Origin of the sequence: Dyadobacter sp. CY323 (assembly GCF_021390245.1) — a bacterium.
Lineage (GTDB): Bacteria > Bacteroidota > Bacteroidia > Cytophagales > Spirosomataceae > Dyadobacter.
The window spans coordinates 1-115,343 of sequence record NZ_JAJUXH010000024.1; the positions used below are offsets into that span (position 1 = coordinate 1).

The following is a 115,343-nucleotide window of genomic DNA, read 5'->3' on the forward strand; positions in this document are numbered from 1 at the left end:
GAAACAGGAAGTTCCGCCGGAGCTGTTTTCAGTTTCTTGCCGGAGCCAAATCTTCGTTTAGTCGCACTTTTTAGAAACAGGAAGCTCCGCCGAGCTGTTTTCAGTTTCCCAGAAGTGTCCCAAACCTCATTTGCTCCATGTCGTTTACCACGCAAAACATCTCCCATTCAGCCGCAGAGCGGCTCCCTGTTTCTAGCAAAAAATAACCTATTGGGGATTATGGCCCCAGGGGGGCCTCCTGTTTCTAGAAAATGATCAATATTGATTACAAAGTGGGCCCCAGCGGGGCCTCCTGATTATTTGTCGGGTTTCAGGAGGCTCCGCCGGAGCCCAATCTTCGTTTAGTCGCACTTTTTCTAGAAACAGGAAGCTCCGCCGGAGCTGCTTTAAGTTTCCCAATGGAGCCCAATATCTTCGTTTAGTCGCACTTTTTCTAGAAACACGAGGCACCGCCGGAGCTGTTTTCAGTTTCGAAGGAGCCAAATATCCTTGGTTAGTCACACTTTCCAGAAACAGGAAGCTCCGCCGGAGTTGTTTTCAGTTTCCCAGAAGTGTCCCAAACCTCATTTGCCCCATGTCGTTTACCATGCAAAACATCTTCATTCAGCCGCAGAGCGGCTCCCTGTTTCTAGAAAAAATAACCTAACTGGAAATTATGGCCCCAGCGGGGCCTCCTGATCACTTGTCGGGTTTCAGGAGGCTCCGCCGGAGCCTAATCTTCGGTTAGTCGCACTTTTTCTAGAAACAGGAAGCTCCGCCGGAGCTGTTTTCAGTTTCTCCGCCGGAGCCCAATCTTCGTTTAGTCGCACTTTTTCTGGTAACAGGAAGCTCCGCCGGAGCTGTTTTCAGTTTCTCCGCCGGAGCCCAATCTTCGTTTAGTCGCACTTTTTCTGGAAACAGGAAGCTCCGCCGGAGCTGCTTTAAGTTTCCCAATGGAGCCCAATATCTTTGGTTAGTCACACTTTCCAGAACAGGAAGCTCCGCCGGAGCTGTTTTCAGTTTCCCGAAGGAGCCAAATATCCTTGGTCAGTCGCACTTTCCAGAAACAGGAAGCTCTGAAGGAGCTATTTTTATCTGTTACCGAAATTTCGTTACCTCCAAAAAAACCAATTTGCATTACTCATTCGATCTCCCGATTATCGCATTCCTTTATAGTTGGAATATGAAAAAAATCGAAAGTACTGCCCTGTTATGGCGCGGGATCGGCGAAAGCCCCACGGAGTGCTCTAACTTGCATTAAGGACACCTTAGACAGGGCTTTCATCCATCCTTTAAAAAGTTAGTGCCAATGCAAACACAAATAAACTCCCCAGAGTCTGCGGACTCGACGTGCATGGCCTACGGTCAACAAGTGAAGGAATTGCTAAGCATGCCCGTGGAACTCAACGCGCGGGAATTGATTTTCAAAAGCTAACCCCCGCAGTAACCTGTATCGTGTTGGTTTTCAGTTTATCATAATAGAGGGCATCCTCGCGCTGTTCCTTCATTTCGTACGTGCCGAAACCCTGCTGCAATCGCACGGAGATGGGGATGGTTATCTTCCAGATGTCAATTTCTACTCCGGCTGCTGCGGTAAGTACAATGGGGTCATTGTTGGTGATGGGGTCGAGGTCGGTGGTAATGTCTCCGCCGCTGCACCCTGCCACACCGCAACCATAGCCGGCATTTCGGATCGTCAATGCTTTCCGTATCCTGAGCGTGGGGCCGACTTCGGCAAATGGCCGGCTCCAGCCAGAGCTAAATGTGTACCTGGCGAGCAATGGAAAATGAAATGCTTCCCATTTCCAGGTCCTTTCCCGATATAATTGCGTATTGGCACCTTCGGAAGTAAATAGCCGGAAGCTATTGTAGCTCGGCTGGAAATGCAGTGAGAAGCCCTGCGGCTGCTTTGATAATGCGTAACGAATATCGAGCCCGGCTGTAATGCCCGAGATATCGTCGAGCTTTGTGTTCGTAAAAATTTTTCCAAAAAGCTGCGGCCCGCCATAGATACCCGCCCCAAACTTTCTGAATGCGTGTGTTTGCTGCGCGTTGACGCTGCTGGTAATGAGGAGAGATGAGAGAAGTAAAATGTGAAATGGTTTCATAAGTTGTAGGAACGAGTTTTGGTTTTATCCGGACAAAATGCGTTGAGAAAAAGTTGGAAGGTTTGCCGAAAATCTTGTTGTTATTCTCAATTTATAATAAAAAATAGAGTATATAAGTAACTTATAATACATCTGAGTCTTTTATTTACTCACAACAAACATTTCTGTCATGCAAAGATTTTCTATTCTCTTCATGCTTGCCGTCTTGCCCGTTATGCTTCATGCTCAGGGTAAATCTTATGTTGTAAATGGCAAATTGGGGCCATCCCGTGCGAAAATGGTGTTCTTGTATCTTCCCAATCCTACGACCGGGGCTGTCAAATTGGATTCCGTTCCGCTTTCTTCGGATGGTACGTATACCTTCAAAGGTTCTGTAGAAGTCCCATTCAAGGCCGTTTCTTATACCACCCCCGATTACAACCGGATCGAACTTTACATTGAGCCAGGCTATATTGAAGTGATAAGTAAGGATTCGCTGATCAACGCAGTAGTAACCGGTGGGCCTGTAAATAAAGATTTCAATGAACTCAGGCCACTTATAAAACCGGTGGAAGCAAAAGGCATGGCCATTAACAAAGAGGCGCGTGCCGCGATGGCCGCTTCGCCGGAAAAGGAGAAGGATAAAGCGTTTCGGGAAGAATGGGGAAAAAAAATAAATGCGGTTGGAGCGGAGTTGAAAACGGTTTACAGAAAATTTATCAAAGAAAAGCCCGATAACCTGATCACAATCGATGCACTGCAATTTATTGTGGGTTCAAACCCTGAGTTGGCCGAGGTAAGTAACATGTTTAATGGATTAGGAGAAAAAGCCCGTAACAGTGAAATGGGCAAAGCATATGCGAAGGAACTGGCTGCTCTCAAAAGTGTCGGCATCGGTGCCATGGCTCCGGATTTCACCCAGCCCGATACGGACGGTAAACCGGTTTCACTGAAAGATTACCGGGGGAAATATGTGCTCGTGGATTTCTGGGCCAGCTGGTGCGGACCATGCAGGGCAGAAAATCCGAACTTGCTAAAAGCCTACAATCAGTACAAGGACCGCAATTTTACCGTTCTAGGCGTGTCCGTCGACAAGCTCTCCGCGAAGAATGCCTGGTTGAAAGCCATTGAAAAAGATGGGCTGACGTGGACGCAGGTTTCGGAGCTGAAAGGCTGGCAAACAAATGTTTGTAAACTATATAATGTAGATTCCGTCCCGAAAAATTTCCTGATCGGCCCGGACGGAAAAATCATCGCATTGAACCTGAGAGGCGAGGGGTTGAATAGTAAACTGGCTGAGATTTTTGGGGGGCGCGGTACCTTCTGAAATGCCCTTTTTTCCTGCTAAGATTTGGGTCATTTGAGTATAGTTTGATATGTCAACTCAGGTTAAAGATGTTGTAGTAATGATCGAATTGAGCAGGTTCAGGTCTTTGATTGCCGCGCCCATGGTGTTATTAAAATACGCATAAACGGTTTTACCTTCATCGATCCAATCCTGAATGTGTTCCGCGTACTCGTATAGAAAATCGTTCTCATACTGACCTTTGTAATCTCCATTCGGCCCGTGAAAACGCAAATATTTAAAATTCGGACCGGACTCCAGAAAGCCCGGGGCGGAACCAGGTTTGTCGTGGGTAACGATCTGATAACCAAAATGATCGATTAACTCAAAAATATCGTCCTCGTACCAGGAACTGTGCCGGAATTCCAAAGCCACTTTCCATTGGTTTTCAGGATTGGCATCTGAAATAGATACCAGCAATTTTTCCAGTTGCGGGCGCATAATGACCTTTAACGACGGCGGAAACTGAACGAGCAGACAGCCTTTTTTGTCTCCCGCATGATCGATCACCTGCATAAACCGGGCTACACTTTCCGGGTCGAAAAGCAGGCCTTTGTTGTGGGTAATATCCCTCCACAACTTGAATGTAAATTTGAAGTTTTCCGGAACCTGCGATGCCCAGTTCCTTACTGTCGACGCGAGCGGGACTTTATAAAATGAACTGTTAATCTCAATGCTGTTGAATAAAGAAGCATAGTACGTCAGCCGACTTTTATCCTGAAATTCCGGGGGATAAAATTGCTTGTTCGGTACCGGTAAAACCAGTCCGCTCGTACCGGCATAAAATCGGGTAGTGTGGTTTTCAGACATGGATATAGGTCAAATGTTGGTTTTTCCCATATCAGCTAAAAATCATTCCAAGCCTATTCGCTCCGCAAACTCTTCACCGGATCCAGCAATGCAGCCCGGATAGCCTGGTAACTTACCGTCAAAAGCGATACGGCAATTGCCATTACCCCGGCAAGCGCAAAAACCCACCATTGCATCCTGATCCGGTATGAGAAATCGTTCAGCCAGAGGTTCATGGCGTACCATGCAACAGGTATGGCGATAATAATGGCGATGCCGACGAGGATGATGAATTCGCGTGAAAGCAATGCGGTAATGCTCAGCACCGATGCCCCGAGCACTTTTCGCACCCCGATTTCTTTCACCCGGTTTTCGGCCATGTAGGCGGCCAGACCAAACAGTCCCAGACAGGAAATGAAGATCGTGAGTCCAGCAAACAAACCGGTGAGCGTCGCAATGCGCTGCGTATCTTCAAATTTCATCGCATAGTCCGCGTCCACGAAATGATATTCAAATGGGTAGTCGGGATTATATTGTTTGAAAATGGATTCTACGCTTTTCAGTTGCTCCGCTGCCGGTTTTGTGGCACTGAGTTTCATATGGATTACATTGAAATAGCTCTGCGCGCCCTCGATCACCATCGGCCGGGAATGATCATATGGTGAGCCGATTACAAAATCTTTAATCACACCGATCACATGATACTGCCTGCCATTGTCTGTCACAAGCTGTCCGACCGGATCTTTAAAACCCATTGCTTTGGCAGCCGATTCGTTGAGGATCATGGCCGCTGAATCGGACGGAAACTGGGTAAGGTCCATATCGCGACCCTGTAAAAGATGCAATCCGGCCGTTTTGATCAGGTGCTCATCCTCGCTGAAACGCTGGAAATCGATCTTGTCTTCCTGATTCTTTCCTTTCCATTCAATTCCCCACGTATCGCTGGAAACGGAGCTCAGCGGGGAGGCCGTTTTGGTGACGGAGGTTGCTATGCCCGCATTCAGTAGCTCACTTTTGATCTGCCGGTAGTTTTTCGAAAGATCCCCTGTGAGCCAGTTATATACGACTTGTCCGCGGTCATATCCCGCGTCGCGTTTTTGCGCATAGCGGATCTGCTGCACCACAATGAGCGTGGAAATGATGAGGATGATCGCGAAACTAAACTGCACGACAACCAGTACCTTCCTCGGACTTACCGCCGCATTGGTTCTCTTAAATGTCCCTTTCAAAATGGCGATCGGCTTGAAGGATGACAAGAAAAATGCGGGATAACTTCCGGCAATGATGCCTGTAAAAACGATGAAAATCAGAATCCCGATCCAAAAGAAACCATTGGAGTAGGGCAGTTCCAGGTTTTTGTTGATCAATGAATTAAAACCTGGAAGACTGGCCATGACCGCAATGAATGCGATGATACCCGCAATGAATGCGATCATCACCGACTCGCCGATAAACTGTGCGACAAGTAAGCCTTTGTTTGCACCGGCCGTTTTGCGGATGCCCACTTCCTTCGCACGTTTTTCGCTGCGTGCCGTACTCAGGTTCATGAAGTTAATGCAGGCAATGAACAGGATGAATGCCGCGATGATGCCAAAAAGCCGGACGATCGCAATCCTTCCGCCAACCACTTTTCCATTTTCGAAATTAGAATAGAGATGCCATTTGCTGATCGGGTGAAGAAAGATTTCCTGCTCCTCGGTTTTATTGGAATGCCTGATCGTGATATCTTCGATTTTTTTGGCAAACCGTTCCGGATTTGTGCCCGGTTTTAGCTGGATATACGTGTTCACCGAATTATTGCCCCACATGTCATCGTCCTGCCCGGTTTTTTTCATGTATTCCCAGGGCAAAAGATATTCGAATGTGAATGATGTATTCGTCGGCAAATCCTTCATGACACCGGTGATCGTAAAATTATCCTTGTCGATCGTGATTGCCTTATTCAACACATCTTCGGTGCCAAACATTTTTATAGCCATCTTCTGGGTTACCACCATCGAGTTAATGGAATTCAGCGCGGTCTTTGGGTCACCTTGCAGTAATGGGAAATCAAACATTTGCAGAAAATCCGCGTCCGTGGTCATCGCCTCGCTGGATATTTTTTTGTCACCGATACGGGTTACATACCAGCGTGAGTAGTTGCGGGAAGTAGCCGTTATTTCGGGGTATTCTTCTTTCAGAGTGGGGCCAAGTATCTTAGGCGTATTGTCCCAGCATTGTAGCTTACCATCAAACTCGCCCCGGTTCCACGCCATGTACAGCTGTGATTCATTTTTATGAAACCGGTCAAAACTTACTTCATTATACATCCAGAGCAAAATGAGCAGCGCACTCGCCATCCCGACAGAAAGCCCGAGAATGTTGATTGCCGAGAAACTCTTGTTCCGGAGAAGATTACGGAGTGCGATCTTAATGTAGTTCGTGAGCATAAGTCTGGGGCTATGAGATTAGGATTTTGAGTCAAATAACTTGCCACAAACGGTACTCATTCATAACCAGTAACTTATGACTTTATGAGAGTTGAAAGCCGTTCGTTTACGGACAGTCGGCGTTCAACGGGGGACAATGCATTCACATATTCTCCAATCCAGCAGTTCCGCCACAACTTATCCGGCCGCGGAAGTTGCCGTATATGCATTTATGTTAGCTGGATTGATGAAAAAAGGATTTGCAAGATAAAATTATTTGCTCTTTATTTGTCTATCGGTTTAGTAGAGTAATCTTATTTCCACCAATAAGATTTTTAAGACTAGTTATCTGCTTCATTCAAAAGTGTATAATTATAAAAGAAATTAGAGGTGGAAAACGTCAGACATTTACCGGATCAGGATCTTCTCACTGCTTTCCAAAAAGGCTCCCAGAGTGCTTTTGAAGAAATTCATGATCGCTATTTCAACCGGTTGTATTTGCATGCGCTTAAAATGCTGAGGGATGAAGAAGCATCGCAGGACACCACATCAACTCATTCGCTACTTTCTGGAAGAAGCTGCGATCGATAACATCTCTGAACGAAATGACGAGGAAACGCTTTTCGGATTATTTGAAGCAGAAGTAAACAACCTGCCGCCTCAAATGAAAGAAGTTGTTGAGCTCCGTCTCCACGAGGAATTGTCTTACTATGCGATTGCTACGAAACTTTCGATTTCCGACAAGACCGTCAAAAAGCAAATCAAAAATGCAATTAAGGTGCTGAAAATGAGGATTATGCATTGGAGGTCGAATCTGGCAGTCGTGTCTGTTTTATTTTTTACCTGAAAGTGTATAAACAAAAAGGGGATTTGAGTAAAGCCGGAGAATATGCCGAAAAGCTAAAAAACGCGACCGTAAATGGTGATAAAAGCTTGTATCCGTTGTAAACGGATCGACTATCAGGGCTCCCACAGCTCAATTTTGTTGCCTTCTGCGTCCATAATGTGTACAAACTTTCCGTAATCGTAAGTTTCAATGTCGTCCAGGATGGTTACTCCGTTTTCTTTGAGTTTGTTTACCAGTCCCTCCATGTTCTGAACCCGGTAATTGATCATAAATTCCTTTTTTGAAGGCGCGAAATATTCATCACCTTTTTTGAAGGGACTCCATTGAAGTGAGTCGATCTGGTCCGGTTTGTCAAGGTTTCTGGATTCGAAACTCACCGAGCCCCATTCGCTGATTTCGAGCCCCAGATTTTTGGCATACCAATCCTTTGTGTCTTTTGGATTGTCTGAAAAAAAGAAAATGCCGCCGATCCCAGTCACTTTTGGTGTTTCATTTGTTTCGTCTTTCATGTCGTTTTTTGTATAGATCATTTAAACTGATTCATTCCTGTAAATTCTGAAAGTTCACGCAAAAAAATGTCCGTCAGCACCAAATAAAAAATTTTAAAAATATTAGTCTATAACATTGGTAGATTAAATAAATTATCTAAATTTGTTCCTCAGCCACCACCATCGTACCGATTGCTTCTTACCTGCGGGTAATGGGCAGCGCATATCTCACTTAACCAAATCGTGTTATGAAAAAGGATTACAATCGCTTTATCTGGCTGGCTGGAATTTATCTGTTTTCAGCATTTACATTTAATGACAGCGCGTACGAAGAACAGATCCAGCAATGGCACCAGAAAAGGGTCGAAAGCCTGAAAGCCGAATCGGGCTGGCTTAATCTGGCGGGCTTGTTTTGGCTGGAAGAAGGTAGCAATACGTTCGGGGGAGATGAAAAAAACGACATTTTGTTTCCAAAAGAAGGGAGTAATCCTTTTCTGGGGGAAATCGTGCTGGACAAAGGCAGGATTACCCTGAAAGCCAATCCGGATGCGGAGATCTACAATGGCGAGACACGGGTAGATCAGCTGGATATTTTCCCGGATGAAAAACCAGTGACCTTGAAACACAAGCAATTACGTTGGTTTGTCATTAAAAGGGGTGAAAAGTATGCCGTTCGTTTGCGGGATTTGGAAAGTCAGTATCTGAAAGAATTTTCGGGCATTGAACGATATCCGGTACAAGAGAACTGGCGGGTAAAAGCCAGATTTGAACCTACGGAAGGCAAAAAAGTTTCCATTACGGACATCACAGGCCGCACTGCCGACCAGGATTCACCGGGTACGCTGGTATTCTCGGTGAAAGGAAAAGAATACCGCCTGGACGCGGTGGGATCTACCAAAAACCTGTTTATCATTTTCGCCGACCAGACCAACAAAAAAGAAACCTATGGAGCCGGCCGCTTTCTGTATTCGGCTGTGGAAGAGGATGGTACCGCCTGGCTGGATTTCAACAAATCCATCAATCCACCCTGCGCATTTTCTCCCTACGCAACTTGTCCGCTTCCGCCGAAGCAAAATAAGCTGGCACTGGTTGTTTCCGCCGGTGAAAAGCGTTACGGCGAGCATTAATTAGGTTCAGCTCTCCCGAACCCTTCACCTTCTTTCTTTTATTCCCTGATCCGGAGACGCTATCGTCTCCGGGGATGGGATTGCATGTCCCAAATCAGACTTATTACTACTCATTTAACTCCATAAAGAATGAAACAATACTACTTATGGCTTTCGCGTATATTAATATACGTTAATGAAGCGCCTATCTTGTCCATGCTGGTCACCGCGGCCTTCATTATTTTATCAAATGCATATTCTCCGGCTTTCGGCGGAATTTTGGAACCGCTGGATAAGGTCATTACGGGGACGGTCCGGGATAAGGAATCGGGGCAGGGTTTGCCGGGAGTTTCTATCATTGTGAAAGGAACTTCTAACGGTACCATTTCGGATCAGAATGGAAAATACCAGCTTTCCGTACCTGAAAAAGCAACTCTTGTTATTTCTTTCATCGGGTACGAATCGGTTGAAAAACCGGTTGAAAACCAATCTGAAATCTCGATCGGGTTGAATTCTGACACCAGGCAGCTCAACGAACTGGTAGTCGTCGGATATGGTACCCAAACGAAAGCCGAATTCACGGGTTCCGCCGTGAGGTTAAAAGGAGAAACCATAAAAGACCAGCCGGTACAAAGCTTTGACCAGGCTTTGTCGGGACGTGCGGCCGGGGTTAGCATTGCGCAGCCGAACGGTGTTTTAAATAATCCTCCGGTCATCCGTATCCGTGGCGTCAATTCCATCTCACTGAGCTCGTATCCGTTGGTGGTCGTGGATGGCATTCCCATTAACACAGGTAATGTGTCGACGAGTACGGCGGTTCCCAACAATCCGCTGGGCGACATAAACCCTGCTGATATTGAGTCGATTGATGTTTTGAAAGATGCTGCATCCACCTCCATTTATGGCTCGCGTGCAGCTGCCGGTGTGTTACTGATTACGACCAAACGCGGGAAAACCGGAAAGCCGAGGATCAGTTTCGAATCCTGGGCGGCGGCGTCGGAAGTGGTGCGGTTACCCAAGCTTTTAAATGCCGAACAATACATCGCCATCAAAAACGAAGCTGTTTTAAATGCGAAAATTTTGGGAGGCAATGAAAATAATGACAAGGTACCGGCTGCCTTATTTTTCCCCAATGAAAATGAGGATGGCTCCAACATCGACACCCGCTGGTACGATCACATTTACCGGACCGGCGTATCGCAAAACCATAATTTAAGCGTGTCCGGCGGCACGCAGGCCACGACTTACTATTTTTCCGCCAATTATTCCAAGCAAAAAGGTTTTTTGAAAGCCAATGAATTTAACCGTAAATCGGTACGTTTCAACATCGATCAGGAGGTCAGCCAATGGCTGAAAGTAAACGGCAGCGTTTCTTATAATACAAGCGAGAATTTATCTCCGTATGCCGGATCGCTCCCGGGCTCCAATTTCTTTCTCGTAGGAGTAGCCCGGCTTGCGACTGCATTGCCGCCCAATGTGCCCGCCTATAATCCCGACGGTACGTACAACATCAGCAAAACCAATCCCAATACGATCGGAATGGGGAACAACCAGGTGGTGAGCAACTGGGGAAACCCGGTAGCGCTACTGGATTTGAACAGCTATTCATCCGCCAATGACCGGATCATCGGAAGCTTTGGCGCTACCGCAAAAATCCTTAAAAACCTCGAATTCAGAACCACATATGCGATCGACCGGCTGCGGACTGAAACCAAAACGTTCGACAGCGCGATCCAGGGAAATGGATTTTCCAGCAGAGGAAATGCAGTGAACGTTTCGGCATTGCGCGACAATTGGAACTGGACAAACACGCTGACATTCAATCAGACTTTTGGGGCAAAACATTCCGTATCCGTACTCGCGGGCTATGATATCCAGAAATTCAACAATTCGGCCTGGGGTGCTTCCAGATCGCAAAGTTCCGACCCGTTTTTCCAAAATTACCAGGGAAACTGGGGCTCGATCGCGGCGTCCGGAAATGAGCTTGACGAGCGTGCGTATCTGTCGTATTTCTCACGTGTCAGTTATGATCTGGCCAAGAAATATTTTGTGACGATCAACTTCCGCCGGGATGGAAATTCCGCATTGGGGGCGGATAAAAAGTACGGGAATTTTGGCGGCGTTTCTGCCGGCTGGTCTGTTTCGGATGAGGAATTTTATAAAAACTCAAAACTGTCGGATGTACTCAGCGCGGTAAAACTGCGCGCCAGCTGGGGGAAAGTCGGGAATGGAAACCTGACAAATGCATTCAGCTCATTGGAATTGTATACCGGTTCACTGTATGGCAATGCACCAACCTGGGCACTTTCGCAGGCCGGAAATTCGGAATTGGGCTGGGAAACGAGCGAGCAGACGAACATTGGCGCGGACCTGGGTTTGTTCAACGATCGCATTCAGCTGGATTTTACGTGGTTTAATAACAATGTAAATGGGTTGATCCTCAGTGCGCCACAGGCAGTTTCCAAAGGAATTCCGGGTAATTCGATTTTAGGTAACGTCGGCTCGATGTACAATCGCGGGGTCGAGCTGGGTATCAATGCAACGCTGATCCGGTCGGATGATTTTTCCTGGAATGCTTCATTGAATTTCACAAAACTGCAAAACAAAGTCACTGCGCTGGCCGATGGGAATACGGACATTGTGGGTACCACGCACGTATCGTATGAAACCACCAATGTGACGCGTGTGGGACATTCGGTGGGTAGTTTATATGGGGCCAAAACGGCAGGTGTAAATCCGGAAAACGGACGCCGGATCTTCATTAATGGGAAAGGAGAACAAGTGCAGTTTAGCCAGGTAGTAGCGCCGGGACAAAGCAGCTGGACGTATCTCGACGGTTCCAGGGCAGCGGCCATTACCGGCGCAGATTACTATCTGATCGGCAATGCATTACCGAAATGGTACGGAGGTTTTTCCAACAATTTCAAATATGGAAACTTAGACCTGGGCATTAACTTTTCTTTTTCGGGTGGTAACCAGGTCATGAATGGAACGAGGGCTACGCTTTTGGATCAAAGAGCTTATAATAACTCCGACGAAATCCTGAAACGCTGGCAAAAACCAGGTGACATCACCGACATTCCCAGATTGGTTTACAATGATCAATTGTCCAGCGGCTCGTCGTTTCCGGTATCAACCAATGCAGAGAAAGCTGATTTTTTAAGACTTCAGAATCTGTCGCTGGGTTACCGCATTCCGGCTTCCGTTTTTGGGAATTCAGGCATTGGGCCGATCAGGATTTATGCGCAGGGTTCCAACCTGTGGCTGCTGACTTCCTACTCCGGTACCGATCCTGAATCTTCGGTAAACGGGAATTCAAACACCACGCCGGGCATCGAGAAAAACTCGGTAGGACAAGCCCGCACCTTTACATTGGGTGTTAACCTCAGTTTTTAATTTAATCCGACATCTGATATGAAGATCTTTAGAACAACGAACAACCCTACCCGCATTTCGCTCCTGTTCACACTTGCACTCACGTTCAACGCCTGCGACCAGAAGGAGCTTTTGAACCCCAATCCGGAAACCTCCATTACGGGCGAAAATGCATTTCAAACTCCCGAGCGAATCCTGGGGCTTGTGAATGGGATTTACAAATCGGCCAAAGGCGGCAATTTTTACGGGGGCAATTATTACACGTATTCGGAGGCCCGGGGCGAGGAATTCATCAACCGGACCAGCAATACATTTACCGCATTCGAGGCCTGGAACCAGACACTTAATGCAAGTTCAAACTTTATAGCAGGTTTATGGGCATCGGGTTATGAGACGATCAATAATGCCAATATTCTGATCAAAGGCGTGACAGATCATCCCGGCATTGTGACCGAAGCACTTGGAAAACAATACATTGCGGAAGCGAAATTCTTGCGGGCTTTGAGTTATTACAGTCTCGTTACATCTTATGCCAGACCGTTTAACGAAGATCAGGGTGCTTCCAAAGGTTTGCCGCTCCGGTTGCAGGCCGAAACCACGACCGCAAATAACGGGTTGGCCCGCAGTACTGTTGCCGAAGTGTATGCGCAGATCATCAAAGACCTCGACGAGGCCGAAGCCGGCCTGCCGTTGAATCACAGTTCCTCGTTGCTGAATACCACCCGGGCGCACCGAAATACCGCCATTGCATTGAAAACCAGGATTTATCTCAATAGTGGGAAATACGACAAGGTGATTGAAGAAGCAAAAAAGATCGTTTCTGCGCAGCCGCCATTCAGCGCGGAAACCGGCGTGAAACACAAGCTGGAAAACATCGTGGAAATTTTCACGACAAATTATACGAGCAGCGAATCCATTTTATCCGTGCCCATGACCGAGCTGGACAACGTCACCGGGCAGACTTCTTTCCCGTATGTTTTCAATGCCAATTCCGAGTACAACCTCAATCCGACGGGAATCTGGGGAGATACGGAATGGCGGGCGGCGGATTTGAGAAGAACTTTCTCGAGAACAGCCTCGGGAGTTCAGTTTTTGACCAAATACAATAAACCGTCCCCATTCCTGGATTACCTGCCCATTATCCGATACTCGGAAGTGCTGCTCAACTACGCAGAAGCCGCTGCCCGAAAAGGCGACCTGCCTACCGCGGTAAAGCTGGTGAGCGCAGTGAGATACCGCTCGGATGCGGGCTACGTTTTTCCGAATGCTGCTGTGGGGACCCAGGCTGCTTTGGTGAATACAATTTTGAACGAAAGACGCATTGAGCTGCTGGGAGAAGGATTTCGTTCCAATGACATCGTCCGGAATCTGCGGATTTTTCCGGCCAAATCAGGCAATGGGTTGATCGCACCGGCCGTTGAACCTGCGCAGGCCAACTACATTTTCCCGCTGCCGAATACGGAGATCATTACTAATAAATTGTTGCTGGACTAGATCACTGCCGTCAAGTAGATTCCCAATCAGTAAGTCTTAATGCTGAAAAATTGTAATTCCTTTGCATTTTGAAGCATCACTCGGATTTATACTTACTGGCTCTTTTGAAAGACGGTGACATTAAAGCGTTTGACAGGCTTTTCCTCAAGTACTACAAGCTTTTGTGCGCCAATGCTTACTCGCTGTTGCGCGACGAACAGGAGGCGAAAGACATTGTACAGCTATTCTTCGTGGAAATGTGGGAAAGAAAGCTGTTCATGGGTCTGGAAGGAGATATTAAAGGTTATCTGTATCGTTCTGTTCAAAACAGGTGTCTGAACCAGCAACGGAAACAGCTTATGGACCAGAAAAGACAGGAAATGTTTATCCAGACGCTGGAATCGTTTGAAATGGAAGATCAATGGATGGAACACGAGCCTGTGAACCTGCAGGATGCGTTGCTGGCAATGCCCGGGCAAAGGCGCGAAGCATTACAATTGGTTTATCTGCAGAATAAGAAATACCGTGACGCAGCGGATGTTATGGGGATCAGTATCAACTCTCTCAAAACGCATTTGAAGATCGGATTGAGGGTTTTACGCGAGAAATTGAATAAATGACATCGGCATATCAGCATATACGGCAATTGTACTACGAAAACCTGACGGAAACGATCAGTGAGGAAGATTACGCGCAGTTGCAGTTATGGCTTAAAACGGACGAACATGTCCGGGCGATCTGGTCGGCTCTGGAAGAAGAAAGCGGTCAATTGAATATGCAAGCTTTCGTGGATGACATTGAGCCCGAAAAGGATCTTTGGAAAATAAGGGTAAAAGCTCCGGTCTCGATTTCCTTTACATGGAAGCTGGCCGCCGCCATGCTTGCCCTCGCCGCAATCTGGTATTTTGTCCCCAAAAAGCAGGATCAGCTTGCCCGTGATGTGAAAGGAAAGGAATATCAAATACCTGTTAATAATGGTATTACCCTGACAACGCCGAACGGAAAAGCCATCACGCTGACCAAAGACGGAACGCAGACGATGGAACTGGGAGATGTGCGGCTTGATAACAAAAGCGGGACTTTGACCTATTCGGGAGGAGCCCAGGAAACCACATTGAATGAACTGTACGTTCCGGCGAAAGAGAACTATGAGATCGTGCTGGCCGACGGGACAAAAGTCGCACTCAATTCAGAGACAAAATTGCGGTTCCCTTTCCATTTCGGAGGAAAGAGTCGCGAAGTTTATGTAGAAGGGGAGGCGTTTTTTGAGGTAAAAAAGGATGCGGGCCATCCATTTATCGTGCACACGGCACTGGCTGACATGGTGGTTACAGGCACCAGTTTCAATGTGAATACGTATGATAAAAAGTTTGTCAAAACCGCACTTGTCGAAGGAAAGGTGCAGATCAGAGCGGGGGAGCAACGGCCGATAGATTTGTTGCCAGGCTTTCAAGCGACCGCAAATGCCGGCAGGGATCCGGACGTTGGGCGGTTTGACGCCGATGAGGTTTTATCGTGGAGAAATGGAATGTATTACTTTCATAACCAGCCTCTTGGACAGCTGAGCAGCTTTATTGCGAGATGGTATGGGATTGAAGTGATTTTTGACCGTGAACAACTCAGAGTTCATCCGGTGTCCGGTCTGTTGGAAAAAGGGCGGCTCGATGAATTTTTAATAGACCTTAAAACAACCTCTGGCATCAATCATCATATCGAGGGCACGAAACTGCATTTAAAATAAAAAAATCTTCCACGTCCATTCACCCGGTTTGTTAAAAACGGTGTAGTTGTTTTGAAAGTAATAACTGACAAACACTAAACCCGTATGAAACAAATTTTATTCAAAGACTGGTGGTTATCCTCCAGTCACATCGCCCGGTACCTGGGCCTCGCCTTCATGTGCATTCTGATGGCCAACTCACATGCGCAAGCATTGGATGAGCAACAGAAAGTAACGATTTCCGGCAAGAACATCAGTTACCAGAAGGTTTTTCAGGCCATTAAGAAGAAAACCGGCCTGACAGTGTTTTACAGTAATGAGTTACTGAACGATGCGGAAAAGATCAGCCTGGATTTTCAAGACGAAGACCTGGAAACCGTTCTCGATTTTATTCTGCGCGAAAAAAAGATCGGATACGAGATCCGGCGGAATAAAGTGATCGTGCTTTCCCGGAAGTCGGAAAAGCAGGAAAGTTTCAAACCGTTGCCTACGCCGGCGGCTGCAAAAGAAGTGCGTATAGCTGGCAGGGTTACCGACGATAAAGGTGAAACATTGCCTGGCGTGAGCGTTTTACTAAAAGGTAGTCAGCGTGGAACCACCACCAGTGAGTCGGGGGATTTTGAGCTGGAAGTACCTGATGCAAATGCGGTCCTCGTTTTTTCATTTGTGGGATATCTGAGCCAGGAAGTCACTGTGGGAAACCAGGGCCGGCTGGACGTTACCTTGCTGGTAGACAACAAAGCTCTGGAAGAGGTGGTGGTAGTCGGCTACGGCACACAGGCCAGAGCTACGCTTACCGGCGCCATTGCAACCACAAAAGGGGAAGATCTTAAACAAAATCCGTCGGTAAATCTTTCCAATTCACTGGCTGGCCGTTTGCCCGGAATCATCGCAAGTAATCGATCAGGGCAACCTGGAAGTGGTTCCTCGATCCTCATCCGCGGGCAGAGCACATTGGGTAACAATAGTCCGCTGATCGTGATCGACGGGGTGTGGGGACGCGGTGGATTTGAGCAGATCAACCCGAATGACGTGGAAAGTATCTCCGTTTTAAAGGATGCTTCTGCCGCCATTTACGGTGCGCAAGCTGCAAATGGCGTTATTCTCATTACCACTAAAAGAGGGGCATCCGGCAAACCGGTTATCAGTTATACCGTCAACCAGGGTATCTCTCAGCCAACCAGGCTGGCGAAAATGGCGAATTCTGCTACCTATGCGGAGTATATGAATGAGTTGCTCAATTATCAGGGCCAGGCCGACCGGTTTTCAGCCGATGACATCGAGAAGTTCAGAAATGGGAGTGACCCTGATAATTTTCCCAACACAAACTGGCAAAAAGCGGCATTGAAAAATTTCAGCACGCAAAGTCAGCAGAATATCTCGGTACGGGGCGGGAGCGAAGAGGTCAGGTACTATGTGTCCGGAAGCTTTGCGAACCAGAACGGGATCTTGAAAAACAGCAACATCGATTACAAAAATTTTATAATCAGGTCTAATATAGACGCCAATTTATCTAAACACATCCGGGTAAGTCTCGACTTTTCGGCCAATCACAAAACGTCGGTCCTCCCGTCTATGGGCGTGGGTTCCATATTTCAGACGGTATGGCGCAATTATCCATTTTTGCCGGTTTACCATCCGAATGGATTGCCTGCACCCGGGATTGAACGAGGGGAAAATCCGGTGATCATGGCTTCGGATGCGGCGGGTTATGAAAGTCAGAAAGACAATATCTATCAGACCATGGCTTCCTTTGAGGTGAAAATTCCCTGGGTGGAAGGTCTTGCAGCGGATGGATTTCTGGCGCACGACCGGAATTATAATCCCTATAAACTGTTCAGGAAGCCCTGGAAAGTATATGACCGGAATGCAGCAACGGATGTTTATACGGAAAGATTGGGCGGTACCGTAAACCAGCCGACACTGAGGGAAGCGTTCACTACCTCCAACCGCACGACGTTCAACCTGCGTGCCAAATATGATAAGACGTGGCAGGCACATACGTTGAGCACCTTTGTCGCTTTCGAACAAACGGAGACCGTCGGTAACGATTTCTGGGCTTTCAGAAGAAACTTTCTCAGCAGCGCGGTAGACCAGCTTTATGCAGGTGGCGTAGCCGACAAAGACAACTCGGGAACGGCATTCGAAACAGCCAGGCGGAATTTTTTCGGAAGGGTCAATTATAATTTTCAGGAAAAGTATCTCGTCGATTTCAACTTCCGCTACGATGGTTCGCAGAATTTTCCGGAAGGTCGCCGATACGGTTTCTTCCCGGGTGTTTCGGCGGGATGGAGGTTATCCGAGGAAAATTTCATCAAGAATAGCCTGACTTTTGTCGATAACCTGAAACTGCGGATGTCTTATGGGAAAATGGGCAATGATCAGGTGGATGCATTCCAATATTTGTCCACCTATGCGTTTGCTGACGGCTACTATTTTGCCGAACCGACCACACAGCTTAACCGCGGGCTGACTCCTAATCCGGGCATTACCTGGGAAGTAGCAAAGACGGCGAACGTCGGTCTGGAAGCGACTTTCTGGAAAGGTCTGCTGGGAATCGAATTTGACGTTTTCAAAACAAGAAGAAACAACATTCTTACTGCCCGAAATGCATCTGTGCCTGCCTATACGGGACTTATTCTCCCGACGGAAAATATCGGGATCGTTGAAAACAAAGGTTTTGAATTTCAGGTATCACACCAGAAGCGAAGCCAGAAGCTTAGTTACCGGCTGGCAGCGAATATGTCTTTGGCAAAAAACAAGATCATTGACATAGATGAGCCGGCAAACCAGCAGGCGTGGCAGATGCGGACCGGATACTCGATGGGTACCAACCTTTATTACGATGCGGTCGGCATTTATCGCACCCAGGGAGAAATCGATAACTCGGCGCATCCTGTGGGAACGAGGGTTGGCGATCTGCAATACCGGGATGTGAATGGCGACAAGCTCATCGACGCGAAAGACCGCATCCGGACGGAGTACACGAATATCCCGCAAATGTCATTTGGGTTTACCGCCGGGGCCAGCTACAAAAATTTCTCGGTGAATGCATTGTTCCAGGGACAGGCGCGGGTCAGCCAATACATTTTTCTGCAGTCGGGATTAGCAGGGAACACTTTGCAGGAAATGGCCGACAACCGTTACCTGCCGGGCAGCATGGATTCCAAGTATCCCATTTTGCCTACTTATGAAGCTGAGATCAGTGGGTACCGGTCTACATTCTGGTTGAAAGATGCCAGTTTTTTGAGGCTCAAAAACCTGGAACTGGGGTACGATATCCCTTCCTCTATTTTGTCGAAAGTTAAAGTCAGTAACCTGCGCATTTACCTGAATGGATCGAACCTGTTTACCTGGGATAAACTGAAATATTTTGATCCGGAAGGCAATAGTGAGACGGGTGGATTTTACCCGCAGCAAAAGATTTTCAACCTGGGCCTAAACCTTTCTTTTTGATCCGAAATCATGAAAAACACCAATACTATAAAAAAGAACCGGCTGCTGACCTTGTTTAAAAGCCTTGCCCTGGCTGCAGTTTTATTTCCATTGAACAGCTGCGACGAGTCGTTCCTGGAAAGACAGCCTTTGGATAAAATATCAGAGGCGGATGTATGGAGCGACGAAAAGCTGATCGAGGCATTTGTGAATTCCTGTTATAACGTGCGCCACGGGTTTCTGGTGGACTATTATATGATGCCACTTAGTGACGAAGCGTACCGCCGGGGACGTGAAACGTACCACCTGATCAACCGGGGGGAACTTACGCCTGTAAATAATACTGCGCTGGACCACTGGAGCAACTTTTACGGGATAATCACGAACTGTAACATCTTTTTCAGGAATATTGACAAAGCGCCAATCGGAGAACCGGTCAAAAGCCGCATGATCGGCGAGGTGACCTTTATGCGGGCTTATGCCTATTTCCGGCTGATCAGTTTGTATGGAGGCGTTCCCCTGATCACTGACGTATTTGAGCTGAACGATGATTTCTCTGTAATGCGGAATTCATATGCGGAATGTTCGGATTTCATTGTGCAGGAACTTACGAAAGCCAGCGAACTTTTGCCGCTCACTTATACCGGTGCGAACCAGGGACGGGCTACGAAAGGCGCGGCGCTGGCATTAAAAGCGCGCGCACTCTTGTACTCAGCCAGCCCGCTCCATAATCCTTCCAACGACAAAGTGAAGTGGCAGGCGGCAGCGGAGGCGGCGAAAGCGGTAGTGGACATGAATGCGTATAGTTTATATCCGAATTACAAATCGCTTTTTCTTACCCCATTTAACAGTGAAATTATCTGGTCACGGCAATTCAGGAATAATCAGAAAGTGGAGCATTCCATTGATCTTCATTTCTTTCCCAACGGTTCGGGCGGCTACGGACAGGTAAACCCGCTGCACAATCTGGTGGATGCATTTGAATTAAAAACCGGGAAGTTGCCCGCAGAAGATCCGGCCTACAATCCTCAGTCCCCATACGAAAACCGTGATCCGAGATTTTACGACTGCATTTTATACGACGGGGCCAAATGGCAGAACCGCGAAGTGGGCTCATATCTTCCCGGCGGGCCCGATTCCAGTGAAGGCGTGGAAGGCTGGAATGCGTCGTTCACCAGTTATAGTGTAAGAAAATTTGTGAATGAATCCATTGGCCGCCCGAGTGCGACCAACCTGGGCAATACGCCATGGGTGTTCATCCGGTATGCAGAAGTGCTGCTTAATTATGCGGAGGCAATGTATCAATTGGGTGATGAAAAAACCGCACGTGAATATGTGAACAAAGTCAGGAGCCGTGAAAGTGTGCAAATGCCTCCCGTCACTGAAACCGGCGCAAACCTGCTGAAAAGGATCCAGCACGAAAGACAAATTGAGCTGGTGTTTGAAGAACACCGTTTCTTCGATGTACGCCGGTGGAAAATTGCAATGGCGACCGACAATGAGGATGCAAAAAAGATGGTAATCACCCGTAATGCGGCCACAGGTGCGAAAACTTACAAAGTAGAAGTTTTTCAGCCCCGGTCTTTTAACGAGCGTAATCATCTGATTCCTATTCCTCAGTCTGAGATTGAGCGCAACGCGAAACTTGAACAAAACCCTGGCTACTAGTGTCCCGTTAAATTGAAAACAATGAAATACAACCTATTGATTATTTGTACCTGCTGTTTTTTGGGCTTGTCAACAGTGCTTTTTGCCCAGGAGGATCTTTCGGTTTACAGCTACTGGAAATACTACCAGAAAACAACCGATCAGCTTTTTTACAATGAGCTTAGCAACCGTGCTTTCGGGCAGCTGGAAAAGCGGGAAGCCGCCATTGCCAAACTGACTACAAAGGAACAATGGCAAAAACGGCAGGCGGAAGTCCGGGCGAAACTGGCGAAGTCAGTCGGCCCGTTTCCTAAAAAAACACCGTTGAACCCGGTAATTACCGGAACCTTGAAAAAGGAAGATTTTACGGTTGAAAAACTGTACTATGAATCCCGCCCGGGTTACCATGTGACCGCCGCGCTGTTTATTCCCGATAAACGGCAGGAAAAGGCTCCCGCGATCATTTTTTGCAGCGGGCACAGCGAGAATGGTTTCCGGAGCGAAGCCTATCAGCACCTGATCCTGAACTATGTGAAAAAGGGTTTCATTGTACTCGCATTCGATCCGATCGGGCAGGGGGAACGTATTCAGTACCAGCCGGATGAATTGAAAGAAGGTGCCACCGGTGAACATTCCTATGCCGGGGTACAGACTTTTGTTGCGGGACTGCCGGCAGCCAATTACTTTATCTGGGACGGCATACGCACCGTGGATTATTTGCTGACCCGAAAAGAAGTGGATCCTGCACGCATTGGCATCGCAGGCCGGTCGGGTGGGGGGACTCAGGGGGCATACATCGCTGCCATGGACGATCGGATCTTAGCCGCTGCTCCGGAATGTTACATCACTACTTTCGATAAGCTGATTAAATCGAATGGCCCGCAGGATGCTGAACAGAACCTTATGTATGGACTGGAAAACGGCATTGATATGGCGGATTTCCTGGAAGTACGTGCGCCGAAACCAGCATTGATCGTTGCTACCACGAGGGATATTTTTGCGATTCAGGGCGCGAGGGACAGTTATCATGAAACGAAAAAAGCCTATCAGGCTTTTGGGAAAGCGGAGCAGATTCAGATGACGGAAGATGATGCAGGGCACGCGTCCACGCTGAAAAACAGGGAAGCTACCTATGCCTTTTTTCAAAAATACCTGAACAATCCCGGAAGTCCGACCGATCTGAAAGTGGAAATGCTTACGGACAAAGAATTGCATGCTACGCCGGACGGACGGGTAATCCCATTTCTGAAAGGGGAGAGTATGTTTTCTTTAAATGAAAAATATGCAAAAGAACTTGCCGAGAAGAGAAAAAACGGTCGGAAACCGACCACTGATTTTCAAGCTGATCTAAGAAAGAAAGTGATCTCCATTTCCGGATTTGCAAAGTTTACCGGTAAAAACGACGTCGTGTTTTCCGGCCGGATGCACCGGGGGAAGTACGCGATTGAAAAATACCTGGTAAAAGGAAGCGGCGATTATTACATCCCCGTTCTGTGGCTAAAACCCGAAAAAGCTTCTGGAAAAACGGTTTTGCTGCTGAACGAACAAGGCAAAACAGAGGTTCTTCAAAAAGATAGACTGGCTGATCAGCTGGCAAATGCGGGCCATGAAGTAGTAGTTCCGGACCTGAGCGGCGTTGGTGAGCTTGGAAGCGGATTTATGAAAGGCGGCGATTCGGTGATCGACGAAGTCCCATTGAATCTTTGGTTTGCAGGTGTTTTGACACACAAAAGTCTGCTGGCGACCAGAGCTGAGGAGATCACGATCCTGGCGGATTTTATAAAGAGATCCGGGACGCCGAAAACGCTGATTACCGGCGCAGCGGTAGGAACCCTGACATCCGATCTGCTGCACGCCGCCACCATAGCCAATCCATTCCATAAACTGGTACTGATCCGGCCATTGGTATCTTACCAGTCCATTGCCGAGGAAAGACTTTACAAGCCCAAGTTTGCGCTATCGGCCGTGCCGGGCGCACTGGCTGAGTACGATCTTCCCGACTTGGTAGAGGTGCTGTCTTCAAAAGGACTGTTAGTGATTAATCCGGTCACCGCTACGGAGAAGGAGATTGATCACGACCGTGCGAACTCCATTTACCGTGAGGCATTGAAACAGGCACAACCCGGCGGTTTTGAAATTAAAAGCGGATTGAAATCAGATGATGTGACTAATTCTGTGATGTCGTGGATTAAGTAGCACGCTTCGCGGAATTTTCAGCCCACGTTCCCCTGGCGGAACGTGGGCTTTTCGCATTTAATGCCGTACGGCCTATGATTCATCCGGGAAGATAAGATCATAATATCGTTGTAATCATCGAGTTACATTTTTTATAGAAAAAATACGATCATTTGTTGGTATGGGAGATGTCTTTATGTCTATCGTATAGTGAACGAGCATGTTAACCCTAACCCTGAAATTATACGAGACAAGAAGATTAACTAAACCCCACAAAAAAAGCCGGCAATGTTCCAGCATTGCCGACTTCAAATTATCCCTGTATGATTGGCATCATTACCTCCGTGAGGAGGCGGGGACTGTTTTGCCAGTTTTCAATCTTTACAAAACAATCAAATCTATGAAGAAACATTTAAAGTACCGAGAGGTATTGCTTTGGACAATGCGAATAACAGCTACTCAACTCATGTTTGCCCTTTTGTTCTTGGGAAGTGGTTACGCGCGTGAGGGCAGCGCCCAATCCCTGCTTAGCCAGAAGATATCCATTTCGGCCCATGGGAGCGAAGTTAAAAAAGTGCTGAAAGAGCTTGAAAAAAAGGCGGATGTGCGCTTTGTTTTCAGTTCCAAGCTCATAAAATCCACAAGAAAAGTATCCGTTGCCGTTCAGGAAAAACCTTTATACGAGGTGCTGGATCAGGTCCTGACCCCGCTGGGATTGGAATACGAAGTGTCCGGGACCATTATTATCCTCAGAAGGTCGGAAAATTTGCCGGAAGCATCGCCCATTGACGCAGGTAATCCGAGAAAGAATGTTTCTGGTAAAGTGCTGGATGAAAAAGGCATCGGCCTACCGGGTGTAAGCGTTGTTTTGAAAGGAACCCAAACGGGAAGTCTGACAGATGCGGATGGCATGTTCACCATCCAGGTCTCCGATGAGCCGGCGGTGCTGGTGTTCTCTTTCGTGGGATATCTGAGTCAGGAAGTAGCGCTTGGGAGTAAAAGTGCCCTGGAAGTTGTCTTGAAAGTAGACGAGAAAGCGCTAAACGAAGTGGTCGTGGTAGGATACGGAAGTCAGAAGCGGTCTGACATCACGGGAGCCATTTCGTCCATTAATGTGAAAGATCTGGCGGGCGTTCCGTTGAGATCGATGGACCAGGCTCTGCAAGGCAGGGTGGCGGGTGTATTCCTGACACAAGGCGGTGGCCAGCCGGGAGCCGCCAACTCGATCCGGATCAGGGGCGGTAACTCGATAACCGGCAGTAATGAGCCATTATATGTAATAGACGGGGTGCCGATCTTCGTTGCTCCGACAGACGGGTCGTCCACAAGTTTGAACCCGCTGAACTCGATCAGTCCCTCCGATATCGCCTCCATCGAAGTTTTGAAAGATGCATCCGCGACGGCGATATATGGTGCACGTGGAGGAAATGGCGTTATTCTGATCACTACCCGCCGCGGGAAATCAGGGGAAAGCAAAATCGACGTAGACATTTCTTATGGTGTGCAGCGGGAGCTGAAACGGTACGATTTGCTGAATGCAAAGCAGTATCAGACGTTAGCGAACGAAGCAAGCCAGGCAGATGGCGGGCCATTGATTTACGATCCCGCATCGAATCCGGAAAACACGGATTGGCAAAGCTATATTTTCAGGGAGAATGCGCCCATTCAGGATTATAAAATATCTGCATCGGGCGGTGACAAGAACACGCAGTATTTGCTGACACTCGGATATTACAACCAGCAGGGGGTTATCAAACAAACAGACCTGGACCGTTATTCCCTGCGGTTGAACCTGGACCGGCAGATCAAGGAACGCATTAAGATTGGTACAAACCTCACATTCAGTAATGTATCATCCAAACGGAACAGGACATCCACCATTGTTACCACCGCCCCTAACTTGCCTGTTTATCAGCCCGACGGCAGTTACACCCGCTACGACCGGGAAGGAAATGGTTTCAACAATCCGGTGGGACTATTGAACGATGCAAGAAGTTTGAATAAAGTGTTCCGCGGACTTGGAAGTGCCTATGCCAATATCGAGCTGTTAAAAGGCCTCAACTTCCGCACTATGTGGGGGCTTGATGCGAGTTTTAATAAAAGCGATAGTTACACGCCGCAATCCGTTCACACCGGCGCGGAAGTGGGTGGTAATGCATCTGTGAGTACAAACCAGAACCTGGTTTGGTTAAATGAAAATACCCTTGATTTTACCAGGGTTTTCAATACCAGTCATAAGATCAATGTCCTTGCAGGATATACCCAGCAAAGTGCCAGGTATGAATCGCTGAATGCCTCTGCAACGGGATTTCTGAATGATAATACGGGTAGTAACAACTTAGGTCTCGGGAATCCGGGGCAGGCCACATTGCCTGGTTCTTCCACAGCGGCCTGGTCGATTTTGAGCTGGATCGGACGTGCAAACTACACATTCAACGATCGGTACCTGTTTACATTAACGGGCCGGTACGATGGATCTTCCCGTTTTGGAAATAACAACAGCTGGGGTTTCTTCCCGTCTGCCGCATTTGCGTGGAGGATCATCGAAGAACCTTTTATGAAGAACTTGAAAAACGTGAGCGACCTTAAACTTAGGTTAAGTCACGGAGTTACCGGAAATCAGGACGGGATCGGAAATTACCCTGCACTGGATCTCTGGGGAGCGGCCAACTATGTGTTGAACAATGTAATAGCCACGGGTATAACCCCGACGCAACTTGCAAACCGGCGGCTGAGATGGGAAAGTACGGCGTCTACGGATGTCGGTCTGGAATTAGGGATGTTCAACAACAGGCTTACTTTCGTGGTGGATGCTTATTATAAAAAGACATCCGACCTGCTTCTGAGTGTAAGTGTTCCAGCCACATCCGGTTTTATTAATGGGACCAAAAACATTGGCTCCGTTGAAAACAAAGGATTGGAATTCACGGTTAGCGGCGTTCCATTTGATGGGAAATTTACCTGGAACACCAGCTTTAATATTGCATTTAACCGAAATAAAATCCTGAACCTCGGTGTGAGCGACGAGCTGATCCCGGCGACCGATAAAAAATCGGCATTGTTGAAAGTGGGACAGCCTCTCGGGAATTTTTATGGATATGTCAGCAACGGACTTTTCCAATCCGCCCAGGAAGTATCCGAAGGCTCGCAGCCAATGGCGCAGGCCGGCGATGTGCGTTTTATAGATTTTAATAATGACAAGGTGATCAACGCCAACGACCGCAGGGTGTTGGGAAATGCACAGCCCAAATTCTACGGAGGGTTGAACAACACATTCTCGTACAAAGGTTTTGAGTTGTCCGTGTTCCTTCAATTCGTATATGGCAATTCCATTTACAATGAGAACATCCTGAATCTCGAGAACATGCTGGGCCAGGCCAATCAGAGTGTGGCGGTACTGAATCGCTGGACGCCGGAAAACAGAGATACCAACATTCCGAGAGCGACCACAACCAAACCTACGGGCGATCCATACGATCGGTATGTTGAAGACGGTTCCTACCTGCGTGTGAAAAATGTGCAGCTGGGCTACAACATCCCCCTGAAAAGTTCGAAGATCAGTTCTATTAAGGCATTTATCAATCTGCAGAACCTGTTTACGTTCACGAAATATTTGGGATTGGATCCTGAGGTGAACCGGTACGGAGGCAGCAATGTACTGCAAGGCTACGATCTGGGTGCTTATCCAAATGTAGGCACTACCACCGTGGGACTAAGTATAGGGTTTTAATTAAAGATCTAAATAAAAATAGTTATGCGTTCGATTCATATACTCGGATTGATACTGGCGATGGTAGCCACCTCTTGTGCGGAACTGGAACAGATTCCGGACGGAACGAATACCACAGTGAGCCTTTTTAGAAATCAAAAAGATGCGGAGGCGGCTGTGAACGGCATGTACTCCGCGCTTCAATCCCAAAACCTTTACAATCAATACAATGAAAACCTCCAGTCCCAGGGAACGGATGATGCCGAATGGGGATTTGGGCGTAACACCAACAATACCGACAAGCTGGCGGTGGACAAGTTCACCTACACAGCTTCCACGAACCTGGTGTATGCATACTGGAGAACCTTATATCAGAACATCAACCGCGCAAATCTGGCGATCAAGTACATTGACCCGATGAGCATTCCCGACGAAAAAAAGAAGCAGTATCTCGGTGAAGCGCATTTCATCCGTGGCCTGATGTTTTTTACATTGGTGAGGTTGTATGGAGAGGTGCCGCTCGTTCTGGAAGCGACCGAAGATCTCGACGATCTGGAAGTGGCGAAAGAATCCATTGACAAAGTGTATGATCAGATCCTTGCGGATTTTCAGCACGCAAAAACGAATCTTCCGCTGACTTATCCGGCTGTTGATAAAGGCAGAGCTACTAAAGGAGCTGCGATGGCGATGCTGGCAAAAGTCTATGTGACCCGTAAGGAATGGCAGAAAGCGGCGGACGAAACGCAGGAAATCATCGCGCTCGGAAGCTACTCGCTTTGGCCGACTTATGAAGAGGTTTTCAGGATTGCCAACAAAAACAACAAAGAATCGATTTTTGAAATTCAGTACCGCAGCCTGGGAAGCATTGGCAATAACAATGGTTCCACGTACAATGGTTTTTTCAGACCTCCGGCAAACGTTTTGCCACCTGCGGCGGGCAAATTTGCCGGCTACGGGGATAATCCGGTGACCGAAAACCATTACAAATCGTATGCTCCCGGTGACCAGCGAAGAGAGGTGAATGTGCGATATTTCCCGAATGCCCCGAAGTCAATTCTGTATCCTTATTATGTGAACAAATACCAGGATCCCAATGCATTCAACGTAAATGACGGGGGAAATAACTATTACATCGCCCGCTACGCCGACATACTGATGATGAGCGCGGAAGTACTGCATGAGCTTCAGCCGGGAAGTACCGTCGCTTACGACAGGTTCAACCAGGTAAGACGCCGTGCGTTTGGCGTGCCATCGAACACGCCGTCGGTTCACGATCTGCCCACCGGACTTACGCCGCAACAGTTCCGGGACAGCGTACTTGTAGAACGCAGACGGGAATTCGCATTTGAAGGCCACCGCCGGTTTGATCTTATCCGTATGGGTAAGCTGAAAGAGGCCATGACCAGGCAGGACCCTACCATTAAGGTGGAGGACCGGCATCTGCTGTTGCCAATCCCCCAGGACGAACTGATCGTCAATCCGTTGCTGAAACAGAATGAGGGCTATTGAAATGTTTCGGTTCACAAAAAATTGACTCTTAACTCATGAGTAAAATAGTGGCTTTTTGTTCCACACTGCTTCTGCTGGCAGTGATAGGAGGAAGTGTGTCGGGACAGTCCTGGCCGAAAGTGAAAGACGTCGACCTAAGCAAGCTAAGTCCGAATGATTTTAAGGATGACGAGCTGGATTTGCCTTATTATCTCAAACATTTTCACACCGTGGCGAACAGTGTGATCGAGAGCGGGCCCGACAAAGGGTATATATCCCTGGCAGTATGGAGAAGGCCGGTGGATAACAAGCCCTACAATGCCCGGATCATGGAAAACATCTTGTCCCTCGCCTATTTTTACGCAACAGACCGTCCGTGGAACCCCTATTTCAAATCGGAAGCGGTGAAAGTCCGCATGGAGGCGGCACTGGAGTTTTGGCTCAGAATGCAGCATAGCAGCGGGAAGTTCAGCGAATACGGGCCGGAAAAATGGAACCTGGCTGGCACCTCTTTTGCTACTTTATGCATGGGACGGACGTTGGAACTGCTTCAAAAATCGGGCGGCATTGATGCCCGGCTTTTCAACAGGGTGAAGGCTGCGCAACGGAAAGCGATCATGTTTGTGCTTGATGACGAAGAAGTTTACGAGCACGGGAAGAATTATACCAACCAGTACACAGCTTCCTTTCCCGGTGCGCTTGCCTATCTGAAGATGTATCCGGAAAAAGAAATGCAGGACAAATTCGAGCGCAGGCTTGAACAGACTGGAAAAGATTTTCAGAGTCCTGCTGGCTTTTTCTACGAAGCAGGAGGGACGGACCATGGCTACAACATGAACACGCATCACAGCAATTCGCGTATCATGTACGATTACACGCATGGTAAACCGATGGCCCGTGCGATTGAAAAGGAGGAGGAAAAATTCGTCGAGTGGTTAGCTTTCAATGCCGTGAAGGAGCCTGGGAGCAAGTACTTCACGCTGAACCGCGGCACCGAAACCCGGACGCCCGCACCCGTTGTGGCCAACTACATTGTGAAGAGCCCGCTGGGGGAACACGTGGAACTGCTGCGTGCTTTTACACCTGCCAAAGAAGAAATCACGGAAAATAACCGAAACAAACGAAAGGTTCTGACCGAAAAGTGGCCGGATGTGGGCAAGCTTGATACCTACTCGCCGACGAACTTGCTGCATCTGAACCGCTATCAGTGGAATCCGAGTAAAGCGCAGCAGGCAGCAGCGATGCGCAAATTGCCTTATTTAAGCAGGGAGCGGTTTACCCATCAGCGAGTGGATAGCAAAGTTCCGGTGGTTTTTACGTTTGTGAAACGCAAAAACTATTACGCAGCTTTTAATTCGGGCAAAGTTACGAGCAGCCGCCAGCGTTATGGGATCGGGTTATTGTGGGACCCCGTAGCGGGCACGTTTCTGCAGTCGCATGCTGCGACCAAGGATGCTGCCTGGGGGACCAAAGGTCCCGGCGATCTGGTGTATGAAGCGAAAGACCTGTTTGCAGAGATGCGGATCAATGGCGAAAGGGTAAATGAGGCCGTCGGAAATAGAGATTTGGAGCTGGGTGTGTTGACGGTGCATTATCCCCTCGGAGAAGCGGGGAAAAAGGAACTGACCTTCCAGGAAAATGAAATACGCGTGAACGTCACACATCAGGCGGCTTTTAAAGAGTTTCTGCCGCTTTTGGTCCATGCGAAAGACGAAATAGACATTTCCCGCCAGGGTGTCGTGACCATCAGCAAGAATGGAAAACAGATCGAGATCGTGTACGATTCGCCCGAAATGGCAACGCTGCAAAAAACGGATATCAAAAGCGGGGATCAGGATGCGGTAACGATCGTTATCAGCGCCAGGGATAAGCTGACCTACACGATAAAGATGTAGCAATTTTTGCGGGCAGGTCTCCCTATTGACCTGCCTACTGGTTTTTCGAGGTCATACCAAATTAAAGTTTGAAGTTCTTTCAATATTCAAATTAAAATATTGAGTTATTTACTTGATATGTAATAATTGCCTGCTACTTTCGCATATACTTAAATAGGTATGTCATTATACAGCCAGGCAACGGATAGTGAGCTTACTTTCTTGTTACAAGAAGGTCGGGAGGCTGCATTTGATGAAATTTATAAGCGTCACTGGAAGAAATTATACAACGAAGCATTCAGACGCTTGCACGATGCGGGGTTATGTGAAGAAGTGGTGCAGGATGTTTTTATTGATCTGTGGAATAAAAGAGCGCAACGGGAAATCGAGAATTTGCTGCCTTATCTGCTCACTACCGTTAAGTATCAGGTTTTTGCGCTCTATAAAAAAAACAAGGCCTTACCTTATTTCGAGGAGCCGCTGGAACATATGGCGGTATCATCCTTGCATTCAGACTCCCGCTGTTTCGAAGAGGAACTGATTGCGGCAGTCAATTCCTGGCTGAGTCTGCAGCCTGAGGGCCGCCGGAAGATCTTCCGCATGCGATATCTCGAAGGAATGCCTACGAAAGAGATCGCCAGCGAATTAAACATTTCACACAAAACCGTTCAAAACCAACTCCACTCGTCGAAAGGAAGCCTGAAATTATCCATTTCGAAGCTGTTCTTCACTTTTCTCTGCTACTGTCTCACAGTGTCAAACTGACCGCGGGCCCATTCTTCTTTATTTTATTTCAATTGTAATTTCCTGTTTTTCAGTTGGTTAATTTTTATTTAAAAATTAATTGAGAATTTCTGTAAGGATGATGGGAGATTTTTTCCAAAACATACACTGTATGATCAAAGCCCCATTGGAATGATATCAAATTACTATTTCAAGAATTTCCGAAAACTGGTTGCGAAATATCTGAATGGAAAATCGACTACTGACGAAGCAGCGGCAATCGAACAGTACTACGATCTTTTCAAAGACGAACCGGACGCAACCGGCCAGATGGGAGCGGATGAAATGAGCGCATTGGATGCCCGATTGAGATCCGGGATATCGCGGGGTATGAAAAAGGAGGCTGCACGGCAAATACCCTTGTACCAGTATCCCTGGTTCCGGATGGCGGCCATATTCCTTGCGATCATTGGCATCGTAGGCTTGTTTTACAAATGGCAGAACGATCACCGGAACTACAAACCGGTAGGAGTGGAAAACATAAAACCAACGGGTTCGGATCGCTTCGTGACCTTGCCCGACGGGAGCAAAGTTGTGTTACGTGCGGGCAGTAACCTGAGTTACGGGAAAGATTTTAACAAAACCACCCGGGAGGTAACGCTGACGGGAGAAGCCTACTTTGACGTGGCACATATAGAATATTCGGACGGGGAAAATCAGTCGGTTCCAAAGCCTTTTACCATTCTCACCGGAAAAGTGAAAACGACGGTTTTAGGTACAGCTTTTGGCATTAAAGCCTGGCCGGAAAGTAAAGACATTACGGTTACCGTATCACGCGGCAAGGTGCGGGTCGAGGACGAGAATCATGTGATTGCCATTCTCACCGAGGAAAAACAGGTGCGTTACAATACAGAAACTACGGTTTCTGATAAAAGGGAAGTGAAATCGGCGGAGCTGGTAGGCTGGGCCCAGATGGACATGACATTCGATGCCATGCCGTTTTCGACTCTTGCAGAGCATCTGGGCAAACGGTATCATGTAAATATTACATTCAATAACCCTGAACTTAAAAATTGTTCGTTCACCGGACGTTTTACCGGAACGGAGTCGCTGGAAGAAGTGATGAATACCCTGGCAGCTACCAGCAAAACCACCTTTGTAATAGATGACCGGAACGAGACCGTGGTGATAGACGGAGAGAAGTGCAATTAAGAATTTACTAATCCTAAACCATAAACGTAATGAACGACTGCAAATCAATAAGAGGGCCCAGCGCTCAACAAAAAAACTCCCCCGGCCTGGACAGCAATGAGGAGTTTTAGCTAAAAAATTTGACTCAAACTTTCTAAACCAAACAAAGGATGCAAAACTTTTTCGCTTTTGCAAGCATGTCTTATTATGTCCAATTCCCAAGCTGGATGAGGGCTAATTCCAAAATGCTTATGAGAATCGGTGTATGCTGTGGCACAATTTTGCTCATCACGGCGCAGGTCTTATTTGCTGATATCAGCAAGGCTCAGGACATCCGGGAAACCAGGATCGAGTTCGCGTGCAAGCACGTTTCATTAAAAACGGCTCTTCAGAAACTGCAGGCTAAAAGCGGGTATAACTTCTTTTATATGTCGTCCAAAGTGTCTGCGTATACTGATATCAGTTTGGAGGAGGAGACGCGTACGATTCAAACTACATTGGAGCTCATCCTGATGAACACCCCGTTTGGTTTCAAGCAGGAAGGGAAGAATATCATACTCTCGGAAAAGAGCCCCGAGCAAGTCCCGAAGCAGCAGCAGCCGAGCAGTCTCCCGCCGCCGGTTAAAGGGAAAGTTACGGACCAGAAAGGACAGGCACTGCCGGGAGTGAGCATCATCGTGAAGGAAACGCAGCTCGGAACGATCACCGACACCGAGGGAAATTTTTCATTGACATTGCCTGAGGGAAGTACGGTCCTTGTTTTTTCCTTCATAGGATATGTCAGTCAGGAAGTTCCGGTAAACGGCAGGTCGGAGATCGATATCATTTTAGCGGAAAGTGTGGACAACCTCAAAGAGATCGTAGTCGTGGGCTACGGTACCCAAAGCAAGCGAAACCTGACTTCCTCGATCAGCTCGGTTTCCCCGAAAGACATTGCTAACCAGCCCGTACAACAGGTTGGGCAGGCATTGCAGGGAAAAATAGCCGGGGTGCAGATCATCCAGAACTCGGGATCTCCCGGATCTTCCCTGATGGTCAGGATTCGCGGGGCGGGCACGGTCAACAACAGCGAGCCGCTTTATGTAATAGATGGCAACCTGGGAGCCTCCCCGTCCAGCCTGGACCCCAATCAGATCGAGTCCATTGAAATTTTGAAAAGTGCCTCTGCCTCGGCCATTTACGGGGCGCAGGGAGCGAATGGGGTCATTATCATCACCACCAAGAAAGGGGTTACCGGAAAATCGAACATTCAGCTGAATGTATATTCGGGTGTGCAGCAGGTTCACAGAACGATGCCTCTTGTCAATGGCCGGCAGTATGCGCAATTGTACAATCTGGCATTGACCAATGCAGGTAAAGATCCTTTGTTCAAGGATGTACAATCCTTGGGCGCAGGTACCGATTGGCAAGACGCCATTTTTCGTTCTGCATCTATATTGAATGCGGAAATATCGGCCAGCGGCGGCAGTGAAAAAGGTACGTATTACATTTCAGGGGGTTATTACAATCAAAAAGGTACCGTTATAAATACGGATTACAGCCGGATCAACTTCCGGGTAAACTCTGAGTACAAAGTAACCAAGGCCATTACAATCGGCGAGAATATCTCATTGAGCTACGGAACACGGAACAGTATTCCTGAATTCGGCGCGAGAAATCCGGTACCGAATGCCTGGCACATGGATCCCACCGTTCCTGTGAAAAATCCGGATGGCAGCTGGGGTTTTCCGAAGTTTTCAGATACCAAAAATCCTGTTGCCGAGGCGACACTTTATACCAATACCATTAAAAGTCCGATCCTGAACGGAAGCGCGTACCTGACGGCGGACCTGCTGAGTAGTTTGAAATTCCGGAGCCAGATCAACATGAACCTCGGTTTTTCAAACCTTTATAATTTCATTCCTACGTTCGACATCTTCCCTTTGCAGCGAAATCTGGTCACAAGTCTCACAAGGGAAATGAGCCAGACGACCAACTGGGACTGGCAAAATACATTGACCTATGAAAAATCTTTCGGGCAGCACGACCTGGAAGTGCTCGGCGGGATTACAGCACAATCCAACCGGACTGAAAATATGGTTGCAATCGGTCAAAACCTGCCAATCAATGCCAATACGGACGAAAGCTTACGGTATCTGAGCCTTGCCACGACTGGCCAGCAGGTTAGTGGCGGAGCAGGCGAGTACGGAATGTTGTCGTTTTTGGGCAGGGTTAATTATAGTTATAAAGGCACTTATCTGTTTACGGGAAATTTACGGGTCGATGGGTCTTCCAAGTTTGGGAAAAATAACCGGTTCGGGACTTTTCCTTCCTTTTCGCTGGGATGGCGGATCTCGGATGAGGAATTCATGAAGAATGTCTCATTCATAAACGACCTGAAAATCAGAGGCGGCTGGGGTATGCTGGGAAATCAGAATTCACTTCCCAATTACGCATTCGCCAGCACCGTCACCCCGAATATCATTTATGGATTTGGCAACAGCATTTCGCAGGGACAGGCCGCAACCAGCATCGGCAATCCCAGTTTGAAATGGGAATCGACCAAGGAAACGGAAATTGGTATTGACTTTACGGGATTTGGAAACAGGATCACGGTTTCGGCGGCCTATTATAACAAAAGCACATCCAACATGCTGCTTCGCGTACCGATCCCGGCTTATTCCGGAGTAACTACCCCGCCATTTGTAAATGGGGGAGATGTGAACAATCAAGGAGTTGAATTGCTGATCACGTACCGGAAAAAAGCGCCTGGCAAATTCACCTATGATGTTTCGGCAAATCTTTCGAACAACATCAACAAGGTTACGAAGCTGAGCAATTCACAAGCTGCCATATTCGAGGGAAGTTTTTCCCGGACAACCGTGGGAGAGCCGATCGGCAGCTTTTACGGGCATGTCATGGATGGGATCTTTCAAACGCAGGGGGAAGTTGACCAGCACGCATATCAGACTTCCGGCACATCGCCGGGTGATATCCGTTTTAAAGACTTGAACGGGGACAACATAATTGACCAGAATGACCGGACGACAATCGGCTCTCCATGGCCAAAATTATCTTATGGCATCAGTTCAAACCTGCGTTACGGACCATTGGATATGAACCTCGGATTCTACGGAGTGTATGGAAATGACATTATCGCAAACTGGAAATACTTCACGCAAGGCAGTAACTTTTACAATTTTGATACAGAGATGCTGAATGCATGGAGCGGCCCCGGTACTTCCAATACCATTCCGCGTTTGAATGTAAACGATCCTAATAACAACCTTCGTGCTTCCTCATATTACATTGAAAACGGATCGTATTTGCGCCTCAAATCCATCCAGCTCGGCTACACCTATCCGCACCCGCTGTTGAAGAGCATTCAGAAAGTACGGATATATGTTGCTTGCCAAAACCTCCTGACGTTCACGAAATACCGCGGTTATGATCCTGAGATCGGAAGTCCGGGTTCTACATTGATCGTCGGTACGGATGAAGGGTATTATCCGCAGCCAAGAATTGTAACGGCAGGTTTGAGTTTAAGTTTTTAATTCCTGAAATGGTTTATTCCAACTAATATAATCTTCAAGAACTATGAAAAGGATTTTATTCCTAATCACCGGACTATTCTGTATCACAGGATGTAGTGATTTGCTAAACAAGCAGCCGCTGGCGGAACTGTCTGTGGGCTCTGCCTATAAAACGGAAAGTGATGCACTTAAAGCAATTACGGCCGCATATAACCCGCTGCTGAACTTCCCAGGATACGATGGCTACTCGATATACGATATCGTTACGGATAATGCGGAAAAAGGGGGAGAGGGGCCGAGCGATGGCAGCTATTTTAATGAGATTGCGAATTTTACAATACCGACTTCCAATACCGTTGCCTTGCAGGTGTGGAGAAACTGTTACCTGGGTGTGTACCGTTCAAACCTGGTTCTGGAAAATGTGCCCGGCATCGAAATGAACCCTATTGTGAGTGCGCGGATATTGGGGGAAGCGAAATTTTTGAGAGCATACTACTATTTTATCCTGGTCACCTTGTTTGGAGACGTTCCGCTGATTACCAAATCAGATATCCAGACATTTGACGCGGAGCGTACTTCCAAGGATGTTGTTTATGCATTAATAGAAAAAGAGTTGGCTGAGGCAAGCGAGGTTTTGCCACTCCGAAGCAAGTTGACGGCCGATGAAAAAGGAAGGGCGACGAAAGGCGCGGCGCAGGCGTACCTGGGAAAAGTATATCTCTATAAAAAGGATTTCGCACAAGCTGAGACCTGGTTCAAGAAAGTGATGGATTCGAACGAATATGCCCTTGAAGCCGATTACTACCGTCTGTTTACCATTGCGGGCGAATTTGGAACAGAGAATATTTTTGAGATCAATCATTTGTACAGTCCCCAGTATCTTGCCGCCAGGAACCAGGGTTCAATCCGACAAGGCAGTGCGGGTATGTACGGCTGGGGGTTTGCCAATCCTACGCAAGACTTTGTCGACGCATTTGAACCGGGCGATCCCCGGCTTTGGCAAACCGTATACAAGCAGGGAGACGTCATGCCCGACAAAAAAATCGCCGATGTCGGAAATAGTGAAACCGGCTATATGAGCAAAAAAGCGTACTTATTGGCGGAAGATTTTCCCGCAACGGGAGATCCTGCTAATTCGGGCAAGAACGAGCTGAAATTGCGCTACGGAATGCTTTTGCTTTGGTATGCCGAAGCTGCAAACGAAAACGGGAACATTCAGCCGGCGCTCGCCGCATTGAACCAGGTCAGAAAACGTGCGCGGCAGGGAGTTGCCAACGTACTGCCGGATGTTACGGCAGCGGATAAAGCAACTTTACGGGCGAAGATCTGGCAGGAAGAACGCGTGGAATACGGAATGGAAAACCACCGCTATTTTGACCTGATCCGTCAGGGACGTGCAGGAACCGTGCTCAGGGCATATGCCGCCAAATACAATACGGCCAAAGGAAAAAATTTCATAGACGGGATAAACGAGCTTTTCCCGATCCCGCAAACCGAGATTGACCTGAGTCAGGGCAAGTTAACGCAAAATAAAGGGTACTAAGATTCTTCGTTGAGGGCTTGTCGGCGGAACGCATCCGCCGACAAGTATTTTTTTTATTAATAACAGGATATCCACTTTCATGAATAGATTTTCAGTCAAACTGGTCCGCTTTTATGCATTGCTATTAACTGTATTAGGCATTTCAATTGCTGCCTGGCAGTATGACAATCGCTCCTACAAATTCAAGACAGCACTGGAAGGCTTCCAGATAGAGCCGGGCATGCGCATTGACCTGATTGCGGCCGAACCCCTGGTTGCCAGCCCGGTTGCAATTGCATTTGATGAAAATAAAGCGATGTACGTAGTCGAAGACCGCGGCTATCCGGATCCCGCAGAAGGCGGCCTTCCTACAAAACTGGGCCGCATTGCCTTGCTGAAAGACACCAATGGCGACGGGACGTACGACAAGCGGTTCGACTTTGCCGAAGGGTTGACCTATCCAAATGGAATCCTGCCATGGAAAGGGGGCGTTTTTGTTACCTGTTCGCCGGATATATTCTATTTGAAGGATACAAACGGAGATGGAATCGCGGATGTTAAGAAGGTAGTGCTGACGGGTTTTTATGCTAACAAAACCGCCCAGATTCGCATGGCTTATCCAATTCTGGGTCTCGATGGCTGGGTATACGTGACGGCCGGGCTCAATGGCGGTAACGTTACCTCTCCGGAGCATCCCGAACGCGCCGCGGTTTCCTATAACCAGGCGGACGGACGCTTTAACCCGGAAACATTCGAGTTTCAGATCACCGGCGGTCACAGCCAGTTTGGACTTACTTTTGATGCTTACGGGCGTCGTTTCGGCTCTTCGAACCGCCATCCGGTGATGCATACCGTGATAGAGCCCTGGTACCTGAAACGGAACCCGAACTTGTTGTTTAATGAAACCATACAGAATGTTTCCAAAGTGGAGGCAGAGGCTGCGGTATTTCCGATCAGCAAATCCGTAACCAGTGCGGATTTTATCCCAAAACTCATCGGTCGGTCGCATGCCGGGACCTTTACTGCTGCCAGCGGATTACTGGCGTACAATGGGACCGGGCTTACCCCGGCTCATCAGGGCAATGTTTTTATATGTGAATCGGCGCAAAATTTGGTCCAAAGACAAGTCGTAACCCCGGATGGCGTTTCGTTCCGGTCGGAGATTCCTTACAAAGGCCGTGAATTCCTTTCTTCCACCGATGGCTGGTTCCGGCCGGTATCTCTGCAACATGGCCCGGAGGGAGGACTGTATGTGGTCGACATGCACCGGAAGGTGATCGATCACCCGTCTTATGTGCCCGAAGAAGCGAGGGGCGGCCTGGATTGGGAAGCAGGAAAAAACGATGGCAGGATCTACCGGGTTGTGCGCAAAGACTTTGCTGATAGGAAATCAAATACTGCAAGTTTGAGCGCCTCCTCCTCTGTGAATGAGCTGGTCAATGCGCTTTCTTCAACCGAGGAGTGGGAGCGGCAAACGGCACATCGCTTGTTGCTGGAAGGACAAAACGCAGATGCAACTGCTGCACTGAGAAAGACAGCGACCAATGCGACGAAGCCGGAAAGCCGCGCCCGCGCGATATGGCTGTTACACTCCCTGAACGCACTGGACCTGGCATCGGTAAAGAAAGCATTAACTGACAAAGAGCCGGGTGTACGCGAGCAAGCTGCCTTGCTTGCGGGAGAAATGACGAAGGAACATCCTGAATTGGTCCAGACTCTGGTGGCCGCAGCAAGCGATCCTGCCATTCGTGTCCGATATAATAGTGCGTTGGTTCTGGGCTCGCTGGAAGGCACTGGTGTTGTAGAGGCACTGGCCAAAGTTGCCGCCAAAGACGGCGCGGACCGATGGGTACGCGCAGCCGTGTTGAGTGGAATTGAAAAGCGAATGCCGTCTTTTTTGTCTGCATTGCGCAAACAGGGCAATGCAAACCCGGCTGCTTTTGCCGCTGTGATGAAGGATTTGGGAAGTTTGTATGGCAGCGGCGGAACGGTAGCAGATAGCCGGGTCCTGTTTAAAGAAGTATTATCATCCACAGGAAGTTACGAATGGAGAATAGCTACGCTGCTGGGATTAGCGGAAGGTGTATCGGCAAGAACAGCGGAATTCGGTACGTCCCCGCAGGGATTACTTTACGCCATTCCGGGGAAAAGCCAGGGTTCAGATCTGGCAGCGTTGAACAACTTTATCGGTGCGGTGGTGACGCGGGCAGGTAACCCGGCGGAAGCGACCCGCGTACGCATGCTGGCTACCTCCCTGCTCGGCTATACCAATTACGACCGTGCTGCAGGCGTACTACAGAAACTGCTCGCACCCACCACTCCGCCGGAGCTTCTCCGCCAGGCCGTTTCATCCCTGACACGCCTGAATGATGTCCGTGGCGCCGCATTGCTGACTGAAAAGAAAGCGTGGTCGAGCTATACGCCACTGATAAAAGCGGCGGTGATCGGGTCGCTGGTTTCCAAGCCTGCATTCACCGGTGAATTGTTTAATGCAATTGAAAAAGGTACGATAGCCGGTTCCGAAATTTCATCGGCAGACCGGGTGAGGCTGATGAAATCGACCGATCCGCTGGTGAGTGACCGTGCAAATATGCTGTTTAAAGAATTGGAAGGCGGCGATAGAATGGCTGTTTACCAGGAATACCAGAAAACACTGGACGCAAAAGCGGACCCGGTGATGGGTAAAGCCGTTTTTCAAAAATCCTGTTCTGCTTGTCATACCTATCAGGGAGAAGGTGGTAAAGTCGGGCCGGATCTGACGGGCGTAAAAAGCCAGCCTGCAGAGGCATTATTGCTGCACATTCTCGTGCCCAACTACGAAGTCCTGCCTGCTTATCAGTCGGTTTTGATCACCACAAAGGACGGCCGGTCCTTTTCCGGGAAACTTTTGTCCGAAACGGAAAATAGCCTGACCCTGCGCACGGCTTTCGGGACGGATGAATCCATTCTTCGAAAGAATATCGCGTCACTTACTAATTCAGGCCTCTCATTAATGCCGGATGGTCTGGAACAGAGCATGTCCAGGGAAGATATGGCGCGGTTGATCGCGTTTTTGAAAGCTGGATCTTAATACCTTAATTACGGAGTGAATACTACAACTAAACCTTTAACTTAAGAGTATCAAATGAAAAAATCGTTTCTCATTTTTTGTGCCTCTATCCCATTATTATTAATGGTAGAAGGATGTAAAACCACGAAAACGGGCGCAGGTACAAGTACCGTGGCGCAAGGCAAACCTACCAAATTGTTTAATGGAAAAAATCTCGACGGATGGTACAAGTTCGTGCAGAACCGGGGCAGGGAAATAGATCCCAAGAATGTGTTTTCAGTGGAGAAAGGTTTGATCCACATCTCCGGAGAAGAGTATGGGAGCATTGTTACCAATGAAGAGTTCGAAAATTACAAGCTCAAAGTGGAATTCAAATGGGGAGATAAAACCTATGCTCCGCGAGCTGATCGTGCCCGGGATAACGGCGTACTCTTGCATTCCACGGGGCCGGATGGCGGCTATCACGGGATATGGATGTATTCGATCGAATGTCAGATCATCGAAGGCGGAACCGGCGATTTCCTCGTTGTTGGGGACGGAAGTGACAAATATGCGCTTACCGCAACCGTTGCCCCGAAAAAAGAAAAAGGCGGCAATGTTTTTCAGCCGGGTGGAACGCCGCTGACCATCCACAGTGGCCGGATCGACTGGTTTAACCGCGATCCATCCTGGAAAGACGTAAAAGGCTTTCGGGGTGCAAATGAGGTTGAAAAGCCGGTTGGCGAATGGAACACGATGGAATGCATCGCTGACGGAGATAACATTTCCATTTACCTGAACGGCACGCTCGTCAATCAGGCGACACAGGTGAAACCTTCAAAAGGACGCATTCAGATCCAGTCGGAGGGAGCTCAGATGTTTGTGAGAAAAGTAGAGCTGACACCGCTCCGGAAGAACTAGTATTCCATCAATTTTTTTTGAAACAATAAAATCTGCAAGCTGGCTCCATACGGGCCGGCTTGCAGATTTATGATTTTCAGCGGACAGGTTTCAGATACTTTTTAATGGAGACCGGGTAATCGACGAAGGCCAGTTCCGGTTCGGCAATTTCCGGGTGCCACATTTTCTCCCATTCAAAACTATAATACCCTTTATATCCATTGGATTCGAGTACGTCAAACGCTTCTGTGAGAGGTGCGTCTCCCTGGCCAAGGAACGTGTACTGAATCTTGCCGTCCACCAGCTTCCCGTCTTTAATGTGCGTGTGGCGAATGTACTTTTTCAAGGTCGCATAAACCTCTTTCGGCGGCTCTTTGGTTACCGACCACATGTTGAAAATATCCCAGATCAATCCCACATTCGGGTGCTCTGCCTGCTTCATGATCCTGAGCAGCAGATCTTTACCTACCACTTCTCCGTGCGATTCGAGCAGCACGGTTACCTTTGCTTTTTCAGCATAACGTCCCAGTTCCAGAAGTCCCGCTGTGATCGCATCGATGGTCTTTTCCCGGTCCTGATCTTTTGGGAGATTGTTGGGAAAAACCCGCACGTAGGGACAGGAAAGTTGCTGGGCCAGATGGATAAACCGTTTTGCTTCATCGAGGTTTTTCTGCCGCTTTTCCGGATCCAGGTAATGCAGCGCCGTGGATGCGCCCAGGTTACAGATCTTAATGTTCCGGTCGGCAAACTGCTTGCGGGTTTTGGCGATCTGCTCGGGAGAACTGAATTCCGGACAATTAGGAAGATACATCTCTCCCCGAAGCCCGCGGATTTCAATAGCCTGATAACCTTGCGAAACGGCTGTTTCCAGGATCTGAGAAAGCTCCCATTTCGGGCAGCCCAGGGTAGAAAACGCGAGTTGATTTGTCCTTTTTTTCAATGGCAGATCCAGTGCGGTGACTGCGGCAAGTGCCATTGTGTTTTTTAAAAATATCCTGCGACTGTTCATTTTGGAATATATAAGCTTTGTTTTGCCTTTAAAAAATGCGTTTAAAAGTGTCAGCAAACGCTTGAATAGAAGAAATGGCGCATTCAAATCTACTTTGCTGCCGGCATCGCCGGTACTAACGACATAGCGTGATTTAAAATTCTATTTAGATTAAATTCAAATAGTGTTGCCACGGATTCATTCCATTTGTAAGTTTGCATTTTATTCGACTGCCTCTCCATACAACGGATGCGCTTACTGATAACCATTAATTTATTAACCAATCTTTTACAAAATCATGTATTCTCTATTTGAATCCCTGCTGAAAAGGCAATTCATGCCTTTTTATCTGGCGCTTTTTTGCCCTGTATTTCAGTCTTACGCGCAAAGCCAGGGAGCGAATCTTTTGACCGAAAAAATCAGCCTGGATGGCGGAGAAAAAGCCGAGGTCAATGGTAACCCCAATTTTACTCAGACACATTCAGATGGCAGGGGTGTACTCAAAGGCACTATTAAGTCACCGGACGGCAAACCGGCCTCTTACGTGAACGTGGCATTAAAAGAAACAAACAAGGGCACAGTAACAGACGAGAAGGGTTATTATGAGATCAAAGGCCTTAAAGAAGGAACATATCTGCTGAGGGTGTCTTCGGTGGGGCTGAAACTTCAGGAAAGGTCCGTTACTATCTCTGAGGATCAGGTTGTAAGGGAAGACTTCACACTTGCAGAGAATGCCTCAGAACTGAATGAAGTGATTGTGACAGGTTCTAATGTGATCAACAAGCCGGTTTCACTTGGCAAGGCGAATATCCGTCCTCTTGATCTTCCGCAGGCCACTGCGGTGGTGAGCAGCGTGGTCATCACGGATCAGCAAATTTCAAGATTGGGGGATGCACTGCAGAATGTGAGCGGAGTGTCGCTAACCCAGCAACGGGGCGGAGTGGCCGAAACGTTTTCTTCCCGTGGTTACAGCATTGGTATCGCAGGCTCGTCGGGCAGTATTTTTAAAAACGGGATGATTTCCAACACGCAGGGGTTTCCTGAAACCAGTACGTTGGAATCGGTTGAGGTTTTGAAAGGCAGCTCGGCATTGCTGTACGGAAATGTATCGGGCGGGCTGATCGTCAATATGGTTACCAAAAAACCCAAGTTTGATTTTGGCGGAGAAGTTTCCATGCGTGCCGGAAGCTATGGTTTATACAAGCCGACGCTGGACCTGTACGGGCCTATCGCTAAAAATCTGGCATTCCGTGTGATCGGAACGCACGAAACAGCAAAAAGCTACCGGGACGTTGTGAGCACAAAACGCACGTTTGTAAATCCTTCGTTACTATATAAACTTGGCAGCAAGACGGATATCCTCGTTCAGGGCGATTATTCCAAACAGGATCTGACGCCTGACAATGGAATAGGTTCATTGAATGCGAACCGTAATGCGGAGATCATTCCAAGCCGTTCAAGGTTCATTAATACAGTTTGGGCGTACAGTGATATCGACCAGCTCTCGGGTTCCGTAAATGTGAACCACCAGTTCAACAGCGCCTGGAAACTGAATGTGATCGGCGCCATCCAGACAACCGACGTTAATTCTTTTTCTTCCAATGTTCCCAATAGCATTGCGGCGAATGGGAATTTCGCGAGAGGCCTGTCGCGTGTAAAAACGTCGGAAGACAGTAAAACTGCGCAGGTAAACCTGAACGGGAATTTCAAAACCGGCCCCATCGGACATCAGCTTTTGGTAGGGGCTGACTACGTGAACCTGGAAAGTTTAAGCAATACGTTCAGGATCACCAGCGGCGGGAAAGTAGTGACCACGTATGATACGATCAATATCCTGGACATGAACAAATATGTGCAACGTACCGATATCCCGGACGCCGAAGCGACAGCCCGCACCAGCTCACCCTCGCACCGACTCGGTTTTTATGTTCAGGACATGATCAGCTTAACGGAAAAAATTAAACTATTGGGTGGTGTACGGTGGTCATACCAGAAAACAATCCAGACGACGATCATGAACCTTTCCGATAATACGGAAACCCGGGGAGCAGCCGAAACGGTATCGAATAAGGCGTTTTCTCCAAAAGCCTCATTGGTTTATCAACCTATTAAAACTACTTCGATCTATGGTAGTTACTCGAACAATTTTACCATTAATACCGGTTTGGATATTTACGGTGCCCAGATCAAGCCGTCCATTGTCGATCAGTTTGAGTTGGGAGCGAAGAATGAGTTTTTTAATGGGAAAATTGCCGCAAATGCAAGTGTTTACAAGATCATCAACCACAATATGGCTCAGATGGCGCCGACCAACCTGGACGGTACTGTAAATTCCAACACCAATATAAAAGAGCTCACCGGCGAAACGACCAGCGACGGTTTCGAAATTGATGTGAATGGAAATCTTTCCAAAAACTTTTACTTCATCGCAGGTTATGGCTACAATTACATGCGTTATACCAAAACAGCAGACCTCAAAGGGTCCTACATCGAGGGGGAACGTCTGATCAACAACCCTGCTCACAGCGCCAATGCGACGATGTTCTACACATTCGATCACGGGAAGATCAAAGGTCTTAAAGTTGGGGCGTCCGGCTTCTACACCGGGAAACGGTATGGTGGCGTGAACAATACATTTGGCCAAACACCTGAATTTAGCAGACTTGTTCCTTTAACAGGTTTCGTAACGTTTGATTTGTCAGCTGGTTATAGCTTTAAAAGCATCTCGTTACTGGCCAAAGTTTCCAATATTTTTAATGAGCTGAATTACATCGCGCACGACAGATATAGTATCAACCCGATACCTCCGCGCCAGGTTACAGCAACGCTTTCATACAGATTTTAAGAAGGACATTGCATTGCGATAGATTTGGACAAGTTCGTTCAGGTACATAAAGTTACTGAGGACTAATCCAGCCACCGCCGAGGGACCTATACAGATTAACGACCGATTGCAGGCGCTGCAATTGGTCGTTCACACTTCCTAGCTCGGCTTGTAACAAACTCTGCCGGGCGGTAATCACTTCCGTATAATTGGCAAAACCATTCCGGAGCAGCTCAGCGGAGTAACTTACCGATTTTTGTAATGCGTCCAGTTGATTGCCGCGGATCCTTATCTTTTCCAATGCGGTATTGTGCAGCGACATTGCATCGGAAACCTGCTGTCCGGCTGTTAACAGCGCATTCTGAAAGTTGAGCAGCGCCTCTTGCTGCTGAGCTTCGGCCACTGCCAGACGCGTCCGGTTTACTCGCTGGTTCAATATCGGCTGTACCAATCCTGCTCCGATACTGGCCGCGATAGATACCGGTTTCAGCAGGTTTTTCAGTTGTAATGCCGAAAAACCGGCCGAGCCGGTTATGGTAAGTGCAGGATAGAAATAAGTCCTGGCCACATTGGTCAGCTCAAAATAATAGCGCAGGTTGAGCTCCGCCTGCTGCACATCCGGACGATTCGCCAGCAGCAACGCCGGTACGCCCGTTTGCAATACACTTAACGTATCCTGATTTCTTAATGACCCGCGTCTGATGGCGGTGGGCGGCAATGCAAGCAGGATGCTCAGCGCATTCTCCGTTTCCCGGATATTCTGTATAAGGTCCGGGATCGTCACCTCTGCAACGTAACGCTGCGCCTCACTCTGAACCACGGCAGCTTCGGTGACCACAGCCGCTATTTTCAGTTCGCGCATGGTTTGTACCGTGGTATCCCAGTTGGAAACGGTTTGCTGCGTAATGGCCAGTTGCTGATCCAGGGCCAGTAAGGCATAATAGTAATTGGCAATATCTGCCACCAGGCTTGTCTGGACCGCTTTTGCGCCCGCTTCGGATTGCAGCAGGTTGGCCAGATTAGCCCGCCTGGTACTTCGCAGTTTGCCCCAGATATCGGCCTCCCATCCGGTTGTTAACCCCAGCTGGTATTGTGTCGCATTGTTCCTGATACCAAAACCCTGCGCCTCCGAGAGTTTGGATTCGGTCACACCTGCATTGGTATTCACGGTTGGGAAAAAGGCAGCCCTGCTTTGCTCGTAATAAGCTCTGGACTGCTGAATGCGGGTATATGCTACCTGCAGATTGAGGTTATTCTTAATCCCGTTGCCGATCAAAACCTGTAAAGTCGTATCGGTGAAAAGCTGGTTCCAGGGCAACAGACCGAGGCCCGTGGTGTCGGTTGTTACTACGTCGCGGTAGAGATTGTCCGGGGTTGTCTGTGGTTTTTGGTAGGGTTTGCTGATGTTACAGGAACACAGGATTAACCCTGGCAAGCACAACAAAACCAGGTGTTTCAAATGTCTTTTATACATAACCTTCTTGTTAAAGCCTTGTGTGCGATTTGTTTTTGCCGGGTTTTATTGGGTTAAATGACTTTGATCTGCCATTCCTTTTGGCGGGCCGCTGATCCTTTCCTGTAATGATTGAAATACGATGTACAGGACTGGAATCACAAAAACCCCGATCAGCGTTCCGATCAGCATGCCCCCGACAGCGCCGGTACCAATGGAGCGGTTTCCGATTGCGCCCGCGCCGGTGGAAAGCATTAATGGGACCAAACCCAGAATAAAAGCAAATGAGGTCATCAAAATCGGGCGCAACCGTGCCTGTGCACCTTCAATGGCGGCATCGATCAGGGACATACCGTGCCGCCTTCGTTCTACTGCAAACTCCACGATCAGAATGGCGTTTTTTGCCAAAAGACCGATCAGCATAATCAAGGTAATCTGCAGGTAAATGTTATTGGTTATGCCAAACAAGCTGGCAAAGATGAATGCGCCCGCCAGACCGATCGGCAGAGACAGTAACACTGCAAACGGAAGGATATAGCTCTCGTACTGGGCGCTCAGCAGCAGATATACGAAAAGAAGTACAAGCCCGAAAATCAGGACGGTTTGTCCGCCCGCCGATATTTCTTCCCTCGTCATCCCCGAAAATTCGTAGCCGTATCCTGCGGGAAGTACCTCGGCCGCTACTTGCTGCACGGCACTAATGGCGTCACCCGAACTGAAACCGGGATTCGGCGAGCCGGTAACCCCGATGGAAGTAAAAAGATTGAACCGGGAAATGGACTGTGGACCGTACACTCTTTTCAAGGTGATAAATCCGGTAATCGGTGCCATTTGTCCATTTGCATTCCGGATGTAAATGTTGCTCAGACCTTCGGGATTTGCCCTCGAAGCCGCCTCAGCCTGGTACATGACACGGAACTGTTTTCCAAACTGATTGAAGTTGGACGCATATACCCCGCCATAATATCCCTGCATGGTACTCATAATGTCATTCACCGTAATTCCCGCCACTTTGGCTTTGGCCACATTGACATCGATCTGATATTGCGGAAAATTGACATTGAATGCCGTAGACGCGTACTGGATTTCCGGACGCTGACTCAATGCTGCAAGAAAGTCGTTCCCGACTTTTGAAAATAGCGCAATCTCGCCTCCGCTCCTGTCTTGCAGTTGAAACTCAAATCCGCCCGATGTACCAAATCCCTGAATGGTAGGAGGGGCGAAAAAGATGATCTTCGCGTCCCTGATTCCGCTCGTTTTGGCAAATAATTTCCCGATCAGCGATTGCACATCCTGACCTTCTCCGCCGCGTTCGGCCCAGGGTTTCAGCCTCATCACAACCATTCCGTAATTACTTCCGACGCCGCTGATCATGCCCCGCCCGGTTATTTTCAGAATGTTCTGTATTTCCGGTATAGTCCGGGCTATCGCTTCTACCTGCTTGGTGAGGGCATCTGTTCTTTCGGTGGATGCGGATGGCGGTAATGCAATATCGGCCATAATGGAGCCGGTATCCTCACCGGGCACAAACGCCGAGGGAGTTGTTTGCATGAGATAGTAGAACAATCCCGCAAATACCAGGATAATCAATGCCGACAACCAGCTTTTTCCGATCAGGAATGAGACGGACTGCTTGTATCGCTGCGTCGTTTTGTCAAATGTGCGGTTGAACCATCCATAAAACCGTTGTAAAATATTCTTTTTATGATTGGCGTCTTCCTGGTGTGGTTTCAGAAAAATGGCGCATAATGCCGGGCTGAGTGTAAGTGCATTCACCGCGGATAAGATGATCGCGATGGCAAGCGTAAGACCAAATTGTTTGTAAAATACCCCGGCAGAACCTTCGATAAAGCTAACCGGAACAAAAACCGCAGCCATAACCAGCGTAATGGAAACAATGGCGCCCGAGATTTCACTCATTGCATCTTTTGTCGCTTTCAGCGCCGAAGTATAGCCTGCGTCCAGTTTCGCGTGGACCGCCTCCACCACCACAATGGCATCATCGACCACAATACCAATGGCGAGTACCAATGCAAAAAGTGTGAGCAGGTTAATCGTGAAACCAAAAAGCAGCAGAAAGAAAAAAGTACCAACGATAGCCACCGGAACTGCGATCGCGGGAATGAGCGTAGAACGGAAATCCTGCAGAAATATAAAAACGACTAGAAAGACCAGGATGAACGCCTCAATAAGCGTGTGGATCACCTTTTCTATAGAAGCATCCAGAAAGTCGTTTGCATTGATCAGGGTGACATATTTAATGCCGGAAGGAAAGGTTTTAGCCGCCTCGTCGAGTACCAGTAAGCTGCCTTCGATGACTTCTTTCGCATTGGAGCCGGCCGTCTGGCTGATGGCCACACCCACCGACGGGTTACCATTGGTAGTGGTGCTGCTGGCATAGCTCATGGCCCCCAGCTCGATCCGCGCGATGTCTTTCAACCTTAGTATCTGACCTCCCGGCGTTGCTTTAATGACCACGTCCTGAAACTCGCCCGCATCTTTCAGCCTGCCCGAATATTTGATTACATATTGAAATGATTGCAATCCCTGCTCACCAAACTGACCCGGCGCAGCTTCTATATTTTGTTCGGCAAGCGCCGCATTCACGTCCGACGGAACGAGCCCGTAGGTCGCCATTACATCCGGTTTCAGCCAGATCCGCATCGAATAATCCATTCGGCCAAACGCATTTGCCTCGCCAACTCCCGACACGCGCTTGATCAGCGGCACCAGGTTTAACTCCGCATAATTTTGTAAAAATGTCTGATCATAAGCGGGGTTTTCGCTGTAAAGTGAAAATATCACCAGGTTACTGCTCTGGCTTTTGGCCGTAGTCACACCGGAGCGCGTTACCTCCTGCGGCAGGAGAGCAGTAGCGCGGGCGACCCGGTTCTGCACGTTCACAGATGCAAGGTCCGGATCGGTACCAAGCTTAAAATTCACGGTAATGCGTGCCGTGCCATCATTTCCCGCAGCAGAAGTCATATAAGTCATATCCTCAACCCCGTTGATCTGTTCTTCGAGCGGTACGATCACACTGTTGAGCACCACGTCCGCATTGGCACCCTGATAGGATGTGGAAACGACTACCGTTGGCGGCGCGATTTCGGGGTATTGCGCAATGGGAAGAGATAGCAGCCCGAGAATTCCGAGAATGACAATGAGAATTGAAATGACCGTAGACAGTACCGGCTGATCAATGAAGCGATTAAACATATCCTACAATTTTTGAGCGTAAACACTGTCAGCTGCAACCGGTTTCGGAAGGATTTTAGCACCCTCACGCAGGGACGCGACGCCTTCCAGGACAATTTTGTCACCGGCGGCAAGGCCGCTTTGCGCGATAAAAAACTGGCCGTCACTATTCTCTCTCACACCCACTTCCGCGCTTTTCACCGAACCGTCTGCCGCTACCCGGTACACAAATTTTTTACCTTGTATTTCGTAAGTCGCTTTTTGAGGTATAACAATGGCGGAGTCGAGGCGGGACGGAATGCGGACAATCGCACTGCTTCCACTCCGGACGATGCTTCCCGGATTGGGAAAAGTCGCGCGGACCCGTACGGATCCCGTTTCGGTGTTAATGGAACCGCTCGTCGTTTCGATCCGGCCTTTTTGAGGAAATACGGTCCCATTGGCCAGTACCAGTGAAACGGGCGGCATGGTGGCCAGCCTGGCTTGCGTCGTAGCTCCCTTCGTGTTTTTGGAAAAATCCAGTACCTGCTTTTCATTGATCGAAAAGTAAGCGTAAATGTTCCCGATATTGGAAATTGTCGTTAACGGTTCCGGGGTGTTGCTATTGACGAGGCTGCCGATTTTGTAGGGTATCGAGCCGATGATCCCGTTCGCCGGGCTGGCTATGATGGTGTATCCCAAATTGGTGCGTGCGTTGGACAAAGCCGCATACGCCTGCGCGAGTGACGCCTGTTTTGCTTCTAATGTGAATTCGGCAGATTCCAGTTCGTATTTACTGATGATGTTCTTCTCGACGAGCGGCCGCACTTTGTTCACACCCATTTTTGCCGCATTTACGTCTGCCTGTGATATTTTAATATTCGCTTCCGCAGTCCTCACTTCCTGCTCGTACTGCGGGGCATTTATCCTGAAAATGGGCTGTCCTCTTTTAACAGTGGCGCCTTCATCCACAAATATCTTTTCAATAAACCCATCGATTTTGGGACGTATCTCAATGTCCTGCTGGCCTTCGATCGTCGCCGGATACTCGCTGTTTGTGGTAATGGATCTGGGTGCTAGTGTCAGAACGGGGTAGTCTTTGATCTGTTCCGCTGTTTTGCCTTTATCCTTCTGAGCATCCTGGCAGGAACTAAAAAAGGAACAAGCCAGCAAAAAAGCGATCCGTGGAAGCTGTGCCGAGGTATGCATATTGGTTCGTCGGATAAGGGTGAAGTCAATCGGATTTACAGACGCGGCTCTGTTCGGGGGCCGGACCATGCAAGGATTCTGGTGTAGGTCGGCAGCTCGTATTGTACGAGAATGTAGTACAATAATTATTCACGTTGTAAATATCCGTGCCAATGCCAACGCGTGATTCAGGTAGCAAATGTTACCAAACTCTGTACGGACACAGTTCCTATGGGATCCGGGTGCTGAGGTGCCGGACAAGCCCATCAATCCTCGAAAAAGTGGTGAATTATCTTAAAAATGTAACATAAATGATGGTTTTTGTAACATGGAATGCGAATGAATTGTACTTTGACAATATATATTTGTGCTCGGTTGTCCCGAAGATAATCCGCAATTAAACCACAACCCCGGGGATGAGATAATCCCCATTCAGAATTAGGCCTTTTTTCGGTGGAGATCATCTGCTAAAACGATCTCTTGAAGTGATCCACAATTAATTAAATTCTGCAACCTTTTATTCATGTTCATTATGAAAAGAAAATTACGGCTTGTTTTACAATTGTCATTTCTACAATTAACATACATTGTAGGATCTCCGGACAGTTCGGCGACGGGTTTCCCGACACACGCCAGCGGTGGTAAAAATCCTTCGGTGGTGGTGCTGGAGAAAAAGATCACCGGCAAGGTTACCGATGAGAATGGACAGGAACTTCCAGGTGTTAATGTAACGATCAAAGGCTCGACCCGCGGAACTACCACCGATGTGAGCGGCATTTACAACCTTGAATCCGTCAATGATCAGGACGTTTTGGTGTTTTCGTTTGTCGGCTATCTGGCTAAGGAAATGCAGGTAGGAAACCTTACGAAGCTGGACCTGGTACTCTCACCGGACACGAAAGCATTGGAAGAGATTGTGGTCGTCGGTTATGGAACGCAAAAAAAGGCGACGGTTACCGGCTCCATCAGCAGTATCAAAGGCGACGCCATTGCACAGGTACCAGCTCCCAACATTTCGCAGTCGCTCGCGGGTAGGGTAGTGGGTGTAAGTATGCGGCCAAATGGGGGGCAACCAGGAAAAGACGATCCGGATATCCACATCCGCGGGATCGTCACGACGGGGAACAACAAACCACTTGTGGTCGTGGACGGCGTCAGGAGGGATAATATCCGGCAGGTTGACCCGGCCAGCATTGAAACGGTTACGATTTTAAAAGATGCGGCAGCCGTGGCACCTTACGGGATAGGTGGGGCAAACGGGGTAATAATGATCACCACGAAGCGGGGCAAAACCGGAAAACCACAAGCCCGGATCAGTTCATCGTATGGTTTCCAGAATCCTACGTACCTGCCGAAAATGCTTGGCGCGAAGGATTATATGGCCCTGCAAAACGAGGCTTATCTCAATCAGACGCCCGGCGGGACGAGCCTTCCGAACGATCCGGGAATGGTCAGTAATTACGACCAGCTGCACGCAGACGATCCGTGGAAGTACCCAAATTCCAGTTTTGTGGATGTGTTTAATAAGAATTCACCTGTACAGAATCACAACGTGGAGTTAAGCGGCGGAACAGAAAGTATCACATATCACGCGGGTGTAAGCTATTTCGATCAGAAAGGGATTTTCGATCCGGTGAAATACAAACGTTATAATTACAATCTGAGCCTCGAAATGGCGGCTACGAAAACGACGAAGGTAGGGATGTCGCTGTTCGGAAGCGTTGAAAACACAAACGATGTCGATGCGGATGAAACCACCTCCGGGCACTTGTTCCGAAGCTTTTACAAGTTTTTGCCTACCCAAAGTCTCATTTATCCCGAGGGAGATAAATGGGGCGAATCTTCCGCCAGCACGCCGATCGGGGTTTTGCGGTCGCCGGGTTACAGACGGACCAATGGAAATACGTTGCTCGGGACGTTATTCGTGGAGCAGCAAATCGCGAAAGGCCTGAGTGCCAAAGCGGTGTTCAGCTATGATCCATGGCAGCAGGATGTGAAATTGTGGCATGTGCCTTTTGTTTATCACAAAATCGACCTTTCCCAAAAACCGTACACCTATACGGAAGCCATTTCTCTTCAGGAAGGAAACGGGCGGCCTTTCAGGTGGCTTGGTTTACAAAATCAAAAACGGGTAAACTTCACCTATCAGGGGTACCTCAATTACAACCGCACGTTCGGGGCGCATGCGATAACCGGGCTGGTGGTGATGGAAATGCGTAAAACGAGGGCCGATTCTATGGCGACGCGGCGTAATAATTTTGCAATCGGCATTGATGAGCTGAGTTTTGGCAGCTCAGACAAGCTGGATTACGACAATGCGGGTATTTCGTCCACAGGTACCGAATTGGGTTACGTATACAGAGTAGGGTACACCTATAAAGACAAATATATCGTTGAAGCCGCGGGACGTTATGACGGGCACTACTATTTCGCTCCGGGCAAAAGATGGGGATATTTTCCGGCGTTTTCTGCCGCGTGGAGGGTATCTGAAGAAGGTTTCATGAAAAACCACCGGTTTATTGATGAGTTAAAAATCAGAGGTTCCTGGGGTAAGGCGGGTATGCTGGCGGGAGGTCCGTTTCAGTACCAGTCGGGATATGACCTGAGAGGTGCGGCCTATGCATTTGGAAACGGAACGCTGGTCCAGGCATCCAGAGTGCCGCGTGAAGCGAATTCCAAGATCACCTGGGAAATTTCAACAAAAACAGACATTGGGTTCGACCTGAGCATGTGGAATTCATTGCTGACGGTAGAATTCGACTATTTCCACGAAACCCGCACAGGGATGCTGCTGGCGCCGCAAGTGACGTTGCCGGTTGAATACGGACTTTCACTTTCACAGGAAAATAAAGGTAGAATGAGCGCCAATGGGGTTGAGATTAATTTGGGAACCCGTAAAAGGATCGCCAAAGACCTGGACTTTTCACTGAATGCCAATGCGAGTTACTCGATCAACCGGATGCTTGAAGTTTTCCAGACCGACGCAGAAGCCAACAACCCGAACCGCACGAGAGTGGGAAGGCAATTTGGTACACCATACGGGTTTAAATCGCTCGGGTTGTTTCAATCTTCGGATGACAAAAACGGGGATGGCATTGTCGGAGGCGCTGACGGATACAACGTCGTGCAGTTCGGTGATCTGCACCCCGGGGACATTAAATATGCCGATTTGAGCGGACCGGACGGTAACCCGGATGGCATCATTGATAATTTTGACCTGACTGTGATCGGAAATCCGGTTTATCCTGCGCTGACGTTCGGCCTTACGCCCAGTGTGAACTGGAAAGGATTTGATCTGAGCCTGTTTTTCCAGGGATCCGGAAAATCCAGCATCAGCGTGAGACAGTTTATGACCGTACCGTTTGAAAATAACGGAAGCAACACGGCCTACGAATATTTCGACAACCGCTGGACACCTGAAAACCAGAATGCAAAATATCCGAGATCGACGCCTGCACCTTATGCAAACAATACGAAAGATTCGGACTTCTGGTGGGTCAATTCCAGCTACCTGCGCCTGAAAACAGCGAGTATCGGGTACACGATTCCAAAATCCGTTTTAAGTAAACTGAAAATCAGCAATGCGAGGGTTTATTTCCTGACGCAAAACCTTTTCACGGTCAGCAAAATCAAACACATCGACCCGGAAATGGGCTATACCGATCGTGAGACCGCATATCCTGTGATGAAGGCGAGCACATTTGGAATTGATCTGACTTTTTAAACCTCAAAATACGATACAAATGAAAGTTGCTATAAACTACTTTAAAATCATAGGTATGGGCATTTTGATGCTTGTACTGCCAGTATCCTGCGATACGGACGAATTTCTGGAAAACGCCAACAAGGCTAATCTTACCGACCAAACGCAGTGGGAGTCTGAAACAAATGCCGATGTGTTTCTCAACGATGTATACAGTGAAATCCCGAATAAGCTGAACCAGACGGAGACACTCGACTATTTTACGGATGACTACAACATCAGTCACTATTATACTGCCTCAAACTGGCGCCAGGGCGTTACACAAATTCCGTCCAGCAGCACAGATACTCCGTGGGGCGGAACGCAGGGGCCGACTTATGGCTATACGTGGCAAAACTTTTTCGTCCGCATCCGGAAATGTAACACGTTCATTCAGAAACTGACAGAAAATAAAGCCAATTTTTCCGAGGCGTATTATAACAAACGGATTGATGAGGCCCGGTTTTTGCGCGCATTCTTTTACAGCGAATTTTTTGTTCACGTCGGCGGTCTCCCGATCCTGACAGTTCCATTGGACAGAAATACAATGAGCCCGGAAGAGCTTTTGCAACCGAGGAAAACATTTCAGGAGACATTCGATTTCATTGTTACCGAACTGGATCAGGTTGTGAAGAATGGTTTTCTTGCAGTGAAATACAGTGTGTCTGACAAAGATGCAGGCCGGGCAACGCTGGGATCCGCATTGGCTGTAAAAGGCTGGATCGAGCTTTTTGGGGCGAGTCCGTTGTTCAACACGGCAACGCCATACCTGTCCGATCCCGGCAAGTTTGTCCATTTCGGGACCAACGATCCGGCACGCTGGGCGAAAGCTGCTGCGACGAATAAAGAATTTATCGACAAATATGGCAATGGCCAGAAATACAACTTGTTTGCTGACCTCAAAAACATTTTCCGTGTCAGTAACGAGTACAACTCCGAGGTGATCTGGGACCGTCAGGTGGTTGCGAATGTGGGAGGCATGGGTTCGAGCTATGAGCAGCGCGGCGGGCCTACGTATGTTTTGGGAGAATACCGGTCGTGGGGAAATTACAATCCCACACAGGAATTGGTGGACCAGTTTGCCATGGCCAATGGAAAGCCGATCACCGACCCGGCTTCGGGATATAATCCTCAAAAGCCTTATTTAAACCGTGAAAAAAGGTTTTATGACGCCATCGTGCACGACGGAGCAGTGTATAAACTGGACTGGATGCCACGCGCAGATACCATTTATACCCGCATCGATCTCACCTACCCAAACCCGGACCGGACCAACCAGATTGATCTTGCCGGAAAGACCGATGTGGGCGATTCGGGATATTATCAGAAAAAACGCCTGAACCCCGACGCGGCACCCGGCGGCGATGCGAGTGGCCAGAACTACATCTTTTTCCGGTATGCCGAAATCCTGCTGAATTTTGCGGAAGCCCAAAACGAGGCCAGCGGTCCGGATGCATCGGTATATGACGCCATTAACAAAGTACGTGCGCGTTCCGAGCTGCCTGCATTACCTGCCGGCCTTTCCAAAGATGCGATGAGAACCGCCATTGCGAGGGAAAGAAGGGTTGAATTGTGTTTTGAAGACAAACGTTTCCTGGACAACAAGCGCCTGGCGACTGCGGCTGCCGTGATGAGCAAGCCCCGGCATAACATGGTGATCCGCAACTCGGTACCAGCCAACAACTCAGGCGTTTGGGTCTACACAGTTGAGCAGGAGAAAAAATACAATGTAAAGTTTGAGCCGAAACAGTATATGAGCCCCATTCCTCAAAATGTACTGGATCAGAACCCGGGTATTAAACAAAACCCAGGCTATTAATCCATGCGGACCAACCGGAAGCTTGCCTTTTCTGGCAGGTTTCCGGCTTGTCCGATAACTGTACTGCGCCGGTTATTTCGGTTACAACAGTGAGTTAATTCAATGCGCTGCCTTTATCAGATGGTAGTAAAAATGCAGACTATTTTTCAGGCAGGTATGGGGCAAAACGGGTACACGTCATTTATAAAAAGCAAAAAAGTCTTTGTAAATCGGGGAGTACAGATGCTGATTGTGTGGCTGTGTTTCCTGTCTTCTGCAATGGGACAATCTGCGAAGCTTTTCAGCGTAGAAAATGGCTTGTCCAGTAGTATGGTCACCGATATTCATCAGGATCGGAGCGGTTTTATATGGGTTTCCACAGAAGATGGGCTGAACCGGTTTGACGGGATCAAATTTACAACATACCGGCAGGCCAATGGCGACAGTACGGGTGTATCGAGCAACCTGATCCATGTGTTGTTTGAGGATAAATCGGGAAGAATGTACACCGGTTCCATCAATGGCCTGCAATACTACGATCAGGCGACGGATTCTTTCCGGACCATCCCCATTATGATCCATGGAAGCAGCGTTGCGAATGTTCGGGTACTGACGATCTGCCAGCGAAAAAACGGCGATATCTTGATAGGCACGTCCGGGCACGGAATATTCAGGCTCGAAAAAAACGGTTCTCGGCTTTATGCTAAAAAATCAGCCATCAAGACGCCGAGTAATATGATCATCAAATTATTCGAAGACAACGACGGTAATCTTTGGGTATCGACAGAGGATCGGGGCCTGCACCGGTTTGACGATGCATCTTTAACATCACGCAAATCTTACTTTCATTCAAAAAAGATTCAGAACAACATCGTTACCAACCTTTGCCAGGACAAATACGGCCGCATCTTTGCCGGTAATATGGTGAGTGGATTATACCAGTATAGCCCCACAAATGACGGTTTTTTGCCCATTCCCAACAATGAACCCGGCAATCTCCGGATCGCCGATCTGGCAGTAAATGACAACGGACAGATACTGATCGGTACGAGTGGGGCAGGAATGAAATACTTCGATTCCGGTTCGGGAAAAATCGTCAATCTGAATCCCAACGTAAACAGTTTTGACTTTACAAAATCGAAGGTGTATTCCATTTTCCAGGATAAATCCGGGAATACCTGGCTGGGTATCTTTCAAAAGGGTTTGCTGCTCCTCGGAGTGAATACAAACCGGTTTGGCTACATGGGTTATAAATCTGCGAGTAACAATTCCATTGGTTCCAGTACGGTGAGGGCATTGTTTGAAGATAGTAACAGCACGATGTGGGTGGGGACGGACAACGATGGTTTGTACGCATTACCTTGCGGGGATAAGTTGAGTATCCATTATCCGCATACCAAAGACCAGGCTTCTGCGCCCGAAAATGTGATGACGGTTTTTGAGGATTCGGATAAAAATCTGTGGATCGGATCTTACCTGAGCGGATTGTCGAAACTGGACCGCAAAACCGGAAGGTTCGCCTATTCTGACAAGTTGGTAGACAAGAACGGCGACAATGTTCAGCGGGTTTTCGACATCAAGGAAGATTCAAAGAAAAGACTTTGGATCGCCACCATGGGATCCGGTATTTTTCGCATGGACCTTTCCTCAGGAACTGTCGAACACTTCGATGCATTGAATGAAAGGCTGAGCCAGCCGCGCGATAACGTGCTTCCTAACAGCTGGGTGAATTGCCTGTTGGTTTCAAAAGACAATAAGTTGTTCATAGGCACTTTTAATGGACTTGCGTGTCTGGACCCGGATACGAAAAGCTTTGTCTCGACATTCGGAGTGAACAGCCTGCTGAGAGGCGTGGCGATCTATTCATTGTTTGACGACAACAAAGGCAATTTGTGGGCGGGGACTTCGCAGGGGTTGAAAAAAATCGTTCGGTCGACGAAAGAGATCACTTCGTTTGACATTGAGCATGGCCTGCCGAGCAGCTATGTGGGCGCGGTGCGCGGCGACCGGGCCGGAAATTTATGGTTGAGTACAAACCGCGGTTTGTCGAAGATGGATTTGGAGACCAGCACCTTTATCAACTTTTATTCTGCGGACGGGTTACAGGGAAATGAATTCAGCCAGGGTGTTTCGATGGTCACCCGGAATGGAGAGTTTTACTTTGGCGGGATCAATGGGATTACCTTTTTCAAACCGGAAGAAATACGCGTTTCCAACAAGCGTCCGGCAGTTCGGATCGTAGATCTTTACATTCATGATAAAACTGTAAAAAAAGGCATGAAATCGGGCGGTTACATGATCGTGGACACCACGGTGAGCAATGCAAAGGAATTTCATCTGGCCCATCACGACAATTCGTTCAGTCTCGAATTTTCAACGATGGATTTCGTGGATGCGGAGCGGGTTACCTATATGTATGCCATCAATGATAACGAATGGGCGGCACTCCGGCCGGGCACAAACCGGTTGACTTTCGATAATCTGGCTACGGGCAAATACCAGTTCCGGCTGAAAGCAAAAGCCAACCAAACAGATTCTGAGGAAAACCGGGTGACCATTATCATACATCCGGTCTGGTACTTTTCCGCCTGGGCATGGTTGTCATATGCCTTCATAACGCTTTTCGCCGCCGCTTACTTTTTTAAAACCATGAAAAACAGGCGATTGGCCAAGCAGGAAATGCTGGTACACCTGCGGCGTGAAGAAGTGAATGAGGCCAAGCTGCAGTTTTTCATCAACATTGCGCACGAAATCCGCACCCCGCTGACACTGGTGGTAAGTCCGCTTCAAAAATTGATGAACCTGGACTACAATGCGGAGCGCATGCATTTGTACGAGATCATGGGTCGGAACACCAAACGTATATTAGACCTCGTTAACCAGCTGATGGACATCCGGAAGATTGAAAAAGGGCTGATGTCGCTGGAATTTTCGAATGTGGAAATGGTGGATTTTATTAAAGAAATCTGTTTGTTGTTTGAGGAACAGATCAATACAAAACAGATTGAATTTGTAATCGACGCTCCGGAGGAAAAGATCTATGCGAACATTGATCCTCTCAATTTCGATAAAGTGCTGATCAATGTGCTTTCCAATGCATTTAAGTTCACACCAAAAGGCGGAAAAATCCGGATAGCACTGGCGATTAAACATTCCGATGTGAAGGATGGCCGACCGGAATTGACCATCGCCGTTGAAGACTCGGGACCCTTTATTAACCAAAACGAAACGGAACGGATATTCGAATGTTTTTACCAATCGGAAGATCACCGCGACTATAACCGGCACGGAACGGGCATTGGCCTGCATCTGGTGAAACAACTGGTAGAGTTGCATGGCGGCAAGATCCGGGCAGAAAACAGGCCAGAAATGGGATGTTGCTTTGTTATAGTAATGCCCGTGGAAAGTGTAATTGCGGATCAGGAACATCCAGTTCACCCGCGCATTACGGCACCCGACATGTTATTGGAATCTGCATTGGGGGATGGTTTCAAAATCAAGCAGAAGAAAAAATTGAAACGATTGGTTATTGTGGATGACGATACCGAAATCTGCGATTATTTAACTGATGAAATGTCCGGTGAATTCGCGGTTTTCGCATATGCCAATGGCGAAGAAGCGTATAAAGCCATATTAAAGGAAGCTCCCGATCTGGTCGTGAGCGATGTGATGATGCCGGTCATGGATGGAATGACGCTTTGCAAAAAGTTGAAAGCGAACCCATTGGTTAACCATATCCCCATTATTTTGCTGACTGCGAAAACAGCAGAATCAACGAACGCAGAAGGGCTGGAAATAGGTGCGGATGCCTACATTACCAAACCTTTTAATGTAGAGATACTCGTTAAAACCATTAAAGGTTTGATTAAAAACAGACAGATCCTGAAAAACAATGAGAACGAGCAGCAGTACCAGGAGGAGTTTATTTCCAAGGTAAATATCAAAGCTTCGGAAGAAAAGCTGCTGGAAAAAGTACATTTATTGATCGATAAAAATCTGGCAAACCCGGAGCTGAGTGTGGAAATGATCTCGGATGAAATCGGCATCAGTCGGGTGCATTTACATCGAAAACTCAAAGAACTCACGAACCTGACGACCCGTGACCTGATCCGCAACATCAGGCTGAAACAGGCCGCGGAACTGATGACCGTAAAAGGATTGACCGTTTCAGAAGTCGCTTTTGCAGTTGGATTTGCCAATGTAAACAGCTTTTCAATTGCATTTAAAGCATTATACGGGGTATCGCCAACGATGTACGCGGAACAACACCTGGAAAAAGCTTAATCCTCAACTAAATCATTTATTAAATTTTTCAACTCAAAAAAATGGCAAGATTATTACTTTTTGCAATGAGCATGATTTTGGTCGTAGCGGCTGCCCACGCCCAGAATATATTAATGGAAATGCCAAAGGAGTTTGATTCCGCGCGGGAAGGAACCGTTGCCGGCAAGATAGACTCTATCCAGTACCAGTCCACGACGGTGGGCAATCCGAGGAAAGCATTGGTTTATACTCCGCCGGGATACTCGAAAAAGAAAAAATACCCGGTACTGTACCTGTTGCACGGCATCGGAGGGGATGAAAAGGAATGGCTGAAAGGAGGAAACCCGCAACGCATTCTCGACAACCTGTACGCTGAAAAGAAGATTGAGCCGATGATCGTGGTGATGCCAAATGGCCGGGCGATGAAGGATGACCGTGCTACCGGGAATATCATGGCGCCGGATAAAGTGGCCGCATTTGCAACCTTCGAAAAAGACCTGCTCACCGATCTCATTCCTTTCATTGAAAAGAAATATGCAGTACTCAGCGACCGGGAGCATCGTGCGATCGCCGGTCTTTCGATGGGTGGCGGCCAGTCACTCAACTTTGGGTTGGGTAATCTGGATAAATTTGCCTGGGTAGGAGGGTTTTCCTCTGCTCCTAATACTAAAAAGCCCGAGGAGCTGGTACCGAATCCGCAGGACGCAAAAAAGAAACTGAAACTGCTTTGGATCTCTTGCGGGGACAATGACAGGCTCATTTCATTCAGCCAGCGCACGCACGATTATTTGTTTGAGCATAGCGTGCCGCATGTGTATTACATTGAGCCGGGTGTTCATGATTTTAAGGTTTGGAAAAATGGTCTGTACATGTTTTCACAGTTCTTATTCAAACCGGTCGATGTGGCTGCTTTGCCTAAATATACGGTATTGGGGACACCGTCTGCAACTAATATCCGGTCCGCACAATACCCGCAGGTTTTGCCCGATAATCGTGTGGTGTTCCGGGTAAAAGCGCCGCAGGCGCAAAAGGTGCAGATTGATCTTGGTAAAAAGTATGATATGATAAAAGACACGACGGGCTTCTGGTCGGTGACGACGGATTCAATCGGGGAGGGCTTCCATTACTACTCCTTGCTGATCGATAACGTGGCGTTGGCGGACCCGGCCAGCGAAACTTTTTACGGCATGGGACGCATGGCCAGCGGGATCGAAATCCCTTTTCGCGGCGGCGGTTATTATGCGATGCGCGACGTGCCGCACGGAGATATCCGCATTAAACGCTACCTGTCCAAAGCCAGCAACACCTGGCGCGAAATGTATGTGTACACACCACCGGGGTACGACGCTTCTACCCAAAAATTTCCGGTACTTTACCTGTTGCATGGAGGCGGTGAAGATCAGCGCGGCTGGGCCACGCAGGGAAAAACCAATTTGATCCTGGATAACCTGATCGCCGAAGGTAAAGCGAAACCCATGCTGGTGGTGATGCTGGACGGAAATCAGGGAAGTCCGATGGGCCCGGGCAGCATGGCAACAGCCGGTGACGGATTCCTGAAATTATTCGAAAACGAACTGAAACTGGGCGCAATCCCATTCGTTGAAAGCAGTTTCCGCGTGCAGGCCGATGCGGCAAACCGGGCTCTCGCAGGTCTATCGATGGGTGGAATACAGACTTTGTATGCGGGTGTTAAAAACACAGACCTGTTTTCGTCGCTGGGCGTGTTCAGCTCGGGGTGGTTTGCCAACAATGCCACCTTATCAGGCCCGCATTATGAATTCGCCAAAGCCAATTCGGCTACTATTAATACCAATCTGAAAAATTTTTGGATCTCCATGGGCGGGGAGCAGGATATCGCTTACAAAAACTGCAAGATCATGCTTTCCAAATACGATGAGCTGGGTATCAAGTACCAGTACAGCGAATATCCCGGCGGGCACACCTGGCCGGTTTGGCGGCATGATTTGTTTGGGTTCTCGCAGCTTTTGTTCAAATAATGTTTAGTTAGCTTTTAAATGGATCATTGATCATGAAGAAATCATACGGATTGTGGGCCTCGTTTTCCAGCATTTACTTTTCTGCTTTTTTGCTGAGTTCGGGCGAGTTGCAGGCACAAAAGACATTAAAGGAAGCTTATAAAAGCTACTTCCCGATTGGCGTGGCCGTGGCGCCACGGAACCTGACCGGCCCTGAGGCCGATTTGATTATCCAACAGTTCAGCAGCGTAACGCCGGAGAATGCAATGAAAATGGGGCCGATCCATCCGGAACCGGACCGTTATGCCTGGCAGGACGGGGATGCCATCGTAGCCTTTGCCCAGAAGAATGGCATGAAGGTACGCGGGCACACATTATGCTGGCACAACCAGACGCCCAAATGGTTTTTTACCGATAATGAGGGAAAACAGGTAACCCGTGAAGTATTGCTCAGCCGTTTGAAACAACATATCAATGACGTGGTGGGTCGCTACAAAGGAAAGGTATATGCCTGGGACGTTGTGAATGAGGCTGTGCCGGACACCAGTACCAGCATTTATCGCCGGTCAAAATTCTATGAAATCATCGGCGAAGATTACATTGAAAAAGCATTTGAATACGCCCACGCCGCCGATCCGAATGCAAAATTGTTCTATAATGACTACAACACGGAAAGCGCGTCAAAACGGGAAAAGATTTTTCAGTTACTTAAAAAATTGAAAGAAAAGAATGTCCCGGTTCATGGCGTCGGTTTGCAGGGACATTGGTCCATTTATGAGCCTACGGCGGCGGAAATTGAAGAATCCATCAAGAAATTCGCCAGCCTTGGCCTGGAAGTGCAGATCACCGAACTGGATGTTTCCGTCCACCCCAAAGAACACGAGCGGCGCGAGCGGAAATCGTCGGATACCGGAGTGTTGACACCCGAAATGACCGCGAAACAAACCGCACAGTACAAGATGCTATTCGATGTTTTCAGAAAATACAAACAAACGCTCACGAGTGTTACTTTCTGGAATGTTTCGGACAAATCGAGCTGGCTGGATAACTTCCCGGTTCCCGGCCGCAAAGATTACCCGCTTCTATTTGACCAAAACTACGCGCCGAAGGAAGCTTTTAAGCAGGTTGTGAATTTTGATTGAAGTTTGACTTATGCCCCGCAGCAAATCTATGAAGACGGGTAATGAGTTAATGAGATATCGCGTTTGCGCGCCGGATTGCTTTGAAGCGCAACTATGAAAAACGGTGCCGCGCTTGCCGTTGCTCAACCCAAGTAAGGGTAATGGTGTTTAATCCATTACGGTAGCCACGACACCGTCAATCGGTATAGGCAAAGATAAGAATGTCAGGCATTCAACCAGGCTGTATATTTTGATTAGGGCCTGGCTGAGCAGTTCGTATACCCCGCAGCAAATCCATGAAGACGGTACTTTTATCCAAAACATCTTTTGTCCGCTCCGGGCTTAGTTCCCAGTTTTCGGTAGGATAGAGATAATGATGAACTAGGTCGATGAAGAAACTCTCCATTTCAGCAGGATCGTATCCTACGCTCGTGAAATGTTGAAGTAACTCGTCTGGGGAAAATTTGAGAGTGGGTAATGAGCCTGAATGTGACATAGTGTTTGTGTACCGGATTGCTTTGAGGCGCAACTATAAACGGTGCCGCGCTTGCCGTTGCTCAACCCGGTTTTAGAGGGCAATGGTGCTGTAACCATTACGGTAGCCACGACACCGTCAATTGGTATACGTAGGAAATATACAGCACCTCCAAACCTCCAAGAAAGAGAGTGGGAGTAATCTAAAACCGAAATTGAGCATCGCAAACGTAAGATGATTGTTTGAAGAATTCAAAAAGAATTTTCAGCCGGTAAAGGATTTTCCGTAAAGTAGGTATTACAAGTCTTTGACGCGGTTTTCCTGATATGCGCACATTTGTGGGCGATACGTTGCTATCTTGGGCGCTGTTAAATTTTAATTTTAATAATGCGCACTTTATAGTAAGTTTAGCGGCACGGTAAATTATTTCATAGCCATAATTGTTAATTGTATCAGAGCACCTAAATTGAAATCATCATGCGCAAACTAGCAAGTGCACCCGTGGCAGAAGCTGCTGATGGTGCAAAGGATAAAAAAATTGATACTGTGTCGGAAAAATCTCTTTTTGGGAAAATGATCGATACTAAAAAAGCTGTTAAGGCTTACCTTAACGGAGAGTTAAGTTTGTCTGAGATTCAGTCAATGGGTATAGAGATTGGCTAAAATATACGATTACTATTTAGACCCAGTAAGTAAAACATATCGATTTACTACGGATCACAAGGTCGAGTTCAAAATAATCTTTGCCAGAGATAGAAGCTGGTTTCCTTACAATACGGAATATAAAGATGTGTTTACCTTTGACGTTGCAGCAACACCTCCTTCCAAACATCAAGACTATCGAATCAGAGTGACAATTGTGGAAATATTATCTAAAAGAATATGCGATAATCCAAATACGATTGTAACCTATCACTGTGATAATGAAGATGGTAAAGGTAAACTACGAGATCGTAAGTTTGATAGTTGGTATCAACTTTTGGATCAAACCATTATCCACAAATTTGACAGACAGGTAATTTACAGGGGCGAATTATTCTATTCTTCCCTCATACTTCATCAAGATAATCCATTATATAAGAGAGCCGTAGAAATATACTATGCTGGTGACATGGATGTTACTGACAAATTTGATATATAATCTACTTCCTTTCATTCTGAATAAATCAACCGTGACGCCGCTTTCAACTCCCGCTTTACAACCCCAAAAAACCGTATATCCGATTCTTTTTGCAATCAGCTTCGCGCATTTGCTCAATGATACCATGCAGGCAGTTATTGCCTCCATTTATCCGATGCTCAAAGTCGATTTCCATTTGAGTTTTGCTCAGATCGGTCTGGTGACGTTGTGCTATCAGTTGACTGCGTCTATGTTGCAGCCCTTTATTGGTTTGTACACAGATAAAAATCCAAAACCGTTTTCCATTGCGGTCGGAATGGGTTTTTCGTTGATCGGGATCGTGTCGCTGGCGTGGGCAAATTCGTTCGGTCTGGTTTTGATCGCCGTCGGACTGATCGGGGTCGGATCGTCCATTTTTCATCCCGAATCGTCGCGCATTGCGCATTTGTCGTCCGGTGGCAAACGTGGCTTTGCGCAGTCGTTTTTTCAGCTGGGCGGTAATAGTGGCAGTGCATTGGGCCCGTTGTTAGCTGCGCTCATTGTCGCACCGCTTGGCCAGCACGGCATCATGTGGTTTGCGCTGGCTGCTGTCATTGGCGGAGTGCTTGCGATTAATATTGGAAAATGGTATAAAAGCAGCGTGTTGCCCAAAACATCAAAAACGGAATCTTCCATTCACCCATTCCTGACCCGCAAAAAGGTCATATCTTCCCTCGTGATCCTGCTCGTTCTGATCTTCTCCAAGTATGTGTACCTGGCCGGCATGACGAGTTATTACACCTTCTTTTTAATGGACAAATTCGGATTGACTATCCAGCAGGCTCAGATCCAGTTGTTTATTTTTTCGGCAGCGGTTGCTATCGGAACGGTGGCAGGAGGGCCGGTGGGCGACCGGTTTGGGCGTAAATATGTGATCTGGGTCTCGATCCTTGGCGCAGCTCCATTCACGATGTTGCTGCCTTACGCGAATTTCTTCTGGACGGTCATTCTGTCCGTCTGCATCGGACTGATCATTTCATCAGCATTTTCTGCAATCGTCGTGTACGCACAAGAACTGGTGCCGGGGAAGGTGGGACTGATTGGCGGCCTATTTTTTGGCTTATCCTTCGGAATGGGTGGCCTGGGCTCGGCCTTGCTTGGCAGCCTCGCCGACCATACGAGCATCACCTATGTATTTGGTCTTTGTGCTTTTCTGCCGCTGATCGGCATGATCACCGGTTTTTTACCCAAACTCAAAAACGTCTGATCTTGTTCGATGAGACGCTGGCTACTTTCATGTGTAGGCAGTATAGGACTGTCGGCATTCCGGAGGGACATAACAGTGCCTGAATGGCGAAACGCAACATATAATACTGTTTTTTAAATATATCGTAAGATAAAAATCCGTGAAAATGATAGTTTATCAAATATAAGAGTAAATTTACGTGCACGTGCCCGGTTCTGTTAACTCAAAACGATTTACAACGCTCTAATATGACAAAGATCTCTCTGACTCCGGACGAGCACACCAGTTTATGGAACGAATTCCGGATGGGGGATCGCGATGCATTCTCCCGGATCTACGAGATTTTCACCGCAGACTTGTATCGGTACGGGTTCAATCTGGTACGGAATAAACAGCTCGTCGAAGATTGCCTGCATGAACTTTTCCTGCACCTGCACATTCATAAAAGTACCCTCGGTCCCACCAATAACATCCACTTTTATCTGTACCGCGCATTGCGCCGCCGGCTGCTGGATGCTCTGAAAAAACTAAAAAAGTATGATTCGGACGAGCACGCGCTGAATCACGCAGAATTTGTTGTCGAGTCATTTGAGGCGCAATACATTGAAGATCAGGATCAGATCAGGCAACAGGAAATGGTGCTGACAGAGCTTAATAAGCTGCCAAAACGCCAGAAGGAAATACTGTATCTGGTTTATATGAAGGGACTTAGCTACCAGGAAACTGCCGACGTCATGGATATTTCGATGAAGAGTGTTTACAACACCGTCAATGTGGCGTTGACCTCATTAAGGAAATATATCAGGACTTCATTGCTTCGGGAAGGGGCGTTGTGGTTGAATATCGGTTTCATCATTCATATGTTTTTTCCAAATATTTAATACAAAACCGGGAAAAATCATAAAAAAAACCTTTCTACATAAAAGTACCACTTTCGATTAGATGCGATATTCGATTTTCACAGTAGAGGATTTTTGTAAAGATGCTGATTTTATAAAATGGGCAGTCTCCCCGACACCGGATTCTGACCGGTTCTGGAGAACATTTATGGAGTCTAATCCGCACAAAACCGAGGAAGTCCAACTTGCGCTGGAATGCGTGCGGGCCATTCAGTTTGCAGAAGCCGAACCTGCCGAAGACGACCTCCTTGCCCTGAAACGGCGGATCTGGAAGGATGTGGAGACGATACGGCCGGTCGTTTACCGGCGGCTGAACTGGGCATATCTTGCGGCTGCATCGGTGATTTTTATCCTGGCTGCCGGCTTTTGGTTGACTTTGCAAAAATCGCAGCTAACCTACCGGACTGCCTACGGCGAGGTGCGGGAGATCAAGCTTGACGACGGTTCCAGCGTGACATTAAATGCACGTTCGGAAATAAGAATAACCGAGGACATTGCGAATAAGAAAGTCAGGGAAGTATGGCTGCTGGGGGAGGCGTATTTTAAAATTGCAAAAAGGAACGGTGCCAAATTCATCGTCCACACCGCAGAAACGCAGGTGGAAGTTTTGGGGACAACATTTAATGTAAACACCCGCCGCAAGCAAACCAGGGTAGTGCTGGCGGAAGGAAAAGTACAGCTGCTGTCCGGCAACAATCCGGCTTTGGTCATGAAGCCCGGCGACATGGCTACCATCGGAAAAGACAGTCAGGTCCGGTTTAAAAGGGTCCAGCCCAACCATTATGACTCCTGGAAGGAATCTTACATTGTAATGGACGATAAACCGGTGTCCGAGATTGCGGAAGCGATCGAGGATAATTATGGGATCCGATTACAGTTCCAGGATTCCTCATTGCTGGCTAAAAGGCTATCGGGAAAACTTGCTACCAAAAACCCGGAACAGTTTCTGGAAAACCTCTCTACCATTCTGGAACGCGACCTGATCAAGACCGGGGACGGATATATATTCCGTTAATTTTCAGCTCGGGATTTGTTTCATGCTGTGATATGCTTCTTTCGCAAAATTTATCTAAAATAAATTGATAAAAAACCGGGAAAAAGGGAGGCTTGCCCCGTTTCACTCTCAAATACCTTGGATAAACATTTACTCCTGGAACAAATTATGAAAAAACACTTTTCCCTATTCCTCATTATTGCACTGAAGTTACTGGCAGGCGACATTCCGAAAGCTTGCGCACAGGATCTTCTGGCATCCAGCATTACCCGCACCGGTCGCCCGGTCGCCCGTCAGGAAGCAAACAGCCTGATAACCTTGCTTGGAAAATTAGAACAGAAGTACAATACCAATTTCGTTTACGAGAAATCGCTGCTTGAAAACAAGACAGTAACCGAGCCGGTTTCGGAGGGAGAAAAAGTGGAACTGATCCTGGAAAAGGTATTGCCGGATATGAACCTGCGGTACAAAAAACTAAAAGGAGGCGGTTTCGCGATATTGCCGGCGCGGTCCGGAGCGAAGGTTCCCGCCGAAAGTAACTCCACCTCGGGCCGGAGCCAGGAGGGAAGCGGTCCGGTTTCGTTCCATTCTGATGAGGAGAGCCTGGTTGCCGGCAAAAATCACCAGGATACTCCGCATGCCTTTGAAAAAATATTAAAAGGAAGTGTGACGGATAATGCAGGAGCGGCTCTCCCGGGCGTAAGCATCGTGATCAAAGGTTCGCAGCGTGGCACTACTACAGGTGCCGACGGAAAGTACAGCCTTACCATTCCGGATGAGTATCTTGACCAAGCCACCACCAAACTTATTTTTTCGTTTGTCGGGTACGTACCCACCGAAATTGACCTGGGCAGTAAAAATGTGATCGATGTTGTGCTTGAAGTGGACACGAAATCGCTGGAAGAACTGGTTGTAGTCGGCTACGGTTCGATGAAAAAAAGCTCCGTTACTGCTGCGATATCCAAGGTAGAGAACAAGATACTGGATCAGATACCTGCCGGGCGGGCGGAAACTGCGCTGGTCGGACGGCTGGCCGGGGTTAATATTTCCACGCCGCGCAGCACGCCGGGAGCGGCACCCATCATCCGCATCCGCGGTGCGGGTTCTATCACGGCAAGCAACGATCCGCTGGTGGTGATCGACGGTTTTCCCGGAGGTGACCTAGTCAACGTCAATATGAATGATGTGGAATCCATTGAAGTATTGAAAGATGCTTCTTCTGCGGCCATTTACGGCTCACGCGGATCGGGCGGGGTAATTATTGTGACTACTAAAAAAGGAAAAGAAGGCAGGCCGCAGCTTAATTTCAACGCCTATGCAGGTATCGGTAAGGCCATCGGCCACAAAGACTGGATCAGCGGACAAGAATACCACGATTACATTGCACGGTACATCAACCGGGATTATGCCTGGCAGGGAGGCGACGTTTCGTTGCCACTTTGGGGCGATCCGCGCCGGCCGGCCAACTTTCAGGTCAACCCGGTGATTGGCGAGGGCAATTACATCTGGGAGGACATTTTGCTGAACTCTACGCCGATCCAGAATTACAATCTTTCCGTGCGGGGTGGGAACGATAAAGTGAACTACTACATTTCCGGTACTGTGAAAAATGAGCGCGGTACTTTGCTGAATACCTGGTATAAGACCTATTCGCTCCGTGCGAATATCGATGCCAAGATCAACCGGGTGATCAACGCCGGTGTTTCGCTCAACCCGAATTTCAACAACCGCCGCACATCGCCGGTATCTATGGAAGCGATTGTTAAAACAGCACCATTCGTTTCCCCCGACAAACGCCCAAACGGTATTTACCCACGTCCGCTCGACTACTGGGGAACACAGGTTTCGGGGCAGGTGGGGCCGCTGGCAACGCTTGAAGGTACATCCAACACTTCCTCGGGACTTAATAATGTAGGAGAAATATATCTTGCCCTGAACCTGGCTGACGGGCTGACGCTTCGCTCTTCCGTGGGAGGAAACATTACCTACAATACCGCAGAAAACTACTCGGCACCGTATGCAAACTCTAACAACAGCAGTACCGGCTCGTCGATGGATACCCGGAATTTCAGTCTGATCAACGAAAATGTGCTCAGCTATTCCAAAACATTCAACGAAAAGCACAGTTTCAATGCATTGCTGGGCGCGTCGTACCAAAAAGCGACGTCCCGGATAGCCGCAATGGGCGTATTGCCGGGAAGTTTCAGCAACGACATCATCCAGACTCTCAACAACGCGATCATTTCCCCGACTGCGACCTATACGAGCAAATCACAATGGGGACTGGCTTCTTATTTCAGCCGGGTCAACTATGCATTTAAAGATAAATACCTGCTTTCTGCATCGTTCCGGACCGACGGAAGCTCGCGTTTCGGGCCTAAAAACAGGTGGGGATCTTTTCCTTCCGCCTCTGTGGCCTGGCGGATTTCCGAAGAGGATTTCATGAAAACGGTGCCGGTCATCAGCGAGCTTAAACTCCGTGCGAGCTATGGGGTTGTCGGTAATTTCAATATCGGTGATTTTCGGTATCTGGGTGCGATCAGCGACGCCTATTACGCTCCGGGAGGAGTTCTCACAAAAGGTCAGGCGCAAACTTCCTTTGGTAACGATAAGCTGAAATGGGAAAGAACTGCAAGTCAGAACTTTGGTGTGGACCTGGGACTTTTTACCGGCCGGCTGAGCATTGGTGTGGATTATTATATCAAAAAAACCAACGATCTGCTGTATGACGTATCGATACCTGCCATTTCCGGTTTTACCAATTCAATGGTCAATATCGGCGACATTAAAAACAGTGGTATCGAGCTGGAAATCCGTACCAAGAACTTTACGAAAGGTTTCAAATGGGAAACATCCTTCAACCTGGCGCGCAATAGAAATGAAGTGGTTAGTCTTGGCGGTGTAAATGAGGTGATCTACACCCACACCCGTGGAATGGGCTGGCTGCTGCGGGTAGGAGAGCCGATGTTTTCTTATTATGGCTACAAAATGATCGGTGTACTGCAGGATGACGAGGATGTGAAAAACTCGGCCATCATCGTGGGATCGAAGCCAGGTAATACCAAGATCGAGGATGTGAACAAAGACGGCAAGATCGACCCCGCTGATCGCCAGATCCTGGGTAACTATCAGCCCAAGCTGTTTATGGGTATGGTCAATGATTTTTCGTGGAAAAACTTCGATATGAGCATTGTCATGCAGGCTTCATTAGGCGCTAAAATGTATAACCTCGAAAACCTGTACTACCAGGGAGCGACGGTGAGCGCAATGCGGAAATCACTGATTGAAGATCAATGGTGGTCGGCGCAGGAGCCGGGAGATGGCATGTCACCTGCTACCGCATTGAGCCAGCTTGCATATGTTTCGAACACGGATTTTTACCTGGAAGATGCATCCTTTCTGGCGATCAGAAATATCAACCTTGGATATACAATTCCCGCAACGGTAGCCCAGAAATTACGGATGACAACCTGCAGAGTATATGTTTCTGTCAGCAACCCAAAGATGTTTACCAAAAAAGGCTTCCACGGATACAACCCGGAAGGCTTTACGAATGGAGAAATCAACGGGATCAACAGTACTCCGGGCTTCAACAATGGTGCGGAGCCGATCAACCGGGTTTATGCGCTAGGATTGAATATCAATTTTTAATTGCCAAAAAACATCATGATGAAAAGATACAAATATATAAGCCTGCTATTTCTGGCCTTTACGTTTTCAGCATGTGACGACAGCGTGCTGAACCTTACGCCCGAATCCACCCTGACGGAAGTCAACTTTTACCAGAAGGCACAGGATATCAACGGCGCGGTGCTGGGGATATACAACCGTTACCAAACCCGCAAGCAAAGAGACTGGGCGGTTCTTGAAATGCCGACAGACAACATCCACCGGACGGGTTATTTCAATATCGGCGGCCTGGACGAACTGAATACCCTCGCTTTTTCTTCTGAAAACCAACTTTTCGCCAGCTTCTGGGTTGAAACTTACAACGGGATTTTCCGGGCTAACGCGGTGCTGGCAAATGTTGACCGCCCTATCGATTATACCACCGGGCAAAAAGAGCAGCTGACAGGTGAAGCAAGGTTCATGCGTGCATTGTTTTATTTTGACCTGGTCAGAATGTTCGGCGGCGTGCCCAAAATCACTGCAACGCTTTCTGTTGAAGAAAGTAAATCCACCGGAAGGGCCAGTGAGGAAGAGATTTACAGCCTGGTTATAGAAGACCTGAAAGCGGCAATCGATCTTTTACCATTAAAAGAAAAAATCGCGAGTGGCCGGGCAAGCAAAGCGGCGGCTGTGGGCTTGCTGGGAAAAGTGTATGTGTACCGGAAGGATTGGAACAATGCAAAAACCTACCTCGATATGATGACCGGTTACGGGTTTGCTTTGCAGGCTGACTATGCTTCGTTGTGGAAAGAAGAGACCGAAGACAACAAGGAAGTAGTGTTTGCGATGAGATACATTGGCGGCACAAATGGAAATACCATTTCTACCGACTTCCTGCCATACTTTGGCGTGACAGGCATATCGGCCAGCGGTGGTGAAAACGTATTTCCTTCGTGGAGCCTGATGAAGTTGTTCCGTCCCGAAGATTCACGTAAAAAAGCAACCATTACCGAATATTGGAAGTCACCGAAAAGCCCGGCAGAGGCACCTGAGAACTGGTACCCGTATATCAGCAAGTTCGCTGTGCCCCATACACCCAATTCTTCCGGACTTGATATCCCGGTAATGCGTTATGCGGATGTTCTTTTGTTGAGAGCGGAAGTTTTATATGCATTGAACCAGCCTGCGGAGGCGCTTGTGGAGCTGAATAAAGTGAGGGCGCGGGCATTTAAGGGAACTGCCTTCAATTATACGATGGCCGACATTGCGACGCCGACGGCTTTTACAGACAAGTTATTGCTGGAACGCCAGCTGGAATTCGTGCTGGAAAACGAACGCTGGTTCGACCTCGTGCGTACCGACCGTTTCGTGTCTGTTCTCACAAATGTGGAATGGGGCTACAACCCTGTTACCAAGGAGCCGCAGAAGGTGAAGCTCGTTCCAAAAGCCAATTACAAGTATTTCCCGATCCCGAATAATCAGATCCAGCTCGCCAACGCAGGCGTACTGGCTCAAAACCCAGGATACTAATTATTTCAGGACCCGGTGATATTCTGACCAGTCTCACCGGGTTTTCATTCTAAACCCAATTTTAATATGGCTGGACTGATCAGTCGCCGCAAGTTTATGGCTGGTACTGTGGCCTCTACGGTGGGTATTGCCACTACCACACATCTTGCCGGCAGGGCTTATTCCGGAACGGAAATAAGTTCACCCGCAAAACCGAAAAGGGAGCCTCTGATGGAAGAGGTAATGCGGTATAAAAAAATAGATGCACACGCGCATGTAGGCGGCGGGCACGGCACACCCGCAGAAGTTGCGGATTTTGCGGAACGCCTGGGGATTCATAAAGTAATGATCTCCAAGCCGATGGCCCCCGGAAGCGCAGGTGTACCATCCGAATTCAGGGCTTGTAATGATGTTATTTACAGCGCAATGAAAGAATTTCCGAACCGGTTTACGGGAATGCTGACGTTGAACCCGACCCACAAGCAGGAAAGTATGGATGAAATAAAGCGGTGCATTGACCGGGGTTTTGTGGGGATGAAGCTTTATAACCATGTGAAAATCAACGACCCGCTTTTTTATCCCATTATTGAAAAATTCATTGATCTGAAAATGATCATTCTCATGCACTCGCCAATCGGAAAAGCGAGGGTGAAGTATAATGCACGCGAACCTAAAAACATATCCATTCCGGAAGATTTCGTAGACGCCGCGAAGCGATTCCCGGAAGCGATGTTCCAGTTTGCGCACATCGGCGGCGGGATCGACTGGGAAGATGCCTGCAAAGCGCTCAAAGATTCTCCCAATGTGTATGTGGATGTTTCAGGAAGTAACAACGAGGGGAATATGATCGATTTTGCACTGCGCTATATCGGGGAAGACAGGTTGCTTTTTGGATGTGATAATGGATTTTATCAGGGTGTGGGCGGCATGATCGCCGCGAACCTGACGGAGGTCCAGCGCAAGAAGATCTTTTTTGAAAATTATAACAACATCTTAAAAAAGTCGGGTCGAAATGTTGATTGATAGCAATGCATATGTAGGTCACTGGCCGTTCCGGCAGCTGAAAGACAATACCTGTAAAGGACTTCTGGAGCGGATGAAGAAGTATGACATAGATGCTTCGGTGGTAAGTAATCTCAATGGTGTTTTTTACAAAAATACCCAGCACGCCAACGAGGAGCTGTATGAAGAAATCCGGTCAAACAAGCAATTTGACGGCCGTTTTATACCTTTCGCGGTCATTAACCCAATCTACAACGGTTGGAAAGATGACCTGGAAATCTGCAGTACGAAAATGGGCATGAAGGGAATAAGACTGCATCCGCTTTATCATGGATATGAACTTAGTAACCCATTCTGTATCGAGCTTGTAAAAATGGCCCGGGATAAAGGAATGGTCGTGGCTCTCTCACTTCGGTTAGTCGATCCCCGCCCGAGTTCGTGGCTGGATGTGGAAAAGGAATGGGCGCTCAAAGACATTCTACCGATTATAAAAGCGGTGCCGGATGCAAAATACCTGATCCTGAATGTGTGCAACAGTACCGCGCTTGATGCCGATGAACAGGCCGTATTCAAAAATGTTGATCTGATCATGGATACTTCCGGGCGGAATACTGCGGATCTCGGGAACCTGCTGGTTCGGTTTGGTAAGGAAAAATTCGCATTTGGTACGCATGCACCGTTACTGGATTACCGCACGGGATTGCTCCGTGTGGAGTCGTTGCGGGAAAATGAAGCCGATGCCAAAACAAAGGATCTTTTGAGGTCCGGAAATATCAAACGTCTGCTGAAAATATGAGTATCCGTGCGATTTCCCGATGGTTTTTGCTGGTGATTCTAATGCTCGGTACCTCGGATATTTCTTTGGCAAATGCATTTCCCGGGGAGAAAAGCGCGCGGACTAAAAAAAAGCCGCACGTCGTATTTCTGATCAGTGAGGATTCTCTTAATTATGAAGCCCACAAGACCATTCCGGTTTTTGCACAAAAGCTCAGGGAGACAAAGCAGTATGAAGTAACGGTTTTGCTCGGCGAGGGTACCAATAATGCATTCCGTTTCCCGGGGATGGAAATCCTGAAAAAAGCGGATCTGGTGGTTTTATTTTCAAGAAGAATTGCCCTGCCGCATGTGCAAATGCAGCTTTTTAAGGATTATCTTAAAAATGGCGGACCGTTGGTAGCGATCCGTACCGGTAATCATGCCTTCACGACGAGAGGCGATGTGGTCAAGGACTACGCTTCCTGGCCGGAGTTTGTGCCCGAAATACTCGGCTGCGGAAACTACGGTTACGGACCTGTGGAGCTGGGTACCGACGTATCCATTTCCCCGGAAGCATCAAAGCATCCGATCCTGAAAAATTTCAACCCGGGCGGTTATCATAGCATCGGAAATCTGTACAGGGTAATGCCATTGGTTGACAAAAAAGCCGTGGTGCTTTTAAATGGAAAAGCCGGGGACGAGATCCAGCCCGTAGCCTGGACGAGAATGGCCGGCAAAAGCCGGGTTTTCTATACGACACTCGGATATCCTTCTGACTTTTCTGAAAATCCGTTCAATACACTGATTGTGAATGCAATAGCGTGGGCGATTTCCGGCCGTCAGGAATAACTCTGAGAAACAATCCAACACTGAGACATTAGTTAAATGAGAAAATTTAAAGCGTTATCCAGGCGGGAATTTGTGAAGCAAAGTTCTCTTGCAGGCCTCACTGCCGCCATTGCTGCCGGTGTACCGCAAACTATCATGGCGAGCGGCATTACTATGGCACAAAAACCGGCGATACTTGGCGGGAAACCAGCCTGGGATTCTGTAAAATGGCCGAAATGGCCCGTTTGGAATCCTGAAACAGACGAGAAGCAATTGCTTGAAGTGATCCGGAGCGGCGTATGGTCGAGGGCGGGAGTGGTGACCCAGTTCGAAAAAGAATGGGCTGCGGCTGTCGGCGCAAAGCGTTGTTTGTCAGTTGTAAATGGTACCAATGCATTGGTAGTGGCATTGAACCAGCTGAATGTCAGGGGAGGAGATGAGGTAATTGTCCCGCCATATACCTTTATTTCGACCGTTTCATCCATATTGTCAAATGGCGCCATGCCCGTTTTTGTGGACGTGGACCCGGCGACTTTCCAGATGGATCCTTCAAAAATAGAAGCGAAGATCACGCCGCGCACCAAAGCGATTATGGTCGTACATATCCTGGGCCTGCCTTCGGACATGGATGCCATCATGGCGATTGCGAAGAAACACAAACTTCTGGTCGTGGAAGATGCGTGTCAGGCGCATTTGGCGGAGGTTAACAAACAAAAAGTGGGTACGATCGGGGACGCGGGGTGTTTTAGTTTTCAAAATTCCAAAAACCTGCCCATCGGCGAAGGCGGGGCGATCGTCAGTGACAATGACCAGTTCATGGACCGTTGTTTTTCTTATTCAAACCTGGGGACACCTTATGGAACCGCAGCAGGCGTGGTAGGAGCGGGGAGCATCATGCAAAACACCAAAGTCCGTTTCACAGAATATCAGGCGGCGATCGGCATTGCCCAGCTAAAACGCCTGGACGCCGAAACGACAACCCGAAACGTGAATGCAGAATTCCTTAAATCCCAGATCAAAGACATTCCAGGGATTTTACCTTATAAAATGTACAAGAACGTTACGCGGGGCGCATTTCATTTGTTTGCATTCCGGTATGAAAAATCGGCTTTCAAAGATTTACCGAGGGCCGGGTTCCTGAAAGCGATGCGTGCCGAGGGCGTTCCGTGTTCCAGCGGCTATATTCCGCTCAACACCCAGCCTTTTCTGAAAGACACATTTGAATCGATCAATTATCGCAAAATGTATCCGAAAGAAATGCTCGACATCAACATTTACAACGAGAAGAACAAGTGTCCGCTCAACGACAAGCTATGCGCCGAAGAAGCCGTTTGGTTTACGCAGAACATGTTATTAGGCACGAAAGACGACATGGCATCGATCGCAGGAGCCATCGAAAAAGTGCATAAGAACGCAGAGAAGATCAAAAAACTCGATTATTGATGAATTTGAAATACTTAAAAGCAGCGTCGCTCCTGATGCTGACCTTATCGGCCCAGCCCGGCATATCACAACGCTATACCAACTCGCGCTCACCCGAGCAGGAAATGGCGACTTTTCAGCTGCATGAGGGTTTCGGGATCGAGCCGTTTGTAGTCGAACCCGAAGTACTCTCGCCGATCGACATGGTTTTTGACGGCCGGGGGAATATTTATGTGGTTGAAATGGGAGATTATCCTTACGATGCGAAACCGGGAAATTTCAAAGGAAGAATCCGGCTTTTGAAGGATACCAACGGCGACGGCAAGATCGATAAATCCTACGTATTTGCAGAAGGATTGCCCAGCGCCACTTCCATTTTACCCTGGAAAAATGGGATTATCGTTACTGCGGCTCCGGATATCCTGTATTTAAAAGACAATAATGGCGACTTCAAAGCCGATACGCGGGAGGTCCTTTTTACCGGTTTTTTTGCTAGAAATTCAGAAGCGCAGATCACAAGTCTTCGTTTCGGGCCGGATAACTGGATATATGCGAACAATCACGGACAAGCCGGAATGATCACTTCCAAACAGCATCCGGAGAAAGCCGCCGTGAATGTGGCTGGCGGAAACTTCCGGTTTCGGGCCGATCTGGGACTTTTTGAAGTGGAGTCGGGCACGGGACAGTTTGGACAGGCACTTGATGACGCCGGACATCGGTTTTATACGCAAAATACGCTGCACATTCAGCAGTCGCCCATCGCGTGGCGATATGCGCATCGCCACGATTTTATGCCCAGCTACCGGACCGACGTCAACATTTCGGACCACGAACTTGAAATGTTCCAGAAATCGGCGACGCCTTACTGGCGGCAACAGCGAAGCGACCGTCGTCAGGCAAAGTACGATTCGATGAAAACGGGTTATAAGGAATATGCGCGGGATCATTTTACCGGTGCATCGGGGGCAACTTTTTACGGCGGGGACGGATTTCCTAAAGAGTTTTACGGTAATATTTTTACCGGCGAGGTAGCGGGTAATCTTGTTCACAGGGACGTGATCAAGTCGGTTCCGGGGCAGGCTGCATTTGTCGCCACAAGAGCGGATGGCGAAAAAGATAAGGAATTCCTGGCATCTACGGATGGCTGGTTCAGGCCGGCAAACTTCACTTCCGGACCTGACGGATATCTGTATCTGGTGGATATGTACCGGCAGCACATCGAAACGCCGGTGTCCATTCCTGAGGATTTGAAAAAAGACATGGATTTTGCAAATGGCGAACAATACGGCCGTATCTGGCGGATTTTCCCGAAATCCGGGGAAAAGCGCAATGTGGATATTCCAAATCTGGAAGGCAAAAAATCCGGGGAGCTGGCGGCGTTGCTGAGCCATCCCAACCAATGGTGGCGGCTGACTGCCCAGAGGCTGCTACTTGAGCAGCAGGATAAAAGCGTTGTCCCGGTATTGCAGAAAATTTTCGCTGAAAGCCCCGATGCCAATGCCCGACTGCTTGCCTTTTATGCGCTCGACGGCTTAAACGCTTTCGATCCGAAAATGATAAAAACCGCACTGGGCGACAAGAATCCAGGTCTTCGCGAACATGCCCTGGTATTGGCCGAGAAATATCCGGATTATCTGCCGGAAGTGATACGCCTGGGCGGGGATGCTAATCCGCAGGTAGCATACCAGGCTTGTTTGAGCCTTGGACAATTCAGCGGCAAAGAAGCGATGGCCGCACTGTTGCAAACTGCAGAGAAGAATATGGAAGAGCCGATGTTCAGATTTGCGATCCTGAGCTCAATCCCGGGCTCATCGGGCGAATTCGCAGAAATGATGGGAAGCCGCAATGTTTTCAAAAACACATCTCCGGGCAAACTGAAATTTTTGGAAGATTTTGGATACATCGCCGGGGCACGCAATGGCAAAAGTGAAATGGCGAAATTGCTTTCTGTTCTTGAAAATGCAGACAAGGATTTGCAGGCTGCTGGTTTAAATGGTTTGGCAAAAGGGATCAAAAGGTCCCCGAATAAGACGGCCCCTGACAAAAATGTTACGAAAACCTTGCAGAAATGGGCCGACAACGCCCCCGACAATGTAAAGAAAGCGGCGGAATCGGTGCGCAAGGCATTGGATATTTGAGTGATAAACGTTAAATCGATAGGTCGGGCGAGCATGGCCCGACCTGAAATTTTTTATATTATGATTGAAATAAAGAGTCGCAGGGTTTTTCTGCAAAAATGTTGCTCGCTGGGAATTACTGGTGCGGGTATAGTGATGCTGGCCGGTTGTGGAAGCAGTAAAACGACAACCTCGAAAGTAACTTCGAAAACAAACGCAAAACCTGCCGCCAACAATCCCTGCGACGACCTGACGGGCGTGGATCCGGTGGATGTCGAAAAAAGGAAATCGCTGGGGTACGTGAACTTATCGCCCGTACCCGACAAACAATGTGACGCCTGCAAACTGTGGGTACCCGCCGCCGAGGGGAAGGAATGTGGCGGCTGCCTGCTCTTCGCCGGGCCTGTTGCCCCTGAGGGAAATTGCACCTACTGGGCGCCGCAGGTTTAGTGGCATAGGATTTGGGCAAAGTCTTGAAATCAAGCTTTCGCACCATGCATTCATCTGCCGAATCCACACCGCTGAAATACCAAACTGCCATTCAAGGGTTTTGGGCCGCACATAGCCAGGACCCATCTTTTATGGAAAGCCTGCAACTCGTGGTCCGGGAGCATCCCGCCCTGCAATATGGGGAATATCACTGGCGAACGATTTCCGGAAACGGGACCGACTTCGGGCTGCATGATATTGTCGAAGATTTTACTTACGTGATTGCCTGGTCACGCATTTTTGAGGCTAAAGAGATCGTATGCGCTTTAAATCTTCACCAGGAAGAGCAGGCTGTGGTATATGTCACCATCGACAAAGATGCGCAGGCATTCAACTCTAAACTGAATCGTTTATACGGGCCTCATACTGTTCCGGCTGAATTAAATGTCGAAGATAGAAACGGGAAAGCGGTTCGTCTGACGATACCACCCGGCTCGCTGGTGATTTACGGGTAGTCGATTCCGCCACTATTGAGAATTCCATTAACATTTCGCCTGTTAACTATACAAAAGGTTATTGCTAACCTTTTGTATACTACTATACTTTGAATAGTAATGATTTCTAAGTTTGTACAGTCAAATAAGGATCATTAATATTTAATTTTTAGTCTAATGTCAAAAATCGTTTGGAATATCGACCCGCTGCATTCCGAAGTACAGTTTAAGGTAAAACACCTTGTCATCTCCACCGTAACAGGTTCATTCAAGTCTTTTAGTGGCAGTGCCATTACCGAAAGCGACGAGTTTACAAATGCAGAAATTGAGCTTACTATCGATGTTGATAGCGTTGACACCGGCCAGCCGGGGCGTGACGAGCATTTGAGGAACGGGGATTTTTTTGAAACGGAAACATACCCTCAGTTTCAATTCAAATCAACTTCATTCACGAAAATTAAGGGAGATCTGTATAAGCTGACGGGCAACCTTACCATCAAAGGAATCACGAAAGAGGTCGAACTGGAAGCCGAATACGGTGGAACCGAAAGGGACCCGTGGGGCAATACCAAAGTAGGATTTGAAGTCACGGGCACGATCGACCGCAAGGATTTCAATGTCACTTTTAACTCGCTGACTGAAACCGGCGGATTAGCTTTGGGCGAGAATATCAAGATCCTCGCCAACGTACAGCTTGCAAAGCAGGTGTAGCTCAGAATATTCCATTCATCTCCGTCAATATGAGCGGAGCTTTGTCGGTTACCACGATCGTATGTTCGTGCTGAGCCATGAAACCGCCTCTATTTCCCACCATTGTCCATCCGTCGTTAAGCTCAGTCGCGAAGGACGATGTTGTCGAAATAAAGGTTTCAATAGCAACAACGGAGTTCTTCCTGAACCGCCGGTGATCTGATTTATTTTTATAATTCAATAATTCATCCGGCTGTTCATGAAGACCTCTGCCAATGCCGTGCCCCGCAAGGTTCCGGATGACTTTGAAACCACGCTTTTTAGCCTCGGATTCCATTAAATGGCCAATATCTGCGATTTTTACGCCACCCCTGATGGTGTTAATGGCCTTGATGAGAATTTCTTTCGATGCATTAACCAGCTTTTGGTGTTGGTTAACGTCCTGCCCGACCACAAATGAGCCGCCATTGTCAGCCCAAAACCCATTCAACTCTGCCGAAACGTCGATATTAATAAGATCTCCTTCTTTCAGTTTTCTTTTAGCTGACGGAATGCCGTGGCAAAATTCGTCGTTAACGCTGATGCAGGTCCATCCGGGAAAACCATAAGTAGAGTGAGGAGCTGATTCAGCCCCAAATTCCGTCAATATTTTTGCGCCAAATTCATCCAGCTCTTTTGTTGTCATTCCGGGCTGGGCGTAGCTGGTCATTTCCTTCAAGGTATATGCAACCGCCTCGCTCGCCTTTTTCATTCCCACTAAATCGGACTCTTTTGTAATGGACATAAATCGTGTTATAAGATGGAACCGCTGATTTTACAAAAATACGATTTTATCTCTTTTGAGTGACGGGAAGTGCCGTTTGCGGATGTCGAAGCAATGGTCATCCACTTTGGAAAAGTGCAGGTAGCCGTTTTTTGGTAAAATAAAACGTCAATATCCGGCAGTAGCATTGTTTGCTGCCGGATATTGACGTTTCGAGATACAGTTGATGTTTACAAAGCAGTGCGGGATTGCAATATATCCCCGGTTTCTGCGATGAGGGCCTGCATTAAATCCGCCGCTTTTGAATGGTTGTAACGTACCGGATTTTGTCCGGACCAGAAATTGGCCATATCCTTTTTCCCCTGCGCCAGCGCAGCTTCTCTGAGCGGCGCGATAAGTCGTGTTTGCAATGGAAATGGCAGAACCTGCACCTGATTCGGTATGTCTTCTGAGATCGTGTTGCGGACCATCCTGCCCAGGCGTCCGGTAAGCGATTTGGAAAGTACCGTGTAGTTGGATCCCCCTGAAAGCAGGGCGGACTTGTGCATTTCAGTCGAATTTGCTTCGTCGGTGACCAGGAATGCGGTCCCTAGCTGCACGGCATCCGCACCTAAGGTCAATGCAGCTGCAATGCCTTTTCCATCGGTGATACCTCCCGCCGCAATGACGGGCGTCTTTATTTTTGCTTTCAGCTGCTGGACCAGCGCGAAAGTTCCGGTCAGAGAATCCAGTGCAGGCCTGAGGAAAGACGGCCGGTGGCCACCCGCTTCGAATCCCGCCGCCACGATCGCATCCACCCCGGCTTCTTCCAAGGCCAGTGCTTCATCCAATGTGGTAGCCGCACCGATGGTGCTTATCCCAAGTCTGCGGGCTTCGTTCAATATCTCAGCGGACGGAATTCCAAAAATGAAACTGAACGCTGCCGGCCTGATCTCAAAAATTGCTTCTACCTGTTTAACAAACTTGGAGGGAATATTAGGGTCCAGTTCAGGCAATGCAATACCCAGGGAATCAAAGTAGGGTTTGAAAAGAGCTTTGACTTTTTCCAGGCTTTCGGATGAATATAAAGCCAGCTCCGGATCTACGTCCGAAACCCAGAGATTGATGTTGTAAGGCTTATCTGTTATTGCTTTAATGGCCCCGCCGGTTTGCAGCAGCTGCTCGGGAGTGAGCGTGTAGGCGCCAAAACTTCCTAATCCCCCGGCTTCGGACACCGCGGCTAAAAGATCCGGGGTTGAAAAACCGCCGCCCATCGGGCCCAGAACGATCGGATACTTAATACCCAGAAGCTGGGTAATTCTGGTTTGATTCCACATGGTTTTAAATGTTTACATCAATGTTACAGATTTCCCCGATTTAACCAATGTGGTGACCGGCAACATGGCCGCCATCCAGGTTGATGATCTCGCCGTTTACAAAACTACTGCCAGCCAGGTAAAGTGCCAGTTCAGCCACATCACTGGTTTCGCCGATGCGGTCGACCAGGTGAAGTCCCGCAAGACTGTCTGCGTCGGTAATGCCGTTTTTGCCTTGGAGCGGACTTCTGATAATACCCGGTGCAATGCCATTCACACGAATGTTGTTTTTACCAAATTCAGCCGCAAGCTGTCGGGTTAAGGCATGAATTCCGCCTTTGCTGACAACCGCAGCTGTAGCGGGAAAGCCGCCGATCGCATGGTCGACCAGTACCGTACCGATGTTGATAATCGAACCTTCTCCCTGTTTCAGCATTTGTTTAATGGCAGCCTGACTCGTGAAATAGGTGCCTTTTAAATTAATATTCAGATAACGGTCCAAAAATGCCTCGTCGACATCCAGGAAGCCTTTCGGTTCAAATATTCCTGCGTTATTAACGAGTACGTCCACTGTCCCGAATTTTGTTACCGCAGTTTCAACAAGCTGCTCGCCGGTAGCCGGATCGCCAATATTGCCGGCAACCATAGCGAGCCTGTCATGATGGCCCAGTTCATTGAATGTTGCTTTCAGATTATCCTCATTTGCAGAGTTGATGACTACCTGATAACCTTGTTGTAAAAATAAGGCGGCGATTGTTTTTCCAATTCCTGAGGATGCGCCGGTTACGATAATGGTCTTTGTTTCCATGATATGAGTTATTTTTTGTTAGAATTGTTTTGAGCGGTTATTCCCTTTTCGCGGAGTACCGAAACCTGTTCTCCTGCATAACCCCAGTCATCCGGTTCCACTTCCTGGATCACGACGTGCGTGAGGCTTGGGTCTTTGTCCAGAACTTCGGTAATAAGCGTGGTCACGCCTGCGATCAGCTGTTGTTTTTGCTGACGGGTAACGCCTTCCCGGGTTACCTCAATTTTTACGTACGGCATAGCTGTATTTGTTTGTGATACCCATTGTGAATCAATTGGTAGCACAAAGGAGCGCAGGAAATTGGATGTGATTACGTGATGTAGATCACTTTCGATAGAAGCCTATCTATGGGTATTGTAAAGCCGGCTGAGCGTCTCGCGGGACACCCCGAGGTAGGCGGCGATCAGGTGTTTCGGGACGAGATTATAAAGTTGTGGGTATTGCGATAGCAGCTCTTCATAACGGGCTTTGGTATCATTGTTCATAAATGATAAAAGTCTTTTTTGGGACGCCAGGTAGCCGCGGTTGGTGCGCCAGCGGAAGAAGTATTCGACCGGGTGCAGTTCACTGCATAATTTCTCGCGGTCGTGATTTGAAAGGGAAAGTACTTCCGCGTCCGTAATGCAATCGATGCTGATGGTAGCCTTTGTTTGGTTATACAAAGCGCCATAGTCCGACGTCCACCAGGTAGGCATAGCGAATTGCAGAATGTATGTTTTCACTTCATCGCTTACATAAAACGCTTTCAGACAGCCGGAAATAACAAAGTACTCCTGTTCCACCCGTTCGCCTTCGGAAATTACAATCTGGCCTTTTTTAAAGGAATGAGGTTTGAAATGTGCGTAAAAGTGATCAAACTGCTCATCGGTAAGTGTGATGATTTGCGTAATGTGCTGTTTTAGAATCTCTTTTGCTTCCATTTCTTATTCCTGATTGACAGGTTCAAATGTAGGAAAAAGCGGATTATGCGCATGCACGCTGGTTTTGCCACTTACATTATATATTATTGGATCGCATATGGCATGGTAATGGTGAGCTAACCCATTGCAAAAAACAAAACGCCCAACCCGGAAACTCATCCCCAAACGCATTAGAACATTGTCCCAGTGATTAAAAGAAAACACTTTGTAAATCTTACGTTCAGCCTGCTGGCGCCGTTGCTGTGGATCCCATGTCTGGCGCAAAAAAAATATGAACGCGAATACAGCATCAAGCCAAATGCGGTTCCTGAAAATGCCATTTCATTTGTTTCCTCAGTGTTCAAAAAAGCGAAAATCCACTGGTATCGCGAGGAGGGCCTGACCGGAAAATCGATAGAAGCCAAACTGAAATCCTCCGGGAAACGGTACAGCATCGAGTTTGATGAATCCGGAAATATCCAGGATGTTGAGGTATTATCCCGAGTAGATCAAATGAATTCGGCAGGTCGGGCCAAACTTAAGGAAAACCTGGGTAAAAAATTTTCCGGCTACAAGATTGTTAAAACTCAGCTTCATTGGAATGGGTCGGAAAAAGCTTTGAAAGAATCTCTGCTGAAAGACAAGGCCGTGGCGGGGATAGTGGTGAGGTATGAGTTGATTGTAAAAGGCTCACAAGGAAAAAAAGAGCATTATTTCGAAGTCTTGTCGGAAAATGACGGAGAGGTCGTGAGCTTGAAGGAGATCGTTCAGCGAAATACGGATAACCTCATATACTGATGCGTGCGCTCGTTTTTGTTTTTCTGTTATTCTTCATTCTGCCCGTCGCAGTATCCGGCCAGTCGGATTACAGGGCGGGATCGCTTTCTCAGATCAATGTAAATTTCAAGGTTTTGCAAAACTGGAAGCTGAATACCAAACTGGAAACCAGGCAGATATTCTCCGAGAAAGAACCGGAAGCCCTGGCCTCGCACCGGTTCCGGTATGAAAGAACGGATTTGAGCGCGGTGCTCACCACAAAGTTGTCGGCAGACAATACGCTGGGTGGGGGATACCTGGTCCGGCTGGAAGACAAAAAGTTTACACACCGTCTCATTCAGCAGTTTAACAATGTGAAAAACCTTGATCTCGTGAGCATTGCACACCGGATCGTGACCGATGAAACTTTTAGTTCCGGAGAACCCGCCGAGATCAGGCTGCGATACCGTTTAGGCCTTGAAAAACCATTGAATGGGCTTCAAATCGACCCGAAAGAGTTCTATGCCAAATTCAACAACGAGTACCTCGGCATCTGGTCGACGAAGCAAACCGACCTGGAAATCCGCGGATTACTCGCTTTGGGATACAATGCAACGGACAATAATAAGGTGGAGCTGGGTTTGGAATACCGTGTAAGTGGTTTTAGCGAGACGGTACGAGCGCAACAATTCTGGCTTAGTATTGGCTGGTTTATCAGTATTTAATTGGCCTTAAGCTGGTTATGCATCGCTTGCTCCATTAGTTGCAGTGAGGAAGCCAAAAAATAGGTTGCCGGTAATTACAGTTTGAACATCAGCTGGGCATTAAAACTGAGCTGATAGGAGCGGGATTTGATATCCGAAGGAGGAATTGCATAGCTGAACGTGGGCTGGGCAATGAGGGATAAACGCCGGGCAAAATGGTAAATCACTCCGGCCCCGACCAGCGGGGATATTCTTGAAATATTATCGTCGGATTTAAGCACGACCGTCCCAAAATCAGGAATAGTCAGACGGCTTGTGGTGCCGAAATTCCATAATGCACCTGCTGAAAAATAGGGAGACAGCGTCTTTTCGGACGTCTGTAAATTGACCATCACAGGAATGGAAAAATTATGGGACCGGCTGCTGGAAGCAGATGTCTTGCTTCTGGATTGTGAAAACCATAACCCGGTCGACGCGGACCATTTTTGGGAAAATGAATATCTTCCATTAAGACCGATCCAATAACCTTTCGGCGATGATTCCGATGTCCACTCCTGGGAGGCGAGTTCGCCGCTGCCATCACTTACAGGGAGTACGACGGTTGCCGTGACTTTGTAATGCCCATAAAAAGGTGCCACCGAAGCAGAAAAATCAAACTTACTCTGGCCAAAAGCAGCTGGCCAGGACAGCAAGAATCCGGCCAGAATCAATGAGGTATTCAGGATTGATCTCATTATTTCTCTCTTTTAATGGATGTAACAGTACCGGATTTATTTCCATAAATTCCTGTTAAATAAGGACAAAGCAGCAACTAACTACTAGTTTACCGGGTGTTTTTGTGGACCCGATGAATATAGTTTGCACTCTCCAAAACCGGAGGTACTGTTCGTTTGCGGGAGTAGGTGAGTACAATTTTGTAATGCCAGACTTTTGCTGCTGGTACATGCAGCCTGCAAGATCCGGCAATCTTTCCTTAATCGTCTCATTCCCATGAATTCCATTGACAGAAGGCAGTTTTTATCACAGTTTTCGTTCGCTACCGCCGCGTTGGCCACGAGCGGGTTTGGGTTTACATCGCAAGTCACGCAGGACGGATTTGTTGAAGTCGAAATTGCGCCGGGAAAACTGCGGGGTGTGCGTTACGAGGGTGTTAATATATTCAGGGGTATCCCGTATGGCGGCAAAGTTTCGGGGGACCGGAGATTTCGTCGTCCTGCGCCCGTAGAACCGTGGACGGGCGTCCGCAGCTCCGTCTTTGGTGCGCCTGCCATGCAGCCGCCCCGCCATAATGAGCCGGCGCCGGCAGAGGATTGCTTGTTTCTGAATGTATGGACACCCGCGAATGATAACAAAAAACGACCGGTCATGTTTTACAGCCACGGCGGTGGATTTGTGATCGGGTCGGGTGCGTCGCAAAGTCAGGATGGCTCCAATCTTGCCCGGAATTTTGATGTCGTTGTGGTGCAGACCAATCACAGGCTTGGGTTGCTCGGGTTTCTTTACCTGGACGAGATTGCCGGGGCGGATTACGCCGGTTCGGGTAATATGGGCATGCTGGACATTGTTGACGGCTTGAAATGGGTGCATGACAACATTGCTCAATTTGGCGGGGATCCCAATAATGTAATGATTTTTGGCGAATCGGGTGGGGGAGCAAAAACATCATGTTTATACGCGATGCCGTCGGCGGCCCCTTACTTCAATAAAGCATCGATTGAAAGCGGGCCCGGCGTGCGCATGACTACCAAAGAAGCAGCGGCTCAGACGACAGCCATGCTTTTGAGAGAACTTAACATTTCGCCAAAAGACTGGAGAAAGTTATTGGATGTGCCCGCGGCAGATTTGCTGGCCATTCAAACCAAACTGCCGTCTGTCCCGCCATTTATTGATAAGGAAAAAAACAAAACGGCCCAGCCGGGTGCAGGTGGGTTTGGTCCGGTGGTGGATGGTACCGTTCTGCCGCATCATCCATTTGATCCCGCAGCTCCCGAAATATCAAAGAACAAACCGCTTCTTGTTGGCTGGAATGAAGATGAGTATAACTTTTTTATCTGGCAACGAAAGGAAACGGAATTGGTAAAACTGGATTTTGAGGGTTTAAAGACAAAGCTCGAACCTTTCCACGGTGCGGATACGGGTAAAATGATCGGGACATATCGAAAAACCATGCCCAATGCGTCTGCAATTGACGTTTTTGTTGCCATTTCGTCCATTGCGATGATGGGGCTTGGCTCCATTGATATCGCCGAGAAGAAGGTGAAACAGAATGGCGCGCCGGTTTACTTATACAATTTCGGGTACAAGTCGGAGAAAAAGATCCTGGATACGGACTATCCGATGGGCACGCCGCACGCAATGGATATCAGTTTTAAATTCAATAACGAAGTCCCTCCCAAAGACCCGTCACAACCCAGTGAAAGTTTTTTTGGAGGCAAAAAACCAGAGCGGTTCGTAGCGTCTCACCATTTTGCAGAACTCTGGACGACTTTTGCGCGAACAGGAAAACCTGCCGCCAAAGACGTTCCTGAATGGCCCGCCTACAATCTGAAAACCCGGCCGACCATGCGCATTGATACAAAATGTGAAGTCATTAATGACCGGTTCGGAGAGGAACTGGCAATGTGGCGATCGATTAAGAAAGTATAGCCACTGGCTATGGGTTGGTACTTCACATTAATTTAATCTACGGAGCAACCGGCATTTGAGCGGGTTGCCCCTTTTTTTGTGTAGGTGCTCTGACATAAGCCGGATAAGTGCGGGTTTTAATCGTTTTTTTTCATCGGATTGTGCCGGTAACACGCCAAGTAAGCCCAGGGGCATAGAAATTTTCTTACTTTTAGTTTATGTTCTCACACCCTGATTGGAAAACTTACCTGACTTTCTTCTATGAAAAAAATATTTCAATGGACTTATATAACACCCGCTATTGCATGGATTTTCTACTTGTTGGTACCAACAGGTACCGGTTTTTTAGTCAATTTCCTGGCCACGATCGCTCTGATCGGCGGTGTGCTTTCGGCTGTGCACCATGCTGAAGTCGTAGCACACAGAGTAGGTGAGCCATACGGTACGATCATTTTAGCAGTGGCTGTAACACTTTTGGAAGCTTCAATCATCGTGTCACTGATGCTCACGGGAGGTGAAGGTGCCGATACCTATGCGCGAGACACCCTGTTTGCGGCCGTCATGCTCATCCTTAATGGTATCCTCGGTATCAGTATGTTTGTAGGCGCCATTAAATATAAGGAACAGAGTTTTGAGACAAAAAGCGTAACAATTGCTTTGGTAAGCCTGGTGTCGATCCTCGTGCTTACACTGGTACTGCCGAATTATACTACCAGCATCGCCGGTCCTTCTTACAGTGCGCCACAGCTGATCGCCATTGGCATTTGTTGCCTGGTAATTTACGGGTCATTTATATTCACGCAGACCATCAGGCACCGCGAGTATTTTGTGGTGGGGGAATCAGGCGAAGAAAAGGCGGTTTCACGGTCAGAAGCCTTCATTAGTCTGGGTCTGCTGCTCGTATGTCTAGGGATCGTTATTTTACTGGCTAAAAACCTTTCCCCGGTAATTGAAGGCGGGGTTATAGCGGCTGGCCTGCCTACTGCATTGGTGGGTGTAGCGATTGCAACGGTTATACTGTTGCCGGAAGGCATATCCGCCATCCGCGCGGCCAGACGTAACCAGTATCAGACAAGCATTAATCTCGCATTGGGTTCAGCATTGGCAAGTATCGGCCTCAGCATTCCTACCGTAGCAGTGGTTTGCACAGTAATGGATTTACCGCTTGTGCTGGGGCTAGACATGAAATCGATGATGCTGCTTGGACTTTCTGTTTTTACCGTCATGCTTTCACTCAACAAAGGTCAGACAAATGGATTATATGCAATGGTGCTTTTGATCAACCTCATGATGTACATATTCACCATCATATTTCATTGAAATAACGGCTGTCCGGACTGTGGGCAGAAGAAATTTCGGTCGGAGTGATTATCGCCGGCCGCAGATAATGGCATGCAACTTGCCAAATAACCTTATGTTTGTGGTTAAACATGAGGGGTGAATGGATGAAAAAATAAGACAGTTACGGAAATCGCTGGATCTCATATTGATCGCAATGAGTGTCGTTTGCTCGATGGTAATTGTTTTTCATCTGGGCTACAACACCGATCCGAAGATCGAGCAGCTTACAAACCGTATACTTGAATGGTGTTTTCTTTTTTTCGCCGTTGCGCTGGCTGCGAAGTTATTCACCGCATTCAAAAGCAAATCTTCGGTTATCTCACGCGTCGGAGAGGCATTGTTGTTTTTCTTTTTCGTTGCCGTTATCATCGCCGACAGCTATCATTTTTCAGCGACCGATGGCACCGAGCTTGTCAAGCCAGAATGGATGTATCTGGGCATTTTTGCCATTCTGATCATTGAAGTTTCAAAGCAGACGCTGTTTTTCGATAAGTTCTATTTCAATCCGACCCTGCTTTTCGTGCTGAGCTTTCTGGCATTGATCCTGATTGGAACCGCGCTGCTGCTGTTGCCTAAAACGACCCAGCATCAGCAGCTTACTTTCGTCGATGCACTGTTTATGGCGACCAGTGCAGTTTGCATTACCGGCCTGTCGGTTGTAGACATATCCACGGAATTTACTCGTTTCGGGCAGACGATCCTGCTGGTGCTGGTGCAGATCGGCGGGCTGGGGATTATGACATTTACCGGCTTTTTCGGCTACTTTTTCTCAGGAGGTTTTTCGTATAAAAACCAGTTGATGTTCACCGAACTGATTGGCGAGAACAAGGTCAGCTCAGTTATTTCGACCTTATATAAAATTATACTGGTCACCTTTTTCTTCGAAATACTCGGAGGTATATTCATCTATCTGAGCCTGGACGCGGCCAGTTTCGAAAGCCCCGCGGAAAGACTGTATTTTACTGTTTTTCATGCGGTTTCAGCATTCTGTAATGCGGGATTTTCCATTTTGCCCGATGGATTGAACCATGGCACGCTGCGGTTTAATTACCAACTTCATCTGTCCATTATTCTGCTGTTTGTGATGGGCGGGCTAGGTTTCGGTATCATTTTCAATTCCTACGAGTTCATTAAACGGTGGGTGTTAAATCTTTACCATAGAGTCAGGCACGGCCGACATTTTCTTCACCGTGCGAGAGTGATTGCATTTAACTCTAAAATCATCGCCTATACCAGCTTCTTCCTGATCTTGTTTGGGTTTGTTATGGTGTTCATTTTGGAATTCAGGCATACACTTCTGGCACATGAAAGCTATTTCGGAAAAATTGTTACCGCCTTATTTATTGGTACAAGCCCGCGATCGGCGGGTTTTAATACCGTCATCATGAGTGAGCTGGCTTTCCCGACTGTAATGCTGCTGTTCTTATTAATGTGGATCGGGGCAGCACCGGGCTCGACGGGAGGAGGGATCAAAGTCACCACATTTGCATTGGCCACACTCAATATCCTGACGCTGGCCAGGGGTAAAGACAGCATCGAAGTGTTTGGAAGGAGAATTTCGGAAGAGTCAGTTTCCAGGGCTCTGGGCATTATTTCCCTGTCTCTGATATTTTTGGGCGCGGCCATTTTTATGCTATCCATTACAGATCCGGACAAAAATCTTTTATCACTCGCATTCGAAACCTTTTCAGCTTACAGCACCACAGGTCTCAGCCTGGGCGTTACACCCGAGCTGAGCCAGGCTGGCCGGTTGGTTATCATTTTGACTATGTTTGTCGGCAGGGTAGGCTCACTGACCCTGTTGGTCGCATTTGTAAAAAAGGCAAAGCCCACAGAATACAAGCTCCCCGGTGAGCAAATGAACTTTTAAAGCGGATAGGCATGAAATACATCATATTTGGATTGGGGAGTTTTGGGAAATCACTGGCAATAAGGCTGACCGAACTGGGACATGAAACCATCGGGGTTGATAACAACATGCAAAAAGTGGAGCAGCTCAAAGAGCGGATCACGCACACGGTTTGCATGGATTGTACCGATAAGAATGCGGTCAGCTCACTTCCGCTCAAAGATGCGGACGCATGTATTGTCGCCATTGGAGAAGATGAAGGTGCGTCTCTGCTTTCGACGGCGTTGCTCAAACAGCTCGGCGTCAAAAAGATCATCGGCCGCGTCGTTTCAGATCTTCAAAAAACAGTACTGGAAGCAATGCAGATTGAGGAATACATTTTACCAGAGGAAGAGTCGGCAGAAAGGCTCGCGATGCGGCTGGACAATTCAGGCATTGTCGACTCATTTAAAGTATCCGAAAAGTACAGCATTATCGAAATCCGCGTCCCGGCGCGCTATGTCGGCATGACCCTCGCCCAAGCCGACCTGACTAACCGTTACAACGTCATTGTACTGACGGTGCTCACATTATCCAAAGGATCCGAGAATGGGCTTGCCAAAATCTTTAAACGGGCGTCCGGCATTGCTACGCCTCAGACGGTAATGCATGAAAATGAAGTACTGGTTCTGTTTGGGGAATTGAGTGATATCGAAAAGCTGATGCACTGAGCCTGAACCCCTAAACGCAAGGTTATCAAGAGATCGTCCCACCAGACGATCTTTTTGTATTTAATAAGCGATGCATGCAATCACCACGACTTAATTATGGCACAGTATTTATACAATAGATGCAATTTTTTTTGCGCCTTCGGAGTAAGTAACTGTGTTAAGATTATTTCAAATAAATAAACCAACAACTATGCGCTATCCCTATACTCTGTTTCAGATTTTGATTCTATTGTTAACCGGTGTCGGAACCGCATCTGCGCAGGGCAGGGAAATTACCGGCGTGGTGCAGACAGCCACAGGCGAGTCGCTGCCCGGAGCTACGGTGCTCATTGCTGGGACCAGCTCGGCAACGATCGCAGATGCCGACGGTAAATTTTCCATTACCGCACAAACCGGGCAAACGTTACGGGTTTCTTTTATCGGCTATCTCGCGTCGGACGTTCCCGTGACGGATCAGTCTGCCTACACGATCCAGCTCGCCGAAGACGCGCAGAATCTTGAAGAATTTGTCGTGATCGGCTACCAGTCGGTGCGGCGGACGGACCTGACGGGCGCTACCGGAATTATCGATGCCCAAAATACGAACAAGCGTATTGCCCGGTCGGTGCCGGAAGCGTTGCAGGGTATGACACCCGGCGTGGCGGTGCGCAATGGCGGCGCGCCAGGCCAGGAAGCGGTAGTGAATATACGTGGACTGAGTACGCTGTTCGGTAATGCAAGTCCTCTGTATGTGATCGACGGCATGCTCGCCGATGCGAATACCACCGTGAATCCCAATGATGTAGAAACCATACAAGTTTTAAAAGATGCATCCGCGGCCGCCATTTACGGCTCGCGGGCTGCGAATGGAGTAATTATTATTACTACCAAAAAAGGAAAGGAAGGTCCGCTGAAAGTAGACGCTACGGCCCGCTTTGGTCTCTCATCGCTTCCCAAAAGGTGGGATATGATGAATGCGCAGGAATACGTGGCGACTAATACCCGCGCATATCAGGCAGCAGGTTACGCATTGCAGCCCGCAGTCGCTAATTTCAACGGAGCGGTGAATACCAATTGGGCAGATCAGCTGTTGCAGACAGGTAGTATTCAGGATTATAATGTGAGCTTATCGGGTGGGGGAAAAGACAGTAAGTTCCTGATTTCCGGCTCTTATTTTGCTGACGAAGGTGTGTTGAAAGCCCGCGATTTCCAGCGGGCGTCTGTACGGATCAATACAGAAGCGACGCGCAATAAATTTACTTTTGGCGAAAACCTGATGATTTCCAGTACCGAGCGCAATACGCCTTTTCAGGGTGGATTTGCGGAGGGGAACGCCTGGTACGATATCTGGACCAGTTTGCCGATCATTCCGGTACAAAGCGCCGATCTGGCCAGTACTTCCAATCCGGGCGGCTGGGGTTATGGCTCATTTAATGCACGCTCATTTGCCAGAAACCAGGTGGCGATCAATGACATTACCAAAACTACCTTCAATTTTTTCAAAGTATTAGGAAACGCCTATCTCGACTATAAAATCCTGAAAGGCCTGAGTTACCGGTTCAATGCAGGGCTTGAAACCAGTTTCGACAAAACCAATAATATAAGAAAAGAAGGACTCTGGTACTGGAACCAGTCACCCGATTTCAGTAGTGTCGGGCAGAACCGGGCGCAGTTTCTGAGCTACCTGTTTGAGCATACCCTGAATTTTAACCACACCATTGGTAAACATACTATCAACGGCGTAGTGGGTTACACCCAGCAAACGATCAAAACGGACGATCTGGGCGGTCGGCGTTTGCAGCTTGGCGTTTATGGCGGCGATTACTTCACAACCATCAACTCAGCCAGCGGCGGAATGACATCCTCGGGAACACGCTCGCAAACGCTCATTAATTCTGCATTAGGCAGGTTAAATTACAATTACGCCGAAAAGTACTACCTCACATTTACATTCCGTGCCGATAAGGATTCCCGTTTCTCCCCCGCGCACCGCACAGGCTATTTTCCCTCGGCGGCAGCTTCCTGGAAAATCAGTAATGAAGAATTTTTTAAATCCGACCTTGTTACCGAGCTGAAACTGAGAGGATCTTACGGGGTACTGGGCTCGGCCAACCTGAGCAATTACCAGTTTACCGGCTTTCTGAACCAGGCGCCACGGGCTGTTTTTGGTTCGGGACAAACGGAATTTCCAGGCGCAACGCAGGCGAGGCTGGTGTATGAAGACATTAAATGGGAACAAAAAGCGACAACCAACATCGGTGCCGATCTGGTGCTTTTTAACAATAAACTAGCGATTACCATCGACGCATTCCGCTCGGTGGCGAAGGATGTTTTGCTCTCGCTTCCATTGCCTCTTTACATTGGAAACCTGCAGGGTGACCCGCTGGTGAACATCGGTTCCATTGAAAATAAAGGGATTGAGTTCGATTTTACTTACCGCCAGACTTCCGGGCCTTTTACATGGAGCGTCGCGCCGAATTTCAGTTTGATCAGAAATAAGGTACTTGCTCTCGGGAACTTAGGGGTAGATGAAGAAACCGGTGAGCCGAGAAATTACATTCAGTCGGGCAATACCCGCTCGCAGGTGGGCCGCTCCATTGGGGAGTATTACCTGATCAAAACAGACGGACTTTTCCAAAACGATGAAGAAGTGCAGGCCCACAAAGCACAGGCTGCGTACGCCAAACCCGGGGATGTTCGCTATGTAAACCGCATCGACCAGGGAACAAATGATGATATCAATGACCGCGACCGCACATTCGCAGGCAGCCCGTGGCCCAAACTTACCTCGGGGTTGATCCTGAATGGAACATGGTCGGGCTTTTCGCTAAATGTTCAGTTTTACGGCGCATTTGGTCAGAAGTTATATAATGATGTGAGAAGGGAAATAGACGGAATGGGTTATTCCAATTACCGCCGGGATATTAATCCGTGGACACCTGAGAATACCGGTACCGATTTTCCCCGACTTGGGGTTTCGTACTCGACAGGTGCTGCGGGCGACCCGGCCAGCGCCGACCGTGGAATCGTCTCCAATGTGCGTGCCAACACCGATCGGTGGCTGGAAAACGGTTCTTATTTAAGGTTGAGAAATGTGGAACTCTCGTATACAATTCCACAAAACGTGACCAGCAAATTGTCTGTAAGCAATGCAAGGATTTATGTGAGCGCACAAAACCTGGCGACTTTTACCAAATACACCGGACTTGATCCCGATGTAGTCGGAGCGAATTTCAACCTCGAACCCGGCGTGGACCTGGGAGGTTATCCCGCCTCGCGCATCATTTCATTCGGCCTTAATCTGGGCTTCTGACAATCGGCCATTTATCCAAAAGACATCGACATGAAAAAGATATTTTTGCTTACCTCAATGATTTTATTGGTTGCCAGTGCCTGTAACCGCGATTTTGACCAGCCTAACCCGAACAGTCCCACGATCGCATCGTTCTGGAAAAGCGAAACGGATGCGGTGAAAGGCATCAATGCCGTGTACAGCACATTCCATCGCACGGCCACGCTCTATTCCAGGTTTTTATTTTACCATGGAATGCTCCGGTCGGACGAGGGCTACGGTTCCGGTGGCGACATTACGCTAAACAACATCATGAGTTTCAACCAGACCAACTACAACGAAGGTCTGACTGCCGGGACCTGGCAAAACCTGTTTATCGGCGTATTCAGGGCGAACCAGGTGCTGGCTTATGTGCCAGGCATTGAAATGAATGAAGGGTTGAAAAACCGCATTATCGGCGAAGCAAAGTTTTTGAGAGGATTGTTTTATTTCAATCTGACCTTATATTTCGGCCGGCCGCCAATCATACTGGAACCTTCCGAGCCAACGGACCGGCCCTCGAATGCAACCAATGCGGAAGCCTGGGCACAGGTGGAAAAGGACCTGACCGAAGCGGCAACGACTCTGCCGCTCAGCTACACCGGCGACGATCTGGGTCGTGCCACGCGGGGCGCTGCAATGGGTTTATTAGGAAAAGCGTATCTGCAGCAAGGAAAATACCAGGAAGCGGTTACCGCACTTGCATTTTTTATTACGGGCGAAGGAAAAGGCTTGTATTCGCTCACAGCCAATTATCAGGACAATTTCAAGGCTTCCACCGAGAACAACAGCGAGTCTGTTTTTGAAATACAATTCAGGTTTAATCCTAATGAAAATACCGACGACGACGTGGACGAAACCCGCATTAACAACACGGGAACATCCATTGCCCAGTTTTACGCGCCGCGAGGCGTGGGCTTTTCCGATGGTGGGGCGCGCCGCTGGCTTATCGGTGAATTTGAAAAAGAAAAGACGGCATCGGGTGCCAGGGATCCGAGACTTGCAGCGACACTGTTATTCGATTCCACCGACGTGCGCGGTCCGCAGTTCACGATGATCTACGGGCAGACATTCGCCAGCCGTTATGGTACGAATACCGGCGAAAGCAGCGCAGTTTGGTTTCGGAAACAATTAAATGACAATGAGCCCGGACGGACCGAGGAAGGTTTCAGGTCGCCTAACAACCACCGGCTGTTGAGATATGCCGATATTTTGCTCATGTACGCCGAGGCGCTCAATGGGATCGGGCAGACTGCGCAGGCTTATCCATTTGTGGATATGGTACGTGTACGTGCCGGGCTGAGGCCGCTGAATCAAGCGGCGGGCTGGAATCAGGCACAATTTCTTGCTCAGATCAAACACGAGCGCATTACCGAGCTCACCGGCGAGGGCTGGCGTTTTGCCGATCTGCAGCGCTGGGGCGAGCTGGGGCCGCAGCTGGCGGTGAGAGATCCGGAATTTACCAATTTTGTTAAAAACAGAAATGAATGGTACCCCATCCCGCAATCGGACATTGACTTAAATCCAAATCTGACACAGAACCCGGGTTATTGATTTTGGTAATTATAAATATTGTTTTTCCGCAAAACCTGAATTTTTATGACAACTATATCCCGCAGCTTGTGCATTCTCTGCATTTTTGCATTGTTAGTACTATCTTCCTGTGCGTCCGTAAAGGTGAAAGAAGTAAGCCACGTGAATGCCAAACCAGGTGATTGTCAGCTGCCGGTTTTCAATACCGTCAATGAAGTGAATGGATCTTACGTGGTGTTGTGCGAGGTGGAAAGCATCACAGGATCTGCTTTGTATGTCAGGCGTTCTGCAAAAGCGGCTATCGACCGGGCGAGGCCAGCCGCCTGCCGCTGCGGTGCGGACGCGCTTCTGGTGATCAGCTCGGGAAGGACCAATTTAAAATTTTTCTCATGGCGGCGCGGCGTGGCAACCGTTCAAGCCATTAAAACCAATCAAAGCGCCTCTCTTTAACTATGATTTTTCGCTCGCTTTACCGCATCATTTTTGCCTCGATCACTCCGCTTTTGTTCCTCAATGCGTCCTGCAAAAAGGAAGCACAGGGGCCAAAGCCGGGTGAGCAGCAGGCAACTACATTCACAAATCCATTGCTGACTTCGGCGCCCGATCCTTTTGTTTTTCAGAAAGACACGACCTATTATTACCTGCATACACTGGGTAACCGCATTCAGATATGGAAAACAAACAAAATGAGCCGTTTGAAGGATGCTGCGCCGGTTACTGTTTTCACTGCGCCGGCATCCGGCGGAAATTCCAGGGATATCTGGGCCCCGGAGCTGTTTTTTCTCAATGGCAAATGGTACATCTACTACACCGGCTCGGATGGAAATGATCGGGAGCACCGGATGTGGGTCCTGGAAAACGCAAATGCGGACCCCACGCAGGGAACCTGGACCGACAAGGGTAAGCTCACTACTCAGCCAGCCGATCTCTGGTCGATCGATGCGACTGTATTTCAGCGGGATACCAGCCTTTTTCTAATCTGGTCGGGGAGGCCATTTGCGGGTGGAACGACTGATTTAACCCAAAACCTTTACATCTCGCGAATGAGCAATCCTTTCACACTTACCGGCCCGACTGTACTCATTTCCACGCCGCAGTATGATTGGGAAAAACGCGGATTTGGGGTAAATGAAGGTCCCGAGATCCTGCGTAATGCGGCCGGGCAGGATTTTCTGGTGTTTTCGGGAAGCTATTGCGGGGATGACCGCTACTCGTTGGGAATAATGAGCCTGAAAGCAGGCAGCGATCCGTTGGACGCAAAGAGTTGGAACAAGGTGGCGACACCGGTTTTTACAGGTCTGGCGTCGGCAAATGCATTTGGTGCGGGACATAATGGTTTTTTCAAATCCAGGGATGGAAAAGAAGACTGGATTATCTACCACGCAAATTCGTCTGCCGGCCAGGGTTGCGGCAATTCGCGGAACGTAAGAATGCAAAAATTCACCTGGACTGCCGACGGTTTGCCCAGCTTTGGCGAGCCGGTTTCGACGGGACAAGCGATCGCGGTGCCATCAGGTGAGTAGCTGTTTAGCTATATTTAGGAGTTAAAAAGCATTCACATTAAGACCGATTTATGAAGAGATTGAGCATCAGTTTGTTGCTGGTAACATTATTTCAACTTGCAAATGCGCAGCGCGCGGTGGTTCACGGAGATTTTGCCGATCCGTCTGTGATAAAAGTAGGGGACACGTATTATTCTTCGGCTACGAGTTCCAATTGGGCGCCTGCATTTCCGATAATGAGATCCACAGACCTTAAAAACTGGCAGCAGACAGGTTCTATTTTTCCTGATCTGACATCCTGGGCAGATTTTTACTACTGGGCACCTGAGCTCAGCTATGAAAACGGGAAAGTGTACGCCTATTACACCGCACACAAAAAAGGAGGAAACCTGTGCGTGGGAGTAGCGAGTGCCGATTCGCCCGAAGGTCCGTTTAAAGACCATGGCCCGCTGGTTTGTCAGGAGGTTGGGTCTATTGATGGATTCCCGGTCCGTGACGAAAACAACAAGCTGCATTTGATCTGGAAAGAAGATGGTAACAGCGTAAACAAGCCGACCCCGATCTGGATCCAGCCTATGAACGAGGAAAGAACTGCACTGACTGGCAAGAAAAGGGAGCTTTTCAGAAATGATACCCGCTGGGAAGCGAACTTGGTGGAAGGTGTTTCGGTGATCAAAAACAATGGGTATTTCTATGCGATCTACGCGGCGGCAGGCTGCTGCGGCCCCGGTTGCACGTACGCGACCGGTATCGCGAGATCGAAAAAACTAATGGGCCCGTGGGAGAAATACACAGGAAACCCGATCCTGACCGGGCGTAGCGACTGGATGTGCCCGGGACATGGAACCGCGATTACGCATCAGGGGAAAAACTATTTTATGTACCACGCGTATGATCGCGCATCGAACAAATACACCGGCCGCCAAGCACTCATTCAAGGATTTGAATTCACCGCCGACAACTGGATCCGGTTTACAGATGAATACCTTTCGCCGACAGATAGCAGCACAACCTATACTATTACCGATGATTTTGACAAAGACAAGCTGGATTTGCAATGGAGCTGGTCAGTTTTTAACAAACCGGCATTTCAGCTGAAAGACGGCAGGATCGGAATGCAGCTGAATGATGACCGGGAAACCTTCATCGCCCGCAAAATCAACAGCCAGAATTACGAGGCGACGGTGGAAACCATTCCTGTAAAAAATGCGCTGACCGGCGTAGCTTTGATCGGGGACGACAAAAACCTGATCTACGCGGCGGCAAAGCAGGATAGTATCCGCATTATGCTCATTAAAAACGGTGCAAAAAGCAGTCTGGGTACATTTCCGGTAGCAGCGACGGGAAAACACGTATTCTTGAAAATGAACGTCGAAAACAACACGGAAATCCGTTTTTCTTACAGTCTTAATGGGTCTGACTTCACCGCATTGAACATCGCCAGCCCGGATATCACTTATCTGCCGCCGTGGGACCGGGCTGTACGCGCGGGCATTTTGGCCAAAGGCGTGCAGGGGGAAGTTGCGGTTGTGGAAGGATTTGTATTTAAAAGTAATTAGCCATTAAAGCGGCTCGTCACCCGACAAAATTTCGGCCGGGCGACGGGCCGACTTGCTAATCTGTACGGCCGAGCTCCTTTTTCATCTCGTACCAGACATCTATGTCATTCTCGTCTGCGTCCGTGTGATTGGCTTTCAGATAGTTCAGAAATTCAAATTTTCTTTCGTCGGACTCGAGATAAAGACTGTCTTCGTTTCCGTCCGCCTTCACGAGATACTCGTAACCATCGTTGGTAACCTCTTTGGAAGTGTAAAATTTGCCGGACTGTTCAAAATTGCTGATTGAATTATACAGATCATATACATCTTCATTGCCTTCCAGAATCACATCGGACAGCCAGGTTTCAAAGTTTGTTGTTTTTCCCATTTCAGTATTTGTTTGATTAGCATCTGATCTTTTGTAATTGACCCGGCGATTAGTACAAAGATCATACCGTGCTGCCGGCACCGCTGCTGGCATCCAAAAGCCCTTTTCCGCATTCTTGTTGACCCAATGGCATTGCAGTTCCATTATTGAACAATACCAAAAAAAAATTTTATTATTTCGAGTATAGGGAAAGATAGTGCAAACTTGTCTGTGTTAAGTACCGAATTTACGGGGCAATTGAACATAGCGATATGGCAGATATTTATCTGGATGGTTTAGACAACGCTCAATCCGGCCGGAAGGCGCCGCGGCTGGGCACGCCACACATCGAAACGGTGGTAACCGATGATGAGCTCCTGCTCCGTAACATGTTTCAGGAAGATTCACAGAAGGCATGCGCACTGTTGTTCAGAAGGTATTATGTGAATCTCTGCAACCATGCCGTCCGTTTTGTTCATTCCAAGGAGATTGCCGAAGATATCGTTTCGGAAGTGTTTGCGGGTTTTTGGCAGAACAGGGTTTTTGAACAAATCACAACGTCTTATCGCGCCTATCTCTATAAATCTGTCAGGCACCGCTCCTATAATTATCTTAAGTGGCAGCTGAACAAGACCACATCACTGGATTTTGAAGACCTTACCGTGATTTCGCAGGATCTGAGTCCGGACGAAATACTCCATTACAGTGAACTTCATCACAGGGTTGAAACCATTATACAAAATCTCCCGCCCCAGTGCCGCCGCGCTTACTTACTTAAAAGGATCGAGGGCAAAAAGTACGATGAAATAGCAAGTGAGTTGCAAATCAGCCCGAAAGCGGTGGAAGCACTTGTCAGCAGAGCTCTTGCCAGGCTGCGTAATGAGCTCAGAGGTGAGTGGTTTTTGGGCGGACTTCTTTTTTTCTACACACCATTTTGATGGTCCGTCCCGCGGACTGTGCATTACCAACAGAAACGACATTTAATACTATGGAAAAGCCGGTGACGAAACGTCTGCTGTTCGATTTTTTCTCTGAGAAATCGACCGCAATGCAGCGAAAATTAATTGAAGAGTGGTTAGAAGACGCTGCGAATCAGGAGTTGTACTATAAATATCTGGACGAATGGGAAAGTGAAAACCCGCAGTTTTTTCCGGACCTGGACCGGGCGATGCGAAGCTATCAGGTTCAGTTAACTGGTGCTGCAGGTGGCAGAGCCAGCACTGGGGTAACCGTCAAAATGCAAAGGATCCCATTGTTCAGGCGAAAGATATGGCGGCAAATGCTTGCAGCGGCCTGTGTTGTGATCGCAACCTGCTTTTTATTCAGAAAAGAACTGATGTATCAATCCTTAAATTCAGCAAGCGGGCATAGTGCCTCCTACCAGCTTTCAGACGGAACGACAGTACTGTTAAATGCCAATTCCACACTTTTGGTACCCCGTTTTGGTTTCGGGAGCGGTTCCAGGGAGGTGGAGCTGCAAGGTGAAGCCGATTTTAACGTCACCCACACCGGGTCCAACAACCGGTTTATTGTGAATATGGGCGACCATTACCGCATTGAAGTTCTGGGGACGCAATTTGTCGCTTATTCGCGCCGGGAAGAAAAACGCGTATTCCTGTCTCGGGGAAAGGTGAAGCTCCGGCTCCCGCAGGGAAAGCAGGTTTATATGAAACCGGGTAACCTGTTTACCTCGGGATCAAACGGCAGCTTCGATATGAGCGTGCCGGCCAAGCCACAGAAATATACCGCCTGGAAAGAACAACTGTTTTATTTCGACAACTCGACGCTTTCCGAAGTTGCCCGGCAAATGAAAGAGCGGTTCGATGTTGATGTACGTATACCAGACACCGTTCTGGCCGAGCGCCGGATCGGGGGAATTTACCGGGCTGAACATCCCGACGACCTTTTTTCAATCTTATCCGAGCTTCTACTGATTGAAGTTATCCAGAATCAGGACCATGTTGAACTACATATCCAAAAAAATCAATAACTATGCTACAACCCTTATACCGTAACGCAGGACTATTATTGATGTCCTTCATGCTGCAGCAGATCTGCCTGTCGCAGAGCATCGCATATGTCGTGCAGACAAATGCCGGCAAGCCTGTCAAAAACCAGCACGCCAATGTAACGAAGTTGAAGGACGTGCTCATCGATCTGGGCAGGAAACATCAGGTAAGCATTGTTTTTGAGGAGTCGACAGTCAACGGGATTTTCGTTGCCAATGGCGCTGACGTCGCGCAGAAACTGGAACGGCAGCTCGACGCGCTGCTAAAACCATACGGGCTTGCTTACCGGAAAGCCGGAAAAGGAACGTATGTGATCGTTCGGAAGGAGACGGTGAAGCTATCGGACGCCGGTTCCATTCAAACACAAAATGATGCCCCGGTACCTGAAAGCAGCATGCTGCCAGGCCGGGAAGTTGCTACTGAAACGTCGCCCGCGCAACTTGTGGAAGAAAAAGTTACCGGGAAGGTTTTGGATGAAAAAGGCATCGGCTTGCCAGGCGTTAGCGTCGTTCTGAAAGGCACCCAAAAAGGGACGATCACTGCCGCAAACGGAGGCTACGAAATGATGATTCCTGATAAAGACGCGATACTTATTTTCTCTTTCGTGGGATACCTGCCTCAGGAGGTCGAGGTCGGAGGTCGGTCGGTGCTGAATCTTACTTTGAAAACAGATACCAAAAGCCTGGAAGAAGTGATCGTAGTGGGTTACGGAACTCAGATGCGCCGGGATGTTACCAGTGCGGTATCGTCGGTTTCGGAAGAAGACTTTAAAGGTCAGCCCGTTACGAGGGTGGATCAGGTGCTGCAGGGAAGGGTATCAGGCGTGCAGGTTACCAATTCGGGTGGCGCGCCGGGAGGCGAGGTGCGTATCAGGGTCAGAGGTGCCAATTCGCTCAGCGGGGATAATGATCCTTTGTATGTGGTTGATGGCTTTATCGGTGCCGATTTCACTACGGTCAATACCGAAGACATCGCCTCCATTGAGGTATTGAAAGATGCTTCTGCCACGTCGATCTACGGGAGCCGGGGCGCAAATGGGGTGATCATCATTACTACCAAAACAGGTAAAAAAGGAGAAATGAAGGTCGACCTCGGACTACGGTATTACAGCTCCAATGTCATTAAGAAATACAATACCATGAACGCCGCGGACTTTGCGCAGGTGGCGAACGACCGCGTGCGGGCACTTTTACCAGCCGGCGGAACCTATGTTCCCAAGTTCACTGACGCGCAGATCGAAGGTTTCAGGAAAAGCGGCGGGACAGACTGGCAGGACGAGATCTTCCGGACAGCACCCGGCAAGGAACTCCAGCTGACCTTATCCGGAGGAAACCAGAAAACGAGTTACCTCATTTCCGGTAATTTTCTTGATCAGGATGGTATTATTAAAAATACGGATTTTAAACGCTACTCGATACGCACAAATATTACTTCTGACCTGAGCGACAAGTTTTCTCTGCGGTTCAATTTCACCGGTACACGGAAGGAAAATCACAACACCAGTGGAACTTCCCAGCGGAGCGGCGCTCTTTCCCAGGCACTTGCCTGGGCGCCGACTACACCCGTCCGGGACGATCGCGGCAATTACATTCTTTTTGATCCTACCAGTTCTTTGTTTTCCAATCCGGTCGCGATCATCAATGAAAACGAATACCGTTCCGAGAATACCAGCATCAATATGATTGGCGGACTACGCTACGAGTTCATTCCGGGCCTTTCCCTCGACATCCAGGGCGGATTGAATTACCTCAATTCGCAGGGTAAGGCATTTCAGGGATACCCGTCGACGAGGACCTGGGCAACCGCGGGGCGATCTTCGGGAGAAAACATTACCTGGCAGAACACGAACACGCTCAATTATTCAAAAGTGTTGAATGTGAGTCACAGGATCAACGTTACAGCGGTTTTTGAAACACAAAAATTCGTCGGCACCGGATTCAACGCCAATGTTTCCAATCTCACGTACCCGGCTCAATCCTATAATAACCTGGCCCTGTCTGCCTCCGGCACGGTGGGATCGGGCTACTCGAGCTGGGGACTGCTCTCGGCACTGGGCAGGGTGAACTACTCCTATAAAGATCGTTACCTTTTCTCGGCAACCGTACGGCGCGATGGTTCATCCAAATTTCAGGGCAGCAACAAGTACAGCACATTTCCATCCGTTTCGCTGGGATGGCACCTTTCCGAGGAGCCATTTCTTGCGAACAAAGGAATAATCGATGACCTTAAACTCCGGACAAGCTGGGGGCTGACGGGTAATCAGGGAATCGGTTCATACGGGACGCTTTCCAGCTATGTGACAAACCTGGATGACGCCGGGGTGGTTTTCAATGGTAATGGCGGGCCACTTGTGGCGGGTATCCTGCTGGGGAACCCGGGCAATGTCAATCTTAAATGGGAAACCACTGAGCAGTTTAACCTGGGAGTGGATGTAGGGATTTTTAAAGGCAAGTTGAGGCTGACGGCGGATTATTTCGTGAAGAATACACGCGATTTGCTGATGCTGAGATCATTGCCCGGGTATGTGGGCGGTTATAACATTCAGTCCAACATCGGCGAAGTACAAAACAAGGGTTGGGAATTTGCACTCAATGCAACACCTGTCAGTTCGGGCAGCTTTGAATGGAACAGCACAATTAATCTTACAATCCTGAAAAACAAGATTGTGAACCTGGGCACAGAACGCGACACCATTCCGCTTGTTGAAAATGTACTGATACCGGGACAGCCCATGAATGCCTTTTGGGGATACAAATATCTGGGGACCTGGAAAGCCAGCCAGGCAGACGAAGCTGCATTGAGTGGACTGAAACCGGGTGATGCACGATACGAAGACCTGGATGGAAATGGCGTTTTGAACGAACGCGACCAGCAGGTACTTGGTAACGGCACACCAAAACTCTCGGTTGGCTTCAACAATACATTTACCTATAAAAACCTTTCACTGAATGTATTTTTTCAGGGATTAATGGGTTTCAAAAAATTGAACTACACCTATGCCAACGGTGTCATGGGCAGTACGGATGCGAAGGAAATAACGTTTGCTGACATCAAAGACCGTTACATTCCCGGCGTAAATGAAACCTCCGACATACCGGCTTTCAGCAGTGCTGCCAGCAACTCGCTGATCCAGACTTCCCGGTTTATTGAAAAAGGCGACTTTGTCCGCTTGAAAAACATCAGTCTTACCTACACGTTACCAAAGGCTTTGCTGAAAAATATAGCGGCTGTCCGGTTATTCGTCAGCGCTACCAACCTGCTGACTTTTACAAAATACAAGGGGATTGATCCGGAAGCCAACTCCAATGCAGTGAGCGGGATAACCTGGCAGAATTTCGGGACGGACGTACAGCAGGGTATTGACTATGGTGCTTACCCGAATTCAAAAACTTTTACCGGAGGCATAAACTTCTCTTTCTAAAATTTCAATGTACTACCATTATGAAAAAAATATTCTTCTTACTTGTTGTGATAAACTGCCTGGGTTGCAGCAACTTTTTAGATGAGAATCCCAAAGGTGCAATCGTGGGTACCAATGCAATCAGCGACGTTCAGGGGCTCGAAGCTGCTCTTACGGGAACCTATAAAGGTTTGCTGCGCACGTGGACACGCGGATTTTTAAATTCATCTATCCAGAGTTTCGCAATGGGCGGCGACGATCTTTCGACCATTACGGGAGGGAACATGCCGAAAGTATGGTCGAGACAACTGGACCAATTTGACGTTACCTCCGGAAATACCCACACTGCATTTATCTGGGACGGCTGTTACAAAACCATCCAGGGCGCGAATAACATCATTAATAACTATCAGGTCGTTTCTGGTGATCAGGCAATGATCAGCCAGATCCTGGGCGAGGCATATTTCCTTCGTGGCCTGTCGTACTACTGGCTCGTGCGCGGTTTCGGAGGCATTCCGCTCATCACAACTTCGGATTTCAGCGACGATTTGTTGAACGTAAAAAGAACAGAACCGGCACAGATTTACCAGCTCATAGAAGAAGACCTTAAAAAAGCGGAGGAGCTGGTTGCGAACAAAAAGAGAGACCCGGGCCGGCCGAATAAAGGTTCTGTAAAAGCCTTGCTCGCAGACGTTTATCTCACGCAGGGCGGGTGGCCTATAAAAAATCAGGGTAAGTATGCCCTCGCCGCTGCCAAAGCGAAAGAAGTCATTGATAATAAGACGACTTACGGTTTCGAACTGGTGGACCTGAGCGTTCTCTGGGGCGGAAATTCAGCGGCGATCGGTACCAGCGAAGAAGTAATGGCGTTTCATGCGTCCACGAGTTTCGGAGGATCGGTAAATGGTTTTTACGGACATCCGGGCACGCCGGGGGAAGAGGGAGGCTGGGAGGATTTTTGTACTGAGATCCATTTTTTCAACAAATTCCCGGAAGGAAAACGGAAGGATATCACTTTCCGCACCCAGTTTGTACGAAGCAGCGGAGCGATTGTACCTTGGCAAAACAGCGCCGAGAAAAAACCCTACTTCGCGAAATTCAGGCTGGCTGTAAATAACACCTGGCAATCGTCACTTCCCGTACATATGATCCGTTATGCCCATGTGCTACTGATTTATGCGGAAGCGTCGGCGCGCGCCGGTTCGGCAAATGCAGAAGCCTATGCGGCGTTAAATGCAGTGAGAACGCGGGCTGGGCTGAAATCACTGGCAGGATTGTCGAATGACGCATTTATCCAGGCTGTGGTTGACGAACGGGCCTGGGAGTTTGCGGGTGAATACTCACGCTGGTTTGACCTGCTGCGACTTGAAATGGTCGAAAGCGCCAACGCAGCCAAGGACCCGAATGACCTCAAACCGGTAGGCGCCATATCCAAGACGGATTACACGTTCCCAGTTCCGCTAAAAGACGCTAACCTGAACCCAAACCTGGGTCAGTAGCACTGGCAATCCGGTTCCCTGAGTCGTTAATGCGGCCAGGATCTGTCCCGGAAATAGTTTGAGGAGATGAGTGACATTTAGTCTTTAATGGGGATTTTGATCAATTCTGTAGTTTGTCCTGAGAAAGAATAACTCCCGTTCAGTTTAAGCAGCCCGGCCATCAACTCGCTTTCCCGAAAAGGGATATTGGAATTTTCCAATGTTATGAGCAGATGGTCGGGCTCCATATTGAATGTGATTTCCACGGATTCGTTAGGGACAGTATCCGTGATTTCAAAAAACAGCTGTTTGCTGAAATTGAGGATTTCATGCCTTTTTTCACCCGAAACCAAACATCCCGGCGTCCCGGGGTTGGTTTGAAACGAGAAAGTGATCCCTGCCGGCTTCAAATAGATCGATGCATTTTTTTGAAGGTAATTCCACAAGCTTTCCAAATTGTCCTGATTGGAATCTGTCAGCCATATAACCTCGCTGATTTTTTCAGAAATGTTTTTTGAGATCGTCACGATCTTCTGAAGATGCCCGTCGGAAACTTCATTGTTGCTCTGTGACAATGCAACTTGTCCGAGCAACTTAAGACCAAAAAGCTCAGAGCCCAAACTATCATTTATGTCCCTGGCAATACGGCTGCGCTCTTTTTCAAGGTAAATATCCCTGTCCGATTTCACTCTTTGAGCTGCAAGCCGGGAATCCAGGTATCGTTTGATCGACAGATAGCAAATCACGACCAGCAATGTCAGTGCCAGCGTAATAAACCACCAGGTTTGCCAAAAAGGAGGCAGTACAACCACTCTCAACTTTCGTACCGGGGACACCCAGTTTCCGCCAAGATCCGAAGATTGCAGCTGAAATTCATACTCACCGGGCGGTAACCGCGCATAACGGACCTGATCAGCAAACCCGGCGTAAATCGTATCCTTGTCATACCCTTTCAAGAAATAGCGGAAGCGGTTGAGGCCGGCGCTGCGGTAATCCGTCGCGGTGAATTTCAGGGTGATGGTGTTGGAAGAATAAGGCAGCCGCAGCAGCTCTCTTTCGCCGATGTAAACAGAATCGTCCGATGCCTGCTGGTCATACGCGAGCGAAGTCAGGTGAACGCCGACAATGTCGTTCTGTAACGTCAGGAGCCGGGGTTTGATCAGATCCATGCCTGCGGTGCTGCCAAAGTATAGATTGCCATTCCTGGCAGCCAGCGCACTTCTTGAATTGTATTCGCGGGCCGGTATTTCCTTCACAAATTCAAAATGCTCCGTTACCGGGTCGAAGCGGGTAATGCCTCTGTTCGTACTCAGCCAGTAATGTCCGGACGAATCCGGCAGCATGCAATAGATGTATTCGTGGTGAAGACCATCCGACAGACGATAGTTTTTCTGGATCCGGTTTTCCCCGATGTGCCATTTGACCAGTCCGGTATCGGTACAAGCCCAAAGAAAGGGACTGTTAGGTTGTCGATAAAACTGCAAAACGTGGAAACCGTCCAGTATAGTCGCATTAAGTATGGGCTTATTATCCTCCATCCTGAAAACCTTCACCCCACGGTAACGGTCGGATATGTATGCCAGACCGCTCGTACTATCCCAATAAGCCCCATAACCCATTACCAGCGAGCGGAATGAACGGCTGGTTACCCTCTGATGCGCGGCGTCGAATACCATAAGCCCTTTATCACATGGCAAGAGTAAGGTGTTTTTCCCGATGGGAAGAATGCTTGTAATTTCAGTTTTAATGGGTAAAACAATGTTTTTAAACCGGTTACGGTCAGGCAGAAACAACGCGAAGCCACCTACGGCGGATATCCAGACCCTGTTTTCGGGATCTCTCAGGATAAAACGGATGGTATTTCCGGGCAGTCCGTCCTGAGTCGAGTAATGCCTCATCTTCCCGGTTTTAGGCTCCAAAAGATTTAGCCCGCCCAGCTCTGTTCCCAGCCAGATCGTGGAATCCGCATTTTCTTCAATTCCTCTGATCGAATAATCGCTCGTACTGAATGTCGGGTTTTTTCCATACGTGTAAAAATTGAAAGCAGACGAAACCGCGGTGATGATATCCAGCCCCTGCGGATCCGTGTTAACAAATACGTCATTGTTTTCATCGATATAAAGGCTCCCGATCTCATTGAACGTGAGGCTGTTTTTAACATCGTCTTCGTGTCTGAGATGTTGGGCCCATTTTTCCTTTTTAATGTCAAAGATGAAAATACCGCTGCCCTCGGTTGCGAGCCAGAGCATTGCGTTGTTATCCACTTCCATTCCCGTTGGGGTATGTCTTAAAAAACGGAGGTCGAAAACACTTTGCTTGTTTTGCAGATAGTCAAACCGGAACAAAGCTTCCTTCGAGGCCAGCCAGATGATGCCGGATTTATCTACTTTGATACAGTTGAATGTTTGTGGGATGCCGAATGTATTTTGCGACTGGTCGGAATAATAGTAAGAGACTTTTTTTGTCAAAAACGAATACCGTTTAAGCCCTTTTTCTACATCGATCAGCCACAAATCCCCGTCGGGCGTTTCGGCCAGAAAGTTGTTGTATTGAGACTTGTTGTAGGAAAGATCCTTTGTAATTAACGATACCTGACCATTTTTCAGTCCGTAAAGGCCGGTTTCAGCCAATAAATAAATGTTCTTACGGGAGTCGGCGAAAGTGTGAACGGAAACGTTTCCAAGTGAATGTTTCAGCGCTGGCCTCACAAACCGGTCGTATTTTCGAAGATATTGGTAAAACCCTTTGTGCGACCCCACCCACAAGTCCGACGCGCTGTCCTCGGCGATGCCCAGCACGTTGGTAGAATGTCCAGTCAGGCCGGAAAGGTAAATTTCGATGTTCTTTCCGTCAAAGCGATTGATTCCGTCCTCGGTCCCCAGCCACATAAATCCCCGGGAATCCTTGTGCATGTTGTAGATCGATCCCTGAGACAATCCGTGCTCCACCCCCAAATGCCGGAACCTGTATGTACCTTGCCCGGAGGCTAACATTGCACAAGCCACTAAACATATTGTGAACAAAAGATCCCTGGACCACTTCCTCTTCATATATCGCTGGAAGAATGGCGCTTATGTAGCCGCATCCTTTTTATAAATATCATTTTTAAAAGCAACCCTTCCAAATCAATACATCAAAATCATGGTTTTCGAAGACTTATCTCATGGTTTCCATGATATGGCGGTACCTCCGGATTCCTGAATTTTGAAATGGTAAAAACCATTGCTATTTTACAATTAACAAAACTCAGCAACGAGCCTCCATATGTCGCAGCCTATCCGCCTGTTACTGGTTGATGACCATAAGATTGTGCTGGAGAGCCTTTCATTGCTTTTGTCGACGGATTCAAGTTTTCAGGTTGTGGGGATGGTAAGTTCCGGCAAGCTGGCTTTGCAGTTCTTAAAGGAAAATGAAGTTGACATTCTGGTCACCGACCTGAAAATGCCGGGCATGACAGGTATCGAATTATGCCTCAAAGTCAGGCAAGAATTTCCTTCATTAAAAATCCTCATTCTGACCATGATCGACGACCCCGTTCAGATCAGGGAAGCCATTGCCGCCGGAACGACGGGCTATATATTAAAGAATGCAGACAAGGCGGAATTGTGCTTCGCCATTTCGGCGCTGGCAACGGGGAAGAAGTTTTTTAGCGAACATGTCGTTTTTGGTCTGGCCGATATGCTCAAACAAGACCGCGGATCTGAGATTCCGGATGAAATTTCCAGATTAACGACCCGGGAACTCGAAGTCCTGCATTTAATAGCAAAGGAATATTCAACCAGTGAAATCGCGACAAAGTTGTTTATCAGCATTCCAACAGCAGAATCCCACCGCAGGAACCTGATCCAGAAACTAGGTGTAAAAGGTACCGTCGGGCTGGTGTTATATGCGGTGAAGCATCACATTGTTTGAGACTCACCTGTTTTCAAGTTCGGGACCGCGCCGGAATAATGGCCTCGAACTTTGTCCCCGCATCTTTGCCGGATGAAATTTCGCAGGTACCATTTAGGCTGAAAATGCGGTTTTCGATGTTCTGTATCCCGCTGCCATGTTCATTTTGTTTATCAAAACCCCTTCCATTGTCCCAAACCCGCACGGCCAGCTTCTCGTGATTCTGCTCCAATTCAATCGCCGCTAATGAAGCTTGGGAATGTTTCAGAATGTTGTTGCTCAATTCCAGGATCACATTGTAAAGCTCGAAAGTCTGCCGGGGCTCCAATCGTAAAGGCTGCGCCAGGTTCTGATAGGAAAAATGCGTCTTTTTTGATTGGTTCAACTTAGAAACCAGCCGTTTCAACGCCACTTCCAATCCTTCTTTCTCCAATTCCTCGGGCAGCAGATTGTGGGACAAAGAGCGGACATTTTCGTGCGCGGTCGATACCATGTCGAGAACAGTATCATAAATATCCTGTTCAGTCGGTTCCAGTTTGGAACGGTTGAGGCCGATCAGGTTCCAGCGTATTGCGGACAACGAACTTCCCAAATTATCATGCAGCTCGGCCGCCACACGCTTGCGTTCGGTAGTCTGCCCTTTCAGCAGTGCCTGGGATATTTCGCGGTTTTTGCTGGTTAGCTTGCGGTTGTTCCAGGTCACGTAAATGACCGAGACAAAAAGCAGGGCGACGGCGATCAGCATATAGTTTCTTACCTGTCCCTCTTCCAGCAGTTTTGCCTGCAGTTCGGCCTGCTGTTTTTCAGCAATTTTTTTTTCATTATGCAAATCGACCTGCTTTTTGGCATCCACAATCGAGAGGCTGTCCAGAATGGCAATGGACCGGTCTTTGAAGAAATAAGCCGAGTCATATATTCCCAATGCTTTATAAGACCTGAAAAGGATATTCCCCAAGATCGCCTCCTTCCTGGTCCAGCCTATTCTTTTGCTTAAAATGTATCCTTCCTGTGCGGTTTGGATTGACAACCGGTAATCCTTTTTTTGTTCAAGCCAAATGGCCATGTGGCCTGTTATGTTGAGAAAAGTACCGTTGTCGGCCAGTTCTGTCGCAATTTTCCGGGTTTCAAGAAGCAATTGCAGCGCCTCTTTTTTATGATTTCCTGATTCATATAAAAGATACCCCAGGACTTCACCTCTCCACATCATCAGTGGCCGGTTCTTTATCTTTTGCCAATGTGCCAGATTGCGCCTGCACGCGTCGATCGCTTTCTGATATGTGGCTGCGCGGACAGGGATCAGTGCCGTATCACTCTGGAAGTTTTCGGGAAAAACAAAGTTTTCACCCGTTTGAGCTTCCATTGCCAGGATCAGCACTTTCAGCTGGTTTTCCGTAAACATGGTGTCCCCGCGATACCTCGATGCAAAGTCGACATACAAGGCATTTGCGGCAATGTGAATCCCTTCCCGGTCGCGGCACTTCACAAATAGCCGGATACTCTGGCTCAAATAATCCGAACCGATCCAATTGCCTTTCACTCCCCAATTCCAGATCTGGTACATATCTCCTTTATGGAACAAACAATACGCTTTCTGACGGTCACTGATCGCGAGCGGGAGAGATTGGTCTATATAGAAAAGCGCAGAATCCGGCTTGTAAGGCTGCCAGTCCTCAGTCCATTTATACGCTTTGGAAAGGGCCAGGTATTTTTCGCATAAAAGCGAATCCCGAACCAGCGATTTTTTCTGGATTTTCAGATTGGTAATGTCCCATTTCAGGCTGTCGACCAAAGTCTGTCCACTGGCACATGGCGCGATAAGTATTAATAGTATGATGATAATCCTTATCAAAATAGGGGAGAGTTAAGTGCTTGATTATAAAGATGTAAAAAATAATTTAATGCTTCAAGAATCTTTGAAACATGGCGGTTTGAAATTCATTTGAACCATGATGGTAAATCATGGTTTCCATGATTTCTTTCGGATGGGCGTCTGGTAAACTTTGTATCGAGCCAAAAAACGGCACCCCGATCTTTAAACCGCAAATCACATGATCTGTTTGACCATCCTTTACCCCGAAACCGGCGAAGCGAAATTCGGCCTGGACTACTACCTGAATGTGCACATTCCCCTGGTACGGGAAAAACTCCAGCCCGAAGGCCTTATCAGCATTGACCTTGAACAGGGACTTGCGGGAGGCTTACCTGGTACACCGCCGATTTACGCGGCCATCGGCAAACTCAACTTTGAAACGCCGGAAGCATTGCAGTCGGCCCTGGCGATCCACGGTCCCGAACTGATGGCCGACATTCCCAATTTTACAAAGTCCCAACCGCTGATGCAGTTGTCCCGGATCATTTAAACCTTCTCTCTCAACCATTTAAAAGCAGCAATCATGGCAAAAGTGATTTTCATTACCGGTACCAGTACCGGATTTGGCAAACTCATGGTGCGGACATTCTCTGAAGCCGGAGACATCGTGATCGCAACCATGCGCGACGTGCATGGCAAAAACGCAGCGATAGCAAAGGAATTGGGACTCTTGCCGGGAACGGAAGTTCTGGAACTTGATGTGACCAGCGACACGAATGTGAAAGCGACCGTCGAAAAAGTGCTGGGTACGCACGGCCGGATCGATGTGCTGATTAACAATGCGGGCATTTACGGGGTCGGGATACAAGAAGCGTTTTCCTTGTCGCAGGCCCACCGGATCATGGACGTGAATTACTACGGCGTATTACGTTTATACCAGGCCGTTCTGCCGGCCATGCGCAAGGCGCAGGATGGATTGATCATCAATATCTCGAGCGGGTACGGGTTGGTTTCTTTTCCGTTTGTGGTTCCATATTGTGCGTCAAAATTTGCACTTGAAGCACTCACAGAAGGATCTCACGCCGAATTGCTCACGCAGGGTGTTGAGAATGTGCTGATCGAGCCCGGTGCTTATCCTACCGAACTATTCAATAACTCCTCTTATTTTGACCGCCCGGATGTGGCGCTCGAATATGGCCAGGGCGTCAGCGATTTTATGGTCGTAGCCGGCAAATCACTCGAAGATGCGATGGCCCGGACAAAAGCCGACCCGCAGGTAATCGCCGATGCCGCGCTGTCATTGGTGAATATGGAAAAAGGAAAACGTCCGCTGCGCACGCCGCTGGATATGGCCGCCGAAGGTGTAGATCGGGAATATGTGCAGGCAAAAGATGAGATCAAGCAAAAATGGCTGGCGAAATATGGCTTTTGAGGCTAATTATCATCGGATCGCCTGCCTGTGGCTCATGATACTGACTGTCGTCAGCACGTTTTCGAATTCATTTGCGCAAAACCTTCAGGGATTCAGGGGGCAAAAGCCATTTGAGATAAACGGATCCTTATCGGCGAGTCTGCAGTTTTATACGGTCGACGGCATTGCCAGCCGCCGGCAGCCTTTCACCTGGTTTCTTACCGGTTCTCCTGTCATGAAATTATACGGAATGACATTCCCATTTTCCTTCACTGTGAGTGAGCAGGAACGACGGTTTTCACAGCCATTTAACCAATATGGCGTCAGTCCCTCTTACAAGTGGATAAAGCTGCATCTGGGTTATCGGAATGTGCGTTTTTCCGACTATACATTGGCCGGAGCCAATTTTCTGGGTGCGGGCATCGAG

77 protein-coding genes (1 of these 77 running past the window's edge) are annotated in these 115,343 nt (G+C 48.2%); 59 read left to right on the forward strand and 18 right to left on the reverse strand.

Annotated features, from left to right (window positions below; translation table 11 throughout):
• Nucleotides 1-1,403: 1,403 nt before the first annotated feature.
• Nucleotides 1,404-2,087, reverse strand: coding sequence for an outer membrane beta-barrel protein (locus tag LZG72_RS25260; protein WP_233877926.1), 684 nt, complete (start codon nt 2,085-2,087; stop codon nt 1,404-1,406).
• Nucleotides 2,088-2,256: 169 nt separating this feature from the next.
• Between LZG72_RS25260 and LZG72_RS25265 the strand changes: the two genes are divergently transcribed.
• Nucleotides 2,257-3,393 carry a TlpA disulfide reductase family protein gene (locus tag LZG72_RS25265; RefSeq protein ID WP_233877927.1) on the forward strand — a complete coding sequence of 379 codons (1,137 nt, stop codon included), beginning with the start codon at nt 2,257-2,259 and terminating at the stop codon, nt 3,391-3,393.
• A 57-nt stretch (nt 3,394-3,450) separates the two neighbouring features.
• Here the strand turns inward: LZG72_RS25265 and LZG72_RS25270 are convergent, their stop codons facing one another.
• Nucleotides 3,451-4,221 carry a DUF72 domain-containing protein gene (locus LZG72_RS25270; RefSeq protein WP_233877928.1) on the reverse strand — a complete coding sequence of 257 codons (771 nt, stop codon included), beginning with the start codon at nt 4,219-4,221 and terminating at the stop codon, nt 3,451-3,453.
• 53 nt (nt 4,222-4,274) lie between these two features.
• On the reverse strand, nt 4,275-6,629 hold the full coding sequence (locus LZG72_RS25275) for an ABC transporter permease (RefSeq protein WP_233877929.1): 2,355 nt from the start codon (nt 6,627-6,629) through the stop codon (nt 4,275-4,277).
• Nucleotides 6,630-7,131: 502 nt separating this feature from the next.
• Between LZG72_RS25275 and LZG72_RS25280 the strand changes: the two genes are divergently transcribed.
• Nucleotides 7,132-7,455 carry a sigma factor-like helix-turn-helix DNA-binding protein gene (locus LZG72_RS25280; RefSeq protein ID WP_233877930.1) on the forward strand — a complete coding sequence of 108 codons (324 nt, stop codon included), beginning with the start codon at nt 7,132-7,134 and terminating at the stop codon, nt 7,453-7,455.
• Nucleotides 7,456-7,568: 113 nt separating this feature from the next.
• Here LZG72_RS25280 and LZG72_RS25285 read toward each other — a convergent pair whose 3' ends face one another.
• Nucleotides 7,569-7,964, reverse strand: coding sequence for a VOC family protein (locus LZG72_RS25285; protein WP_233877931.1), 396 nt, complete (start codon nt 7,962-7,964; stop codon nt 7,569-7,571).
• A 227-nt stretch (nt 7,965-8,191) separates the two neighbouring features.
• Between LZG72_RS25285 and LZG72_RS25290 the strand changes: the two genes are divergently transcribed.
• The 17 genes from LZG72_RS25290 (at nt 8,192) to LZG72_RS25370 (ending at nt 40,842) form a co-directional block, all read left to right on the forward strand.
• A complete protein-coding gene (locus LZG72_RS25290) occupies nt 8,192-9,070 on the forward strand; it encodes a DUF1684 domain-containing protein (protein WP_233877932.1) in 879 nt (292 codons plus the stop codon).
• 129 nt (nt 9,071-9,199) lie between these two features.
• Nucleotides 9,200-12,445, forward strand: coding sequence for a TonB-dependent receptor (locus LZG72_RS25295; protein WP_233877933.1), 3,246 nt, complete (start codon nt 9,200-9,202; stop codon nt 12,443-12,445).
• Nucleotides 12,446-12,463: 18 nt separating this feature from the next.
• Nucleotides 12,464-13,918, forward strand: a complete 1,455-nt coding sequence (locus LZG72_RS25300; protein ID WP_233877934.1) for a RagB/SusD family nutrient uptake outer membrane protein — start codon at nt 12,464-12,466, stop codon at nt 13,916-13,918.
• Between the two features lie 68 nt (nt 13,919-13,986).
• Nucleotides 13,987-14,517: a sigma-70 family RNA polymerase sigma factor gene (locus LZG72_RS25305; RefSeq protein ID WP_233877935.1), complete on the forward strand. Its 531-nt coding sequence runs from the start codon at nt 13,987-13,989 to the stop codon at nt 14,515-14,517.
• Complete coding sequence (locus LZG72_RS25310) at nt 14,514-15,638, forward strand: FecR family protein (protein ID WP_233877936.1); 1,125 nt, start codon at nt 14,514-14,516, stop codon at nt 15,636-15,638. The genes LZG72_RS25305 and LZG72_RS25310 overlap by 4 nt, the downstream gene beginning before the upstream one ends.
• Before the next feature lie 84 nt (nt 15,639-15,722).
• Nucleotides 15,723-19,073: a TonB-dependent receptor gene (locus LZG72_RS25315; RefSeq protein ID WP_233877937.1), complete on the forward strand. Its 3,351-nt coding sequence runs from the start codon at nt 15,723-15,725 to the stop codon at nt 19,071-19,073.
• A 9-nt stretch (nt 19,074-19,082) separates the two neighbouring features.
• On the forward strand, nt 19,083-20,720 hold the full coding sequence (locus LZG72_RS25320; protein ID WP_233877938.1) for a RagB/SusD family nutrient uptake outer membrane protein: 1,638 nt from the start codon (nt 19,083-19,085) through the stop codon (nt 20,718-20,720).
• A 21-nt stretch (nt 20,721-20,741) separates the two neighbouring features.
• Nucleotides 20,742-22,895 (forward strand): acetylxylan esterase, encoded by a 2,154-nt coding sequence (locus LZG72_RS25325; protein ID WP_233877939.1) that lies wholly within the window; start codon nt 20,742-20,744, stop codon nt 22,893-22,895.
• A 379-nt stretch (nt 22,896-23,274) separates the two neighbouring features.
• Nucleotides 23,275-26,604, forward strand: coding sequence for a TonB-dependent receptor (locus LZG72_RS25330; RefSeq protein WP_233877940.1), 3,330 nt, complete (start codon nt 23,275-23,277; stop codon nt 26,602-26,604).
• Between the two features lie 24 nt (nt 26,605-26,628).
• Nucleotides 26,629-28,092, forward strand: coding sequence for a RagB/SusD family nutrient uptake outer membrane protein (locus tag LZG72_RS25335; protein ID WP_233877941.1), 1,464 nt, complete (start codon nt 26,629-26,631; stop codon nt 28,090-28,092).
• 35 nt (nt 28,093-28,127) lie between these two features.
• A complete protein-coding gene (locus LZG72_RS25340; RefSeq protein ID WP_233877942.1) occupies nt 28,128-29,966 on the forward strand; it encodes a hypothetical protein in 1,839 nt (612 codons plus the stop codon).
• A 159-nt stretch (nt 29,967-30,125) separates the two neighbouring features.
• Nucleotides 30,126-30,710: an RNA polymerase sigma factor gene (locus LZG72_RS25345; protein ID WP_233877943.1), complete on the forward strand. Its 585-nt coding sequence runs from the start codon at nt 30,126-30,128 to the stop codon at nt 30,708-30,710.
• A 150-nt stretch (nt 30,711-30,860) separates the two neighbouring features.
• Nucleotides 30,861-31,880, forward strand: a complete 1,020-nt coding sequence (locus tag LZG72_RS25350; RefSeq protein ID WP_233877944.1) for a FecR family protein — start codon at nt 30,861-30,863, stop codon at nt 31,878-31,880.
• 230 nt (nt 31,881-32,110) lie between these two features.
• Complete coding sequence (locus LZG72_RS25355) at nt 32,111-35,392, forward strand: TonB-dependent receptor (protein WP_233877945.1); 3,282 nt, start codon at nt 32,111-32,113, stop codon at nt 35,390-35,392.
• A gap of 43 nt (nt 35,393-35,435) precedes the next feature.
• The gene (locus LZG72_RS25360; protein WP_233877946.1) at nt 35,436-36,914 is read left to right on the forward strand and encodes a RagB/SusD family nutrient uptake outer membrane protein; all 1,479 of its coding nucleotides are present in this window, start codon (nt 35,436-35,438) and stop codon (nt 36,912-36,914) included.
• A 79-nt stretch (nt 36,915-36,993) separates the two neighbouring features.
• On the forward strand, nt 36,994-39,963 hold the full coding sequence (locus tag LZG72_RS25365) for a PVC-type heme-binding CxxCH protein (RefSeq protein ID WP_233877947.1): 2,970 nt from the start codon (nt 36,994-36,996) through the stop codon (nt 39,961-39,963).
• Nucleotides 39,964-40,017: 54 nt separating this feature from the next.
• Nucleotides 40,018-40,842, forward strand: a complete 825-nt coding sequence (locus LZG72_RS25370; RefSeq protein WP_233877948.1) for a DUF1080 domain-containing protein — start codon at nt 40,018-40,020, stop codon at nt 40,840-40,842.
• A 76-nt stretch (nt 40,843-40,918) separates the two neighbouring features.
• Here LZG72_RS25370 and LZG72_RS25375 read toward each other — a convergent pair whose 3' ends face one another.
• Nucleotides 40,919-41,797, reverse strand: a complete 879-nt coding sequence (locus LZG72_RS25375) for a sugar phosphate isomerase/epimerase (protein WP_233877949.1) — start codon at nt 41,795-41,797, stop codon at nt 40,919-40,921.
• 310 nt (nt 41,798-42,107) lie between these two features.
• On the opposite strand from LZG72_RS25375, the gene LZG72_RS25380 reads away from it, so the two are divergent.
• Nucleotides 42,108-44,654 carry a TonB-dependent receptor gene (locus LZG72_RS25380; RefSeq protein WP_233877950.1) on the forward strand — a complete coding sequence of 849 codons (2,547 nt, stop codon included), beginning with the start codon at nt 42,108-42,110 and terminating at the stop codon, nt 44,652-44,654.
• Between the two features lie 52 nt (nt 44,655-44,706).
• Here LZG72_RS25380 and LZG72_RS25385 read toward each other — a convergent pair whose 3' ends face one another.
• Genes LZG72_RS25385 through LZG72_RS25395 form a run of 3 tightly spaced genes read right to left on the reverse strand, consistent with a single transcriptional unit; the run spans nt 44,707 to nt 50,469 of the window.
• On the reverse strand, nt 44,707-46,107 hold the full coding sequence (locus tag LZG72_RS25385; RefSeq protein WP_233877951.1) for an efflux transporter outer membrane subunit: 1,401 nt from the start codon (nt 46,105-46,107) through the stop codon (nt 44,707-44,709).
• A 45-nt stretch (nt 46,108-46,152) separates the two neighbouring features.
• Nucleotides 46,153-49,302, reverse strand: a complete 3,150-nt coding sequence (locus tag LZG72_RS25390; protein WP_233877952.1) for an efflux RND transporter permease subunit — start codon at nt 49,300-49,302, stop codon at nt 46,153-46,155.
• 3 nt (nt 49,303-49,305) lie between these two features.
• Nucleotides 49,306-50,469, reverse strand: a complete 1,164-nt coding sequence (locus tag LZG72_RS25395) for an efflux RND transporter periplasmic adaptor subunit (protein ID WP_233877953.1) — start codon at nt 50,467-50,469, stop codon at nt 49,306-49,308.
• Between the two features lie 511 nt (nt 50,470-50,980).
• Between LZG72_RS25395 and LZG72_RS25400 the strand changes: the two genes are divergently transcribed.
• The 5 genes from LZG72_RS25400 (at nt 50,981) to LZG72_RS25420 (ending at nt 63,369) form a co-directional block, all read left to right on the forward strand.
• Nucleotides 50,981-54,172, forward strand: coding sequence for a TonB-dependent receptor (locus LZG72_RS25400; protein WP_233877954.1), 3,192 nt, complete (start codon nt 50,981-50,983; stop codon nt 54,170-54,172).
• 19 nt (nt 54,173-54,191) lie between these two features.
• On the forward strand, nt 54,192-56,009 hold the full coding sequence (locus LZG72_RS25405; RefSeq protein WP_233877955.1) for a RagB/SusD family nutrient uptake outer membrane protein: 1,818 nt from the start codon (nt 54,192-54,194) through the stop codon (nt 56,007-56,009).
• Between the two features lie 132 nt (nt 56,010-56,141).
• A complete protein-coding gene (locus LZG72_RS25410; RefSeq protein ID WP_233877956.1) occupies nt 56,142-60,272 on the forward strand; it encodes a two-component regulator propeller domain-containing protein in 4,131 nt (1,376 codons plus the stop codon).
• Between the two features lie 41 nt (nt 60,273-60,313).
• Nucleotides 60,314-62,248 (forward strand): alpha/beta hydrolase-fold protein, encoded by a 1,935-nt coding sequence (locus LZG72_RS25415; RefSeq protein ID WP_233877957.1) that lies wholly within the window; start codon nt 60,314-60,316, stop codon nt 62,246-62,248.
• Between the two features lie 32 nt (nt 62,249-62,280).
• Entirely contained in the window at nt 62,281-63,369 is a 1,089-nt protein-coding gene (locus LZG72_RS25420) for an endo-1,4-beta-xylanase (protein WP_233877958.1), read from the forward strand.
• Between the two features lie 211 nt (nt 63,370-63,580).
• Here the strand turns inward: LZG72_RS25420 and LZG72_RS25425 are convergent, their stop codons facing one another.
• Complete coding sequence (locus tag LZG72_RS25425; protein WP_233877959.1) at nt 63,581-63,844, reverse strand: hypothetical protein; 264 nt, start codon at nt 63,842-63,844, stop codon at nt 63,581-63,583.
• Between the two features lie 456 nt (nt 63,845-64,300).
• Here LZG72_RS25425 and LZG72_RS25430 point away from each other — a divergent pair, with 456 nt between their 5' ends.
• From LZG72_RS25430 to LZG72_RS25500, 15 genes are all read left to right on the forward strand, one after another.
• Nucleotides 64,301-64,486 (forward strand): hypothetical protein, encoded by a 186-nt coding sequence (locus LZG72_RS25430; RefSeq protein WP_233877960.1) that lies wholly within the window; start codon nt 64,301-64,303, stop codon nt 64,484-64,486.
• Nucleotides 64,479-64,964, forward strand: coding sequence for a DUF6169 family protein (locus LZG72_RS25435; RefSeq protein ID WP_233877961.1), 486 nt, complete (start codon nt 64,479-64,481; stop codon nt 64,962-64,964). Before LZG72_RS25430 ends, LZG72_RS25435 begins: the two co-directional genes overlap by 8 nt.
• The gene (locus LZG72_RS25440; protein ID WP_310590573.1) at nt 64,954-66,189 is read left to right on the forward strand and encodes an MFS transporter; all 1,236 of its coding nucleotides are present in this window, start codon (nt 64,954-64,956) and stop codon (nt 66,187-66,189) included. The genes LZG72_RS25435 and LZG72_RS25440 overlap by 11 nt, the downstream gene beginning before the upstream one ends.
• A 227-nt stretch (nt 66,190-66,416) precedes the next feature.
• Nucleotides 66,417-67,049 (forward strand): RNA polymerase sigma factor, encoded by a 633-nt coding sequence (locus tag LZG72_RS25445; RefSeq protein WP_233877962.1) that lies wholly within the window; start codon nt 66,417-66,419, stop codon nt 67,047-67,049.
• Nucleotides 67,050-67,110: 61 nt separating this feature from the next.
• On the forward strand, nt 67,111-68,082 hold the full coding sequence (locus LZG72_RS25450; protein ID WP_233877963.1) for a FecR family protein: 972 nt from the start codon (nt 67,111-67,113) through the stop codon (nt 68,080-68,082).
• Nucleotides 68,083-68,229: 147 nt separating this feature from the next.
• The gene (locus LZG72_RS25455) at nt 68,230-71,712 is read left to right on the forward strand and encodes a TonB-dependent receptor (protein WP_233877964.1); all 3,483 of its coding nucleotides are present in this window, start codon (nt 68,230-68,232) and stop codon (nt 71,710-71,712) included.
• Between the two features lie 15 nt (nt 71,713-71,727).
• Entirely contained in the window at nt 71,728-73,200 is a 1,473-nt protein-coding gene (locus LZG72_RS25460; RefSeq protein WP_233877965.1) for a RagB/SusD family nutrient uptake outer membrane protein, read from the forward strand.
• 66 nt (nt 73,201-73,266) lie between these two features.
• Nucleotides 73,267-74,202: an amidohydrolase family protein gene (locus LZG72_RS25465; protein ID WP_233877966.1), complete on the forward strand. Its 936-nt coding sequence runs from the start codon at nt 73,267-73,269 to the stop codon at nt 74,200-74,202.
• Nucleotides 74,192-74,977: an amidohydrolase family protein gene (locus LZG72_RS25470; RefSeq protein WP_233877967.1), complete on the forward strand. Its 786-nt coding sequence runs from the start codon at nt 74,192-74,194 to the stop codon at nt 74,975-74,977. Before LZG72_RS25465 ends, LZG72_RS25470 begins: the two co-directional genes overlap by 11 nt.
• The gene (locus LZG72_RS25475) at nt 74,974-75,786 is read left to right on the forward strand and encodes a ThuA domain-containing protein (RefSeq protein WP_233877968.1); all 813 of its coding nucleotides are present in this window, start codon (nt 74,974-74,976) and stop codon (nt 75,784-75,786) included. The genes LZG72_RS25470 and LZG72_RS25475 overlap by 4 nt, the downstream gene beginning before the upstream one ends.
• A 36-nt stretch (nt 75,787-75,822) precedes the next feature.
• Nucleotides 75,823-77,208, forward strand: coding sequence for a DegT/DnrJ/EryC1/StrS aminotransferase family protein (locus tag LZG72_RS25480; RefSeq protein ID WP_233877969.1), 1,386 nt, complete (start codon nt 75,823-75,825; stop codon nt 77,206-77,208).
• Nucleotides 77,208-79,325: a PVC-type heme-binding CxxCH protein gene (locus tag LZG72_RS25485; RefSeq protein WP_233877970.1), complete on the forward strand. Its 2,118-nt coding sequence runs from the start codon at nt 77,208-77,210 to the stop codon at nt 79,323-79,325. The genes LZG72_RS25480 and LZG72_RS25485 overlap by 1 nt, the downstream gene beginning before the upstream one ends.
• A 60-nt stretch (nt 79,326-79,385) precedes the next feature.
• On the forward strand, nt 79,386-79,754 hold the full coding sequence (locus tag LZG72_RS25490) for a hypothetical protein (protein ID WP_233877971.1): 369 nt from the start codon (nt 79,386-79,388) through the stop codon (nt 79,752-79,754).
• Between the two features lie 44 nt (nt 79,755-79,798).
• Nucleotides 79,799-80,248, forward strand: coding sequence for a hypothetical protein (locus tag LZG72_RS25495; RefSeq protein ID WP_233877972.1), 450 nt, complete (start codon nt 79,799-79,801; stop codon nt 80,246-80,248).
• 156 nt (nt 80,249-80,404) lie between these two features.
• On the forward strand, nt 80,405-80,938 hold the full coding sequence (locus tag LZG72_RS25500) for a YceI family protein (protein ID WP_233877973.1): 534 nt from the start codon (nt 80,405-80,407) through the stop codon (nt 80,936-80,938).
• A gap of 1 nt (nt 80,939) precedes the next feature.
• On the opposite strand, the gene map is transcribed toward LZG72_RS25500, so the two are convergent.
• The 5 genes from map to LZG72_RS25525 form a co-directional block, all read right to left on the reverse strand.
• The gene (gene map, locus LZG72_RS25505; protein ID WP_233877974.1) at nt 80,940-81,701 is read right to left on the reverse strand and encodes a type I methionyl aminopeptidase; all 762 of its coding nucleotides are present in this window, start codon (nt 81,699-81,701) and stop codon (nt 80,940-80,942) included.
• Nucleotides 81,702-81,910: 209 nt separating this feature from the next.
• Nucleotides 81,911-82,996 (reverse strand): nitronate monooxygenase family protein, encoded by a 1,086-nt coding sequence (locus tag LZG72_RS25510; RefSeq protein ID WP_233877975.1) that lies wholly within the window; start codon nt 82,994-82,996, stop codon nt 81,911-81,913.
• Nucleotides 82,997-83,036: 40 nt separating this feature from the next.
• Complete coding sequence (locus LZG72_RS25515) at nt 83,037-83,783, reverse strand: SDR family NAD(P)-dependent oxidoreductase (protein ID WP_233877976.1); 747 nt, start codon at nt 83,781-83,783, stop codon at nt 83,037-83,039.
• A gap of 8 nt (nt 83,784-83,791) precedes the next feature.
• Nucleotides 83,792-84,022 carry a 4-oxalocrotonate tautomerase family protein gene (locus LZG72_RS25520; RefSeq protein WP_233877977.1) on the reverse strand — a complete coding sequence of 77 codons (231 nt, stop codon included), beginning with the start codon at nt 84,020-84,022 and terminating at the stop codon, nt 83,792-83,794.
• Nucleotides 84,023-84,124: 102 nt separating this feature from the next.
• The gene (locus LZG72_RS25525; RefSeq protein WP_233877978.1) at nt 84,125-84,703 is read right to left on the reverse strand and encodes a Crp/Fnr family transcriptional regulator; all 579 of its coding nucleotides are present in this window, start codon (nt 84,701-84,703) and stop codon (nt 84,125-84,127) included.
• 186 nt (nt 84,704-84,889) lie between these two features.
• Here LZG72_RS25525 and LZG72_RS25530 point away from each other — a divergent pair, with 186 nt between their 5' ends.
• Both LZG72_RS25530 and LZG72_RS25535 read left to right on the forward strand, forming a co-directional pair.
• The gene (locus LZG72_RS25530) at nt 84,890-85,480 is read left to right on the forward strand and encodes a hypothetical protein (protein ID WP_233877979.1); all 591 of its coding nucleotides are present in this window, start codon (nt 84,890-84,892) and stop codon (nt 85,478-85,480) included.
• Nucleotides 85,480-86,163, forward strand: a complete 684-nt coding sequence (locus LZG72_RS25535) for a DUF2490 domain-containing protein (protein ID WP_233877980.1) — start codon at nt 85,480-85,482, stop codon at nt 86,161-86,163. Before LZG72_RS25530 ends, LZG72_RS25535 begins: the two co-directional genes overlap by 1 nt.
• A gap of 74 nt (nt 86,164-86,237) precedes the next feature.
• Here the strand turns inward: LZG72_RS25535 and LZG72_RS25540 are convergent, their stop codons facing one another.
• Nucleotides 86,238-86,876, reverse strand: a complete 639-nt coding sequence (locus tag LZG72_RS25540) for an outer membrane beta-barrel protein (RefSeq protein ID WP_233877981.1) — start codon at nt 86,874-86,876, stop codon at nt 86,238-86,240.
• Between the two features lie 256 nt (nt 86,877-87,132).
• Here LZG72_RS25540 and LZG72_RS25545 point away from each other — a divergent pair, with 256 nt between their 5' ends.
• The 9 genes from LZG72_RS25545 to LZG72_RS25585 all read left to right on the forward strand — a co-directional run bounded on the left by LZG72_RS25545 (nt 87,133) and on the right by LZG72_RS25585 (nt 100,571).
• A complete protein-coding gene (locus LZG72_RS25545; RefSeq protein ID WP_233877982.1) occupies nt 87,133-88,788 on the forward strand; it encodes a carboxylesterase/lipase family protein in 1,656 nt (551 codons plus the stop codon).
• Nucleotides 88,789-89,028: 240 nt separating this feature from the next.
• Nucleotides 89,029-90,087, forward strand: a complete 1,059-nt coding sequence (locus LZG72_RS25550) for a calcium:proton antiporter (RefSeq protein WP_233877983.1) — start codon at nt 89,029-89,031, stop codon at nt 90,085-90,087.
• Between the two features lie 121 nt (nt 90,088-90,208).
• Entirely contained in the window at nt 90,209-91,978 is a 1,770-nt protein-coding gene (locus LZG72_RS25555; RefSeq protein ID WP_233877984.1) for a TrkH family potassium uptake protein, read from the forward strand.
• Between the two features lie 11 nt (nt 91,979-91,989).
• Nucleotides 91,990-92,667, forward strand: a complete 678-nt coding sequence (locus tag LZG72_RS25560; RefSeq protein WP_233877985.1) for a TrkA family potassium uptake protein — start codon at nt 91,990-91,992, stop codon at nt 92,665-92,667.
• Between the two features lie 190 nt (nt 92,668-92,857).
• The gene (locus LZG72_RS25565; RefSeq protein ID WP_233877986.1) at nt 92,858-95,959 is read left to right on the forward strand and encodes a TonB-dependent receptor; all 3,102 of its coding nucleotides are present in this window, start codon (nt 92,858-92,860) and stop codon (nt 95,957-95,959) included.
• Nucleotides 95,960-95,989: 30 nt separating this feature from the next.
• Nucleotides 95,990-97,531 carry a RagB/SusD family nutrient uptake outer membrane protein gene (locus LZG72_RS25570; protein ID WP_233877987.1) on the forward strand — a complete coding sequence of 514 codons (1,542 nt, stop codon included), beginning with the start codon at nt 95,990-95,992 and terminating at the stop codon, nt 97,529-97,531.
• A 45-nt stretch (nt 97,532-97,576) separates the two neighbouring features.
• A complete protein-coding gene (locus LZG72_RS25575) occupies nt 97,577-97,960 on the forward strand; it encodes a hypothetical protein (protein ID WP_233877988.1) in 384 nt (127 codons plus the stop codon).
• A 2-nt stretch (nt 97,961-97,962) separates the two neighbouring features.
• Nucleotides 97,963-99,033 carry a family 43 glycosylhydrolase gene (locus LZG72_RS25580; RefSeq protein WP_233877989.1) on the forward strand — a complete coding sequence of 357 codons (1,071 nt, stop codon included), beginning with the start codon at nt 97,963-97,965 and terminating at the stop codon, nt 99,031-99,033.
• 50 nt (nt 99,034-99,083) lie between these two features.
• Entirely contained in the window at nt 99,084-100,571 is a 1,488-nt protein-coding gene (locus LZG72_RS25585; RefSeq protein ID WP_233877990.1) for a family 43 glycosylhydrolase, read from the forward strand.
• Between the two features lie 55 nt (nt 100,572-100,626).
• Here LZG72_RS25585 and LZG72_RS25590 read toward each other — a convergent pair whose 3' ends face one another.
• Nucleotides 100,627-100,938, reverse strand: coding sequence for a hypothetical protein (locus tag LZG72_RS25590; protein ID WP_233877991.1), 312 nt, complete (start codon nt 100,936-100,938; stop codon nt 100,627-100,629).
• Between the two features lie 251 nt (nt 100,939-101,189).
• On the opposite strand from LZG72_RS25590, the gene LZG72_RS25595 reads away from it, so the two are divergent.
• From LZG72_RS25595 to LZG72_RS25610, 4 genes are read left to right on the forward strand one after another with little or no spacing between them, the layout of a single operon-like run.
• Nucleotides 101,190-101,855, forward strand: coding sequence for an RNA polymerase sigma-70 factor (locus LZG72_RS25595; RefSeq protein ID WP_233877992.1), 666 nt, complete (start codon nt 101,190-101,192; stop codon nt 101,853-101,855).
• The gene (locus LZG72_RS25600; protein ID WP_233877993.1) at nt 101,855-102,907 is read left to right on the forward strand and encodes a FecR family protein; all 1,053 of its coding nucleotides are present in this window, start codon (nt 101,855-101,857) and stop codon (nt 102,905-102,907) included. The genes LZG72_RS25595 and LZG72_RS25600 overlap by 1 nt, the downstream gene beginning before the upstream one ends.
• A gap of 2 nt (nt 102,908-102,909) precedes the next feature.
• Nucleotides 102,910-106,347 carry a TonB-dependent receptor gene (locus tag LZG72_RS25605; protein ID WP_233877994.1) on the forward strand — a complete coding sequence of 1,146 codons (3,438 nt, stop codon included), beginning with the start codon at nt 102,910-102,912 and terminating at the stop codon, nt 106,345-106,347.
• 20 nt (nt 106,348-106,367) lie between these two features.
• Entirely contained in the window at nt 106,368-107,825 is a 1,458-nt protein-coding gene (locus LZG72_RS25610; RefSeq protein WP_233877995.1) for a RagB/SusD family nutrient uptake outer membrane protein, read from the forward strand.
• Between the two features lie 77 nt (nt 107,826-107,902).
• On the opposite strand, the gene LZG72_RS25615 is transcribed toward LZG72_RS25610, so the two are convergent.
• The gene (locus LZG72_RS25615) at nt 107,903-110,797 is read right to left on the reverse strand and encodes a two-component regulator propeller domain-containing protein (protein ID WP_233877996.1); all 2,895 of its coding nucleotides are present in this window, start codon (nt 110,795-110,797) and stop codon (nt 107,903-107,905) included.
• Between the two features lie 271 nt (nt 110,798-111,068).
• Between LZG72_RS25615 and LZG72_RS25620 the strand changes: the two genes are divergently transcribed.
• The gene (locus LZG72_RS25620) at nt 111,069-111,716 is read left to right on the forward strand and encodes a response regulator transcription factor (RefSeq protein ID WP_233877997.1); all 648 of its coding nucleotides are present in this window, start codon (nt 111,069-111,071) and stop codon (nt 111,714-111,716) included.
• Nucleotides 111,717-111,729: 13 nt separating this feature from the next.
• Here the strand turns inward: LZG72_RS25620 and LZG72_RS25625 are convergent, their stop codons facing one another.
• On the reverse strand, nt 111,730-113,544 hold the full coding sequence (locus LZG72_RS25625; RefSeq protein WP_233877998.1) for a sensor histidine kinase: 1,815 nt from the start codon (nt 113,542-113,544) through the stop codon (nt 111,730-111,732).
• 199 nt (nt 113,545-113,743) lie between these two features.
• Between LZG72_RS25625 and LZG72_RS25630 the strand changes: the two genes are divergently transcribed.
• The 3 genes in view from LZG72_RS25630 to LZG72_RS25640 are tightly spaced (at most 33 nt apart) and all read left to right on the forward strand, a layout consistent with a single transcriptional unit that may run on beyond the window.
• The gene (locus LZG72_RS25630) at nt 113,744-114,055 is read left to right on the forward strand and encodes an EthD family reductase (RefSeq protein WP_233877999.1); all 312 of its coding nucleotides are present in this window, start codon (nt 113,744-113,746) and stop codon (nt 114,053-114,055) included.
• A 33-nt stretch (nt 114,056-114,088) separates the two neighbouring features.
• A complete protein-coding gene (locus LZG72_RS25635; RefSeq protein ID WP_233878000.1) occupies nt 114,089-114,937 on the forward strand; it encodes an SDR family oxidoreductase in 849 nt (282 codons plus the stop codon).
• Nucleotides 114,897-115,343: the 5' portion of a hypothetical protein gene (locus LZG72_RS25640; RefSeq protein WP_233878001.1), read on the forward strand. It continues 1,311 nt past the right edge of the window; 447 of the gene's 1,758 nt are visible here — the first part of the coding sequence; the start codon lies at nt 114,897-114,899; its stop codon lies off the right edge, out of view. The genes LZG72_RS25635 and LZG72_RS25640 overlap by 41 nt, the downstream gene beginning before the upstream one ends.

Bases quoted from the DNA above. Each gene is read 5' to 3' on its own strand.
- LZG72_RS25260 (WP_233877926.1), bottom strand. From the start codon at position 2,087: ATGAAACCATTTCACATTTTACTTCTCTCATCTCTCCTCATTACCAGC.
- LZG72_RS25265 (WP_233877927.1), top strand. From the start codon at position 2,257: ATGCAAAGATTTTCTATTCTCTTCATGCTTGCCGTCTTGCCCGTTATG.
- LZG72_RS25270 (WP_233877928.1), bottom strand. From the start codon at position 4,221: ATGTCTGAAAACCACACTACCCGATTTTATGCCGGTACGAGCGGACTG.
- LZG72_RS25275 (WP_233877929.1), bottom strand. From the start codon at position 6,629: ATGCTCACGAACTACATTAAGATCGCACTCCGTAATCTTCTCCGGAAC.
- LZG72_RS25280 (WP_233877930.1), top strand. From the start codon at position 7,132: ATGAAGAAGCATCGCAGGACACCACATCAACTCATTCGCTACTTTCTG.
- LZG72_RS25285 (WP_233877931.1), bottom strand. From the start codon at position 7,964: ATGAAAGACGAAACAAATGAAACACCAAAAGTGACTGGGATCGGCGGC.
- LZG72_RS25290 (WP_233877932.1), top strand. From the start codon at position 8,192: ATGAAAAAGGATTACAATCGCTTTATCTGGCTGGCTGGAATTTATCTG.
- LZG72_RS25295 (WP_233877933.1), top strand. From the start codon at position 9,200: ATGAAACAATACTACTTATGGCTTTCGCGTATATTAATATACGTTAAT.
- LZG72_RS25300 (WP_233877934.1), top strand. From the start codon at position 12,464: ATGAAGATCTTTAGAACAACGAACAACCCTACCCGCATTTCGCTCCTG.
- LZG72_RS25310 (WP_233877936.1), top strand. From the start codon at position 14,514: ATGACATCGGCATATCAGCATATACGGCAATTGTACTACGAAAACCTG.
- LZG72_RS25315 (WP_233877937.1), top strand. From the start codon at position 15,723: ATGAAACAAATTTTATTCAAAGACTGGTGGTTATCCTCCAGTCACATC.
- LZG72_RS25320 (WP_233877938.1), top strand. From the start codon at position 19,083: ATGAAAAACACCAATACTATAAAAAAGAACCGGCTGCTGACCTTGTTT.
- LZG72_RS25325 (WP_233877939.1), top strand. From the start codon at position 20,742: ATGAAATACAACCTATTGATTATTTGTACCTGCTGTTTTTTGGGCTTG.
- LZG72_RS25330 (WP_233877940.1), top strand. From the start codon at position 23,275: ATGAAGAAACATTTAAAGTACCGAGAGGTATTGCTTTGGACAATGCGA.
- LZG72_RS25335 (WP_233877941.1), top strand. From the start codon at position 26,629: ATGCGTTCGATTCATATACTCGGATTGATACTGGCGATGGTAGCCACC.
- LZG72_RS25340 (WP_233877942.1), top strand. From the start codon at position 28,128: ATGAGTAAAATAGTGGCTTTTTGTTCCACACTGCTTCTGCTGGCAGTG.
- LZG72_RS25345 (WP_233877943.1), top strand. From the start codon at position 30,126: ATGTCATTATACAGCCAGGCAACGGATAGTGAGCTTACTTTCTTGTTA.
- LZG72_RS25350 (WP_233877944.1), top strand. From the start codon at position 30,861: ATGATATCAAATTACTATTTCAAGAATTTCCGAAAACTGGTTGCGAAA.
- LZG72_RS25355 (WP_233877945.1), top strand. From the start codon at position 32,111: ATGAGAATCGGTGTATGCTGTGGCACAATTTTGCTCATCACGGCGCAG.
- LZG72_RS25360 (WP_233877946.1), top strand. From the start codon at position 35,436: ATGAAAAGGATTTTATTCCTAATCACCGGACTATTCTGTATCACAGGA.
- LZG72_RS25365 (WP_233877947.1), top strand. From the start codon at position 36,994: ATGAATAGATTTTCAGTCAAACTGGTCCGCTTTTATGCATTGCTATTA.
- LZG72_RS25370 (WP_233877948.1), top strand. From the start codon at position 40,018: ATGAAAAAATCGTTTCTCATTTTTTGTGCCTCTATCCCATTATTATTA.
- LZG72_RS25375 (WP_233877949.1), bottom strand. From the start codon at position 41,797: ATGGCACTTGCCGCAGTCACCGCACTGGATCTGCCATTGAAAAAAAGG.
- LZG72_RS25380 (WP_233877950.1), top strand. From the start codon at position 42,108: ATGTATTCTCTATTTGAATCCCTGCTGAAAAGGCAATTCATGCCTTTT.
- LZG72_RS25385 (WP_233877951.1), bottom strand. From the start codon at position 46,107: ATGTATAAAAGACATTTGAAACACCTGGTTTTGTTGTGCTTGCCAGGG.
- LZG72_RS25390 (WP_233877952.1), bottom strand. From the start codon at position 49,302: ATGTTTAATCGCTTCATTGATCAGCCGGTACTGTCTACGGTCATTTCA.
- LZG72_RS25395 (WP_233877953.1), bottom strand. From the start codon at position 50,469: ATGCATACCTCGGCACAGCTTCCACGGATCGCTTTTTTGCTGGCTTGT.
- LZG72_RS25400 (WP_233877954.1), top strand. From the start codon at position 50,981: ATGAAAAGAAAATTACGGCTTGTTTTACAATTGTCATTTCTACAATTA.
- LZG72_RS25405 (WP_233877955.1), top strand. From the start codon at position 54,192: ATGAAAGTTGCTATAAACTACTTTAAAATCATAGGTATGGGCATTTTG.
- LZG72_RS25410 (WP_233877956.1), top strand. From the start codon at position 56,142: ATGCAGACTATTTTTCAGGCAGGTATGGGGCAAAACGGGTACACGTCA.
- LZG72_RS25415 (WP_233877957.1), top strand. From the start codon at position 60,314: ATGGCAAGATTATTACTTTTTGCAATGAGCATGATTTTGGTCGTAGCG.
- LZG72_RS25420 (WP_233877958.1), top strand. From the start codon at position 62,281: ATGAAGAAATCATACGGATTGTGGGCCTCGTTTTCCAGCATTTACTTT.
- LZG72_RS25425 (WP_233877959.1), bottom strand. From the start codon at position 63,844: ATGTCACATTCAGGCTCATTACCCACTCTCAAATTTTCCCCAGACGAG.
- LZG72_RS25430 (WP_233877960.1), top strand. From the start codon at position 64,301: ATGCGCAAACTAGCAAGTGCACCCGTGGCAGAAGCTGCTGATGGTGCA.
- LZG72_RS25445 (WP_233877962.1), top strand. From the start codon at position 66,417: ATGACAAAGATCTCTCTGACTCCGGACGAGCACACCAGTTTATGGAAC.
- LZG72_RS25450 (WP_233877963.1), top strand. From the start codon at position 67,111: ATGCGATATTCGATTTTCACAGTAGAGGATTTTTGTAAAGATGCTGAT.
- LZG72_RS25455 (WP_233877964.1), top strand. From the start codon at position 68,230: ATGAAAAAACACTTTTCCCTATTCCTCATTATTGCACTGAAGTTACTG.
- LZG72_RS25460 (WP_233877965.1), top strand. From the start codon at position 71,728: ATGATGAAAAGATACAAATATATAAGCCTGCTATTTCTGGCCTTTACG.
- LZG72_RS25465 (WP_233877966.1), top strand. From the start codon at position 73,267: ATGGCTGGACTGATCAGTCGCCGCAAGTTTATGGCTGGTACTGTGGCC.
- LZG72_RS25470 (WP_233877967.1), top strand. From the start codon at position 74,192: ATGTTGATTGATAGCAATGCATATGTAGGTCACTGGCCGTTCCGGCAG.
- LZG72_RS25475 (WP_233877968.1), top strand. From the start codon at position 74,974: ATGAGTATCCGTGCGATTTCCCGATGGTTTTTGCTGGTGATTCTAATG.
- LZG72_RS25480 (WP_233877969.1), top strand. From the start codon at position 75,823: ATGAGAAAATTTAAAGCGTTATCCAGGCGGGAATTTGTGAAGCAAAGT.
- LZG72_RS25485 (WP_233877970.1), top strand. From the start codon at position 77,208: ATGAATTTGAAATACTTAAAAGCAGCGTCGCTCCTGATGCTGACCTTA.
- LZG72_RS25490 (WP_233877971.1), top strand. From the start codon at position 79,386: ATGATTGAAATAAAGAGTCGCAGGGTTTTTCTGCAAAAATGTTGCTCG.
- LZG72_RS25495 (WP_233877972.1), top strand. From the start codon at position 79,799: ATGCATTCATCTGCCGAATCCACACCGCTGAAATACCAAACTGCCATT.
- LZG72_RS25500 (WP_233877973.1), top strand. From the start codon at position 80,405: ATGTCAAAAATCGTTTGGAATATCGACCCGCTGCATTCCGAAGTACAG.
- map (WP_233877974.1), bottom strand. From the start codon at position 81,701: ATGTCCATTACAAAAGAGTCCGATTTAGTGGGAATGAAAAAGGCGAGC.
- LZG72_RS25510 (WP_233877975.1), bottom strand. From the start codon at position 82,996: ATGTGGAATCAAACCAGAATTACCCAGCTTCTGGGTATTAAGTATCCG.
- LZG72_RS25515 (WP_233877976.1), bottom strand. From the start codon at position 83,783: ATGGAAACAAAGACCATTATCGTAACCGGCGCATCCTCAGGAATTGGA.
- LZG72_RS25520 (WP_233877977.1), bottom strand. From the start codon at position 84,022: ATGCCGTACGTAAAAATTGAGGTAACCCGGGAAGGCGTTACCCGTCAG.
- LZG72_RS25525 (WP_233877978.1), bottom strand. From the start codon at position 84,703: ATGGAAGCAAAAGAGATTCTAAAACAGCACATTACGCAAATCATCACA.
- LZG72_RS25535 (WP_233877980.1), top strand. From the start codon at position 85,480: ATGCGTGCGCTCGTTTTTGTTTTTCTGTTATTCTTCATTCTGCCCGTC.
- LZG72_RS25540 (WP_233877981.1), bottom strand. From the start codon at position 86,876: ATGAGATCAATCCTGAATACCTCATTGATTCTGGCCGGATTCTTGCTG.
- LZG72_RS25545 (WP_233877982.1), top strand. From the start codon at position 87,133: ATGAATTCCATTGACAGAAGGCAGTTTTTATCACAGTTTTCGTTCGCT.
- LZG72_RS25550 (WP_233877983.1), top strand. From the start codon at position 89,029: ATGAAAAAAATATTTCAATGGACTTATATAACACCCGCTATTGCATGG.
- LZG72_RS25555 (WP_233877984.1), top strand. From the start codon at position 90,209: ATGGATGAAAAAATAAGACAGTTACGGAAATCGCTGGATCTCATATTG.
- LZG72_RS25560 (WP_233877985.1), top strand. From the start codon at position 91,990: ATGAAATACATCATATTTGGATTGGGGAGTTTTGGGAAATCACTGGCA.
- LZG72_RS25565 (WP_233877986.1), top strand. From the start codon at position 92,858: ATGCGCTATCCCTATACTCTGTTTCAGATTTTGATTCTATTGTTAACC.
- LZG72_RS25570 (WP_233877987.1), top strand. From the start codon at position 95,990: ATGAAAAAGATATTTTTGCTTACCTCAATGATTTTATTGGTTGCCAGT.
- LZG72_RS25575 (WP_233877988.1), top strand. From the start codon at position 97,577: ATGACAACTATATCCCGCAGCTTGTGCATTCTCTGCATTTTTGCATTG.
- LZG72_RS25580 (WP_233877989.1), top strand. From the start codon at position 97,963: ATGATTTTTCGCTCGCTTTACCGCATCATTTTTGCCTCGATCACTCCG.
- LZG72_RS25585 (WP_233877990.1), top strand. From the start codon at position 99,084: ATGAAGAGATTGAGCATCAGTTTGTTGCTGGTAACATTATTTCAACTT.
- LZG72_RS25590 (WP_233877991.1), bottom strand. From the start codon at position 100,938: ATGGGAAAAACAACAAACTTTGAAACCTGGCTGTCCGATGTGATTCTG.
- LZG72_RS25595 (WP_233877992.1), top strand. From the start codon at position 101,190: ATGGCAGATATTTATCTGGATGGTTTAGACAACGCTCAATCCGGCCGG.
- LZG72_RS25600 (WP_233877993.1), top strand. From the start codon at position 101,855: ATGGTCCGTCCCGCGGACTGTGCATTACCAACAGAAACGACATTTAAT.
- LZG72_RS25605 (WP_233877994.1), top strand. From the start codon at position 102,910: ATGCTACAACCCTTATACCGTAACGCAGGACTATTATTGATGTCCTTC.
- LZG72_RS25610 (WP_233877995.1), top strand. From the start codon at position 106,368: ATGAAAAAAATATTCTTCTTACTTGTTGTGATAAACTGCCTGGGTTGC.
- LZG72_RS25615 (WP_233877996.1), bottom strand. From the start codon at position 110,797: ATGTTAGCCTCCGGGCAAGGTACATACAGGTTCCGGCATTTGGGGGTG.
- LZG72_RS25620 (WP_233877997.1), top strand. From the start codon at position 111,069: ATGTCGCAGCCTATCCGCCTGTTACTGGTTGATGACCATAAGATTGTG.
- LZG72_RS25630 (WP_233877999.1), top strand. From the start codon at position 113,744: ATGATCTGTTTGACCATCCTTTACCCCGAAACCGGCGAAGCGAAATTC.
- LZG72_RS25635 (WP_233878000.1), top strand. From the start codon at position 114,089: ATGGCAAAAGTGATTTTCATTACCGGTACCAGTACCGGATTTGGCAAA.